This window comes from Lunatibacter salilacus, assembly GCF_009797935.1.
Lineage (GTDB): Bacteria > Bacteroidota > Bacteroidia > Cytophagales > Cyclobacteriaceae > Lunatibacter > Lunatibacter salilacus.
Map to the genome: position 1 here is coordinate 115344 of NZ_VOLC01000003.1, position 115343 is coordinate 230686.

The window sequence follows — 115343 nt, forward strand, 5'->3', positions numbered from 1 at the left end:
CCTATTTTTCAGTATCGTTGTCTTTGCCGTTTCCGTTTTGCAATCCCCGTAGCTTATACCCTAGTCGGGCAAAAAGCAGACGCTTGGCATCGCCATTTTTAGGGATGGGGAGCTTGAAAAAGGGATCATCTTTGGCTGTAGCCACTTTGCGCGGCAATACCACGTGATTGTCCTTGATCTGGATCACATGTTCTAAGCTGAAGACATGCTTGCGTCCCAATTGGTGGTAATCCTTCAATAGATAAAGGTGGTCGTGGTAGAAGTTTTTCAGCCCCGGGGAAGTGAAGTGAATAGGTGCCACGGAATCTTCGGTATATGCGCGCATAAGCTTGTCATCTGCCTCTAGTAGCACTAGGCTTTTTATCGGTATAGCCGTTATTTCGCCATGGGAGGTCGTGATGAAAATGCTCTTGTTCTGAATGGAGTTTTTGAGTGGAGGCATGTTCTCCACCTTATTGCGTTGGTAATTGAAGATAGAAGCCAACTCTATTTTTTCAAACAACCTATTAATATCCACTGGCTTTGGAATGAAATCAAAAGGCATCATCCACTTGGCAATGTTAAAGCCGAGATGTTTAGGGAGCCCGGATAGAAAAATTGTAGGTATTGGATGAGCCTGATTGAGGTATTGGCCCAGGCGGATTCCCGCATCTAGGTCGTCTCCAAGAGCGATGTCCAACAGCGCTATATCAGGATGGGTTTCGTTGACCAAATCAATCGCTTCCATGTAGCTGTCTACAGGGCCGATTATTTCGAGCAGAGTGGATTTAAAGTGTTCCCGGATTTCTTCCGCAATGTCTTCTCCGATAAAGGGGTCATCTTCTACGATTAATATTTTCATGTTAGGGTTGATTAGGATTAATTATGTGTCGTTTTATAGCCTTCATGGGAAACTGAAGTTGATGCCTGGTGCCGCCCTCGCTTGAGGTAGTAATGGAGCCCTTGAGCTCACGAAGAAACAATTCATTCAGCCTGGTACCGGTTCCAGCATGGGACTTTTCAGAAATACCTTTACCATTGTCCATGTAATCTAAAATAAGGGAGGCTGTTTCTTGGTAGATCCGGATGCTGATAAGCCCTTGATCTTGGCTTTCAAAGCCGTATTTCAGGCTATTGGTAATCCATTCGTTTAGGATGATGGCCGTGGAAATAACCTGATCCACAGGTAGAAAAAGCAAGGGATCACAGCTAAATTCAATCTGAATGTGTCTCATTTCCAGCTGGAGGGCCTGTCGCTGATGGTCGATCAGGCTCTCGATAAATTCCTCTAGTTGCACTTCCTTTTCATTTTCCACCCCGATCAAATGACGTTCCAATGAAGCTGCGGTTACCAAAATTCGGGAAGCATGCAGAAGTTTTGCTCTGACCTCCTCATCGGTAATTTTTCTTGCAATTGAATTTAAAATACCATTGGTGCGGGCCAGGCTGTTACTTGTGCGGTGCCGAAGCTCATCCTGCTGCCCTTTAATGATGGTATTCTGATGCCTTATATACTCCGACTGCCTTTTTTGCACCCGAAGGTTTCGGCTTGTGGCGATGGCAAATGCAAGAGCTAAAAGTCCGATAATTCCAAGGAGTATACTGGTGTTTTTGAATTGAGTACTTTGTACTTCCAAAAGGTTTGCACGGGTGACTACCTGTTCGTTTTCAAACTCTTTTTCCCGGAGTAGGTACATATTCCCTAATTCCTGTACTTTAAATTTTTCCTTCAGGTAAAGTTCTGTTTTGAGGTTGTCAAATTCCTTGTAAGTGCTTAAACCCTTTTCAAATTGTGCAGTTTGTTCGTAAAGCTTTATCCGCAACTCTAATGCTTCAACTAGATAATCTTTGCTATTTATTCCTCTGAGTATGTGAAAAGCCGAGTCCAGATAGGCTTCACTTTGGATATACCGTTTTTTTCTGAGCGCGTAATCTGCCAGGTTTTTGAAACTGATGGCCAAGCCTTCTTTGTCGTTTAGTAGCTGATGCAGCTGGTAGGATTCTTCCAAATAAGGAAGGGCCTCCTCTTCCCTTCCCAAATTGATTAGATTGACAGCTATATTATTCAGCGTGCTTACTAATTGAACTGGTTCATTTTTGTTTTTTTTTATGTTTAAGGCTATATTATTGTAATATAGAGCAGAATCATAAAGTTTTAAATTATCATAGCAGACGGCGATATTTGTCAGTATTTTGCCGAGGCTGGTAGAGTCTCCTAATGCTACCCAGATAGTTTGTGCTTCTTTTAACACCCTAAGCCCCTGATCCAAATTGTTCAATTGCTGATAGTGCAATCCCATTGAATTGTAAATTTCAGCTTCTATACTCGCATATTTTAATTTGCCCTTAACCAATTGTAGTGCATCATAGTATTTGTCCAGCGCTAATGCATGCAACCCCAAATGCTGGTAATTATACCCCACACTACGGATGAAACGGGCAGAACGAAGGGTATCCCGCATTTGAAGCGCAATGTCTGCCGCATACGAGTAGTAAGTCAGGCTTTGTTCAAACTGACTTGCCTGGTTATGGGCATAACCAAGGTCTGCAAGGATTCTGCGACGATCTGAAGAGTCCTTGGCCATCTGAAGCGATTGCAAAAGCAGGGGTACCGCCGCCTCAAAGGCGTTATTGTCAAAAAGTTCCTCTATTTCGGATGCTAGGCGGTCAACGCTGCTTTGACCAAACCCTTTGGATTTGGCAGTCAAGCCTACAACTATGAAAAAAAGGCCGTAAATGCAATATGTAAGCCGATCGGTCATCGTCTTATAGTTTATTTTTTGCTTTTCATATACGAATTTAATTATATTTTATAAAAGATAAAAAAAACCTATATTGTCCAAATTTAATACGGAAGCCTACGAACGTTTATTGACGAAAATCATCAGGCATGTAGGAACCTTTCGAATCCCCATGTAAACGTCAATAACCCGGTATACGGTTTGGATAATTGGATCTATCTGTCCCACATATGTCATATCGGTGCAAGAAAGTAGACAATTATTTACCCCGGTTGGTATGACTACAAGTTTCAGTGGTATTACCGCCTACACGGGAGGTCTTTTTCCAGAGCCCTTTGGCAAGAAAGCCGTGTTTACAGCTGAGTCGGTTAGTAATTTGGTACATGTGGATTTGACTAATGTGAAGGGGATGATCCTTTCCGAAACTTCCTCGGCAATAAATCTACAAATTTCTCCAGGGGTAGAAAAAGAATTGAACAGAAAGGAAATCAAGTCCTTGTCCCTAATGCCCCCTTTGGCTGGTGAACTAACGCTACAGGAAATGTCTGATCTGATCGCCTTTATTAAACAGGTTGGCTAGATGTGTTTCAGGTAACAGGCCAAAATTTGGTCATAGTTGATGGGTTGATAGGTGGAAGGTTTTTTAGGGCAGAAAAATTTTTTCGTCAACATCAACCAATATCTAATATCAGTAAATATCAATTCCCCAATATTTCTGCCGTAGGCCTTATTTCTACCTAATTTCCACCATATTTCATTTTCATCCCTCACCGCTGCCAAAACATAACCGAGATGTGCGTTCCAATCCTGGGGGCTCCTCTTCACTATACCCCAGGCTTCTGGTTTCCACCCGTTGGGGCTTGGAATTTGCATAATTCATAATCAACCCATCGACCCATCGTCCAATCAACCAATCAACCCATCAACTATCAACTCATAATTCATAAATCAACCCTCGGTTTTTCAATAATCTCATAAAATACCTACCTTGTGTCAACACATCAAATCAAGCAGTGCTATGGAACCCATTAACCGCAGAAAATTTTTGAAAACTAACGCTGTATTAGGCGCAGGTGCCGTTGCCGGACTTACTTCATTTGGTACCCTTTCGCATGTTGTCAGTGACATTGAAACGCCAGCACTTCTAGGTGGTACACCTATTCGCACTGCTGCCTGGCCAAAATGGCCCCGTTGGGATTCTGAAAAAGACGAGGAGTTGATTCTTAAGGTGTTGCGAAGCGGCGTATGGTCTAGGGATAAGGTGGTGGAGGAGTTTGAAACCAAATGGGCGGAAACTCTGGGCGTGAAAAGATGTCTTACGGTGGTCAACGGGACAAATGCCATTATAGCGGCGTTGGTACAGTCCAAAATCGGGGGAGGGGATGAGGTGATTGTTTCTTCCTATACCTTTATTGCCACCATTGTTGCCATTTTACAGACAGGTGCCATGCCCGTATTTGTGGATTCCGATCCGGATACCTTCCAGTTGGATGCCACGAAAATAGAAGCCAAAATCACGTCACGTACCAGGGCCATACTGCCCGTCCATATCTTGGGATTGCCTGCGGATATGGGTAAAATCATGAAAATTGCCAACACGCACAACCTCATTGTAGTGGAAGATGCCTGTCAGGCTTGGTTGGCGGAATTCAATCATCAAAAAGCGGGAACCATAGGCCATGCGGGTTGTTTCAGTTTTCAGAATTCCAAAAATCTCCCGATGGGAGAGGGGGGAGCTATTGTCAGCAATGATGACGAGTTTATGGACCGCTGTTTTTCTTATCATTCCTACGGCTTCCCTTATGGCAATATTGGCGCAACCAATGTAAGTGCTGTTCTGGCGGGTACCAAGTTACGCCTGTCGGAATACCAAGCAGCCATTGGACTTACCCAGCTAACTCGACTCCATGCCGAGACGGATTTGAGGAGTGAAAATGCCGCTTATCTGAGAAGTAAAATTGAACCCATTCCAGGAATAAGTCCCTACGTACTCTACCCGGGGGTGACTAAAGCCTCATTTCACCTTTTTCCGTTTCGGTACCATAGTGAGGCGTTTAAGGGGCTGCCTAGGGCTGTCTTTTTGAAGGCACTGCAGGCGGAGGGTATTTCCTGTTCAAGTGGATATGTTCCGCTAAATGATAAACTCTATTTGAAGGATGCCTTTGATTCCAAAAACTACCGCAAGATGTACAAGAAGAAGGATTTGGACTTTGAGGCATTTATCGCAAAGAACCAATGTCCCCAAACAGATCTTTTGTGTAATGAGACCGGTGTGTGGCTTTCTCAGAATATGCTGCTTGGTAGTAAAAAAGACATGGATGACATCGCCAACGCCATCCAGAAAATTCACGATAATGCGGAAAAACTTCTGGAGGTAACCGCTTAATTTAATTTATCAACAATTGAAAAATCAACCAAACGCCCAATTGAAAGCCAAGGCTTTTTATTCAGGATTTCCCCATGCCCATGACACGTATTTGGCCCTAAGTAGGGGTAGTGATGGGAAAATTTATTATATCCTTTCCTCAGAGATACCTGATGAGGGTGGTAAGTTTTATGTTTTTGACCCAACTAATGATGAGATTACCCTCTTGGCTGACCTTACAGATGCCTGCGGTGAAAAGGACCTAAATGCGATCGCCCAGGGAAAGAGTCATGTGGAGTTTTATGAAGCCGATGGGAAACTTTATTTCGCTACCCATGTCGGATATTATGAAATGATCGATGGCATGGAACGCTTGCCGGAAAATGCTCCGGATGGGTTAGCACTTTATCCCGGTGGACATTTTTTATCATACGATATCCAAAATGGCAAAATAAAAGATTTGGGAATCATGCCACATGGAGAAGGGGTTTTGAGTATGGCAATGGATGTGCTTCGAAAGCAGATTTTGGCGATTTCATGGCCTTCCGGCTATTTGGTACACTTGGATGTGAATACTGGAAAAGTTCAAAATATGGGACTTATTTCCCATAAAGGAGAGGCAGGAAAAGTCGGCAATGATTATCGGGTTCTTTGCCGCTCTCTGTTAAATGATCCTTCTACTGGAAAATTCTACTTTTCAACTTCTGAGGGAGATATTTACTGCTTTGATCCGCAACCGGAAGGGTCTTTTTATAAATTAAAAGACGTTAACCTGCGGTTGGATTATTTTGGACAATACGACCCTACCCAACCTGGAAGCATGGGTTACAACTGGAGGAAAGTTATATGGAACGAGAAGGAGGGGGTTGCCTATGGCGTTCATGGCAATTCGGGGTATCTATTTAAGTTTGACCCGCAAAACCAGAGTTTGGAGCTGGTAGAGCGGCTGACATCCCTGCCTTCCAGAAAGTCCGGCATGTTTGACCAGTTTTCGTATGGTTACCTCGGATTCCAACTTGGACCGGATGGAGAGACAATCTATTACCTGACGGGTGGCCCAATTTATCAAGAAGGAAAGCGACTCGTAGGCGAAAAGCAAATAGCAAAGGGAGGAGCCAAAGGGCTGGAAAGCCTTCACCTAATCACGTATCATATCCCAAGTGGGAGTTCTACCGACCATGGCCCCATTTTCTATCCCGACGGGAGTATTCCCACCTATGTGAATTCCATTGCCATTGATTTTCAGGGAAAAGTGTATGCATTGGCCCGGATGCAATCTGAATTCGGAGAAATCCAGGATTTGATTCAGATATCGGCGGATTAAACCATATGAGACCGTAAGCGTAACTTAACCACCAATTCAAAAAATAATTCTGAACCACATAAGATATATAAGGGCATATGAGGTTAAACGTCAATGGTTAATGGTTAATTATCAATTTATAATTCATGACCCATAATCAACCCATCAACTTAATAACTCATATCTAGAAAAAGGAAATGCAGAACCGGACAGAATCGGGTTTTGGCGGGAAAGGAACGGGCCCCAGAACCATCCCCGCGGCCAAAACACAATCGAGATATTTGTACTTAATCTAGGGCTCCGCTACGCTACACCCTAGGCTACGTTATTTCGCCCCTTCAGGGCTGTTTCCAATAATCCAGTAACCGATAACCCAATACGACTTGGCTCGCAATCTTTATTTCTTAATTCGAAATTCTTAATATCAATCAATATCCAAGATCCACCCAAATCCTCCCCAAATATTTCGGCCGACAGGCCATATATCTACTATACCCTGAACCGCTTCGCTCCTCAGGGTCTACGCTACGCTTCGATTTCCACCATATTTCAACCTACTTAATATCAACCAATATCTAATCCCGGAAAAACCGGGACAAGTTATCCACTAATATCAATTCCCCAATATTTCGCAGCAGGCATATTTCCACTTTATTTCAGCCGTAGGCTATATTTCCCCTTTATTTCAAATATGATCAAACCAAAATAACTGTTTTAACTTTTTTAAGCATTCTAAAATTAAAAAAATCAGTTAATATTTGTTTTCCCTTTTTTAATTTTTGAAATTAATCGCCGAAACAACGATCTAGTTAGACAAGGGATTGTTTGCCTTAAACCCAAAATAGATATGACTCCCACCGACACACAGAATCCGGAGTATTACCACAAGGTGGTGGATTGCCAGTATGCCTGTCCGGCCCATACCCCGGTACCCCAATACATTCGACTTATCGCAGCGGAAAAGTATACCGAAGCCTACATGATCAACTGGGAAAGCAATGTTTTTCCGGGTATCCTTGGCAGAACCTGTGACCGCCCCTGTGAACCTGCCTGTCGGCGGGTTCGGGTAGAAGAAGAGCCTGTTGCCATCTGCCGTCTCAAACGGGTTGCTGCCGACAACAAAGGGGACGTAAAGCAACATATGCCTAAAGGGCCTTTTATCCCCAATGGAAAAAAAATCGCACTAATCGGCGGAGGCCCGGCCTCACTTGCAGTTGCGAGGGATTTGGCTCCTTTGGGTTATGAAGTACATCTTTTTGATGAACAGATAGCAGGTGGAGGGATGATGCGCAGCCAGATTCCCGCTTTTCGGCTTCCTGAGGAAGTCTTGAACGAAGAAGTAAACTACATTCTGGATCTTGGTATTCACACGCAGTTTTTCACATATATAGACAGCTTAAAAGGCGTATTGGAAAAGGATTACGATGCAGTGTTTGTGGGGACCGGCGCGCCTAGAGGAAGGGACTTGCCCAAGCTTCCAGGAAGAAAGGCTGCGGATGCGTTCATCCATATAGGTATCGAATGGTTGGCTTCAGTAGCGTTTGAACATATCGACAAAATCGGAAAAAAAGTAATCGTACTTGGCGGCGGAAATACAGCCATGGATTGCTGCCGAACTTCCCGGCGACTGGGTGGGGAAGAGGTAAAGGTTGTCGTTAGAAGTCCGTTTAGTACCATGAAGGCTTCACCTTGGGAAAAGGAGGATGCCATGCATGAGGATATTCAAATTTTTGACAACCATGTACCGCTGAGTTTTGAAATGTCAGATGGAAAACTGACCGGCATGATGTTTCAGAAGGTTAAAGCCGTCTTTGATGACAAAGGTAAGCGGCAACTGGTGCCTACGGGAGAGCCGGATGTATTTATAGCTGCAGACGAGGTGCTGATTGCCATTGGTCAGGAAAACAGTTTCCCCTGGATTGAAAGGGATTTGGGATTGGAATTTGACGAGTGGGAGATGCCCGTTGTGGATAAGGTTACCTTCCAGTCAACTGTCCCGAATGTGTTCTTTGGAGGGGATGCGGCTTTTGGACCCGAAAATGTGATTACAGCAGTGGCACACGGGCATCAGGCAGCTGTTTCGATGCATTTGTTCTGCCAAGGGAAAGACATTAAAAAGCGTCCTGACCCATATACCAATCTGTTCAGTACTAAAATGGGTATCCATGAATGGAGCTACGACAGCGAGGTAGCCAGAGACCAGCGCTACCTAGTGCCGCAGGCCGCCAAGGAAATCACATTGTTAGACCGGAAAAAAGAGGTAGAACTCGGATTTGACACACCAACTGGTTTTAAAGAGGCTCAGCGCTGCCTTAATTGCGATGTGCAAACCGTCTTCAGTGAAGACCGATGTATTGAATGTGATGCCTGTATGGATATCTGTCCGACTTCCTGCATCACCTTTACGGACAATGCCGGGGAAATGGATCTGAGGAAAAACCTGTTAGTGCCGGCAGAAAACCTGACACAGGAAATTTTGGTCTCTGATCAACTCAAAACAGGTAGGGTAATGGTAAAGGATGAAGACGTATGTCTTCACTGCGGCCTTTGCGCGGAGCGCTGCCCAACTTCTGCATGGGATATGCAGCAGTTTTTCTATAGTGTTACCAAAGCAAGTAGTATATGAGTGGTGCGATTAATCAGGTTTCCAGACCTAGTCAAGTAAATGATTTTGTTGTTCGGTTTGCTAATGTGAACGGTACCGGATCAGCTAGTGCAAACTTCCTTTTTGCAAAGGCTATATTCAGAATGGGAATTCCCGTTACTCCTAAGAATATTTTTCCCTCAAATATCCAGGGACTACCTACTTGGTACGAGGTTCGGGTTAGTGAAAAAGGGTATTTGGGAAGGCGAGAGGGGATAGACTTGGTGGTGGCAGTCAATGCCCAAAGTTTTGAAAAGGATATTCAGAGTGTTCGTGCAGGAGGTTACTTGATCTATGACAGCACCAAGAAAATGCACAACAACCTAATAAGGGAGGATATTCATTATCTGGGGATTCCCATGATGGAGATGTGTAATACACACTTTACCGATCCGCGGCAGCGGCAGTTATTCAAAAACATCATCTATGTGGGGGCTCTGTCGGTATTATTATCCATAGAATTTGAGGTGCTGGAGACCCTTCTTGCGGAGCAGTTTGCCGGAAAGGAAAAGCTGATAGCACCAAACATAAAGGCACTCAAACTGGGTGCAAATTATGTTCTGGAACAATTTCAATACCCCTTGGATTTTCATTTACAGAGAAGGGATTTGGTGAAAAGCAAGATTCTTGTTGACGGAAACACAGCGTGTGGCCTAGGTGCAGTGTATGGTGGGGCAACCGTAGTGGCTTGGTACCCAATAACCCCATCCACTTCGGTGGCGGAGGCCTTTGACAAATTTGCGGGAAAATTGCGTGTGGATAAGGTTACTGGGAAGAAAAATTATGCCATTGTACAAGCCGAAGATGAACTCGCTGCCATAGGCATGGTAATCGGAGCCAACTGGAATGGGGCCAGGTCCTTTACAGCCACAAGCGGACCGGGTGTTTCTTTGATGAATGAGTTTATTGGGCTGTCTTATTTTGCCGAAGTGCCGGCGGTATTGGTTGACGTGCAGCGGGCGGGCCCCAGTACCGGCATGCCGACCCGGACCCAGCAATCTGATGTGTTGTTGGCAGCCTATGCTTCCCACGGAGACACGAAACACATCCTGCTGTTTCCTTCCACACCCAAGGAATGCTTTGAGTTGACGGCTAAGAGTTTTGAGTTGGCCGAATACCTACAGACGCTGGTGGTGCTGATGACGGATCTGGATCTGGGGATGAATGACCATATGAGCGAACCCTTTGAATGGGACGATAATCATGAATACAACCGCGGGAAAGTGCTAACTGAGGAGGAGCTTGAAAACATGGGCAGATATGGAAGGTATCTGGATGTGGATGGCGACGGGATTCCCTACAGGACTATTCCCGGTACCCACCCGACTAAAGGAGGGTTTACTACCAGGGGAACATCCCGAGATGAATATGCCGCCTATACGGAAGACAATAAGGCCTACCAGAGAAATATGGAACGCCTGCTCGCCAAATGGGAAACAGCCAGAGAGCTTGTTCCCGCTCCAGAGGTGTACCACGAAGCAAATCAACATAATTTTGGGATTCTTTTTTACGGAACCTCCACCTATTCCTCTGAAGAAGCCAAAGATATTCTTGAAGCTAAAGGGATTGGTCTGGATGCGGTTCGGATCAAGGCTTTTCCGTTTAATGCTACCGTAAAGGATTTTATAGCTTCCCATCAACAGGTTTTCGTCATCGAACAAAACCGGGATGCCCAATTAAGATCCCTATTAATGATGGACCTTTCCATAGCACCGGAAAAACTGGTTCCGGTATTAAATTTTGACGGTATGCCAATTACGGCTGATTTTATAGCCAAATCCATTGCCTCACACCTTTTCCAAGAAAAACACCTGCAACATGACTTATATCAAACCCATATTTAGGCATCCGAAGCTGCCAAAAAACAAAATTGGCTATACCCTTAAGGAATACGAAGGGGCAATTTCCAACCTCTGTGCAGGCTGTGGGCACGACAGTATCAGTACGGCCATCGTTCAGGCCTGTTTTGATTTGTCCATAGAACCGCATAAGGTGGCTAAAATCTCGGGAATTGGTTGCTCTTCCAAGACCCCTGCCTTTTTCTTGGGCAATTCACATGGATTCAATTCTGTCCACGGGAGAATGCCTTCCGTAGCCACAGGTGCCAACCTAGCAAACAAGGACTTGGTGTACTTCGGTGTTTCTGGCGATGGGGACACGGCTTCAATCGGAATGGGGCAGTTTGTGCATGCGATAAGAAGAAATGTCAATATGGTCTATTTGGTAATGAACAACGGCTGCTATGGCCTGACCAAAGGGCAGGATTCCGCTACTGCCGACCAAGGGTCCAAAAGCAAGGCGGGATCGATTAATCCATTTCAACCCGTAGATTTGGCAAGTCTGGCGGTAGAGCTTGGAGCTACCTTTGTAGCCCAAAGTTTTAGTGGGGATAAGGGACAGCTTGTTCCGCTGATCAAAGCGGCAATCCACCATAAGGGCTTTGCCTTTATAAATGTCATTTCCCCTTGTGTCACCTTCAATAACAATGTAGGTTCGACTAAGTCATACGACTATGTGCGTGAACACATGGAAATGACTTCCAAACTTGACTTTGTTCCCCAAGAGTCTGAGATTAAGGTGGACTATGAGGAGGGAGAAATAGCACAGGTGACCATGCATGACGGTACCCGGTTGCAATTGCATAAACTGGAAAATGAATGGGATCCAAAAGACCGCCTCTCCGCGATGAATGCCATTCAACGGGCCCGGGCAAAAGAGGAAATCATTACAGGGTTGCTTTACGTAGAGACTAGATTTGGGGATTTACACGATATATTGGGAACTTCAGATATACCCTTGAACAAGCTTACCGCCAAAGAACTGAATCCAGGAGGAGCAGCGTTGGTGGAAATAAATAATGGGTTTAATTAAAACAGTTTTGATCAACAGAGTTTTTTACAAAGTGTAAACCTGTCAGGGGATAAATGTTATCCGGAATATCACGAAAAAAATATCTTTAATGCCAATAAAAATGAGTAAATATTATTTCACCCTATTCATTGTTTTGGGGAGTATAACAGCCTATGCGCAGGGTGAAGCAACTTTTAAGGAGTTTTATAAAAGTTACACTACCTACCCTTTTTCTGACCCGGACCCGGTGCCTTCTGCCAAAAAGATATATCCTTACTATCGCTTTGATGGATTTACCACCGAGGCTGTTGAAAAGGAATGGAAAGTGGTGTTGTTGGAAAATGATTATATAAGTGTACAGATCATGCCGGAAATAGGCGGAAAGGTCTGGACTGCGATGGACAAGACTAGTGGCAAAGATTTTTTTTATAATAACGAGGTGGTGAAATTCAGGGATATAGCCATGCGGGGTCCTTGGGTAAGTGGAGGTATAGAGGCCAATTATGGTATAATAGGCCATACTCCAAACAGTGCAACACCGGTAGATTACTTGGTGAGGCAGAATGAAGACGGAAGTGTAAGCTGCTTTACAAGTACTCTGGACTTATTGACAAGGACACGCTGGACGATGGAAATTAACTTAGAAAAGGATAAGGCATATTTTACCACTAGGTCTTTTTGGTTTAACTCCACAGGAATGGAACAGCCGTATTATTCATGGATGAATGCAGGCATTCCCGTAGGAAAGAGCTTAAAGTTCCTTTATCCCGGGACACATTCCATCGGGCATGGGGGAGAGGCAAGTGAATGGTCCGTAGATGAACTGGGGCGTGATTTGTCCTATTATGAGCAAAACGCCTTCGGAGGGTCAAAATCATATCATGTGTTAGGAGAACATAGTAAATATTTTGGGGCTTTATGGGAGGATGATGATTTTGGGATGATTCATTATTCAAAAAGGGAAGATAAGCTTGGCAAGAAAATTTTTTTGTGGGCACAATCAGAGGAGGGTCAGATATGGGAGGATTTGCTTACAGACGAAAGCGGTCAATATGTTGAGATTCAAAGTGGCAGATTGTTTAATCAAAATGACTTTCAAAGTAGCTTAACCCCTTTTAAGCAGATTGGATTTACCCCCTACAGCAGTGAGAACTGGACGGAATATTGGTTCCCATTTAAGGGCTTGAATGGGTTTACCAACGCCAATTTATTGGGCGCATATAATGTGAAAAATGACGGTAATGCCTTGACCATTCGGATGAATCCCGTGCAAGTTATTCAGGACAGCCTGAAAGTATTTAACAGGGAAGGGCTTGAGTTGAAAGCAGTGTATTTGGAAGCCAAACCAATGCAATTGGTTGAAATGACACTAGATTTGCCGTCTGGCGAAAAGGCATTCAAAATTGAATTGGGTAGACATAGCCTCACATTTGAAGAAAACGATGACCATCAACTTAGCAGGCCTGTGGAAATTGCAGAAGGGTTTCAGGAAAATGAAGCCTATGGCCTTTATCTACAGGGCAGGGATTTGGCAAGGTTTAGAAATTATGAAGAAGCGGAAAAAAAGATAAACGAATCCCTTGAAATAGACCCTTTCCTTTTGCCTTCTTTGGTTGAAATGGCTAAACTGAAAATCTTCAGGATGGAATATGATTCAGCGTTTTATTATTCAAAAAAAGCACTGAGTATCGATACGTATGACGGAGCGGCCAATTATTATTATGGGCAAGCTGCTGACAGGTTGGGTTTGACTTTTGATGCGTTGGATGGATTTGAAGTGGCAAGTCTTACCTCGGAGTTAAGGAATGCATCCTATACGGCTTTGAGCCAAAAGTATATGAAGCAAAGGGAATTTGGTCTAGCTGGTGAGTATGCCTTTCTCGCCTTAAAAAACAACATAGAAAATATAGACGCTTTGAGTATTTTGCTTGTGCTTTCCAGAATAGACGGAGATGATGTTCAAATGCGGGAATTGAAGGGTAGAATTCAGGAGATTAATCCCTTGAATCATTTAGTTCGTTTTGAAGATTATTACCTGAACCCTTCGGATGAAAATAGGCAGCTTTTTACCCAATTGATCCAAAATGAGATGCCTTTGGAAACCTTTTTGGAGTTAGGGATTTGGTATGCTAATCTTGGTTTATTGAAGGAAGCAATAGCGGTTATTGAATTGTCTCCCGAAAATTCGGAGACATTGTATTGGCTGGCTTGGTTGAATAAAGACCAAAATCCGGAGCAGTCTAAAACCTATTTAAGTCAGGCAGGTCAGACAAACCCTGATTTTGTTTTTCCATTTCGGGAAGAATCCGCAATCGCACTGGCGTGGGCCGCAGAGGAAGATGATGCTTGGCAGGCAAGTTACCTTTTGGCCTTGATCCATGACTACCGAGGCAACGGTGATAAGGCTATGGAAACAATTAGCCAGTTTGGTGAAGACATTGCTTTTGCTCCATTTTATGTTTTTAGATCTAGACTTTTGGATAACCAGGATTTGAAATCAAAGCTCCATAACGTTGCTTTAGCGGCAAGATTGAATCCTGATTCTTGGCGGTATGGAGTGTTGAAATCGAGATTGATGTATCAAATGGGTAATCAAAGTGAAGCGGTAAACGAGCTTCACCGTTATTTTCAAAAAAACAGGAAAAACTATATCGTTGGGCTTGAATTGGTCAGGATGCTGGTTGGTACCGAACAATATAAGACAGCCGAAAAAATACTGGCCAATATACATGTATTACCTTTTGAAGGGGCTACAGGTGCCAGGCGTTACTACAGGGAAACCAAACTGATGCTGGCACATTCTGCCATGGAAAAGCGGAATTTTAAAGAGGCTTTAAAGAAAATTGATGAAGCCGAGATATGGCCAAAACAGTTGGGAGTGGGTAAGCCCTTTCCGGGATCTATAGATGCCAATTTGGAAAACTGGATGCGGTCCCGGATTTATTCAGAAACGGGTAAAGTGCAACAGTCCCGCGATATGTTGGAAAAAGTGACCAACAAGGAAATTAGCGACTCAACCTATGTGGGTTTGATCAAAGCAATAACCTCAAAAACCGATAGGCGGCTATTTTAGGAATTTTGTAAAATCGAAAAAGTTATCATAATTTAATTCTTTGTTGATTTCTCATTTTCAGCAGGTGATTTAAACGCCCTAACTCCGACTGGAGTGACGACAACCATATAAGCCTAAAAAACAGTCTCATGAAAGTTCACTATCCCCCATTTATGATCTCAATTGCTGTTATTTTTTTTGGACTTTTCCTAACATCCAATGCGGAATCCACTTGGTGGGAAAATAATACAGCCGATCCACCCAACATCATCGTGATCTTTGCAGACGACCTGGGCTATGGAGACCTCGGTGTTTTTGGACACCCCAGCAACAAAACACCCCACCTGGACAGGATGGCTTATGAAGGACAAAAATGGACCAATTTCTACGTGGCTGCTCCCGTTTGTACTCCCAGTCGGGCCGGTCTACTTACCGGGAGATTACCCATCCGCTCAGGCATGTGCAGCGACAAAAGGAGGGTATTGTTCCCGGACTCCAAAGGCGGCCTCCCACAGACGGAGATCACCATCGCAAGGGCGTTAAAGGGTAATGGATATCAAACTGCCGCAGTGGGCAAATGGCACCTGGGGCACCAATCCCCCTTCCTTCCCACCGACCACGGTTTCGACAGCTATTTCGGGATACCTTACTCGAATGATATGGACAAGGTGGAAACAACCGACCACTTTACGTTGGCCGAAACTGAACGATATCAGGCTTACAATGTGCCAATTTTGCGTGATAAAACAGAAGTGGAACGGCCCGCGGACCAACGGACCATTACCAAACGCTATACCGACGAAGTGGTAGGCAAAATCAAAGATCTAAAGGACAAGGGACCTTTCTTTATTTACCTGGCACATTCGCTTCCCCATATTCCCCTGTTTCGTTCTGAGGAGTTTAAGGATACCTCGGTAGGAGGGATTTACGGAGATGTAATTGAGGAAGTAGACTGGTCGGTTGGACAAATTCTGGAAACCTTAAAGGAAGAAGGGATAGCTGAAAATACACTGGTTGTATTTACTTCCGACAACGGACCTTGGCATACCTTCAGGACCCATGGCGGCACAGCCGGCCTGCTACGGGGTGCCAAGGGTGGCACCTTTGAAGGTGGAATGAGGGAGCCCACCATTTTTTGGTGGCCTGGAAAAATCCAGCCTGCAGTAGTAACGGATATGGGAACTACTATGGACCTGATGCCTACTTTTTGTGCGCTCTCAAATACCAAACTTCCCGATGATCGGGTTTATGACGGCTTTGATATAACGCCTTTGCTAATGGGAACAGGTAAGGGAAAACGGGAAACTGTATTCTATTACCGGGGAGCGCAGGTGTATGCCATACGTAAGGGAGATTATAAAGCCCACTTTATAACCCAATTGGAATATGGTAACCCTACAGCCCACCCGGTAACGAATCCACCTATCCCCCTGGAAAATGGAGCCACTATATTGGAAGAACCCTTATTGTATAACGTGAATATAGATCCCGGAGAAAGGTTCAACATAGCTGCTGATCACCCGCAGATTATAGCAGAAATCAGAGAGGTATTGGCTCAACATAAAGCCGGATTGGTACCTGTGGAAAATCAGTTGGAGAAGTGATTTGGTAGGTTTTCAGTTCAAAATCAGATTAGCAGAATAGGACGGGAGTGGATAATTGAACTAGTATTTGGTGCTACCTGGATATGGGATATTTTGGGATGGGGCATTGGAGGAGAAGTCCTTACTGGCGATTTTTGGGGAGCACCTTTTCCGGAATCTGTAAGATTGCCTATGGTGTCAAGAAAACATGACCCTTTATCACGCTGGCATATCACAACCAAAAATTTCAGGCTGGGCATCGATCACTAAAGGCCAATACCTGAGGCTGAAACTAACATTAACCCAAAATTAGCGCAATAAACCCGAACTATGAAAAGAAGACACGCAGTAAAAGCTATCGCATTAGGGACAGTTACCCCTCATTTTCTATTTGGTGAGCCAAATCCAACGAAACCTGATATACAATCACTGGCAAATGTAAAAAAAGCGTTTTTTGAAAGTAGCTGGAGTAATTGGCCGGATATGCCTTGGATAGGTCCGGAGTACTGGGGTAACAGACTACAGGATTGGGAAATCAGAAATGGAAAGGCAGTATGTGTGGTCAGCGATAAAAACAGAACCCTTCATAGCCTCACTCACCAAATTCACGAAGAACAGGGAAATTTTCAATCAAAGGTCACCGTGGAATGGCTGAATCCGAATGTCCTTGGGAAGCCGGAGGCTTATATAGGATTCCGGATCGGGGCTAAAGGGACATTTGAAGACTACAGGTCTGCGGCTGTGTTTGGCGAAGGGATTGATTGTGGAATTAACGGAGTGGGGCACCTTTTTATAGGTAAAGAAACTACTGAAAGTAAATTGTCCCTGTCCGGTACTTATACCCTTCAACTTGGTGCGGAATTCCGTGACAATCAATATGAATTAAGCCTGAGCGTTTTTGAGCAAGGAAATGGCAAAGTCATTTCTTCTATAAGTTTGGAAAATATATCCAATCAGGACCTTAGCGGGAATTTGGCCTTGGTGTCCCATTTTCCTGACATGGAAGAAGGTAGTGAAAAGCCTTCTGTGGCTTTTTCCGATTGGGTAATCAGTGGTGATAAAATCAGTCAAAACAGGTATCAGGCTTTTGGTCCGATCTGCTTTGCCTATTATACCTTACATGACGGGGTTTTAAAAATGGGTACCCAATTGGCTCCAGTTGATAAAGTAAACGGGCTTAAGGTGAGTTTGCAAACGGCCAAAAGCTCCGGTTGGACCACAATTCAAGAAGGCCTACCGGACCCGTTGGGAAGGGTGGTACAGTTTAAAGTAAGGAATTGGAGCTCTATGGAAAAGGTGCCTTACCGGGTCAAACTTGAACTGCCACTAAAGGATGGGGTCTATGAATATTATTATGAAGGTTCCATCGCAGCAGAGCCAAAGGCAGCAGATAAAGTAAAAATGGCTGTTTTCAGTTGCAATGCGGATCATGGATTTCCCGATACCGAAGTCAGTGTTAATTCGCTAATGCACCGACCCGATCTAGCTGTATTTCTGGGGGATCAATTCTATGAAGGCACCGGAGGCTTTGGTATTCAAACCTCCCCCTTGGAAAAGTCCAGCCTAGATTATTTAAGGAAATGGTATATGTTTGGCTGGTCCTACCGGGAAATATTCAGAAATATCCCCTCTGTCTTTATACCCGATGACCATGATGTGTATCATGGCAATGTATGGGGAGAAGGAGGCGAAAAAGCTCCTACAGACGAAGGTTGGGGATATGTAGCCCAAGATCAAGGCGGATATAAAATGCCTGCGGAGTGGGTCAATATGGTACAATTGACGCAGACGGGGCATCTGCCAGGGCCCTATGACCCCACTCCTGTAAAACAAGGCATTACTACTTATTATACCGACTGGGTGTATGGCGGGATTAGTTTTGCCATATTGGAGGACCGCAAATTCAAAACAGCGCCAAAAAACATACTCCCCGAGGAAGCGAAGGTTTTAAATGGCTTTATACAAAATCGGGAGTTTGACATAAAAGCCCATTATGACATCGATGCGGAACTCCTGGGACAAAGACAAATGAAGTTTTTGGAACATTGGGCTACAGATTGGAGTAAGGGGGCGGAAATGAAAGCTGTATTGTCGCAGACCAACTTTTGTACCGTAGCCACGCTTCCAAAAGGGAGTATTATTGACAGTATCGTCCCCAGTCTACCCATCCCCAGCCTGGGTGAATACGTGGAGGGAGATGCCCCTACTACGGATATGGATTCCAACGGCTGGCCGCAAAAAGGCAGGGATGAAGCATTGAAGGTAATTCGGAAAAGTTTTGCTTTGCATGTGGCAGGCGACCAACATCTCGGCTCGGTGGTGCATTATGGTATAGAGGAGCATGGGGATGCGGGATTTGGTTTTGCAGGCCCTGCGTTGAACAACCTTTTTCCGCGCCGTTGGTGGCCAACCTTAGCCAAGGATCACCAACCATTACCCGGAAAACCACCCTATACCGGGAAATTTCAGGATGGCTTTGGAAATAAGATGACCGTCCATGCCGTGGCCAATCCCCGCAAGACCAATAGGCAGCCCGAGCGTATCTATGACAGAGCCACCGGCTATGCCCTGGTGACCTTTGATAAAGCGGAAAGAACCATGAAACTGGAATGTTGGCCGCGATTTGTAGACCCTGAAAAAAATCCTTCCGGCCAGTATGAGGGCTGGCCCATCACCATTGCCCAAGAGGAAAACTATGGTAGGAAAGCCGTCGGATTCCTACCTTTGCTGGACCTGAAAGGGGTGCAAAATCCAGTGGTAAAAGTAATCAATGACAAAAATGGGGAAATAGAGTATTCGTTGCCTGTAAAGGGAGAAAGCTTCCGGCCAAAAGTATTCCAACGTGGAAAATACTCACTTCATGTTCAGGATGCCGTTACGGGAAAAGAAAAGCTAATCGCTGGGATATCCCTAGCCAAAAATGAAAATGAAACCTTGACAATTACGCTGTAATACAATTATGTTGAAACTATTAAAAATGAAGAAAACCACGTTTTGCGTCTTTCATCTTGCGGCGGTCCTGATGTTTACCCAATGTCAGCGCCAGCACAATGAAGCATCTACTGACGGGCAAAACCTACCTAATATTGTCATCATCTATATGGATGACCTGGGATATGGAGATATGAGTGCCTATGGTGCTACGGAGCTACAAACACCCCATATGGACAAACTGGCAAATGGAGGTGTCCGCTTTACCAATGGCTATGCCTCATCGGCCACCTGTAGTCCCAGCAGATATGCCTTGTTGACAGGCAGGTATCCTTGGCGCAATGAAAATGCGAAGATTCTGGCGGGAACTGCTCCGCTTTTAATCGGTACCGATGAATTGACCCTTCCGAAAATGCTGAAAGGGAAAGGTTACAAAACCGCCGTCATTGGCAAATGGCATTTGGGTTTGGGTGATGGACAGGTGGATTGGAACCAACGGGTCAGTCCTGGACCCAACGACGTGGGTTTCGACTATGCTTATATCATGGCGGCCACCCAGGACAGGGTGCCCACGGTGTACCTTGAAAATGGTACGGTGCGGGGTCTGGACCCCGATGATCCCATATTGGTGGATTATGAAAAAAATTTCGAAGGAGAACCTACAGGGAAAGACAATCCGGAATTATTGCGCTTAAAGTGGCATCACGGCCACAACAACAGCATTGTGAATGGCATTCCCCGAATTGGATTTATGAAAGGCGGGGAAAATGCCAAATGGGTGGATGAGGATATGGCGGATCATTTTTTGGAGAGGACGCAAGAATACCTGCGGGAATCTAAAGATGAACCGTTTTTCCTCTATTATGCCTTGCAGCAACCCCATGTTCCCCGTACTCCCCACCCCAGATTTGAAGGCAAATCAGGCATGGGACCAAGGGGTGATGTGATTCTGGAAGCGGATTGGTGCATAGGGGAATTTATGAAAACGCTTGAAGAACAGGGGCTATTGGAAAATACCCTTGTCATTTTCACCAGCGACAACGGTCCCGTTCTGAATGACGGATATTATGATGACGCAGTGGAAAAATTAGGCGACCATACCCCTTGGGGTCCGCTCAGAGGCGGTAAATATAGTCTTTTCGAAGCAGGCACACGGGTCCCTTTTATCACCTACTGGAAAGGAAAGATCAATGGTGGGGTATCCGATGCCATGGTAAGTCAGATCGATTTCTTTTCTTCCTTTGCAAGCCTCGTAGGCAGTTCCGAGAGAAGTGAAGACGGACAGGACCTGTTGTCGGTATTTATGGGTGAAAGCCAGGTTGGCCGGGAGACCTTGGTATTGGAAGCCACTACCCGAACGGCCCTCAGACACAAGAATTGGATCATGATACCTCCCTATAAGGGTCCTGCTGTAAATACCCAAGTCAATATAGAATTGGGAAATGATGAGGCCTTTCAGTTGTATGATTTAAGCCAAGATATTGGTCAGCAAAGAAACCTTGCAAAAGAAAAACCGGATAAATTAAAAGAATTGGTGGATGTTTTTATAGGAATTCGTGGGGCGGATTTTGTTGATATTGAAGATTTAGAGTTGAAATAATGAATTCTTCTTAAATCCCCATAAACCCTCCAGGTTTTATTGGTAATAAATTAGTTGTTTAGACTAGATGGGTAAAACCTGGAGGGTTTTTCTTCAACGGTTACGAGAAGGTGCGTGCTATGGATTTTAGTTATTTGTTCAAACTAAACGGGTGAAACCTGGAAGGTTTTACTTTATCTGTTACAGGTAAGCACCTAGGATTTTAGGAGTTTTATAAAAGTCAGGTAAACCTTCACACTGAATTTTGGTTGGCAGCATAAGTAGAAAATAAACCATAATTTATTTACACGGCAAAATTTCACATCAAAGGAAGTAAAAAAGAGTCCAACGATAATTTTTTGTTAATTAAATATATTTTAGAATTTTTTATTCAATTTTTTACAACAATTGTAGAAAAAGGTTGTTTCAGGATATGTAACTAACCAAAAAAATACCATGATCAAATTGTTGAGTACGTTCGTAATGGCCCTTCTTGTAAGTGTAACAGTTCTGGCCAATGATGAGGTAGATAACCCTCTTAAGAAAAATGCAGATATGGACATCGTTGACTTGGCAGCAAGTACTGATTTCCTTTCCACCCTGGTAGCGGCAGTAAAAGCTGGAGATTTAGTGGATGTTTTGAAAGGTGACGGACCTTTCACTGTGTTTGCGCCAACTAACGAAGCATTTGCAAAACTTCCTGCCGGAACGGTGGAAGAGTTGTTGAAGCCTGAGAATAAGGCCAAACTAATAGAAGTGCTTACCTACCATGTAGTACCCGGTGTGATAAAATCTACGGATTTGAAAGACGGGCAAAAGGCGAAAACGGTGCAAGGTCAAGAGATTACAGTATCGCTAAAAGACGGAAAGGCAATGATTAACAATGCCACAGTTACCGCGGCCGATATAGAGGCAACTAACGGAATTGTTCACGTCATCGATACAGTAATCTTACCACAATAAGAATTTAGGTTGATTCAGTAATAAATCCCTACCAACCTATACGTTGGCGGGGATTTTTTTTGAGATTATTTCATCCTTAACCAAAATCGCCACCATGTCATATTTGTTTTGGGTTAGGCAAAAATCTATATCCTCCTCAATATTGTAATTCTGCAAGCGCTTGGCGTGGGATGCTTTTTTTAAGAACCCCACTAAGTCAGACTTTACTTGATTGTAAAGGGTTTCCATGGCCAACGTTCCATCACAATCATAAGGAAATTGAAGCAAAGATGTCAATGCTCCTGCGTAAAGCGAATCTTCTAAATTAAACTTGCCTTTCCATCCCGCACAAAAAATCAGGACAGGCTTATTTTTTTTCCGGATATATGTTGCAGTTGCCTCTAAATTAAGAAACGCTCCTATCAGCACCTCATGCGACCCCTCTTTGGAACGTTCTATAGCAACTGTACCATTAGTAGTTGTCATAGCAATGCGTTTTCCTTCGTACGACCGATCCAGGTAGCTTAAAGGGGAGTTTCCCAATATAAAACCATCCTCTGTTTGGCCATTTCGTTCACCTGCGATGATATATCCTGTATTGGACAGCGCGCGACAAGTTTCCAAATCCTCTACGGGCTTGATGCTTTTAACGCCGTTTGCCAATGCTGTTACCATCGTGGAAGTAGCTCTGAAAATATCAACCACAACAACAATTTTTCCACGAAGGTCGTGTAAATGTATCAGTTCGGGACTGAAACAAATTTCCAATGAATTCATATCTGCGAGTAGTTGAATTAAATTTGCAATAAGGGAAGTTTATATACCGTTGCCTCCAGCCTTTTGTTTCGCACCTCAATAATTATGATCGTGCCGGGTTTGGAATATTCTGTTGGGACATATCCCAGTCCTATACCAATTCCCATACTTGGAGACTGGGTCCCTGAAGTAACCTCGCCGATGGGTTCTCCCTCAGTATTGAGAATGTTGTAGTGGGTCCGGGGAATTCCCTTTTCATTTAAGATAAACCCTACCAACTTTTTCGCTACGCCTTGTTCTTTTTGGGCTTTCAAATTTTCGCTGTTGATAAAGGGTTTTGAAAATTTGGTGATCCACCCAAGTCCAGCTTCTAGCGGGGAGGTTTCATCCGTAATATCATTTCCATACAGGCAGAACCCCATTTCGAGTCTTAAGGTGTCCCGTGCACCCAATCCAATAGGTTGAATGCCATGATCTTTTCCAGCCTCAAAAATCGCATTCCAAATACGGGAAGCGTGTTCATTTTTAACATAAATTTCAAATCCACCAGCCCCAGTATATCCCGTAGCGGAAAGGATAACATCCGGTATCCCGGCAAGTTCACCGACTGCAAAGTGGTAGAAGGGAATCGATCTTAAGTCCACTGGGGTAAGCGACTGCAGCGTATCGAGAGCCAAGGGCCCCTGTACGGCAAAAAGGGAAAGCTCATCCGAAATATTCTGAAGCGTGGCACCTACGGTGTTATGCGTGTTGATCCAATCCCAGTCCTTTTGAATATTGGAGGCGTTTACGACAAGCATATATTCCTCTTCGGACATTTTATAAACCAGCAAATCATCTACAATGCCTCCGGTCTCATTGGGAAAGCAAGAATATTGCGCCTGTCCAATTGCAAGCTTGGAAGCATCATTGGAAGTAACCCATTGAATCAACTCCAGAGCCTTCGGTCCGGTGACTAAAAACTCTCCCATGTGGGACACATCAAAAACGCCTACCTTTTCACGGACGGTCTTGTGCTCCTCTATATCTGAAGTGTATCTGACTGGCATGTGAAATCCCGCAAAAGGGATTATTTTCGCACCCAAAGACGTGTGGATATCGTGAAGGGCTACTGTTTTGATTTCTTCCTGCATGTGTTTGATTTTTCTGGATACGTAGTAAGTGGTTTACGGCGAAATCAGGTTCTATCTGCAATTAGGCCAGTTGAGGATTTAAAATTAAACGGGAATGAGGGAATCACCTAACAAATCCCCTTTTTAATCGGTTTTATTGTCTCTTTGAATTCACGGGTACGCCGATAAAAAATGGGTCCCGAAGTAGAGACCCATTATCTGATTTCATTGCGAGTTTTTTAGCCCGCATATCCAGGATTTTGGATAAGGTTTTCGTTTACATCCATTTCGCGCTGGGGAATGGGGAAAACCATCCGGGGGTCATCATGGGAATAAATGATTTCCGCATTGATATTGTCGCGAATAGTACCCCTTGTTCGCTTTACATCGTGGATGATGTGGCCTTCATGTGCCAGTTCAAGCTTTCTTTCCAATAATATTTCCTGTAGACTCAATGTGGTTTTTGCAGGCAAATCCACCCTGGCTCTTATCCTGTTGATGTCTTCCAAGGGAGTGGCACCGGTCGAAGTTCCTTCCCTAAAGTTTGCTTCCGCCCTTGTCAGGTACATTTCCGCAAGTCGGACTACTTTCACATTTTTAAATTGCTGGCGCCATTTGTCAGTTCGTAGGTCTTCCGCTCGGATGCTAAATTGGGTCAAGCGTTGGTCTTCCGCTTCATACAGGGCGATGTGGTTTTGCAATATCGTGATATCTCCCCCCCGCGCTCCTTCGTCGGGAGTAGAATAGAATAGGTGCATATCATTAGTTCCGTCTTGGGTATTTACCTGGATAGAAAATAAATCTTCGCTGGTGTCTGCATCATTATTAAAGGCATTCATAAACCCGCTTGTAACCAAAGATTTTCCCGCTTCTGTCGCAGAAATTATCGCTCGGTTTGCCGCGTCTCTTGCATCTCCAAAACGCTCCATTTGCAGATATACCCTCGAAAGCATAGCTGAAGCAACATGATTTTTCGCAAAAACTCCGTTAGTTGGAGGAAGAAGGCTCTCCGCTAGCGTTAAATCCGCCAGAATTTGCTGATAGACTTCGGCTACTGTATTTCGCACGACGAAATCTTCCTCTGAAATGGTAGTAGTGGGAGTCAATACTAACGGAACCCCTAAATTCTCAGTAGTACTTCCAGCCGAATAAGGTAATCCGTAAAATTTCACCAATTCGAAGTATAAGGCGCCGCGGATAAATAATGCCTCTCCTCTTACGCGGTCCCTGTCCTCTTCATCGACTACATCAATAACACTAAGAATATTATTTGCGATGTTGATGGCATTATAGGCAGAGATCCATGTATCCGTTATAAATGAATTGTTGGTGAAAATAGCTTTGTTATATACCTCCCTTGGCTGGTTATAGGTCCCTTCCCATCTAATTTCATTGTTGGATCCTAACATTTCTCCGTAAAGCTGTATCCATCCGCCGTAAAGTTCGACAGTTCGTAATTTAGCATAAGCGCCAATTAATACCCTTTTTATATTTGCGTCGCTGCTTAAGGCAATCGTTTGGTCGACACTTTGCGGAGGTAGAAGTTCAAGTTGATCTTCGCAGGAATAAAAAAAGAATATGCCCACTATTAATCCCAGTAATGTTATGTGTTTTTTCATCTGATTTAACTGTTTAAAATCCCGCATTAATTCCCAAAGAAAAAGTTTTGGCTTGAGGTGCTGAGTAGAAGTCATTTCCCTGAAACACGTTGTCGGCTAGGTAATCCGCATTCACCTCCGGATCCCATCCTGTATAATTGGTGAATGTCAGTAAATTTTGTCCCATAAAATAAATCCGGGCACTGCTCAACTTCATTTTTTCCAGCCAGCTGTTTGGAAGGTTATATCCTATACTCAGGGTTTTCAATCGTACGTAGCTTCCGTCTGAAATATACCGGCTGCTGGCATTACACCCATTACAAGAGTTAAGCCGGGCCTGAGGAATGTTGGTAATATCGCCAGGATTTCTCCATCGGTTAAATTGGTCAGCCGTGGAGTTGTCAAACCAGTCGCCGTTTGCAGAGTAAAATCCTCCTCCTCCCTGATAAATATCATTTCCGAAAACACCCTGGAAAAGAAATGAGGCATCAATATTTTTATAGGTTATAATGTTATTGATCCCAGCAATAAATGCGGGGTTTGGATCTCCTACTATCATTCTTTGCGCTTCATCAAAATCATTGGTTGTTTCAGTTAGCGTCTCATCCAGATAATATAGGGCATCCCCATTTGCCGGGTCTACTCCAGCATACTTTTGCCCATAAAAGGCACCGATTGATTCTCCGATAAATACACCATTTAGAAACCGGGAATTTGAAGGTGGGATGGACGTCTGATTTGGCCCAAGAGCCCGTACTCGGTTAACATTTCTAGCAAAATTCAGTGAAGTTCTCCAGGAGAAATCCTGTGAGACATAATTGGTCGAGTTTAACACAAGTTCAAAACCTGTATTCTGCATGCGTCCAATGTTTTGAAACTGAGTGATAAACCCACTGGTAGATGGAATGGGAACTTCCAATAGCAGATCGTTGGTGATTTTGTCATATACGTCAATTTCACCCGTGATTTTATCATCAAAAAGCCCAAATTCGATCCCTAAATTGAGCTGATTGGTTCGCTCCCAGGTCAAGTTTGGATTGGCTATTTGTGTGGGTTGAAGCCCAGGCTGCAAATTGTATGAGGCGGAGCCGTATAAACCATAATGTGCATAATTTCCTATTTCAGCGTTTCCAGTAGAACCATATGATCCCCTAACTTTAAGTAAACTAAGGGTATTGTTTCCCTTAAGGAACTCTTCCTCCGAAACCAACCAACCCACGGAAGCCGCTGGGAAAAAGCCATATCGTTTATTTGGACCGAACCGAGAAGAAGCGTCATACCTTCCACTAAGTGTCATAAGGTATTTATCATCCAATTTATAATTAATTCGGGAGAAATAAGAAAGAAAGCTGAAGTTGTTTAACGTCGACTCACCCAAAACGATATTGGCAGCCGCCTGTAATTTTCTCAAATCATCCAAGGGGAACTCTTGTCCGTCCACGCGTGTGTAGTCTGTGTCAGACCGCTGAAAAGCCATACCCGCAACAGCTTCAAAGTTATGTCTTAGGGCAAAGTTTTTTGTGTAGGTGAAATAGTTGTTAGTATTGTAGTTAAATGTCCGCAACCATCTTGAACTACCAAAACCGCTCACCGCCAATCCCGAATTGGTTCTTGATCCGAAATACCGGTCATCATTCTGATTCAACACATCCACTGCAAAATCCGATCTGAACCTCAGGTCATTATTGAATTTGTACTCTCCAAAAATACTGGTGATATTTCTGAAATTTGTGGTCAACCATTCGGCATTTTCCGAGTCGATCAAATTGTTATAATAGGTAGTTGTTGGACGGTCGTAAAGATTTCCATCTAAATCTCTGATTGGAGTAATCGGGGCAAGAGCGACTAACTGAATTGGATTGTTAAATTGGTTGTCATCAGCTAATTTGGTAGTAGTCGTTCTGGATAGGCTGAAGTTTGCACCTATGGTAAAATTGTCTGATACCTTATGGTCTAGATTTAATCTGCCCGATATACGCTGAAATTTATTCCTTATCATAATGCCGTCCTGCTGATCCAAGGCAGACGAGAAATAAAACCTCGTTTTTTCATCTCCACCGCTGGCTGAAAAATTCACGTTTAATACTCCAGCTCCCGGATTAAATGCTTGATCTTGCCAGTCGGTATCGGTTTCTCCTTCTCTCCAATTGCTATGCCCCGCATGTCGGGTAAGCCTATTTTCCACAAATTCCAGCTGAGATTCTTCATAGTCAGCCGGATTGTTAATGGGATCAATACCTGCGGATAAATCGACATTATATCCTGATTCCCTCATCAGCTCTACGTATTGCCCTGCGTTTAGGAATTCATTTTTACGGGTCGGGCTGCTTACACCCCGCTGAATGCCCACGTTAAATTTGGTTTTGCCAGCAGTACCGGATTTAGTAGTAATTAGCACCACTCCGTTTGAGGCCCGGGCACCATAGATCGCTGCTGCGGAGGCATCCTTCAACACTTCAAAGGATTCTATATCAGCAAAGTTAATATCTGAAAGGGGGTTACTGTAGCCGATTGTTCCATCTGACGTCATTGGAATGCCGTCAATAACATACAATGGTTCATTCCCTCCTGATATGGAAGTAGCCCCCCGTACACGGATTTTCACTCCTTCACCCACTTTTCCGCTGGATGATTCTACAAAAACACCAGCCATTCTTCCCTGAAGTGCTTCTTGAAAAGTTGGAACCGGCACGTTTTGGATGTCTCCTCCTTTGAGTGAAGCAACATTCCCGGTTAGATCACCTTTTGTGATACTGCCATACCCTACCACGATCACCTCCCCAAGTGATCTGGCATCTACCTGTAGCGTAATGTCGAAAGTGGTCCGATCTCCCACCAAGGCTTCTTGGCTCATAAATCCGATATATGAAAACAACAGGGTCTCGGTAGGAGCCGCCTGAATGGTGAAGCTTCCGTCTATATCTGTGATCGTGCCTCGTACTGTCCCATCAATCCGTATATTTACTCCCGGAAGGGGGAAATCATCCTCACCGGAAACAACTGTTCCCGTAATTTGTCGGTTTTGTGCATTGGCAGCCCATGCACAAAAAAACAACAGACCAAATAGAATTAGTAAATATTTACTCATAAGATTTTAATTGGTTAGAATGACAAATTTGATTAAATTTTAATCTTTTTTCCGAAATACAGGTCTAATATTATCTCTTGGAATACTTAATTTCACATAGAATATTATGTGTTAATTTCTAGGCAGGGGGTAGATTTTTTGATTTTTGTTTAGGGAATTGTAGGGGTGATTGCTGTTTCGACTTTAAATTTACACCTAATTTTGGAAAAAGTAAATTTTTAAACAACTAAGGTTTTTTGACCCTGGCAAGAGTTAGAGTAAATAAAAAAACACCCCAAAACAATTGTATGGGGTGCTTTACATTTCTATGTAAGAAATTTATGTTGTCAAACTTTAATTTTAGAAAAAAAAAAAGGGGCGGAACGTTAACTTTCCTTTAGGTTGATTTTATAATAGTATTCTATACGGAAAAACTTTCTCCACAGCCACAAGTTCGGGATGCGTTAGGATTGACAAACTGAAATCCCTTACCATTCAGCCCATCAGAAAACTCCAATACCGTTCCGGCAAGATAAAGCAGGCTTTTTCTGTCAACGATTATTTTCACCCCCTTATCCTCAAATACCTGGTCGGTATCTGTGAGTTGTCCATCGAAGTCCAGATCATACATCAGACCGGAACATCCCCCCCCTTTGACGGATACACGGATGTTTTCTGCCTCACTCCGGTTTTCCATTTTCTTTAATTCTAATATTCTGTCCTTGGCTTTTTCTGAAACGATAATCATAATAGTAAACTATTTTAGCTGCTGATTGTACATGTAGCAAGTTGAAAACGGTTTCAATATAAAAATAATTCAATCTACGGGAAAGTTATTTTCAGTTTTTCTCCGATACGTTGTAGACCTATTTCCTTCTTTATCTTATATTCGGATAAATTGAAACAAACAAAAATATATGAAAGTAGAACATATCGGTATTGCTGTCGAGGAATTGGAGTCATCCAACCGACTATTTGAAAAATTATTGGGCTTCCCACCCTATAAGGAGGAATCGGTTGATTCCGAAGGGGTTATTACTTCTTTTTTCAAATTGGGAGATAGTAAGCTGGAATTACTGCAAGCTACCCACGCTGACAGCCCCATTGCCAAATTTTTGAATAAAAGGAAGGAAGGCATTCACCATGTCGCATTTGAAGTAGAAGATATCAGCAGTGAAATCATCCGTTTGGAGAAGGAGGGTTTCAAGTTGATCACCCCAACACCCAAAAGAGGGGCGGATAATAAATTAGTTGTATTTTTGCATCCAGGCACCACAAATGGAGTATTGGTAGAATTGTGTCAGGAGATAAAGGAAACCACGGAAAATGACAAAGAGAACAGAAATCAGTGAAATTGGCGAATTTGGCCTTATTGAAAGATTAAGTCAACAAATAGATATCAAACATCCATCCACGGTCAAGGGAATAGGGGATGATGCTGCCGTTATATCCCATGGGGACCTGATGCAGGTCGTTACCACGGACCTGTTGCTGGAGGGGGTTCATTTTGACTTGAGTTATTGTCCATTAAAACATCTTGGCTTTAAGGCTGTCGCTGTGAACGTAAGTGACATTGCGGCTATGAATGCCATCCCTAAACAAATAACCGTCAGCATAGCCCTCTCCAACCGCTTTCCGGTTGAGGCCGTGGAGGAATTGTACGAGGGGATCAATATGGCAGCAACACATTACAATGTGGATGTGGTAGGCGGGGATACCACTTCTTCCAGGTCAGGGCTTGTCCTTTCTGTGACTGCTCTTGGGGAAACTTCCAAAGAACTGCTTGCCTATCGATCAGGAGCAGGGGTAAATGATATATTGTGCGCAACGGGCGATCTTGGGGCGGCACTGATAGGACTTCAGGTACTGGAAAGAGAGAAACAGGTTTTCCTGGCTAACCCGGATATGAAGCCTGATTTGGATAAGTATTCCTACATTACCGGCAGACAGCTAAGACCGGAGGCACGCATGGATATCATCCACGAGCTAAGAGACCTTCAGGTGGTTCCTACCAGCATGATGGATATTTCTGATGGCTTGGCCTCGGAGCTTTTCCATATCTGCAAAGCCTCCGACGTCGGTGTGCTGATCTACGAAGACAAACTGCCCATTGATAAGCAAACTTATGACACGGCCGTTGAATTTGGCATCGATCCGATCACCTGCGTGCTCAATGGCGGTGAAGATTATGAATTGCTCTTTACTATCCGACAGGAAGATTTCCAAAAGTTGGAAAAGCATCCCGATGTCCATTTTATCGGACACGTAACACCTGCGTCGGAGGGGAAATTTCTGGTCACCAAGAGCGGAACGGCTGTGGAATTAAAAGCCCAGGGATGGAAACACTTTTAAAACATAAAATCAATTACCCAACGATTAGGCGTATATCCTAATCGTTGGGGTAGGGGATAAACAGAAAGTTTGTGAATGTCTCATCAACCACGAACAGGCAACAGAACTCATCCGGGTCCTTATAGGTTTGTTGAAACCGTTCCACAGCCTCCTCTTCGATTAATTTGCGTTGGACAAATTCATCCAAATAAGTAATGTAGTAGTTCCAGTCGGTCTGCACATTCTTGCGGTCCAAAAGAAGCTGCCCGATGGGTTGGGGCACCTTGCTGATTGGAAATATGGGGTAATCGGAGAACTTTCTCGATTTGACCTGATAGGCCGCCTCCTTTAAGGTGTCGCATACTTTTATAAAATCTGCTGTTATCGTTCCCAGATATTTACCGTTTAGCTCGGGATCATTTTCATCTCTCATGCGCTAGGGGATTTTTTAGTTAGCAATACGACATTTTCTACATGGTAGGTTTGGGGAAACATATCTACAGGCTGAATGGCCGTCACGTCATATTTTTCAGCAAGTAGGGCAACATCCCTAGCTTGTGTTCCCGGATTGCAACTGACATAGACAATTTTAGGAGCTTCCAAATCAAGTAGCGTCTGGACTACATCCGCATGCATTCCTGCCCGGGGCGGATCGGTAATCACTACATCCGGGCGGGCATGTTGCTGGATAAATTCTGCTGTAAACATGTCCTTCATGTCTCCCGCATAGAACCTTGTGTTAGTCAAGCCATTAATTTCAGCATTGAGTTTGGCATCCTCAATGGCTGCTTCCACATATTCTATTCCTATCACTTCTTTGGCCTGCCTGGCTACAAAGCTGGCGATAGTACCTGTTCCCGTATACAAATCATAGACCACTTCTTCGCCAGTAAGGCCCGCAAATTCCCTAGCCACTTCATAAAGCCGTTGGGCTTGGGCAGGATTGGTTTGGTAAAATGATTTTGGTCCAATTCGGAAGCGAAGTCCTTCCATTTCTTCCTCTATATGATCCCTACCTGAGTATGTGATTACATCCAGATCATGAAATGTCTCATTTTTCTTCAGGTTAACAACATAGAGTAAGGAAGTGATCTGAGGGAAATTTGTTTTAAGGAAGCTCATAACCTTTTCGATAGCCTCAGCATTGTCCTCGCCGAACTGAACGATGACCATGGTCTCAGTGGTAAGCGTATTTCGGATGATGAGGTTTCTCAGAATACCCGTCTGCTTGACGATGTCATAAAAGCTGATAGCCTCTGCCAATGCAAAACTTCGCAGGCTGTTTCTAACCTCGTTGGAAATTCCTTCCTGCAAATAACAGTGTTGTATATCAACGATCTTATCGAACCTTTTCGGGACGTGAAAACCGAGTGCGCTTCGCTCAAAGGTTTCTCCACTGTCAATTTCTTCTTTTGTCAGCCATCGGTTGTTGGAAAACGTATAGTCCAGCTTGTTTCTGTAGTAGGTACTGCTGGCTGCGCCGATGATGGGTTGTACTTCAGGGATGGGCACCTTGGCGATCCGCTGAAATTGGTCGATTACCTGCTGCCGCTTATAGCTCAGCTGTAGGGGATAGGAGATGTGCTGCCATTTGCATCCCCCACATACGCCAAAATGACTGCAGAAAGGCTCCTCCCGGTCAGGGGAGTAGTGTTGAATATGAATCACATCCCCTTCCAAAAAACTGCTTCTTCCCTTAGTCACCCGGACGTCTACCACATCGCCTGGAGCAACCTGGGACACAAATACCACCTTTCCCTCATAGTGGGCAACGCATTTCCCCTCTGACGCAATCCGTTCTATAGTCAGTCCTTCAAGGACCTGATGCTTCATTTTTCTCGACATAGGGTGCAAAATTAAAGAATTTAATCTAGGGGTATGCAGTAGACCTGATAATTTGTTATTTCAGTGCCAATAGAGATTTGCTACCCGGTGATCCCATTTTGATAAGATATGAGGTAGATCATCCCGAAAACAATGCCTATGAGGCGAGGATTGTGAAAAAATACAATAGGTCCATTGGAAATGTCGGTAGTAGGGAGATCAAAAAAAAATGACCACTAAAAAGTTTTTTTCTTTTTTCAGGATGAAGTGGACGTGCAAAAGACTTAAAACCACATAGAAACATAGTACACATAGTAGTTCAAAGGAGAGCTACGTGTTTTTTTGGAGTTCTTTTCGTACTAATGTGGTTCTCTTTTTTAGCGCAAAGGCCGCAGAGATATCAAAATGCTCTATGAGAATTACTGTGACTAATGTGGTTAAAAAAAGGCAACTTAGAAGTTCTTTTTCTTTTTTCAGTATGAAGCGGACGTGCAAAAGACTTAAAACCACATAGTAACATAGTACACATAGTTCTTTTTTAGCACAAAGGCGGGGACGGATATCAAAAACCTCTATGTGAACTACTGTGAACTATGTGGTAAATAATGACCACTAAGTACTCGAAGAAGGGACAAAGAATACAGCGTTTTCTAGAAAATTCTCCCTGTTTTCTGTGTTAGCTCCTTGTAATGGTGCAGGTGATAGGTTAGCATTCCCTGAATTTTTCTTACTTTAGCTTTATACTCCATTATATTTATGAAATTGAGCATGACGCAAGCGCCACACGGAGGAATAATTATAAATCACGCGAGATTCTCCCGATTCTGATCGGGACGGGCTATGTGGCCATTAAAAAACAATTACAAACACATGAAATCGAGCATGACGAGATCGTCACACAGTGGGATGATTATAGTTGCGAGATTCCATCCCGATACTCGGGACAAGTTATGACCGTTAAAAATCAAATTATAAACACATGAAATCGAGCATGACGCAGGCGACGCACGGAGGGATGATTATAATTGCGAGATTCCATGTGGCCATTAAAAAACAATTATAAACACATGAAATGCCCATGAGAAAAATTCACACACAGGGGGATGATTATTTTGGGCATTCCATCTGACCGATGAAAAACAAATTATAAACAGATGAAATCGAGCATGACGCAGGCGACGCACGGAGGGATGATTATAATTGCGAGATTCCATGTGGCCATTAAAAAACAATTATAAACACATGAAATTAAAGGATAAAGTAGTTATCATAACGGGAGCCACATCAGGCATTGGTAAGGCATGTGCCTTTGCGTTTGGCAGTGTTGGGGCGAAAGTAGTCATTACTGGAAGAAGCCAACCAAAAATAGACAATACGCTGGTACAACTTCAAAAGGCAGGAATCGAATGTTTGGGGTTGTTGGCTGATGCGGCCTCTCAGGAAGATAACGAAAGGGTGGCAAAGGACGCAGTAGCCCACTATGGAAAAATAGACATTTTGGTCAACAATGCAGGCATTAGCATGCGGGCACTTTTTAGAGATTTGGACATGAAGGTTTTCCATCAGGTTATGAATACGAATTTTTGGGGGGCAGTCTATCTGACAAAGGCATGCCTTCCGGAGGTTGTAGCCAACAAAGGTTCCATTGTCGCAGTCTCATCCATCAACGGTTTCAGGGGAACACCTGCCCGGACGGCCTATACGGCAAGTAAATTTGCCATGAACGGTTTTTTTGAATCCCTAAGGACAGAGGTGATGAAGCTAGGGGTACACGTGCTGGTGGCCTGCCCGGGCTTTACGGAGTCCAATATTCGGAATATCGCATTGACCGCAGATGGTAGCTCCCAAAAAGAATCCCCTAGGGATGAAGGTAAGATGATGAGTTCGGAAGAGGTGGCACAGGCGATCTTGATGGCTACTTTGAAAAGGAAACGGGATATTGTTTTGACAAGTCAGGGCAAGTTGGCACATTTTCTGAACAAATGGGTCCCTGGGATCATGGATGGTATAGTCTATAACCACATGGCAAAGGAAAAAGACTCACCGTTTAAATAGGGTTCGATGCTTCAGGATATCTTGCAGGTATATAAAAACAGACTAGTGGATCTTTCTTCCAACAACCGGTCGATCTTTTTGCCAAAGCTGATTCATCAGCAGATGATCGACCTGAAGGATTTTCACTTTCTGAACAACCATCCCTCCTTTTTCTATATTACCGAGCTACTTGGGAGAAAGCGGAATATTCCCCTGATCCAATTGAATGACGCCAGGGATAAAAATGTCAACCAGCTTTCCCAGCGGCTGAAACGGCTGCAGCAAAACGTGAAATTTGCGGAAGAGGAAACGGGTGAGAAAAACCTGTTTGTAGGATGGCCCTTTGTAGAAGGCAAGCTGCTTAATGACCAGTTGATTCGCTGCCCCCTGCTTTTTTTTCCAATTAGTCTGGTTCTGGAGGAAAATGCGTGGTATCTCAGAAAAAACCCCGGTGAACTTCCATTTTTAAACCCTTCATTTTTACTGGCCTACGGGCAAGCCCAGGGAAAGCCGCTGGACAAGGTTTGGATGGAGCAGTCTTTGGAAGATTTTTCCAAGGATCCGAGAGGATTTCGGACTGACCTATACCATCATCTCCAAAAGGGACTGGTGCTCAATTTCAACCGGGAAATATATCAGGATAAGCTGGAGATTTTCCCCGAGCAAAACCGTGCGTTTTTTGACGATGCATTCAGTACCGGGATACTGAAATTGAATCCCTATGCCGTATTGGGTCAGTTTCCCCAAAAAAGTTCATTTTTGATGGACGATTATACACAGCTCATCGCCGAAAATAGCCACCAGGATCTGGATGGGTTGCTTGAATCGTGGTTTAGTACTTTTGATGCTTCTCCCAGGACTACAAAAGAAGACAACCTTTATACCACTCTCCCATTAGATGCCAGTCAGGAAGAAGTCATAAAAAATGTAAAAACTGGCGGATCCTGTGTCGTTCAGGGACCTCCGGGTACAGGCAAATCCCAGTTGATCTGCAATCTGGTCACAGATTTTATTTCCCGGGGAAAAAAAGTTCTTGTGATCTCGCAAAAACGGGTAGCATTGGATGTAGTCTTTGAGCGGCTAGCCCAGCAGGGGTTTGCCAATTTTGCGGGTTTGGTTCATGATTTTCGCGGCGACCGCAAAGAACTTTATAAAAAAATAGCCCATCAGATCAGTTCCCTAGAAAGTTATCAGGAACTTAACCGATCCGTGGATGCCATACAGTTGGAAAGGAATTTTAGCCAAAACTGCCGAATCATCGAACGGAATATTGATTTTTTTTCCGAATATAAAGAGGCCTTGTTTGATGTGTATGATTGTGGAGCACCTATCAAACAACTCTATGTATCCTCATCAGCAGACGAAAAAAATATCGACCTTAACCAGTATTATAAGTCTTATCGGTTTGGTGAACTAGATTCGTTTTTCAGGGATTTTGAAGTTTTTCATGATTACTATAAAACCTATGATTATCAGTCATCCTTTTGGTTTCACCGGGTAAACTTTTCTTCTTTTGAGTCTTCAGCTCTCAGCGGATTTAGAGATATCTTGCATGAGATAGCTCAAGTAAAGGAATCGGCCGAAAGCAAGCTGAAGAAATGGCTGGCCCAGGATTTTGAATTTAATGTTATTTTTCAATCTTTTGAAAACCGGGAGAAACTAGCACAGCTGAAGGAGATCATCACAGATGAAAGTGTTTTCAATACGCTCAAGGAGCTTATGCCATTGGGAAAAAACTCCTTGGATGTCCTTTGGCTGGAAAACAAAGTGGATACTATAGCGAAACTTTTTCAATCTATCGGCATAGAATGGTATACAGCCGATGAGGATGTGGAGCCTACGTTCAAGCGTGCGATCCAACTTCTTGAGTTGCTTGACTCGTGGGTTGGCAAAATCAAGCTTAAATCAAACCCCAAAAAGTATTGGGATATTCTGAACCTGCTGGATTTGAATCAGCTTAAGAAAAATAAGGAAGGGGTAGCCTTTTTGATCGAGAAACTGGAAAACCGACTTAATCTGAACCATCAATACACGCTACTCAAGCAAAAGGAATGGATTACGTTGCCTGAAAAACCCTTTGAATGGAATCGGTTTAAATCTATGGCGGACAAGTTGACTTTAGCCATTAGGGCCCGATTCTTAATGGCTGACTTGGGGGTTTTGGTTTCCTATATTTACCGTCAACCTATGTCATTCGCTCATTTTCACGGGACCTTGGATGAATTGATACGGCTCAACGAATGGGGGCTTGAACATCTTCCAAAGTGGCGAATTTATCTCACAGATATTCAGTTGAAGCATCTTTTGGGTGCTCCTGATGAGGAGAAATTATTTCCTGTCCTCGCTACTCTCCCCAAGGATTTTGAAGCTTTGGTTCGTTTTGACACGCTTAAAATGAATCTGCGTGAGGCGGATCGCAAAGTGATGGAGAAGTTGATGGATAATTTTCCAGAGTTGGACTTTGAAAGTCAAAAACAGATTTTTCTTGCGAATCTTAAAATAAGTTGGATCGAGCATTTGGAGGCGAAGTATCCCGTACTTAAGGAGCTTTCAGGGCCTCAGATGAGGGGAGTTATCACCGAATTTCAAGAGGCAGTGGAGGAAAAAAGTAAAATTTCCAGATTCATTGTTGAAATGAGGCTACGTGAAGAAGTTTGCAGCAAGTTGGAAAATAATCGGTTGGGGAACCTAATCACCTACAGGGACTTAAACCACCAAGTAACAAAAAAAAGTCAGCTTTGGCCGGTGAAAAAGCTTGTTTCAAATCATGCCAAAGAAATATTTAAACTCATCCCATGTTGGTTGGCATCTCCAGAGACTGCCGCGGCTTTGTTTCCCTTGGAACCCTATTTCGATTTGGTCATTTTTGATGAGGCTTCCCAATGTTATTTTGAACGCGCCCTCCCCGTGATGAGGCGGGGAGTACAGGTTGTAGTTGCAGGCGACAGCCATCAATTGCAGCCCTCTGACTTGTATAAGGTGCGGATTGAAACTGAAGAGGAGGCACCGGAATTGGAATTGGAATCCCTACTTGAGATGGCCTCCAGATACTTCCCAACATTCCAGCTCAAGACTCATTATCGAAGCAGCTATTTACCCTTGATTCATTTTTCCAACATACATTTCTACAATAACTCCCTTTCCATGCTACCCGATATGCAGTCTCTAAATGAGGAGATTATTTCTTTGCGAAGGATAAAGATGAATGGGGTCTGGGAAAAGCAGACTAACCGGGAAGAAGCTGAAGAAGTAATTCATCAAGTGAAGCTTCTCCGGGAGAAATTCCCGCAGGAAAGCGTGGGAGTGATTACCTTTAATTATTTCCAGATGGTTTTGGTAATGGAATTATTGGATGCTGAGGGCTTGTTAAGCCATCAAGAAAAAATCAAGGTGCGAAACATTGAAAATGTTCAGGGCGACGAGTTTGATCGGGTTATTTTTACTGTGGGATATGCGCCCAATTTATCCGGGAAATTTACGGCCAATTTTGGGCTACTCAGTAAAAAGGGAGGGGAAAACCGACTAAATGTAGCAGTTACCCGTGCAAGGAAAGAAATAATCCTAATTACCAGTTTGTCGTCAGCAGATTTTAAAGACTCATTAATGGGGAATCGTGGAATAAAGATGCTGCGCGATTATATTGCCTTTGTAGAAGATGTGGAGGCCGGGAAAAATATTGACGTTAAACCGGTAATCCCCTCTGATTTTGAGGATACCTGGTCTTTAAAGAATCAGCTTTCGGGTGAGTATGGGAATCATATGGTTGGAGAAAATGCTTATTATAGGGTAATGGATCTCGAAGTAAGGGAATCCGGAAAACTATCCTCAGCTCTATTAACAGACGACCAGCGGTTTTATTCAGCCAATAATGCCAAAGAGTCACTGGTTTACCACCCGAAATTATTGAGTGCGAAAAACTGGAAACCAATCTACGTTTTCAGCAGGCAATACTGGCTTGACCGCGCTGACCTACTCCAGACGAAATTGGGCAAAAAAGATAGTCATCTCCCCAAATAGGGGAGTTAGTTGTCACCCAACAGCTTGATGCCCACCGATTCAATTCCCTCTAGTCGTTCTTTTCTCATGTATTGCCAAATAGTTATCTGTGTGGTTTCGGGAAAAATTTTCCCTTTCCCTAACAATGTATCATATACCGTGTGACGATTGCCAAAGCCTTTCCCAATAGGCCTTCCAGTTTTAGAATCGAAAAGGGCAATATTCACCAAAGTGTCCTGGAGGATTGAGGCTGTACTGTCTTCCTGCACAAACCGTATATACAGGTTGTGGAATTCATATGTGTCCGTATATCGTATGGAGACTACAGGTATGGTTGATTGGGGTTGAATTTCTCGAATTTTAAATGATACCTTCTCTTCCAATTTCCATGAACCATCCTCAAAATCCCTGTAATCTTCGAACACCCTGTCTGTATTACAGGAGGATATTACCCACCCAATAACCACAATCGTCAAAAACCCCACTATGAGATCTTTATTCATTGGAGCCATTGGTTTTTGGAGGTCCGGAGTTGCCACGTCGTCGGTTGTTGCTCCTTCTTTTCTTTTTCGGTGTCTCGGTGTTTCCACCTGAAACTTCCCCTACTGGTTTTGTGTTGGCCTGTGGCTGTTCCGAAGGAAATGGTTTAGGTCTATTTTGGCTTCGTCCCTGGCTCGGTTTTCGATTCCTGTTGGGATTTCCTGAAGGTGTACCTCCGTTTGGTTGTTTTTGTACGGAAGCTGGCACAGTTTCTTCGCCGTTTGCTCCTTGCTTATTTTTGGGTTTCCGCTTCTTTTTCTTTTTTGTTTGGCTAAACTTTTTGTCCAGTAATTCCAAATCCCTGTTTGAGTTTGAATACACTTCCTCCGAGTCTATCTCTTTATCCTGCTTCAGGCTGGAAGGTGTTTCCCCTCTTTCGTTCATTTCCATAATTTCCGTTACCCGGATACAGTCCACAGCATGCCAGTTATTGTCATCATTGTAGCTGAACCACATAAGTTTCCTGAAAATGTCCGTTTTCTGCAGTTTAGCGGTACCTGCTTCCGTCAACAGCGGCTTTTCCACGTTGGGTATGTCTTTCAATGCGCTCATGTAACTGTCCAACTCGTAGTTAAGGCAGCATTTAAGCCTACCGCATTGACCTGAAAGTTTGCTGGGGTTAAGCGAAAGGTTCTGATACCTTGCCGCTGATGTGGTGACGCTCTTAAAATCGTGGATCCAAGTGGAACAGCAAAGTTCACGGCCGCAAACGCCGATTCCTCCCAGCCTTCCGGCTTCCTGCCTGAGACTGATTTGCCGCATTTCTATCCGGATTTTGAATTCAGAAGCCAGAAATTTAATTAGCTCCCTGAAGTCCACTCTGTCCTCGGCGGAATAATAAAAGGTTGCTTTGGAGCCGTCCGCCTGAAATTCCACATCGGAGAGTTTCATCTTCAGCGATATCTCATCAATGATTTGCTTTCCCCGATAGAGGGTAGGAAGTTCTCTGTTTTTAGCATCCTGCCATTTGTCAAGGTCCTTTTGGTTTGCTATTCGGTAAATCCGCAGAATGTTGTCGTCATCTTTAATTTTTCTCTTCTGCATTTGAAGCCGAACCAATTCGCCTTGCAAAGAAACGTAGCCTATGTGGTGCCCATTGGGTACGTCCACTACAACGGGGTCGCCGGTGGTAAGGGGAAGGTAATCTACGTTTCGGAAATAATCCTTTCGACCTCCCTTGAATTTTATTTCTACAATATCGAATTTGTCCATTTCAGGCAATCCCATATGGGAAAGCCAGTCAAAGGAATTCATTTTATTACAATCGCTCGTACCGCAAGTGCCGTTGTTTTGGCAGCCACCGACATTGTCGGTTCCGGTAGAGCAGTTACTACATCCTGCCATAATTATATATATTTAGGGAGTACCACTCCTCGTTAACTGGTTGGTAAGCGGCCTATTTGATCACCTGTAAGATGTCCTGTCCGATGTCTTTCCGGTAATAGACGCCATCCCATTGAATTTGATTTACTCTCGCGTAAGCATTAGAAATGGCATCTTGCATTTCTTCGCCCTTTCCTGTAATGCCCAATACCCTGCCTCCATTTGTAAGCACCACACCGGATTCATCCGTGGATGTGCCCGCATGGAATACCCAGCTTTCAGTTTGAGATGATTCCTCCAAGCCTTGTATGTGCTTTCCTTTTTCATAAGCATCCGGATATCCTCCGGCGACCATAACTACAGTAGCGGCAGTAAAGGGATTTATCCCCAAGGTGTATTGGCATAATGTGCTAGTTGCGATACTTGAAAGCAATTCTACAAAATCGCTTTTGATCCGGGGTAAAACAGCTTGGGTTTCGGGGTCTCCCATACGCACATTATATTCAATTACATAGGGATCTCCAGCCTTGTTCATTAGGCCTATAAAAATGAACCCCTGATAAGGGATATTATCTTTTCTTAATCCTAAGAGGGTAGGCAACACCACATTGTCCCTTACCTTTTGCATAAATGCCTCATCCGCAAAAGGAACGGGACTCACAGCTCCCATGCCTCCCGTGTTTGGACCGGAATCATTGTCGCCTATTCGCTTGTAATCTTTGGCCTCCGGCAAGATGACATAATCGGAACCGTCTAAAGCAACAAAAACTGACAGCTCAATTCCCGTCAAAAATTCCTCGATTACTACCTTCTGAGAGGCGGTGCCGAACTTGCCTTTGAGCAACATTTCCTCAAATTCCGCGCAGGCTTCATCAAAGTCGTTGCAGATTAAGACCCCCTTTCCCGCTGCCAAACCGTCAGCTTTAAGCACAATAGGCAAGGTTTGCTGCCGAATATAGGACAACCCTTCCTCAAGGGTTTCTTTGGTGAAGCTTTGATAGGCTGCGGTTGGGATACCGTGCCGTGCCATGAATTGTTTGGAAAAGTCTTTGCTTCCTTCTAATTGAGCCCCTAATCTTCCTGGGCCAACCAAAAGAATGTCTTTGAGTTCATCGGACGCTTCAAAGTAATCGCGAATACCTCTGACTAGCGGTTCCTCAGGACCCACTACGACCAGGTTTATTGCTTTTTTCAGACAAAATGAACCTAATTTCTCAAAATCATTTACTTCTATGGACACGTTCTCACCTAACGTTGAGGTGCCTGCATTTCCGGGTGCTATGTATAACTCCTCACAATGGGTACTTTGGGTAATTTTCCACGCAAAGGCATGTTCTCTCCCCCCACTGCCTATAAGCAATATTTTCATTGGTTATTTTTAGTTTAGTTGGCGTGTTCGGAGATGAATTTAATCCTGTAAACGCGAATCTCTTCCTCTGAGAAATCCTCTTCTTCCAGTTCTCCTAACGCATCTTTGATGTGGTCAGAATCCGCTGTCATGAAGTAATCATGCAGGATATCTTCCCGTTCTTCATCCATTATATTATCAATGTAATAATTAATGTTAAGTTTGGTTCCACTGTAGATAATCTGCTCCACTTCGTGAAGAAGTTCTTTCATGGAAATATTTAAATTGTTGGCAATCTCATCCAGGTCTATTTTTCGGTCAATCTGCTGAATGATCGAGATTTTGACCTTTGATCGGGTCCCGGAAGTTTTGACGACAACATCTGATGCGGTTATAATATCGTTTTCCTCTACATAATTTTCAATAAGCTTCAGAAAGGTAGCTCCAAATTTGGATACTTTCCCCATGCCCACCCCGTTGATTTGGGCCAGTTCATCCCGGCTTGTAGGATAGACGGTGGCCATCTCTTCTAACGAAGGATCTTGAAAAACCACATACGGAGGAAGACCTTTTTGCTTGGCTACTTTTTTCCTTTCCGCCTTTAGCAGTTCAAATAATTTTTCATCATAAGCTTTGCCCACGCTGTTCATCTCCTCGGAAGAAATAGTTTCTGCTATTTCGTCAAAGTTGTGGTTTTTGCTTATGCTGATAGGATAAGGGTTCTTCAGATACTCTTCGCTTTCATCTGAAAGAAGGATTACGCCATAATTTTCTATGTCTTTATCTAAAAGCCCAAAAATCATAACCTGACGAATCACTGTTTTCCAGTGGATCTCATCTTTATCCTTGCCTTTTCCAAATACCGATAATTTGTCGTGTCCGTAGCTGATGATATAATCGTTCTCTACTCCTCGAAGTAGATTTACGATGTGGTCGAGGCCAAACCGCTGTTGGGTCTCTTTGACAGCTTCGATGATTAATAGTGCATCTTCCTGGCCGTCAAACTTATCCTTTGGTTTTTTGCAATTGTCACAAAACCCACAGTCCTTCTTCATTTGCTCCCCAAAATAATGAAGCAAAAATCGCCTGCGGCATACAGAACTTTCGGCATAGGCAGCCATCTCCTGAAGCAGCACTTTGGCATTCTCCCGTTCATTTACGGGTTTGTCTTTGTTGAATTTCTCCAGCTTGACAATGTCTTCATAGCGGTAGAACATCAGACAATGACCTTCGAGTCCGTCTCTTCCTGCCCGCCCGGTTTCTTGGTAGTATCCCTCCAAAGATTTTGGCACGTCGTAGTGAATCACGTATCTTACATCGGGCTTGTCTATGCCCATACCGAAAGCGATAGTAGCAACGATGACATCTACTTCTTCATTGAGAAAGTCATCCTGGTTTTTCACCCGCACATGTCCGTCCAATCCGGCATGATAAGGTGCTGCTTTAACGCCATTTACCTGAAGTAATTCGGCTATTTCTTCGACTTTCTTGCGGCTAAGGCAATAGATGATTCCGGATTTGCCCTTGTTGGTCTTGATGTACTTGATGATCTGCTTTTTGGTCTCATTCTTTATTTTTGGCCTCACCTCGTAATAGAGGTTTGTCCGGTTAAAGGATGACTTGAAGAGGTCAGCTTCTTCCATCTGCAGGTTTTTTTGAATGTCCTGCTGGACTTTGGGTGTTGCTGTTGCTGTCAGCGCTATTACAGGAAGATTGTTCCCCACCAAACTGATTATGGTTTTTATCTTCCGGTACTCAGGTCTGAAATCATGCCCCCACTCCGAGATGCAATGCGCCTCATCTATGGCTACAAAACTGATGTTAGAACCACTAAGGAAATTGATGTTCTCCTCTTTGGTCAACGATTCTGGCGCAACATACAAGAGCTTGGTAAGCCCGGCTTTCACCTCACTTTTCACCCTGTTGGTTTCTGATTTGCTCAAGGTGGAATTGAGGAAATGGGCATTGATCCCAAATGAATTCAATTGGTCCACCTGATTTTTCATTAATGCAATCAGCGGCGAAATAACAATGGCCGTGCCATCCTTAATCACCGCCGGCAGCTGATAGCAAAGCGACTTGCCTGCCCCGGTAGGCATTATGACAAAGGTGTTATTTCCTTTTAATATATTGTCAACTATTGCTTCCTGATTTCCCCTAAACTGGTTGAAACCAAAAATTCGTTTTAAATTTTCTTTTACAGTAGAATCCACTCCCTAAATCGTTTAAAGATTTGCCCCGCTCATTTCATTAAAGTATGTAGGAAATCTTTCCTACTTTTGTACAAATTTAATGATTAACAGCAGCAAAATTGAATTTAGTGAAAAATATTAAATATACCGCTATAAAAGTTTTTCAAAACGAGGCTGAGGCGGTAAAAGGACTTATATCTTTTATAGACGACGACTTTGAAGGATGTGTGAACGCAATTCTTTCCTCTAAAGGAAGAGTAGTCATTACAGGTATCGGAAAAAGTGCTATCGTCGCCAATAAAATTGTGGCAACGCTGAATTCTACAGGTACTCCTTCTTTGTTTATGCATGCGGCTGATGCAATTCATGGGGATTTAGGTATGATTAAAGAAGAAGATTTTGTAATTTGTGTTTCGAAAAGCGGAAATACTCCGGAGATAAAGGTGCTGGTTCCTCTTTTAAAAAGATTGGGGTCCAAGTTGATTGCTTTGGTTTCCCAGAAAGACAGTTATCTGGCTGAACATGCTGACTTTACCCTGTATGCTGGTTTCGAAGTTGAAGCCTGCCCCAATAATTTGGCACCGACTACCAGTACCACTGTACAAATGGCCATGGGGGATGCGCTAGCCATTTGCCTGCTTGAATCCAGGGGTTTTACAGCGGCTGATTTTGCCAAGTTCCATCCAGGCGGATCTCTCGGCAAGAGACTATATCTCACTGTAGAAGACCTGGTGGCAAGAAATCAGGTTCCCATTGTTCATGCAGACGCATACCTGCATGAAGTAATTGTGGAAATTAGCAGTAAACGCTTGGGTGCGACGGCAGTCGTGGGTGATGATAAACAGTTGTTGGGCATCATTACAGACGGAGACCTTCGGAGGATGCTGGAAAAGGATCCGAACTTGACCGTGGTACGGGCATCTGATATCATGACCGCTGAGCCCAAAACCATCTCCACGGCTGAGTATGCCATACATGCACTTGAAATCATGAAAGAATTTAATATCACACAACTCGTAGCCATGCAAGAATCCAGGATCATGGGCTTTGTCCATATTCATGACTTGATGAAGGAGGGGATCGTCTAGCATTTATGAAAAATCAACCATATATCGTTATACTTGCAGGCGGTTTGGGGATAAAACTTTGGCCTCAAAGTAGATTCAGCAAGCCCAAACAATTTTTAGATTTGATAGGCACCGGCAGAACCTTGCTGCAGATGACCTTTGACCGATTTGTACAGAACTATTCGGTAGACCGTTTTTTGATTGTTACCAGTAAGCGGTATTTTCAGCTGGTAAAGGAGCAGCTTCCGGAACTTAAAGACAGCCAGATAATCGTAGAGCCCATTCGCAGAAATACAGGTGCATCTTTGGCTCTTGTTAGCTATGTTATTAAAAAGCTGAATCCGGATGCAACCGTAATTGTCAGCCCGTCAGATCAATTAATAGTAAATGAAATCGCATTTTTCAATGCCATTAATGAGGCCATACAGGTTTCAGAATCATCTGATAAACTCGTTGCCGTCGGTGTCGAACCTCATAGTCCCGATACTTCCTGTGGGTACATCCAATATTTGGAACAACCCGGCCAATTGGCCATGAAAGTAAAAACCTTTACGGAAAAACCGGATCTTGAGCTGGCTGAAACTTTTGTCAATAGCGGGGATTTTCTATGGAACTCAGGCATATTTATTTGGAATAATGAAAGTATCATTAAAACTATCGAAAAGAACCTTCCGGAATTGGCCGAAGTTTTTGAAGAGGGCACTCCTTACTATGGGACCTCCGATGAATCTGCCTATTTGAAAAAAGCCTACAGTCTTATAAAAAGTGTTTCCATAAACTATGGAATTCTTCAAAAATCGGATAATGTGTACGTGGTATTGGGGCAATTTGGATGGTCTGATTTGGGATCATGGCAGAATTTGTATGACCTGAAATCGAAGGACGGCAGTAAAAATGTCCCTGAGGGAAACACCTTGCTGTATGATACGGAAAATTGTTTCGTAAAAGTCAATCCCGAGAAACTGGTCGTTATTCAAGGATTAAAAAATTACCTTGTAAGTGACAACGACAACGTACTGTTGATCTGCAAATTGGGCGAGGAAGATAAATTCCGGGAATTTTTAAAAGACGCTAAAGAAAAAGGAGGGGATTATATTTAAGACCTCATTCATTTTCTTCTGAGTCGGAATTTGTACTGGATATAAATTTTTCAGGGATTTGGCTTTTCGCAGCCACTCCCAGTTTTCTGAGTTTTTCTACCTGACCGATCAGGTTTCCGTTACCGGTGTGTAATTGTTTCATTGCTAGGGAATATGCGTCTGAGGAGCGCTCAAGGTACTTGCCCATGTCTTCCAAGGTGCCCAAAAAGGAAACAAATTTATCATAAAGCATACCCCCCCGATTAGCAATTTCCAAGGCGTGTTTCGTCTGGTCATCGCGAACCCACAGATCCTTGATCATCTTCAACGCCGCAATGAGATTACTGCTGCTTATCATCAAAATCCGCTTTTTATAGGCATATTCCCACAGGTTGGGATCGGCTTGAACTGCTGTGATATATGCCGCTTCTACAGGAACAAACATGATGACAAAGTCCAATACTTTGGCATAGGACTCGTATTGCTTGGAAGACAATTGGTCAATATGGGTTCGGATAGCGCGAACGTGGTCTTTCAAGGCCTTTGTTTGTTCGGACTCATCGCCGGAAGAGCAAAATAGTTCGTAAGACAATAAAGATACCTTGGAATCAATAATTACCTTTCTGTCGTCCGGATAATTGATGGTTAGGTCGGGTTGCATTTTTTTGCCGTCAGGACCAAGGAGATATCCTCCTGAATTATCCTTTAAAAATTCCTGGACCACGTAATGCTGGTTTCTTTCCAGCCCCGAATTCTGAAGAATGGTTTCCAGAATGGCCTCTCCCCAATTTCCCCTGATCTTCGAGTTTCCTTTTAGCGCATTGGTGAGATTTCGGGCCTCCTCACTGATTAGCTGGTTTAAAGCTGCCAGTTCTTTTACCCTGGATTCCAACGAAAACCTTTCCTTGGATTCCTTATCGTAGGTCTCCTGAACTTTATTCCGAAAAGACTCCAATTCTTTTCCCAAGGGGTGGAGTAGTTGTTGGATGTTTTCTCTGTTCTGAAGAGAAAATTTCCGGGACTTTTCCTCAAAAATGGAATTCGCCAACAATTCAAACTCATTGGCGAATTTCTTTCCCATTTGCTCCCATTCTCCTTTCTGTTGTGTGATTTTCTCCTCTAAATGAAGTTTTTCTTGCTGAAGCACCGCATGTTTTACCTGGAGATCCCTTACTTGTCCTTGGAGTGATTCACTTCGATGTTGACTCTTTTGCAAAAAGAAGAAGAGGGTGCCCAAGGCGATAAAAAGTAACAACGCAACCAGAAATATAATTAACTCCATGGGAACGTCACATTATATGCTTCGCTGACGTAGTGCTTCGTAAATGACCACTCCAGCAGCTACTGATACATTTAGGCTTTCTATATGTCCTTTCATTGGGATTTTCACATATTCATCACTGATGCCCAAGAGCTCTTGAGAAATACCGTCCTCTTCCGATCCCATAATTAAGGCAGTAGGAGCGGAAAAATCTGCCGAATAAATGTTTCTGTCTGTCTTTTCCGTCACGCTGACAATGGTCAGCCCCATTTTCTTAAGGTCCTTTACGGTATAGTATAGATTTTTGGACCTGCATACAGGAAGGTAATTAAGGGCGCCCGCTGAGGTCTTCACCGCATCAGAGTTAATCTGTGCGCTTCCCCGTTCCGGGATTACCACGGCATGCACTCCCGCAACATCCGCAGTGCGGCAAATCGCCCCAAAATTTCTTACATCCGTAATTCGATCCAAAATCAATATCAACGGCGACACTCCCTTGCTGAAGCAAGTGTCCACGACATTGTCCAAGGAAGCATAGGCAATGGAAGAAATATAGGCGACCACCCCCTGATGATTCTTCCGGGTTATCCGGTTGAGTTTTCCTTCCGGAACTTTAGTTACCGGCACCCGCTTGAGTCTGGCCAATTCCGTTAGTTCCTTGGTCAATTCGCTGCTTTGCTCTTTGTTTAACAGGATCTTGTCAATTTCCTGGTCAGCATGAAGTGCCTCCATGATTGCCCGGATACCAAAAATATAATCTTTATCGCTTTCCTGTTTGTTGATCAGAAAACCATCATTCCGTTTCTCCATGCTGTTATGGTTTTAAACCACTCGGGTTGGTAGGCCCTTGACCGGTTTAGGGTGTAGTAGTTCGGTGTTAAAATATTTTTTATCCGGGCAAAGGTAAAGGTAATTCTTGAATTTGAGTTATTGGACAGATAAATCCACGATTCCCGATCAAGTTCGAAGTATACTTCTGATGGGGGACCCATGATAATGTACACCATGCCCCGGTCTGTCGCCCAACCTTCCTTAAAGTCAGTAAACAGTAAGTTGGCAAATTCAACCTGGCGGAAATACTCCCTGATAAGATCTTTGGCTTTTTCCTCACTACGTGTCATACGGATCCAATACTCATCCAAAGCCAGCTTTTTGTTTTCTGCCTTAAGGAGATTTTCGTGCTCCTGCCTAGTGGAAATGTAAGTCACCATCTGTACCATTTCTTCCCAAGTGGAAACAGTGGGGAAGGATTTAGGAGTCGTTTTTATCAGAAGGCCATTGTTTGAGGTAGTATCATCTTGAATAAAATAATAGCCCTTGTCCTCAAAGAGTTGCGGAACATTCACTAAAAAGGAGCCCCGGTAATCTACCTCGATGTCTTTGGCCACAGGGGCGGGCTTGGTTTCCATAGGAGGAAGTGGCAGCGGAAATTCCTGCGGATAAAAAAACTGATGGAGATTGATGGCTCCACTAGTTTTAAACAACAGCGATTCCTCTACATTCAGGTATTGTTGGTCAAAAGGAATATCGTTTCCAAAATAAGCCCCAAACTTCGGATGACTCGGTACATAGGGACTGATGAGATCCATGTGGTACACGTATTCATCCCCCTGACGGGTATCCTTGGCCATAAATACGGCATAGGCCTCGGATTGATTGGCTCCCAAAGTCACCTCTTCTTCGAAAAGAAAATGCCGATCAGTATTTTTTTTGAGACTTTCCTGATCGAAGGCAATGATCATGTCATCTGTGATTTCCTCCTGAAAACTTTCCACGAGTGCATAGCTGAAGAGGTAATTGTCAAATGATGGGTCTTCTTCAATTTTGTCTACGACAAATTGCAGGGTGAATGATTTCTCAGCATGTTGCAAGGGTATGATCTTCAGGGATATACGTGAATACCTTGAATACCTTAAGTTTTGATTCATTTCCGACAATCTGGTTTGGCTGTAACCGGATAAAACGGTTGTGAAGAGGATCAATAGACTTGCGATCGAAATTCTCATAAGGTGTGTCTTTACTTTTTTCATCGTTGGTTTAAAAATTAACCGTAATTTTGTTGAAAATAATAAAATTTTAAATGGCTACCTATACAACGGAAATAACTTCGGATAAGTTGATTAGTGACAACCCAATTCATCAACGTTTGTTAAAGGCATATCTTGCCGCAAAACCGTTGGTACAAGGGAATTTGCTGGAAGTTGGTTGTGGAGAGGGTAGGGGTATAGAAATATTGGCTTCTCAAATAGACTCCTACCTTGGCTTGGACAAAATCCCGGAAGTCATTGGCATGCTTTCCGGTAAGTTTCCCGATTATTCGTTTCAAACAGCTCATATCCCACCGCTAAGCGAAATTCCCACCGATACCTACGACACGGTGGTTAGCTTTCAGGTGATAGAGCATATTGAGAATGATAGGTTGTTTCTCCAGGAATTGCATAGGGTGTTGAAACCCGGGGGGCAGGCAATTATTTCTACTCCAAACATCAATTTTTCTCTCAGCAGAAATCCGTGGCATGTGCGGGAGTATACCCCTGAGCAGTTAAGGTCGCTTTGCGAGCCTATTTTTTCAACCATTATCACAAAAGGAATAGGCGGGAATGCCAAGGTGATGGAATACCATGAGGCCAACCGTAAATCTGTCCGCAAGTTTACAAGGTGGGATATTTTGAATTTGCAATACCGATTGCCTGCTACCGTGTTGAAAGTTCCGTATGAGGTGCTTAACCGGATAAACCGAAATGCTCTTCACCGGCAGGAAGGAAAAAAAGTCACCGATATCACCCATGAAGACTACCCACTGATTGACGATCCAACGCAGGCTTTGGATTTATTTTATATTTTGACAAAATAGAAAAAGTTTTCTTTTTACCGCAAAGGGCGCAAAGGAGGAGCAAAGTTCACAGAGAAATTTTACTTCGTTTTTCACGCAACGGGCGCAACGGATTTCAAAAATCTCTATGTGAACTATTGCGAACTATGTGGTTTAAAAAAAGACCACAAAGGACACAAAGAAGACACAAAGAGCACAGCGTTTTCATTAAAAATCCTCCGTAGTCTCTACTGGTTTTCTTTTTACAGCAAAGAGCGCAACGTATTCGCAGCGGTCACTAAGGTTGTCAAAAAAACCTATCTGAACAACCGTGAATTCCTATATAGTTTAAAAAATGGCAAAATTCCTAGCATGAAATGAGTTGAGTTTCCAAAACAAAAGAATCGATGCGGTCGCCGCGTAAAAACCGTTGCGCTCGCTGCGTGAAAATCTTTGTACCCGCAGTCGTTCTCTTTCTCACTATCGGCGATTCATTTGAGGTAGGGAACCGCCTGAACCGAAGAGGCGGTCGAATTCATTTTGAAGTTGGGTGGATTGTTCGGTATATCCCCTTTCTTTGAGTAGCGGTATAAAATAACGCAACATCTGTTCCGAAATAGCTGCTTCTCTATCCATAGGCCTACCCGTCTCCTCATAGAAGTCCAACAGTTGAATAGACTTTTTGGACATGTTATCAATTATGTCGATGGCGAGTTCGTCTTCTCCAAGCTCAAACAACAAGGGGACAGACTGGCCGCTGGCTAAATCGTAAGCAATGGCCTCATTGGGGAATTTTTCAACGCTGAGGAGCTGGATTTGCCGAGCCCGGTCCATGTCGTCCTCTTCCATCAGCGCAATGGTTATGCTGTTCAGCACACTGCGGTGATTGGAGGTGAATCTGCGGTACTCGTCGTCAAAGTAATTATTAGGGTTGTCCATTCCCCGGTAGGCAAATTCCTCCGTGACGTTTCTGAATGCCAAGTCAGTGTTGACCAGTTCTTCTTGGTTATCAGGTTTTTGAATGGGCAATAGTCTATAGGTTAATCCCTCCATGACCACATGATCGCTAAGATCAAATCCGATGGTGGCGAGGGACGTATTGTTGAAGTAAATTGGCCGCTCCCAATCATTAGTGGCAATAAGGTCAAGAAGCATTAAGCTGCCCTTTGTGATGTAATTTCCCTTAATGCGGATATTGAGACGGGATATGGTCAGGTCTTCAAACTGGCTGGGAACAACACCTAATTCACTTACTCTTTCTGGATTTACGTCAAGTGTCAAATTCCGGGCAGGAACGGTATATAGGTTGCTGGAATAGTTTGAGGTTAGCTTTAGTAGCTCGCTATTATTCTTCAGTAGCTTAAGATATTCCTTCAAGGGCAGGGCCTCTATACCCCTATCCGTAACATAAAGGACATCATTTGTGCCTTTTTTAAAATTTTCGTACTCCAAAGTGAAATCCAGAGCGGCGGATTCGTTAATTGGCCGGGTCATTTGCTGTACATACCAATCTGTGTCGAAATAACTCAGTACGATAACGCGAACATCTGTCCGGAACCCTTCGACTTCCTGCACATACCAAAGTGGGAACGTATCGTTGTCACCACCTGTAAACAAGATGGCGTTGGGGGCACAAGATGCCAGGAAATTCCGTGCGGAATCCACTGAGAAGAAGCGGGAAGTACGGTCATGGTCATTCCAGTTTTGAACCGCCATAATTGTCGGAACAGGCAACGTGATCAGGGTGGCGATTAACCCCGCAGTTACCGCGTTTTTGTTGATTTTTTTAAGTTGGTGCACCAGCCCGAGAACCCCAAATCCAATCCAAATGGCAAAGGCATAAAAGGAACCTACATAGATGTAATCCCTTTCACGTGGCTCCACGGGCGGGGAATTCAGGTAAAGAACAAGGACTACGCCCATCATAAGGAATAGCATAAGCGTAAGCCAAAATGATTTTGTGTCGTACTTAGCCTGGAAAAACATGCCAATCAATCCAAGGATGAGGGGCAGCATAAAATAGTTGTTGTGCGCTTTGTTTTCTTTGATATAATCCGGGAAGTTGGTGGATATTGTATTCCAGATATTTATGTAGGGTGCGTCACTGTAATCACTTTCCCTACCTGAAAAATTCCACATAAAGTATCTCCAGTACATATGGCCCAACTGATGGCTGAACATAAAATATAAGTTGTCAGCAAAAGTCGGTTCTTCTCCTTCCCTCAATCCAAGCTTGTCTCGGTATAATTGTTTATGACGTTCTTGCGTCGAGTAAATTCTGGGCAGGATAGTAGTCTTTGCTGGATCATAGATACTTTGCAATTGGTAATCGACGATTTCATACCTGTCTTTCCCTTTGGCATATACCGGAGCGCCTTCCGTTTGATCGATCACCTCCGCGGTAAAGTATTGACCATGAAGTAATGGTCTGTAGCCGTACTGTTCCCGCTTTAGGTAGCTGACAAAGCTGATTATGTCCTTGGGATCGTTTTCGTTGATGACAGGCTCAGCATTGGCCCGGATCACGATAAGGGCATAGGAGCCGTACCCTATCATTATAAATGTCAGGCAGAGAAGTACAGTGTTTAAAATGACCTTCCCGTGATTGAGCGAATACATAATGGCAGCAACAAGTCCTCCTACGAACAGGATTGAAAAAAAGATAATTCCTGACCCAAATGGAAGGCCTAGACTGTTGATAAAAAATATTTCAATGGAGCCAGCCGTCGAGGGTAGCCCAGGAATGATTATGTTGTTAATAATAACCAACGCGACACCTCCGAGCAAAAAAGCGATAATCCCCCCTTTCAGGTTTGGTTCTTTATATTTTTTAAAGTAGACTACCAATGCCAATGCAGGCAAAGTAACCAAATTCAACAAGTGAACGCCAATGGATAGACCAACTAGGTAGGCGATAAAAACCATGTATTGGTTTTCCTTTTTTGGATCTTCGATAACGTCCCACTTCAAAAAGGCCCAAATGACAATTGCTGTAAAGAAGGAAGACATGGCATAAACTTCAGCTTCGACCGCTGAAAACCAGAAGCTATCCGAAAAGGTGTAGGCCAATGAACCGATTATACCGGCTCCCATTAGTGAAACGGTCTGTCCCAGCGTTTCCATTCCGGGCTGAATCTGCAATAATTTTCTGCCTAACAAGGTGATGGTCCAGAATAAAAACAAGATGGTGAAACCCGAAAAGAGTGCGCTCCCTATATTCATCCAGAAGGCAACTTGAAGGCCGTCACCTAAGGCCAAGAAACTAAACATCCTATATATAATGAGGAAGAAGGGAGCTCCGGGGGGGTGGGGGACCTGAAGTTTGTAGGCAACTGCGATAAATTCACCTGGATCCCAGAAGCTGGCAGTTTCTTCCGCTGTCAATATATAGGTTAGGGAAGCAATGAAAAAAACGACCCAGCCGGTAATATTATTTACCTGATTGTACTTGTGCATGTGGAATACTTAGTTGTAAGGAAAAGCGAAAATAAAAAAAATTATCAGGAATAATGGCTAAATTAACTTTATTTAAAAATGGAGAGCTGTTGTCAAATACAGTTAGTGGTCGGTACCGACTTTGAAATCAATGACTCGTGGAATTTAATTTGACGTCATTAACTGAGACTTTTATAGAGGTAGATAAAGAATTTTTTATGCGTTTTAATTTATTAAATACAGTATAAACGATTATTTTATAAGATTAAATCCTTATAAAATAAGTTAAAAATTGATAAGAGTAAAATATTGTAAAGTTGTTTGTAATTGTTTGAATAAAATTTTATGTATTTAAAATACACAAAAGTGGTTTTTAAATAAAATTATTTCATACCTTTAGATCGGTAATTAAACAAAGACATTTTTAAAAACTAACAGTCATGAAAAACAACTTCGGAAAGCTTATCAGGGTTGGAATAGTAGGAACAGGAGGGATTAGTAGGGGATTGGCCAAGCTAATTGCCAGAAGGAAGGACATGGTGATATCTAAAATCCTAACGAGAAGAAAAGGGGTTATAGAAGATATTGGTGTCAATCAGGAATATATCACCAATGACGCACAACGGATACTTGAACTGTCAGACGTTCTGGTAGTAAGTACAGGAGATCCGATTTATTCCACGCAGATTATTGAATTGGCGTTTACGTATGGGGTTCCCGTCGTGACAATGGATGCAGATACGCAGGTGCTCACGGGCAGCTATTTGTCCAAAAGGGGTGTGATTACAGAAGCAAACGGAGATCAGCCGGGCGTGTTGGCATCCTTGAATCAGGAAGTGATCCAAATGGGATTCAAGCCGCTGGTCTATGGAAATATCAAGGGATTTTTAAACCAAAATCCTTCCTTGGAGGATATGTTGTACTGGGCACAAAAGCAGGGATATAGCTTGAGTTCAGTTACCTCCTTCACAGATGGAACGAAGTTACAAATTGAGCAGGCATTGGTGGCGAATGGTTTGGGTGTAGACTTGGCAAAACGCGGAATGATTGGCTATGAGACAAATGATTTCCAGGAAGGAGCATTTGCATTGGCCCATGAAGCACAGAATTTGAAGAAAGTATTAAGTGACTATATCATCTCCAAAGAATCTCCTCCGGGTGTGTTTATCACAGCTACCCACCAAGAGGATTTGGCACCGGAGTTGAAAACATACAAACTAGGGGATGGGCCGTTCTATTTGCTATACAAGCCGACCCATTTATGTTTCTTTGAGATACCGAATACTATATTAAATCTCCTTCACCGTGATGAGATTTTACTGGACAACGGTAGTGTCCCAAGTGCTTCTGTCGCTACCATTGCCAAAAGAAGACTTGAAGCGGGTACATTTATTGAGAAAGGTATTGGAAGTATGGATGTAAGGGGAGAGGCAATGATGATCGCTGACGATCCAAATCACGTACCAGTGGGGCTCATGAGTAATGTGCGTGTGAAAAGAAATGTGGAGCCTGGCCAGTTGATTACTTTTGACGATGTGGAAATCCCCGATTCTTTGGCTTATGTGGCATGGAAAGAGACTTTAACGAATGTTGTTGACCCATCTATTGTTGTTGATTTGATTAAGAAATAAAGATAGCTGTTAATTTTTTTATATAATTGCCAATCAGGTCTATTCGCCAGGGATTCCGTGAGGAATCCCGGCGGATGGGCTTGTTTTTTTTGCGATTTATCTGAACCAATTCAATCTGTTTCCCTTCAACCTATCCTCGATTCTGTGACAAAAGAAACCTTTTTCTTTATTTTTGTTACGGGACGAAATCTTTTATAATTAAGAAGTGTTTCAAAGGAAAATCATGGTTTTGTCTCTTCTTTTCAAGATGCTATATAATCAACGAGGACGTTCAATTAATGTAAAGGGATGCACCCGAAGGTATTTCCTGCTTTTGTCGATTGTGTGTTGTTGTTTATTGGTCCCTAAGCAGCATGCTTACAGCCAAATGAACTACCCTGAGCTTACTACCGATATCGGCTCTCAGGAATCTTATTTGTTGCTTGATAAGGGATTGCAGTTTAGGATCACAGATGCTGTGAACAGCATGTATAATTTTGATTTTGCTACCGCAGAGCGTGGCTTTCAAGTATTGCGTTATACCTATCCCGAACATCCCTTACCCGATTTCCTGATGGGTTTGAGTCAGTGGTGGAAAATTGCTGTCGACATTGAAAACAAAACCTTTGATGATCCTTTCATCCGGTATATGGATACGGCGATTGATAAGGCCAAAAAGATGTATGATACAGATCCTACCAACAAAGAGGCGGCTTTTTTCCTTGCTGGAGCCTATGGATTTCAAGGTAGACTTTACAGTGAAAGGCAAAGTTGGACCAAGGCGACTTTTGCAGGCAAAAATGCACTTAAATACTTGGAATTGAGTAAAGGAGAGGATGAATTAAATCCTGAATTGCTGTTGGGTGATGCCTTGTTCAATTATTTTTCGGTTTGGATACCTCAAAATTACCCGCTTTTAAAACCAATCCTCGCTTTTTTTCCGAAAGGAAACAAGGAGTTGGGGTTGAAGCAATTGGAGGAGGTTGCGGAAAATGCTTTTTATGCACGCGTGGAAGCGCAGTATTTCCTTTTTAGACTTTATGCATCAGAGGAAAAAAGCCCTTTCAAAGCACTGAACATCACCTCCTACCTTCATGACAAGTATCCTAATAACCCCTATTTTCATCGTTTTTTAGCCCGTCAATTGTATGTCGTGGGAAGAGGGGCTGATGCCATGCAGGTTAGTTTGGAGATATTGAGGCGCATCGATGAAAATTGGACGGGATATGAATCAAACAGCGGCCGCTACGCTGCTTTTTTTGCAGGCCAGTATTTAGAAAAGTCAGGGGACAGCAGTCAGGCTAAGTTCTACTATAAGAAGGCCATATCATATGGAGAAGAGACAGAAAGTCAGGAAAGTGGCTACCATTTATATGCTTTGATCCAGTTAGGTAAACTTGAAACTTCAAACGGTGATAAAAAGATAGCGAAAGCATATTTTGACCAAGTGAAAAAATATGCCAAGAGAAAACACCCGGCCCACAAAGAAGCAAGAGATTTTATAAAGAAGAATAAACTATAGGTTGGGGTTTTTTATTTGAAAATAAAATTATTCAGCAGTATATTTGAGTTTTCAACTTAATGAAGCGTAGATTACACTGTTTTATTAAAGAAATTAATCAATTTTATAACAATATTTTGTCCTTTGGTCCGTTTTTTGCGTATATACCTTTAAAATAAATACTAATTATATTAATTTTTGCCGCATTAAATTCGGTAAATTCTTTAAAACATGGATAATTACATAAAAGTGAAATTTGACAAGATAGATCGTAAGATTCTCGAAATTCTCCAGGCAAATGCGAAAATCACAAATGCCCAGCTTTCTAAAGATATCGGTTTATCTCCGGCTCCTACCTTGGAGCGGGTCAAGAAATTGGAGCAGAGTGGTATCATCAAGAGTTACCACGCAAAGTTGGACCCTGAGAAAATAGGGCTTGGTGTAAGCACGTTTGTACTTGTGGGATTGATAGGGCACAATAAAACGAATATTGAGGCCTTTATGAAAGAAATCGATCATATATCTGAAGTAATAGAATGTCATCATATTACTGGGACAGGAGACTTCATTTTAAAGATTATTTCAAAAGACATTACCTCCTATCAAAAGTTGATGTTGGAGAAAGTAAGTGAAATTAAAGAAGTTGATTCAATGCAGTCGATGGTGATTTTATCAACATTCAAAGACAGCAAGGTATTGCCTATTCCTGCTTAAGGGAAATTGCTTTGTTTTATTTACTTTCGTAGGTGGCCTTCGGGTCACCTTTTTTTATTTAAGCGATGAAGAATCCCTGGAAAACCATATCTAAAAAACTAGTTTACTCAAATCCCTGGATAAGAGTAGAAGAACACCAAGTGATCAATCCCAAAGGCGGACCGGGAATTTATGGTCAGGTGCATTTTAAAAACAAGGCTATAGGCATAGTTCCATTGGACTCAAACCTAAATACATGGTTAATCGGACAATACCGCTATACCTTGGAAGAATATTCCTGGGAAATACCCATGGGAGGCGGACCAGAGGAGGATAATCTGCTAGTCAGTGCACAGCGGGAGTTGAGAGAAGAGACGGGATTTTCGGCCTCTAAGTGGACCAATATCCTCCGCATTCATACGTCAAATTCTGTGACAGATGAAGAGGGGTTTGTATTTTTGGCAGAGGATCTTACTGCGGGCGAGACGGAGTTCGATGAAACAGAAGACTTGCAGATTCAAAGATTACCGTTTATGGAGGCGGTGGATAAAGTAATGAACGGAGAAATCACGGATGCGATAAGCATCGCGGGAATTTTGAAAGTCGAAAAAATATTGAGAGAACAGGGTAGGATCTAACTCTTTCCATAAAATTCATGGGTATTTCAAAGTACACAAGTCAGTTTAGTCTAACTTTTAAATTGGCCTATCCGGTAATGTTGAGTCAGCTTGGACAGGTGATGGTTGGGGTTGTAGATAACGTCATGGTAGGCAGGCTAGGTGCGGAAACCTTAGCTGCGGCCTCATTGGCAAACAGTATTTTTTTTCTAATCATGATGTTTGGAATCGGGATCTCCATGGCCATAACCCCACTTGTGGCCGTGGCAGAAGGGGAAGGGAAGAAAAGGCGGATTACCAAACTTTTTAATCATGGCTTTGTGATCAATTTGGTTACCGGTGTCCTCTTATTTGGTATTGTACTGGGTTTTTCTCCGGGGATCCACTATCTCGGACAACCGGAAGAAGTGGTGGTTCTGGCCATTCCGTACCTCCTGATAATTACGTTTTCCTTAGTGCCATTAATGTTTTTCCAGACATTTAAGCAGTTTGTCGAGGGGCTCTCGCAGACCCGGCAGGCCATGACCATTACACTTATTTGCAACGTAATCAATATTTTCCTGAATTGGGTCCTTATTTATGGGGAATTGGGGTTTCCGGCACTGGGACTTAACGGAGCAGGATGGGCTACTTTGATCTCGAGGGTGTTGATGGGGGGAATTATTTACTATTATGTCAAAGGCTCCAAGCGGTATAGAAGGTATCGGACTCCCTTGGTTTTCAAAAATCTGAGTCGGCCAATAATTGGACGAATGCTCAAAATTGGGGTTCCCACAGGGTTCCAGTTTGTGTTCGAGGTGGGGGCCTTTAGTACGGCGGCCATCATGATGGGGTGGATGGGTGTCAATGCGTTGGCGGCACACCAGATAGCCATCAACCTTGCCTCCGTCAGCTATATGATGGCCTCCGGGTTGTCTGCCGCCGCCATGGTCCGGGTAGGTAACCAATTGGGAAGAAAAGATATTGTCACGTTGCGGGAAGTAGCATTTTCTATTTTCGGAATGGTGGCTATCTTTATGTCCTTTTTTGCGATTATGTTCATTGTATTCAGAAACCATCTTCCACTGATCTATATCGATGATATAGGTGTGGTAAACACAGCCGCTACCTTGTTGATTATAGCAGGCATATTTCAGCTGTCCGATGGCCTGCAAGTTGTCGGGCTGGGAGCCCTTCGGGGTCTGTCCGACCTTAAAGTCCCCACTCTCGTAACATTGATAGCCTATTGGGTCGTGGGACTACCATTGGGATATGTCCTGGCCTTTGTGTTTGATATGCGGGAGACCGGCGTTTGGATAGGACTGTTAACGGGACTTACCGCAACTGCCATTCTCCTGATTTATCGGTTTGACCGCCTCACCAAACGGATGCTGAATACACATCATCAGCCACCGCACGAGATGGCTCCGTAGAAAATTCATTTTAATTTTGAGGGTAAATCTTCTTAATTTTATGGGTAAAAAACCTGGCAGGTTTGTAAATTATTTTCATCAAAGCTTAATTCAACAATTCAGATGGCAAAAAAACTATACATAGTGACCGGTAGCAGCAAAGGATTGGGAAAAGCTCTCGTGACCCAGTTGTTGGAGGATTTGGAAACCTATATCATCGGTATTTCCCGACAGGATGAACCCTCCAAAGACAGATACACCCACCTATCTCTGGACTTATCGGATACGGATAAATTAGTGAATGCATTAGATGAGATTTTCCCATCCGGTAACTATGATGAACTCACATTGATAAACAATGCAGGTTGGATCGGGGAAATTGCACCAATTGGAAAACTTAATCCTCAGGGAATTTTGGATATTCACCGAATCAATCTAGTAGCACCCGCTATTCTAATGAATGCTTTCACCGCGGCCTACAGAAAGAGCTCCGCCAAAAAAACGGTTATCAATATAAGTTCGGGAGCGGCCGGAAAGGCTGTTGACGGCTGGAGTGGCTACTGTGCTTCCAAAGCAGCATTGAATCAGATGACCCTCGTGGCCCAGCAGGAGGCCGAATTGCACCAATTGGGGATTAGGTATATAGCCCTTTCTCCGGGAATTATTGATACGCCCATGCAGGAAAATATCCGATCAGCATCTTCCGAAAATTTCAGCCAAGTGAGAAAATTTCAGGGATTTAAAGCCGAAAACCAACTAAGTAGCCCGGCAGAAACCGCAGGGAAGGTTATTTTTCTTTTAAGGAATTTGGATGCCATGCCCGGGGTTTTATTGGATGTCAGGGAATTCTGATTTTGGGTAATCAAAAAACCAGAATAGCGCATTTTCGGCACCGATATCTTCCCACTTTTCTACTTCAAAAATAATCCCATATTGTCCGCAGGTCGGTAGGTTTTCAATGGGTTGGCCCAATGCTTCGATTAATTCGTTGAATCCTGGGTTGTGTCCAAAAATAAATAAGGTGTCCACATCGGGGAGACTGTGCCTAATTTGATTAAGAATTGATCTTGATCCGGCGTGGTAAAGCTGATCGGTGATTACAATATTTTCATTTCCAACCCCCAGCTCATCCTTCGTGATTTGCGCAGTTTGTAACGCCCTACGTGCGTTTGAGGTAAGGATGGCGTCTGGATAAATTCCCCTTTTTTTTAAACGTTTTGCCATCTCTGGGGCATCTCTGAGCCCTCGCGGAGCCAAGGGTCTATGGTGGTCGCTCAGGAAGGGATCGTCCCAAGCTGATTTTGCGTGGCGGCAAATGACGAGTCGTTTCATGGTATGTTCTGAATTTTGTTCCCCTATTTCACTCGGAAATCCCTTGATTGGTTGCCACCAAGTAAGAAGGTTAGCAATCCTTTCCCGGATTTTTTTATATTTGTTTCAAATAAATATACCGTTTATGTTTCAAAATCCCACCGCCTTGCTGATTTGGTTTGTTTTTTTTCTAGCTACTAGCTGTGCCCAAAGAGAGTCATCTCCCATAGGCGCCTCCGAAGACTGGAAGGTAAGCTTAGGAGACAAATTCAGTTCCCAATATTCCCACCTAGAGCAGATCACTCCCGAAAACGTAGCCGATTTGGAAGTAGCGTGGACGTTCCGGTCCGGGGATCTAACGGAAGGAAAAAACACACAAATCCAATGTAACCCCATTGTAATTGACGGCATCCTGTATGGCAGCACACCCACCATGATGGTGGTCGCTTTGCATGCAACTACCGGCGAACTCATTTGGAAATTTGACCCGAAGACAGATTTCAACGTACCCATTACCGTAAATAGAGGTGTCACGTTCTGGCAGGAGGGGGATGATGCCCGGCTGTTTTTTTCGGCAGGTTACAATCTGTTTGCATTAGACCCCAAAACGGGGGAATTGGTTCCCGATTTTGGAGATCAGGGAAAAGTATCCCTCAAGGAAGGCTTGGGAGACTGGGCGCAAAACCTATATGTCATTTCAACTTCTCCGGGTATAATATATCAGGATAAAATAATCGTTGGTACCCGGGTATCGGAAAACAACGATGCGGCACCGGGTTTTATCCGGGCATTTAACGTAAAATCCGGGGCTGTAGACTGGGTGTTTCACACCATTCCCCAACCCGGGGAATATGGGTATGATACATGGCCGTCAGATGCCTATGCCCGGGCGGGTGGAGCAAACAGTTGGGCCGGCATGAGCTTGGATGAAGAGCGGGGTCTGGTCTTCCTTCCCACAGGATCTGCCTCCTTTGACTTTTGGGGTGGCAACCGTCACGGTGACAACTTTTTTGCAAATTCAGTCATCGCACTGAACGCGGATACGGGGGAGCGGGTTTGGCACTTTCAGACGGTAAGACACGACATGTGGGATCGGGATATCCCCGCCCCACCCAATTTGGTTACGGTCAATCACGGGGGAAAGCAAATCGATGCGGTGGCGCAGGTTACCAAATCAGGCCTGGTATTCCTGTTTGACAGGGATACAGGGGAACCACTTTTTCCCATCGATGAATTGGAAATTCCCGCTTCTGATTTGATGGGTGAATTGGCAGCCAAATCGCAGCCTATTCCCCGATTTCCACCTCCTTTTGCCAGACAGGTTTTCACTGATGCGGAAGTTACCAATATTTCGGAGGAGGCTGAGGCCTATGTTAAAGACAAATTGCAAGGGCTGAAATACGGGCATATGTTTACCCCCCCAAGTACCGAGGGGACAGTGATCTTTCCGGGATTTGACGGAGGAGCGGAATGGGGAGGATCAGCATTCGATCCAACCACAGGCTGGCTGTATGTCAATGCCAATGAAATGCCTTGGATATTGACCATGGTACCCACCTACAACTTGGAAAATATGTCAGTCGGAAAGTCATCCTATATTTCCAACTGCAGCATGTGTCATGGGCCGGATTTGGCCGGTGACCCAACGGGAACTTACCCTGCTTTGACCGGAGTCGCCGATAAACTTTCCGAAACTGAAATATCCGACATATTGGAAAAAGGCAAAGGTAGAATGCCCGGGTTTCAGCATTTGAAGGCTGAAGAACGAAAGGCAATTATATCGTTTATTTCCCAAAAGGAAGAAGTAGAAGGAGACCTACACGAGATAGGAATGGCATCCAATAAAGCCACGGTACCCTATACCCATACCGGCTATCACCGTTTTTTCGATCAGGAGGGCTATCCTGCAGTAAAACCACCTTGGGGAACACTTAACGCCATTGATTTGAATTCCGGGGAAATTGTTTGGAAGGTTCCCTTGGGGGAATTCGAGGAACTTACTGCCCGGGGAATCCCCCAGACTGGAACCGAAAACTATGGAGGGCCCGTCGTAACAGCCGGCGGATTGGTTTTTATCGGTGGATCCAAGGACGAGTATTTTAGAGTTTTCGATAAAGAAACGGGAGAGGAATTGTGGAAATACAAACTTCCAGCGGGTGGTTACGCAACCCCAGCGGTGTATGCCGTGGATGGGAAGCAGTATGTGGTGATAGCCGCAGGCGGCGGAAAAATGGGCACAGCTCCAGGGGATTATTATATTGCGTTTGCTTTAAAAGATAAGTAGGATTGGCATGCGAAAACCGGCCAGGTTTTGTAGATAATCAGCTAGCTACGCAAATTGAACGGGTGAGACCTGGTAGGCTTTTCCTGTACTTATTCAGGCAAAATAAATTTGATTGTAACAAAAAGTGAAAATTGAGGATAGATTAGTTGAACCTATATCAATTGCCCCGCTGGCCATTTTTAGAGTAGGTTTTGGTTTGCTTTTGTTTTTGGAGGGGGTAGGAGCCGTTGCTACCGGCTGGGTAAGAAATGCGTTTGTGGAACCTAAATTCACATTTTCCTTTATTCCATTTTCGCCTTGGTTGCAGCCCCTGCCGGGTGAAGGGATGGTATATTACTATGTGTTTATGGGCTCGCTAGGCTTTTTGGTTATGCTGGGTTTGTTTTACCGCCCAGCCATTCTGGGGTATTTTATCCTTTGGACGCTAGCCTATTGGATGCAGAAAACTAATTATAACAACCATTATTATTTGCTGGTTCTCCTTACCGGCATTGCCGTTTTTTTGCCCGCCAACAGGAGTTTTTCTTTGGATGTGGTACGGGGGGCGGTGAAAAAGCAAGATCTAGTACCGCAGTGGACTTCATGGGTTTTCGTAGGATTGCTTTGGATTGTATATACTTATGCCGCCATTGCCAAGATTCAGCCCGACTGGCTGCAGGCTATACCCATCAAGATTTGGTTTGCTAGTAAGGGGGATACATTTCTTGTAGGCCCTTTGCTGGTGACCGATTGGTTTCCCTATATAGTAGCGTATGGTGGAGTTTTGTTTGACGGTCTGATCATTCCGGCGATTTGGTGGTCCAAAACCAGAAAATTCGCCTTGGTAGTGGCTTTGTTTTTTCATTTATTCAACAGCTTGGTGTTTCAGATCGGGATTTTCCCCTATCTGATGCTTTTTATGTCCGTCTTTTTCTTTGACCCTAAGCAGGTCAGGCAGTTTTTTTTTCCCAAGGACAAACAGTTACCCTCCCAAACACCTGCGGAATATTATTCTCAACAGAAGCCGTATAAATTTTGGATTGTACCTGTGTTGGCCGTTTTTTTCACTTGCATGGTTTTGTTGCCCATCAGGCACCATCTGTACCTGGGGAATGTAAATTGGACAGAAGAAGGGCACCGTATGTCATGGCGGATGATGCTCCGGTCCAAATCCGGGAAGGCTAGCTTCAAGGCATTGTTGCCCAACGGAGAGGAAGTCACCCACTTGCCGCAAATGGACCTGACTCCCAAACAGGTAGCCGCGATGAGTACCCGTCCGGATATGGTATGGCAATATGCCCAATACCTTAAAAAGCAGTATCTGGACGAGGGACATCCTGAGGTAGCTATTTATGCGGATGTCTGGGCCAGTCTTAACGGGCGACCCTTTCAGCGCTTGATTGATTCGGAGGTTGACCTTGCGGGGGAAAGGTGGAAATACTTCGAACGTCATGATTGGATATTACCATTTCAGGAAGTACCGACGCCTTAAACCCGGAATGTGCATTAGAATTTCTGCTGCGGACCTAAAACGATTAAAAATCAGCCGCTTCGCTACACTTTTCGAGTTCACCGTAGGGCTGGCTACGCCTAACTCTCCAAATTGACTGATTTTCTTGCGTTTTAAGCCCTTCCCGACTTGGTCGGGACAGGCTGCAACGAACCCGAATACATAATCCGGGTTGAAAGCACGGTTTTTTTGTGAAGTATTATCTTACAATTTCACAACCCTGATTTTTTCTTTAGCTTTACGCATCTTAATCTACAAAACCTAGCCGATGAAAAATATTAACCCCACCACCACCCAAGCCTGGAAAAACCTTTCCGAATTAGCCAACCAACCCCTTCAGATCAGAGAACTTTTTAAGGAAGACAACCGATTTGAAAAGTTCCATGTCCGGTTCAAGGATATATTGTTGGACTTTTCAAAAAATCGGGTGAATGATGAGATTTGGGAAAACCTGCTGCTTCTTGCAAGCGAAACGGATCTTCAGGCAGCGGTAGAATCCATGTTTGGGGGGGAACCTATCAATGGCACGGAAAATCGGGCAGTATTGCATACTGCCTTGAGAAACCAAAGTGAGGAAGCTTTCTTCGTTGATGGCAAAAATGTCATGGGGGATGTCAACGAGGTGTTGGATAAAATGAAGATTTTTGCTGATAAGGTTTCCAAGGGAATTTGGAAAGGGTATACCGGAAAAACCATCAAGTCGCTGGTAAATATTGGTATTGGGGGCAGTGATCTTGGCCCAGTGATGGTTACAGAGGCGTTAAAACCCTACCAAAACCCCAATTTGGACGTTTATTTCGTATCCAATGTGGATGGCACACATATTACGGAGGTGTTGAAAAAGGTAAATCCGGAGACAACGATGTTTTTTATTGCTTCCAAGACATTTACCACGCAGGAGACCATGACTAACGCCCATACGGCCAGAGACTGGTTTTTGGAAAATGCCCACAATGAAGAGGAAGTGGCCAAGCATTTTGTTGCCTTGTCGACAAATGCTAATGCCGTAATGGAATTTGGTATCGATGTGGACAATATGTTTGGATTTTGGGACTGGGTGGGAGGCCGATATTCCCTATGGTCTGCCATAGGCCTCACTATCGCCTGTGCGATAGGTTTTGACAATTTCCGCAAACTTCTCGAGGGAGCCCATGACATGGACAAGCATTTCAGGGAAACTCCGGCTGAACAGAACTTGCCTGTTATTTTGGCGTTGATTGGCATATGGAACACCAATTTTCTAGGTGCTGCCTCCGAAACGATTCTTCCCTATGATCAATATATGCACCGCTTTCCCGCTTATTTCCAACAGGGGAATATGGAGAGCAATGGCAAGTGCATAGACCGGGAGGGAAACCGGGTTGATTATGCTACGGGTCCGGTAATATGGGGAGAGCCCGGCACCAATGGGCAACATGCTTTTTACCAATTGATCCATCAGGGTACGCAGCTTGTTCCCTGCGATTTCATTGCCCCGGCCATCTCGCACAATCCCATTGGGGACCACCATCTCAAGTTGATGTCTAACTTTTTTGCCCAGACTGAGGCACTGATGAATGGGAAATCATTGGAAGAAGTAAAGGTGGAAATGGAAAAGGAAGGCAAATCCCCAGAGGTGATTGAAAAGATTGCACCGCACCGGGTATTTGAGGGAAATCGGCCTACTAATTCTATCTTGGTAAAACAAATAACTCCGTACACCCTCGGAGCACTTATTGCCATGTATGAGCATAAGATTTTCGTGCAGGGGGTGATATGGAATATTTATAGTTTTGACCAGTGGGGAGTGGAACTGGGGAAGGTGTTGGCTAAGTCAATTCTACCAGAGTTGTCGGGCGAGGAGGAGGTCGACAGTCACGACGGATCTACTAATTCGTTGATTAATGCGTTTAAAATGCTTCGAAGGGGATGATTTATGATTTCAGATTCAAAATATCACACTGTAATAGGTTGGTTGTTATTAGGTTAATTGTTAATTATGGCTTGTGGGTGATGAATTATAGGTCCGAGCCGAAGATGCGGGACCAAACGATGGTAATAGGTGGGGCAATTTGAAATCTGCGTAACCGATATCAAAAAAACCGTTGGTTTTTTCCGGTAAATGCGCTTTTTTTACATCACTAAGAATAAATCTATGAAATTAAAATTACTATATACAAGCTTGGCATTGCTGGCTTTTTCCTGTGGGCCAAAAGAAGAGGTGATAATTTGTGAACCGGCAACTGTAGCCTTGGAACCATTGGATTCCATGGCACAAGCATTGGAATGGCCTGATGATTTATTGATTACTCCATTTACAGGCCCTGATATTACCCCCAGCCCAGCCAGCCTGGCAGTATCTCCGCATGGGGATGTATATGTAGGCGTGGATATGATGGGTTCTTTGGGAAAGAAGCCTGGGCTCGGAAAGATTGTAAAATTGGTAGACTGTAATCAAGATGGAATTGTTGACAGTTACACCACCTTTGCGGAGGTAGATAATCCCCGTGGCATCATTGCGTTAGGCGATCGTGTATTTGTATTGCATACGGTTTTTGGTGAGGACAGCATCGCTTCGGGGATGAATTTGGTCTATTTTGAAGATTTAGATGCCGATGGTGTCGCTGATGGTCCCTCAAAGCCCTTGATCGAACATATAAGCTCGCCGAAGTTTTTACAAGGTAGGGGAACGGACCACGCCACCAATGGTATCCGGTTGGGTATTGACGGCTGGATTTATATTGCGGTCGGAGATTTTGGTTTTCATGGAGCCATAGATCGGGATGGGACAACCCTCACCATGCTTGGAGGGGGAATACTGAGGGTTCGACCTGATGGTACGGAGATGGAAGTCTTCACCCATGGGCTACGAAATATTTACGATGTAGCCATTGATCCTTACATGAACATTTTCACCCGTGACAATACCAATGATGGAGGCGGCTGGAATATCCGTTTTAGCCATCAAATCCAATCTGGGGAATATGGCTACCCGGTATTGTTTAAGCATTTTACTGAAGAAATTATTCCCGGGTTAGTAGATGTGGGTGGAGGTTCCGGAACGGGTGCTCTTTTTATGGATGACCACCGTTGGCCGGAAAAGTATAACCAAGTTCCGATGATGGCAGATTGGGGCAGAAACCAGCTGTATATACACCGGGTCAAGACTGACGGACCCAGTTATACCCAAGAAGAAAACCCGTTTATAAAACTCCCCCAGATCACTGATCTGGATGTGGATGCATCCGGAAGAATGTATATGGCAGCCTGGGATGGTGCTGGCTACTCCGGAAATCCATCAAAGGGGTATGTGGTAAGGGCGGTACCTAAGGATTGGGAATATGAGGCTTTTCCAAATCTCAAAAGGGCATCGTTAAAGGATCTAACCCAACTTATGGCGTCGGGAAGCGCAACCGCAAGGCTGTATGCCCAGCAAGAACTAATTACTCGGCCAGCTAAAAAGGCTTCTGATGCTGCTTGGAAAATGATCACAGACGCTAAGCAGCCGTTATATGCCAGAGTGGCTGCATTATATGCTTTCACGCAGATTAACGAAGTTAAGGCAGTTGAAAAATTTCAGGAACTTTACAAAGATGCTGATTTAAGGGAGCACGTAATACGGGCCATGACGGATCGGAGAGAACTCGCCACCGCCGTTCCTGCCGATTTACTGATTGAATGCCTAAACAGTTCCTCTCCACGAATAAAATCTGCAGCGATCATCGCAATGGGTAGATCGGATAACGCAGAACTTGCCACAGAGTTAATAAAAGTTAACGTTCCTGAATCATTTAGGGCGCCTGTATGGCAGGAAGAGGGACCTCACGCTACACCAAATGCCGAAATTGTTCTTCCTCACTTAGCCGTTCGGGCATTGGTTAATCTCAATGCTAATGAAGTTTGTCTGTCTGAAGTAGGGGGAAACAACAGTACATTAGCGCTTTGGGCACTCCGGTATATGCACTCACCGGAAGTGGTTACCGGGTTAATTTCACATTATAGAAGTAGTGAAAGTGAAAAGTTGAAATCAGAAATACTGTTCACTTTATCAAGGCTTTACACCCAGGAAGCACCTTATGACGGATCATGGTGGTGGGGAACACGTCCTGATACACATGGGCCGTATTATAAATCAATTTTGTGGAGGGGATCCCAACCCATCAGAGAACTCTTCCAGGAAAAATGGTCTATGGGTAACAGTGACGAAAGGGCCACTATAGCCATGCTCAATGAAAAGAACAGAATGGGGATTACAGAATTTGGGGGTGAATTTACTGTTGCGGAAATGTTGGAAGAGCCTGACGTGGATTTGGAAAAAATCAAAAACCAAAAAGGTCAGATTGGGGATTCATCGATCGAGGATATTTTGCTTGCCATGCAGGAAATTGAAGGCAATCCCGCATTGGGAAAAAGTATTTTTGAACAACAAGGCTGTAGAGCCTGCCACAGTATTGAGCCAGGCGAAGCCATGAAAGGCCCCTATATGGGACAAATTGGAAGTATCATGACACGGGAGCAAATAGCCGAGTCGATCATCAAGCCTGATGCCTCAATTTCCCAAGGTTTTTCCACTGTGATGGTGGAAACGAATAGCAAGAAAACCTACGTTGGGTTCATCACGGAAGAAAGTGCTGAAAAAATTGTGATCCGAAATATAGTAGGCCAGGCGTTTACCCTACCTGCATCCGACATTGCAAGCAGAAGGGAAATGGAAAATTCCATGATGCCGGAAGGCTTGGCCAATTCGCTGTCTTATGAGGAATTTGCCTCTTTGATTACCTTTTTATTCCAACAAAAATAGTTAAAAAGCTAAGTATGAATTTTTCAAAACCGGACACCTATTGTCCGGTTTTGTTTTTTTATCTCTGATGGGTGCCTGATTGTTAAGGGTTTATGAATTGGTATGTTTTTGGTATACTCATTCTAATCTTAACAATAACTATATGAGGCTTTTTATGAATATAGTCCTGTGGGCTATTTTATTTGTCCTTTGCTGGCCAGTAGCACTACTTCTATTACTTCTCTATCCGCTAATTTGGCTGATTTTACTGCCTTTCAGATTATTGGGATGGGGTGTTGCCCTTACTTTAAGCATGATTGCCGCAGTATTTCTCTTCCCATTTACCCTTCTAAAGTAGCAGGCTTTTTCCGGTTACTGACTAAGACTAGGCCCAAGTATGTGATAGCGGCGTTTACTAGAAGAATCTCAAATCCAAACGCATACCCGTTAAACCAAACTTCGGAATATTGGTCGAGAATAAAAGAAAGCATGGGGCTTCCCAAACAGATATACGGAACCCATTTATCTGTGATGGCCACTTTCTGACTTAATCCAAAGGCGAAGAGTCCCAATAATGGTCCATAGGTAAAGCCTGCTGCTTTGAAAACCGCACCTACGACACTTCGGTCGTTTACTTCGTTGAACGCAACGATAGTTATAAAGACTAATAAAGTAAATCCAATATGGATCAGGAGGCGGGTTTTATTCTGGTTGAGATGTTTTTTCCCAGGCAAGTTGATGATGTCGATGCAAAACGACGTAGTCAATGCGGTGAGAGCCGAATCGGCACTGGAAAAGGCCGCCGCAGTGATCCCGAGTAGGAAAACAATGCCAGCCAAAGTTCCGAAATGATTCAGGGCAAGTGTAGGGAAGAGTTCATCCGTAGCGGCAGGTATCAGGATATCGAATTCTAATGCATAGAAATAAAGTAGGACACCAAGAGCTAAGAACAATAAATTGGAAATGAAAAAGGAGATGGAAAACCAAAGAATGTTCTTTTGGGCTTCCTTTTGGTTTCTGCAGGTCAGATTTTTTTGCATCACGTTTTGATCCAGACCGTTCATGGCTATGGTTATGAAAATTCCGGCGAGAAACATTTTAAAGAAGTTTTGACTGGAATTGCCCTCCCAGACCCAAATCTGGGACCGGTCACTTTCCCCAATCAGCGCAAGCATTTCCCAACCCCCTTTTCCCAACTGGTTGGCAATGACACCTATTGTGACGATCACGGCAGCAAGTAGGAATGCGGTCTGCAGCGTATCGGTCCACACGATCGTTTTGATCCCGCTTTTAAAGGTATATAGCCATATGAGTGTCATGGTGACAAAAACCGAGGCATAAAATGGAACTCCAAACGATTCAAAAAAAGCGATTTGAAGTACGGTAGCAGCCAGAAACAGTCTAAAGGAGGCACCAATGGTCTGAGATATCAAAAAGATCGTTGCCCCGGAAAGGTATGTTTTTTTTCCAAAACGGCTGCGAAGATATTCATAAATGGAAATCAGGTTAAGCTTATAAAAGAGGGGGATCAGGATCAAGGCTATGACTGCATAGCCAACCATATTTCCCATAACAAACTGCAAATAGGACCAATTCGTGTTGCCAACTTCTCCTGGGACGGATATAAAGGTGACTCCCGAAAGCGAGGCCCCAACCATGCCAAAAGCCACCAAAAACCAGGGTGATTGCCTGTTTCCTGTGTAGAAGGTAAGACTATCTGATTTGCGGGAGGTTAGATAACTAATTAGTATCAATAACAGAAAATATCCACTGATTACTCCAAAAACTAAAGTGGGGCTCATAAGGGTGTGTTTTTTCGCAAATAAAGAGTTGACACGAAATAAAGCGTCAAGATAAAGAATTTCTATCAGCTTGGATTATTCCAACGGATTAAATACCGTAACTTGCCGGATCATTATTTAGGAATGCAGTAGTTATGAATCGATTAATTTATTTGCGGCGTTACTACCCTTTGGGGTTGTTTGATATATGTTTTACACGTCGTTGGGTTTTAAGTCTATTATTTCTCTCAGCATTTGTGTTTAGATCTGCTGGACAGCATTCCTCTCCTCCCTTTTTGCACCTATCCCAGGATAAGGTAGAGTGGGTATCACAGATGTTTTCCTCGCTTAATACGGAAGAAAAGATTGCGCAGTTAATCATGGTTCCGGTGTATTCCAACAAGGATCAGGTTCATATAGACTCCATCAGCAGATTGGTTACGACCCATAAAATTGGGGGTATGATTTTTTTTCAGGGGGGACCTGTTAGGCAAGCGAACATGATCAACAGGTACCAGCAGGAATCAAAAATCCCCCTTATGGTCAGTATCGATGGAGAATGGGGGCTTGCTATGCGTCTGGACAGTACGGTGCGGTTTCCTTACCAAATGGCTCTGGGGGCCATTCAGGACAATAGTCTGATCTATGATATGGGGAAAGAAATTGCCAGTCAAACCAAGCGGGCGGGATTGCAGGTAAATTTTGCACCTGTGGTAGACATAAACAACAATGCTGCTAACCCGGTAATCGGATTTAGATCATTTGGGGAAGTCCAGGAAAACGTAAGTCTTAAATCCATTGCCTACATGAAGGGCATGCAAGATAACCAAGTATTGGCCTCGGCCAAGCATTTTCCCGGCCATGGGGATACGAATGTGGACTCCCATTATGGATTGCCAGTTATCCATTTTTCAAAGAAGCGTTTAGAAGACGTGGAGTTATACCCATTTAGGGAATTGATTAAGCAAGGCCTTGGCAGTATCATGGTTGCCCATATGCAGATTCCCGTGTTGGATGATACTCCGAACCTGGCATCAACCCTATCAAGGCCTATTGTGAATGGTTTGCTTAAGGAAGAAATGGGTTATGAGGGGTTGGTTTTTACCGATGCCCTAAATATGCAGGGAGTAGCGAAATTTTATGAACCGGGAGTAGTGGACGTGAAAGCCCTACTGGCAGGGAATGACATGCTGCTGAATACCATGAACGTTTCGGCGACCATCCGTGAAGTTAAAAAGGCATTGGATGCGGGGGAAATCACCATAGAGGAAATCGATATACGGGTCAAAAAGGTTCTCAAAGCTAAAGCTTGGCTTGGACTTGATAATTGGCAACCAATAGAAACACAATCGCTAATTCAAGATCTAAACAATTCCGAAGCGAAAAACCTAACCCGAAAACTGGTGGCTAATTCCTTGACACTATTGCGAAACACCAACGATTTGCTTCCAATTAAAAATTTGGGAGAAATTAAAATCGCATCCCTGGCCATGGGGGTAGGGGAGAAGACTTCTTTTCAAAGAGGGCTGGAGCGCTATGCACCTATTGAGCATTTTTTTCTATCCAAGGATGCCACTCTGGATGACTTAAATGTACTTAAAAAAGACTTGGACAAATTTGACATCATATTGGTTGGCGTTCATGGGCTACAGTTAAAGGCTGGCGGGTCAAATTTCGGGATTACTCCGGAGATGAACCTAATGCTTAAGGAATTAAATGCTACGAAAAAAATGGTAGTATCTGTTTTTGGAAATATATACAGTTTGGAAAGTCTGGTTGACCTCCCCCACTCCCATGGGGTGATCGGAGCGTATCAGGAAACTGAGGATACCCAAGACCTGGTCTCGCAGCTGATATTTGGAGGGATTGGAGCCAAAGGTAGGCTGCCAGTGACGGTTTCCTCCTATTTTAAAGTAGGGGCTGGATTGGATTCCCAAGGCGGAATTCGGGTGGCTTACTCATTGCCCGAAGATATCGGCATCGCATCTCATCAGTTGCAAGGTATTGATTCCCTGATTGAATTGGCAATTAGGGAAAAAGCCATTCCCGGTGCGCAAGTGTTGGTAGCCAAGGGCGGTCAGGTTTTTTATCACAAAGCGTTTGGAACCCATACGTATGATTCATTGCAGGAGGTGAAGTTGGACGATATCTATGATTTAGCTTCTTTAACTAAGGTTAGTACATCCTTGGCGGCTTTTATGTACTTGAAAGGGGAGGGTAGGTTTGATGAAAACCAAACCTTGGGACACTATTTCCCTATGGCACGGGGGACCAACAAGGAGGAACTGAAATATTCGGACATCTTGACGCACCAAGCGGGGTTACGGTCGTGGATTCCTTTTTGGCAAAGCACGGTCAGGAAAAGCGGAAAATTCAAGTGGTTTACAATGAAAAGTGACTCTTCGGCAAGATTTCCGATTAGGGTGGCTGACAACCTCTATATTCACCGTAATTATTCAAAAAGAATATATCGTGAGATTATGGATTCTCCGGTAGATCCGAGTCAGGGTTATGTGTACAGTGATTTATCTTTTATCCTGGCACCTGCCTTGGTAGAGGAAATTTCGGGGGTTCCATTTGAAGCTTTCCTCAGGAAAAACATCTTTGATCCGTTAGGTGCACAGCATTTGGTGTTTAATCCGTATGCAAATTATGAATTAGCTGATGTGGTTGAGACGGAGTATGATTCCCTATTCAGGAGGCAATTGTTGCATCGGACTGTCCATGATGAAGGTGCGGCGATGATGGGTGGAATTAGCGGACATGCAGGACTCTTTGGCAACGCCAATGATTTGGCAAAACTGATGCACCTCTACCTATATGACGGGAAATATGGAGATCAGCAGATCATTGGTCAAGGCATCGTACACCAATACGGCAAATGTGTGCATTGCGAGTCAGGTAATTACCGCGCCATGGGATTTGACAGGCCAAACCGTCCCGGCGACCCTTCCGGAAATGCAGCGCCGAGTGCGCCGGCTTCAAGTTTTGGACATACAGGGTTCACAGGTACCTATGCCTGGATAGATCCGGTTAACGACCTAGTCTATATCTTCCTATCCAATAGAGTAAATCCAACCAGAGAAAACCGAAAGCTGTACCAGTTAAATACCCGCACCAATGTAATGGAAGTGGTGTATCAGGCATTGAAAGCCAACGGGTTGTATGTAAAATGAGATTGAATGTCAATGGTTAATGGTTAATTATCAATTTATAATTCATGTCCCATATCTAACCCAATAACCATTTACTGTCACTTATCTCCATCAAGAAAGCAAAGATTAACATAAAAGCAAAGATTAACATAATCGGGTTTTGGCATAAAATGAATGGCACCACAACCATCCTGGCGGCCAAAACGAAAACTGAAATATGTCTTCTATACCTGGGGCTCCGCTGCCGCTACACCCCAGGCTACTGATTTCACCCCTTTGGGGCTATCTTGAATTGAGAATTCAACTAATCGTTCATACACCCCTAGTATCCACCCGTATCAATTCATAACCCATCATTTATCACTAATCCAATATCAATTTAAAATATTTCGGCCGTAGGCTATATTTCTACAATATTTCAATTTAGTATCCTATCAATATCCAATATCTACCAATATCATTTTTCCATATATCGGCCGTAGGCCTTATATCCACTATATATCGGCCGTAGGCCATATATCCGTCCCCACTCCCCAACTTCCACCTCTAGAAAAAAAATTGAATAACCGTCAATCTACATATTAGCCAGTTTTTCCTTAAGGTCTTTAATTTTATCCATCGTTAGCGGTTTGAAGATGTACCCGCTGACATAGTCATAGGCATTTGCCCTATCTATTTCATCCTGATTTATGGAGGAAGAAACAACAAAAATCCGTATACCATGGATGTCCATTCCCCTATTTTTAAATTCCTCTAAAAACTGCCAACCGTTCATAATAGGCATATTGATATCCAGAAGAATGACATTGGGAAGAGTTTCACCATTTTCAATTATCTTAGACAAACCATCTATTGCTTCTTGGCCATTTTTATAAAAGAGATTATCCTCAGAAAAGGAAGAATACTCAAATAATTTTTTAATCCCAAAATTATAAAGTGGGTCATCGTCTACTACACAGGCAATTTTTATTTCAGGCATAAAAGTTTTGGTTAAATTTATCAGCTTGCCAACACCAAATACAGGTTGTATTTTTAAAAGGAGTTTATCTACCTTAAATTACAATTTAATAATGAGAAGAAATGTAGGAAATTTTATTTAGGTATCCCAATACTAGGTTAAGAAAGGGGATATTAATTTTCAAAATTTCAAATTTCATTTATAGAAGATGTGAATAATAGGCCATATGTTGATTATAGTAAATAAAATTTTGGGAAGGGTACGCATCTTATTTTTTTTCGTTAATTTCGAAGGTAAAATAAAGCTAGATTAAATTCCCAACCTATGAAAAGACAGTATTTTCAAATCAGCTTGCTGCTGATAAGTTGCTTAGTTTGGTCATGTAGCCAACCGGCCTCAGACCAGCAGTCCAATGAAATGACTTCACCAGATAAAACAGCTACAATGGATAAACCATTATTAAGACACGTAGTACTCTTTAAGTTCAAAGATGAAACTTCCGCTGAGGATGTCAAAAAAGTGGAGGATGCCTTCATAGCCCTAGGAGATCAGATTCCAGAAATCCGGGATTTCGAATGGGGTACAAACAACAGTCCTGAAGGTCTGAACAAAGGCCTTACCCATTGTTTTTTTGTAACGTTCGAAAGTGAGGAAGACAGGGAGATTTATCTTCCCCATCCAGCGCATAAAGCCTTCGTGGACGTGCTTAGTCCCCACCTAGACGACGTTACAGTCGTAGATTATTGGGCAAAATAGAAAAAAGCGGTAAGATTATCTTACCGCTTTTTTTTTAATACTATTTTTATAAGATCCACAGGACGTTGTATTTTTTTCCAATCCACTTCTATTTCGATACCCAACATATATTCAGCCTCGAAAATTAAGCCATAGACAAAAATTTCATCCATGTTTAAGTGGTGGTAGAAGTTTTTTTCTTTGAGATTTCCTGTAAGATGTATGCCATAACTACGGAAAAGCATTATAAGCTTTCTGAATTTTATGATTTTCTTCACTTAGAAACACTTTGTAGGATAATGACCATAAAAAGAGGAATTTTACATCCAACCTCCACCCAGGGCTTTATATAAGTCGACGTAGCTTTGAAATTGCTCAACCCTCAGCTTAACAAAATCTAATTCAGCTTCCAGAGACCTGCTCTGTGAATTAATGACGTCCAGGTAATCGGCATATCCTATTTTAAACATGGTAGATGAATTTTCAATTGACCGTTTTTGCACAATTACTTCATCTGTTTTTAATAAAATTTGATCGGATAAGTATTGATAATCATTTATAAAGCCCATTACCTCCAAATACCCTCGTAACACAGTTTGCTCAAAATTGTACAGTGCAATTTTTTGTTCAGCTTTGGCTGTTTGGTACATTGCGTCAATTCGCTTTCTGTTAAAGATTGGAGCGCTCAGTCCACCTCCTACATGATAAATCGCAGAAGCTGGATTTAAAAACAAACGGCTAAAATCAAAGGCATTATATCCCACCAATCCTGACAGGTTTAAACTGGGAAAAAAGGCAGTTCTGGCGATTCCCACCTCCAAATGTTGAGCCTGAAGATTCATCTCAGCAGCCCGGATATCCGGCCGCATTCGTATAAGATCAGCAGGAACACCCGCTTCTATTACTTCTGGAAGCAACTCAGTCTGTTCCAATGAATTGTAAGAAAAATCAGTCGAATAGCTTCCGGTTAATTGGGACAAATTAAGTTTTGCCTGTTGCAGTTCCCGGTTTTTTTGGAGTAATAACCCCTTTGAGTTCAACAAAAGTGCCTCAAATTGGTCAAGGGAAAGCTGGCTGTCCTGTCCCGCCTCTTTCAAACTTTTCCCCAATTCGAAAGCGTCCTCTTGAACAGAGATATTTTTATTCAATATCATTATTTGTTCCTCCAATCCGGAAATTAAAAAATAGGTAGTTGCGATGTTCGCAATAAGATTTGTTTGCGTAAAACGAAGCATCTCCTCAGATTCCAAGTATCGCATCAGGGCTTGTCTTTTCCTCATTTTGAGCTTCCCCCAGATATCCACTTCCCAGCTAAAATCCAAACCTATCAAGAAATCCCTGTAGGGATCTGGTATCATTTTGTCCTCGGGCACGGTTGGGGATAAATTTGAATCCGTATTTCCCACTCCATCCATGGTGTATTCACCAAATCTTCGAACTCCCGTACTTGCTTGAAGATTCAATTCCGGCAATCTCCCCAGCCTTGCTTGACGGAGACTTGCTTGGGAAATTTGAATTCTATAAAGTGTTTTTAATACATCCTGATTTTGGGAAAGCCCATCCTGAATTAGCTCTTTCAGCGCTTCATCCCTGAAAAAGGATTCCCAGGAAATCATGGCCCAATTAGCTGAATCTTTTTTTAATGCATCATTAACATAGGTAACAGGGATGGCAGGCTGTGTCAAAATCTGCTCAGCAGTATTGCAGCTAAAACTAAATGCAATTGCGACGAGTATATATATCGTGTAATTATTCATATAGAAAATAATGGATTATTAGTCCCTTCATCAAGGGTACAAATTATTACGCTTCGTTAAGTTCTGGAATCAGTTTTTCGTTGGATGCCTTTTCTTTCTTTTTACTTAATGAACTGGCCCAGGATTCAAACACATAATAAAGTCCGGGAATAAGGATAATTCCGACGAAGGTGCCAATGAACATTCCCCCTGCGGCGGCCGTTCCGATAGTTCGATTACCTAAAGCACCCGCGCCACTTGCAATAGTGAGTGGAATCAACCCGCTGATAAATGCAAAGGAGGTCATGAGTATGGGCCGAAGCCGTTCCACCGCACCATTTACGGCAGATTCCAATATTCCCATACCTTTTTGTCTAGACTGCACGGCGATTTCAATGATTAGAATGGCGTTTTTTCCTAAAAGACCAATTAGCATAATCAGGGAAACCTGCGCATAGATGTTGTTCTCCAGTCCCGTCAATTTTAACAATAAAAATGAACCAAAGATACCGGCTGGTAATGATAAAATTACTGGAAAAGGAAGGAGATAACTTTCATATTGGGCAGCCAGCAAGAGATATACAAACAAAAGGCATATCATAAAGATATAAATGGCTTGGTTTCCAGAATCGATTTGTTCTCTGGTGATCCCCGACCAGTCTATATCAAATCCGCGGGGGAGCATGGAAAGTGCGGTTTCCTCTACTGCCTGAATGGCATCACCACTTGAATATCCATCCGCTGCTTCTCCGTTTATCATAGCAGAGGTGAACATGTTGTACCTTGTTACTTGCTCAGGCCCATAGGTTCTCTCCAGCGTAACAAAGTTTGAATACGGAACCATTTCTCCCTGATTATTTTTCGTGTACAGCTTCAGAAGTGATTCAGGATTCGTCCGGTATTCCGGAAGAGCTTGAATCATCACTTTGTACATTTGGCCGAATCGTATAAAATTTGATGAATAAAAACTCCCAATATAACTTTGTAAGGTTTCCATAGAAGCTTCTACAGATACACCCAATTTAGCGGCCTTGTCGTGGTCTACCCGAAGGAGGTATTGGGGAAAACTTGGGTCAAACCCGGTAAACACATCCTTTAACTCCTCACGTTCATTCAAGGCTGTGGTGAATTCAGAAATCGTTTGGGCGGTTAAATCAAGGGATCCCCCCGTTTTATCCTGAAGCCTTAATTCAAAGCCAGATGCGTTTCCAAAGCCAGGTACTGGAGGCGGGGCAAAGAACTGAATTTCTGCTCCGGTAATATGGGCTGTTCTTTCCTGGTACTCTGAGATCAAATCATTAACTCGCTGATCCCTATCGGCCCAGTCTACCAAGTTAATCATACCCATGCCATAAGAGGCGCCAGCTGTTTCGGTTAATAGGCTATATCCTGCTAAAGTAGAAATTGTTTCCACCTCATCGAAGGGCAGAAGTGTGGCTTGTACGTCATCCATGATTTGCTGGGTCCGCTCTACTGTCGAACCCGGTGGTGTCGTGACATTGACATAGATCATTCCTTGATCCTCATTGGGGATAAAACCCGTGGGAAGAATGGCTGAAACCCCGTATACCAATATAAAAAACAGCATCAATAGGCCAAAGGTCAGTGATTTTCTGCCTGCTGTTCTGCCGATTAGCCAAGCATATCTGTTTGAGAATCGCTCATAGTTTGTATTGAACCAGTTGAAAAACTTGGATAGTACCCCTTTTTTATTTTCGTGATGCACAGGTTTCAACAAAAGACTGCACAATGCTGGAGAAAGGGTCAGCGCATTTATTCCGGAAATCACAATGGCAATAGCCAGTGTCAGTGAAAACTGCCTGTAAAAAATCCCAACGGGGCCAGTTAGAAAGCCAGCCGGCACGAAAACTGCCGACATTACCAAGGTAATGGCAATAATGGCGCCGCCAATTTCCTTCATCGCCGCAAAGGTGGCATCTTTCGCATTTAAACCATCTTTGTGCATCTTTACATGGACGGCTTCCACTACTACAATGGCGTTATCCACCACAATGCCTATGGCCAACACCATGGCAAATAGTGTTAATAGATTCAGAGAAAAGCCAAATAAATCCATAAAGAAAAATGTTCCGATCAGTGATACAGGAACCGCAATAGCAGGTATCAGGGTGGAGCGGAAATCCTGGAGGAAGATGAATACCACTATTGATACCAATAAGAATGCTTCTATTAAAGTCTTAATTACCTCAGTGATAGATGCGTCCAAAAAACGGGAAACGTCATAAGAAACATTGTACTCCATTCCAGGAGGAAAGGAGGAAAGTTTTAATTCCTCCATTTTGTCTTTAACGTTTTGAATGACTTCCCGAGCATTGGAGCCCGGACGCTGTTTCATCATGATGGAAGCGGATGGCCGACCGTCCGTTGTGGATACCATGTTATAATCTTGGGATCCAAACTCCACCTCAGCCACGTCCCTGATTTTTAAAAGAGATCCATCCGGAAGGGCTTTTAGGGTGATGTTTTCAAAATCAACCTCCTGATTGAATTTGCCGGTATATTTCAATACATACTGCAGTGCTTGAGGATCCTTGTCTGAACTGATCCCTGACTTTCCCGGGGCTGCTTCTACATTTTGCCGTCGGATGGCCTCATCTACATCTTGGGGGGTTAGCTCGTATGCTACCAGTCTATCTGGGTTTAACCAAATACGCATGGCATAATCTCTAGATCCCATGATTTCCACAAAACCCACTCCATCAATCCGTTTCAGTTCTGATAAAATGTTAATGTCTACAAAATTATAAACAAACTTCTCATCCTGGGAGGTGTCCGTGGTCATCAAGTTTAGATAAAGAAGCATGGAATTAACCTCCTTCTCTGTCATTACCCCGGCTCGGATAACTTCTTCGGGTAATTCATCCAATACGGTTAAGACTCTGTTCTGGACGTTCACTGCAGCCAAATCAGGGTCTGTTCCCACTTGGAAGTTGACGGTTATCAGACAAATCCCATCATTTGTATTGACAGAAGTCATATACGTCATATTTGGAACGCCATTTATCGCGCGCTCAAGGGGAGTGGCTACGGCTTTAGTGAGAACATCGGCGTTTGCCCCAGTGTACTTGGCTGTTACCGTCACCGAAGGAGGCACGATTTCCGGAAATTGAGTCACTGGCAGGTTCAACAGTGAAAGCAACCCCAAAAGTGTAATTAGTATGGATATAACGGTCGATAGAATCGGCCGCTTTATAAATATGTCAAACATGTTAAAAAGGGTCTTAGAATTTAGTTTATATTGGTAGAATTGTCTGCCAATGAACCATAAACATCTTGGTCTTCAGCTTCAATAGGGGATATGTTAATACCGTCTTGAACCAGTTGTATGCCTTCAAATACAATTCTGTCTCCAGCATTAAAATCTTCTACTATATAAAAGAGACCATACCTTCCAAGTGGTCGGAAGCTCCGAACAGTTACTGTATTTTCTTCATCAACCATATACACATAGGTATAATCTTGGATTTCGAAAGTTGCTTTTTGGGGGATTAAGAAAACATTATCCTGCGGTTTGGTCATCTGAACTTTGCCGCTTGCCCCATGTTTGAGCAGTGCGTCAGGATTTGGGAATCTTACACGTAAGGCAATAGAACCAGTTCCGGTCTCGAAGTCAGCCTCCATGGTTTCTAATTGCCCTGGGTGGGAATAAAAATGCCCATCAGATAAAATAAGGGATATTACTTCAGCCTCTTCCACCAAAGCTTCTTTTAGATTGTCGGCCACCTTATCCACTTCTTCTTCCAATCTCGCTTTATTCATTTTCCCTCGCATATACTCCAAATACTCATTCTCAGTGATCTTATAATAAGCAAATACCTCATCGATATCTGAGATATTCGTCAAAAGATCCCCACTATTGAGTAAGCTTCCTGTTTTATAGGGAATACGGTCAACAAAGCCGTCAAATGGAGCCCTGATTGTCGTGTAGGACAAGCCAATTTGGGCATTTTTAAGAAGTGCCTCTGCCTCCATTACGGAAGAACTAGCCATATCTTTTTTTGATTGGGCCAATTCTAATTCCGAAGAAGAATATATATTTTTTTCAACTAATATTTTTAGCCGATCTACCTCCAATGAGGCCGCATTCTCTTCCGCTATAGCTTGCATAAGGCGGGCATTCGCTGAATTGACCAACTCTGAAAACTCCACAGAACTCATTTGAAAAAGAGGCTGATCTTTTATCACAAAATCGCCCTCATCGACATATATTTTCTCCACAAATCCTTCTACTTTTGACCGTATTTCCACAAATTGCCTTGCTTGAATATCCGCAACATAGGTTTTCGGGATTTCTATTTTCTTTGGCATTAGGGTAAGTACTGGCAACTCAAGGAGTTTTTTATTTTGGCTGTCTTTGCCACTCCCGGTACTACAGGAGGATGCGAAGATCACCGCAACTAGTAACACAATGATGCTACCAGCATTAAAGGAATATTTTCCAGACAGCTGAAATCCAATATCTTTTTTCATTATTTTGAATAATTAATTTTGAAAGAAATAATTAGTTGGTTTTTGGGGCAAATTAACGATCGACTGATGGATGTTTCCAACAGCGGGGTTTTCGGGTTACTTTTAAAATCGAGAAACGCTAATTAATGACAGCAGGAAATCCAGCTGTTAGAGAAAAAAGTTTTGGATGTATGTCAAGGGGCATTTTTACATATAACCATCTTGACTAAATGAGTTATATGAGGGTGGGAATGAATTTGGGTGATTTTTTTTAACTTGGAGTCGCTAAAAAGTTTACGCGCGATAATTCCAAACTCAAATTTGGAGCTATTGTCATCAGCGATCCGCTGCAGGTTCGAATAATTTACGGTATTGTTCCTAACAAGTGAAGTCGGGAAGTCAACGTAGTCATAAAGGATTTCTGCAACTTGGAAATCTTCGTGAATGATATCGTGTTCTGCTTCCTCTCCATCTGCTACGGATAGGCACACCAAGAACGCCGCCAAAAAATTGGTCAGAAATCTTTTAACGAAAAATTGGAAGCTTTTTTTCATATTAATAATTCCTAGTCAAAATTAAAGAATTATATCCTATAAATCTAGCTAGTTATTAAAAATTGAACAAATTATCAGGGGGAAAATTACCAGTATGATTTTCCTTCATCTCATTGCGCCAGCCATATATAGATTAGTACCACTACTATAAAAAGTGTGGCCGACATAGGTTTGGCATACCTCCACTCTTTTAGGTCCAACTTTACCGGTTTCTGTAAATTTGTCCGTTGAGCTGGAGGAAATCGGAGACTTATCAGATACATGACACTTAGGTTCAAAATGAATTCAATACCCCAGATATGGATGAAGTGAATACCCACATCGAATATGAATGTGGTTAATATATAAAAAGAGAACCCCATAAGTAGTCCGACTTTCGCACCGATTGCTGAAATTTTTGGGATAAAAAATCCTGCTATCAGTATTGAAGCGATAGGGATAAAGAAGATGCCATTGAGCTGTTGCATAAGCTGGTACAGGCCTTCTGGTGCATTTCCCACCAACGGTGCTATAAGGATCGCGGTAATTGCTAGTACTAATGAACTCAACCTGCCCACGCGAACAAGTTTTTTGTCGCTAGCTTTTGGTGAAATCATTTTTTTGTAAATATCCAAACTGAAAATAGTGGCGGCAGAATTAAGCACACTGTTGAACGTACTTAGAATAGCACCCAGAACTACTGCCGCAAAGAAACCAATCAAACTCAGTGGCAATACCCGCATTAATAGAATGGGATAAATAAAATCCTGATTGTCATAGTACTGTTCTCCGTAGTAATAGAAGGCTACAATGCCAGGTAGGACGATAATAAGGGGAATGAGAATTTTAAACACCCCGGTAAACAACAGTCCCTTCTGTGCTTCGGCCATGTTTTTGGCACCTAAAGCGCGTTGAATAATCGTCTGGTTCATTCCCCAAAAGTAGATCTGATTGATCATCAATCCGGTAAACAGCGTACTGAAAGGAAGTACTGAATCTTCCGCACCGATTACATTGAACTTTGATGGGGCAGCGTCATATACTTTTTTCATTCCGACAATTATACTGCCATCACCAATATCCCAAAGTGCAAATACCGGTACCATAAGACCTCCAATGACTAATCCGATTGCATTTATTGTGTCCGACAGGGCAACTGCTTTTAGGCCTCCAAAAATAGCATAAATAGACCCTACCACACCTATTACGATCACGGTTATCCATATTCCTTCGCCTTTACTTACCTGAAGGACTTCCGAAACCGTAAATATGCTCTCTAGGTTAATAGCTCCCGTGTACAATACGATGGGCAATAAAGTGACTACAAAAGAAAGCATAAGAAGCAATGCTACGATGGTTTTGGTGGTAGCATCGTATCTGTTTTCTAAATATTGGGGAATGGTCGTAAGTCCCATCCGTAAATAAATGGGTAAAAAATAGAGGGCGGCAATCACCAAAGCAATGGCTGAAGTGACTTCCCATGCAATGATTATCATCCCGTTCTTATAAGCCGACCCATTCATTCCAATCAGGTGCTCTGTGGAAATGTTGGTCAGGATCATAGACCCGGCGATAACCCCTCCCGTTAGCGTTCTGCCACCCAGAAAATAGCCATCCTTTGAGCTGATATCATCCTTTCTAAGTTTATACCAAGAAAAAAATGCCACAAATAAGGTGAATCCTACAAAGGATATGACGGTCAGCATGGGTGGAGGTGGGTTAGGTTGTAAAATTCCCCAAACCTTGACCATTTATCGGAAGATTTGGGGAATTGCAATCGGGTTCTATAAGTGGGGATTATTCCTGTAGACCTGCTAAGGACAATAAAATCCAAATGCCCATCTTTCTGGAAGGGCATTTGGGGCCATTTAGAATTTAAGTGTGGAAGGCAGGTATTTGGCTACCAAATCTTCGTAGTAAGGCCGTAGTGCTTTTGCGTCAGGTGGAACAGGAACCTTCGAATACAAGTCATAGGGGTTGAATTTATCTACCCACTTGAACATTTCTTTGTCGTGCTCATTGAGCAGGTGATCATAGGAATTCTCCCGATGCTGGGGGTAAAACGAATGATACCTGATCATGTAAAGAGCCGGTTCCGGAAGGTAGTCTTTCATCATTTGATACAAATATTCATCGTGGCCCCAAGACATTTTTACATTGTCCATACCGCAGTTTGGCTCATAGATGCCGTATTTGCTATTGAACCGTTCATCCCGTGAATCAGGATTATCATTAAAAAATTCGGGGTAGACGATACTGTTTGCATGCTGGCAACCTACGGGAAATGTGTCACCGACGACTGCCCATTGAGGTTCGCCAAAAAGACAAAGAACCTTGCCCATGTCGTGTATAAACCCGGTAAGGACAAACCAATCCGGATGGCCATCCGCCCGGATGGCTTCTGAGGTTTGAAGGAGATGCTGCAACTGATCCAGGCTTGTATCAGGATCAGAGTCGTCCACGAGTGTGTTTAAATAGGTGATCGCATCCCAAAAGGGCATTTCTTTCTTTTCGAATTTAAGAAATTCTTTTTCTTTGTCTACGACAAAGTCATAGGTCTGATACTTATGGTTTAGTCTATAGAATTCTTTGACTGTATCTACCCTCTCCGAGTCGTGATAATTTCTGTAATCCTCTTTGCTTTTAGCTTGGGTATCTTTTGGTTCGGGATATCTGATCAATAAATCTTCTTCCCATTCCTCAATACTTTCCAATGGATTTTTTTCTTTTTCGCTGTATTCGGCTTTCATGATGTTTTGTTCTTATGGATTATCTTTTTCTAAGTATAGTTGGATCTTTTAAACTAAAACCATACCGGTATAACAAACAATCAACTAAATAAATTTGAAAGTTTAACTTTTTAAGGAATCCCTTCTTATGACGGGAAATTTAGCAAAAAAAACCATCATTTGAGAAGGTGTCCGCATATTTTTTATTTGCCTTCCTTATTGTAAAATGCAGATACGTTGGGTTTAAATTGCGCTCAGAGCATGTATAAGGGCCGGGATTAAGGTATTGAGATTTTTAGTTTCCTTTTGACGGATTTTAGAATCTCCGCATTGAGTTTGCTTTCAGAAAAGATCTCCAAGACTTTGGGGCGGATGGACTTTCCGTAAAAATACACCAAAGCGGTATCTAACTCTTCCGCAGTATAAATCGGCGTATATCCAAAACCGAATTCCACGGCTAAATGACTGGCGGATAATTTTTGCTCGGTTTCGAAAAATTCCTCCAGCTCCGGTAACTGTGCAGGACCTTCAATCAACCGAAATATCCCTCCCGCATGATTGTTCAGCACAATAATTCGAAGGTTTGGCAGATTGTATTTGTGCCAAAATGCATTGCGGTCATAAAAAAAAGCCATGTCGCCGGTAACAAGTGTTACAACATCTTTTGTTGTGAAGGTGCATCCTACAGCAGTTGAATTAGATCCATCTATGCCGCTGGTGCCTCTGTTTGCAATTATTTCAATGGAGGGATGCAAGTTTCCGAGGAAGCTTGCATAGCGGACAGTCATGCTGTTTGACAGATGCAGTTTAGAGGCATGGGGGATTTCTCTGAAACAACAGGCCAACGCCTTAAATTCGCCAAATGCAGCATCCTCAAAAATTCCTTGTAAGTTTTCGCCAATTACCCCTTCTGAGTCCTTCCATGCCTGAATAAAGTTCGGATCGCCCTCAGCTTGTAAATCTAACATAAGTTCAAGAATCTCGATTGGCTGGCAATGGATGATCTTTGATAACTTCTGATAGGGGTCAGGGACATATCCGCTCTCTTGTAGGTGCCAATGGGTCGCCGAACTACTTCTGAGAAATTGCTTTAGTGATTTCGAAAGGATGCTTTTACCGAAGCTAATAACCAAATCCGGGATCATGGCCGATTTTTCCGGGATAGTTTGTAAGATAAAATCCGGGTGATTGACGGATTCGGATGTATGCGTATTGGTGATTAAATCTGAAATTACGGTCGCCTTTTTTTGTTGAGCAACTTGGGAAAGAAGTTTTCTAACTTCTGCTCTCGGCTTTTGCTGGCCGGGTATAACCAAAATTTTTCTGTATTTCCCCAATTGGGTTTTAAGACTGCTCTTTTGATCTTCAGATAACGTCAAAACACCCGATGTCACGTCAATTAATTGCACGGGTTGTTCAAAATCAAATCCCTCCTCTCCAGTGGGATAAAAGGGCTCCCGCAAGGGGATATTCACATGCACCGGGCCTTTGGGCGTTGACATACTTTCATTAATAGCCTCGTTGATAATCCGATGGGCATGCCAGCGCTTGTCAGAATGTTCAAACGAATCCGGAAAAGCGTAGCTCTTTTTGACATGGCTGCCATAAACGTCAGTTTGTCTTATTGTCTGGCCGTCTAGTTGGTCAATCCATTCTGCCGGTCTATCCGCTGTCAAAATTAGGAGGGGAATTTGTTGAAAGTATGCTTCGGCCACTGCCGGGAAATAATTGAGTGCTGCTGAACCGCTGGTGCATACCAATACCACGGGCTTGTTAAGTTGCTGAGCCATACCCAAGCCGATAAAAGCAGCAGATCGCTCGTCGGGGATAGTCCGGCAGTGAATATCCGGGTGACGGATAAAAGCAAGAGAAAGCGGAGCACAGCGGGAACCTGGCGATAAGATGGCTTCTTTGATGCCTTTCGCCGCGCAGATAGTCGCCAGGTCAATGATGGGCTGAATGATCAAGAGATAGGGGTTTTTTGAAGAAATTTTCCAATGATATCACATTTCAACTCCGTTTCTTCCCATTCTTTTTCCGGTATCGAATCTTCTGTAATTCCTGCCCCGGCAAAGAGAATGGCCTTATCGCCAAGTAACCTAGCACAACGGAGGTTTACGAAAATAGCCGTTTCTTTATGGATATTTACCGGCCCAAGGTATCCCGCAAAAAATGAGCGGTCAAACGATTCCTCGCGAGAAAGGAATTCCAATGCTTTTTCCCGGGGCATACCACATACAGCGGAAGTGGGATGTAACAGGTCTAGCATAACTGAGCCCAGTTGGGGGAAATTAGTGGCTTCCATGTCCACCTTAAATTCAGACTTTAGATGAAGCAAGGGTCCTGCAATGCTTGTTTTCGGACCAATTTCATCGTATTCTCTCAGTCGTATTTTTTTGAAGCAATTGACAATATACCGACTGACCAGCGCTTGCTCTTCAATTTCCTTTTGGGTCCAAGCGGCACTTTTCAGGGGATTTTCACCCTGCGCCCGCTGGGTGCCTGCCAAGGCCATGGTATAAAAATATTGATCCCTCGTTTTAATTAATACTTCTGGAGAAGCTCCTATCCATGTCCCTATTTGTGGGATATGGAAAAAATTCACAAAGCCATTGGGATAGGCTTGGCAAAGACTCAGAAAAGCGGCAGTTAAATCAAAATCCCGATCCATTTCCTGGATCTTCACTTTGGCGGGAACAATTTTGAACAGGTCCCCACAATTGATAGCATCCACACCTTTCTGCACGGTTTCCAAAAATGTTTCCCGGTTTGTCGGTACCGGGATTATTATCCTTTCTTTCAGCTCTTTGTTTTGCCAAAGTTGATTAATTTTAAAAGGAAGGTTTTCCTTTTCATTAGTCCAAGTTTGATAGACTGCCTCGTCGTCAACCACAATATGCGATGATGCTAGATCAATGGCATAATAATTCTCAGCATTTATGAAGTACGCCTTTTTGTCTGCTGAATCTTGAAATGGATGGAGGATATAACCTGGTGGAAGTGATTCTATTTCTGTCGAGACCAGAGAGGGCTTTTGATTGGAATCAATTATAAGCTCAATTTTGTTTTCTTTAGGCTTTCGCCAAACGGCTATCTGTGCGTTGCTTCGTAACGCATTTAAGATAATCACATCCAAAAAGCATTTTACAGGTATTTTTTTTTGATCTAGTAAGGTGTCCATATAGGTTATTTAGTCAATATGGCCATGGTTATCCGGCTGATACAGGACAACTGCTCTTCTGGAGTGTAAATTTTGATTTCCCATACCTGCGTTTTCTTCCCCAAGTGGATGGGCTTAACTATGCCCTTTACCTCTCCGTCCTTTACAGCTTTGAGGTGGTTTGCATTAATTTCTAGTCCCACGCAATATTGGGTGTCTTGGTCTACGGTAAGTGTAGCCGCTACACTGCCCAGGGTTTCAGCCAGCACCACGTTGGCCCCACCATGTAACAAACCTAGGGGTTGTTTAGTTTTTTCATTCACGGGCATTGTGGCGGCTAGATAGTCGTCTCCCATGGCTGTAAAACGGATACCGAGATGATCCACCATCGTGTTTTTGCTCCATTCATTTAAAAAATCCAGACTTAGATTTTCCTTAAATATCATGATTTGTGGGATAAAAGTTTTTTATTTGAACTTTGATTCAAAAATAGGTAAATCTTGAGCAGTAAAAAAATTTATGTCGTCCGGCACGGACAAACAGACTATAACCTTAAAGGTGTTGTTCAGGGAAGTGGTATTGACGCTCCCATCAATGATACAGGAAGAAAGCAGGCAAACTTATTCTATGAAAAAAACAAACATTTGCCCATCGATCAGATTTATTTTTCCGGCCTAATCCGAACTAGGCAATCCATCGAAAAATTTTTGGAAAGTGATGTCCCATTTACCAGACTTCCCGAGCTCAATGAAATTTCATGGGGAATCTATGAAGGGACACCAATGGATGAAAAGGAAAACCAATATTATATCCACATGCTTTCCAAATGGAATGAAGGATTCTTGGATTATAAAATAGATAGGGGTGAGTCTCCTCAGGATGTAGCAAAAAGACTGACCAGAGCAATTGACATTATCCGCTCAGCAGAAGGAAAGCACATTTTGGTTTGCATGCATGGCAGAGCAATACGAATATTGATGTGCTTGATGTTGGGATATGAGTTGAGATTTATGGATGCGTTTAAGCACCAAAATTTATGTTGCTATGAACTGAATCAACTGGATGACGGACAAATAAGACTAGAAAGTTACACACCTTCCCCTGTTGGCTAGAAAACCAGTTTCTGTGGGACGGATTTTTTCTTTTCGTTTTTTGATTCGCTCGATGTCTCGGAGAGTAAATATTGGAATTCTTCTTTTGTCTGATCAAAGTCTATAATTCGAAAGGCCACCTCATCCAACCGCAATACACGGTCATCTCCAACGATTACGAGCGCTTTTCCCATATCACAAACATCCCAATCCGTAAAGGGTACAGTAATGATCAAAGAGGCATCGGAGTTTCCGGTGTAGGCCCGTGTATCGAATTTGTCTAGAAAACTAAGTTCGATCTTCGCTGGACTACTATTGAATTTTCTCAACTCCTCTTTCTGGAAAAGAATCAAAAATGTTTTTTCTGTTTTTTCCTTTCCAAAAGAAAAAACAGAAAAGCAACTGAGAAAAACTATAAGCATTATTTGTTTCATGGCTGCCAATTTAAATACATAAACTGGTTTTCCCAACAAAAGGTTGGCTTTCAATCAGTAAATCTTCAAAAATGAAAAAGCCCAATGAATATTGGGCTTTTCTGAAACAATAGTTATGCTTTACTTCTTTTTCTTTTGGCAGAAGATTCGTCTTCTATTTCATCTTCTACGCCGGCAAAGATCCGTCCGCAATGTTCGCAAACGATTAGCTTTTTCTTTTCTCGAATTTCTGCTTGACGCTGTGGAGGAACCACATTAAAGCAGCCACCGCATGCACCTCTTTTCACCAAGACTACAGCAAGGCCGTTTTTGGCGTTCTGCCTGATTTTTTCGTAACTCTTTAGTAAGCGCTCATCTACTTTCTTGACCGACTTGTCGCGTTCGGATTTCAGTTTGCTTTCATCGGATTCACTTTCAGACACAATTACATTGAGTTCTCCTTTTTTCTGATCCAGGTCATTTTGCCTGTCTTTGAGAATTTCCTTGAGATCATTGATGTCTTTGTCCTTTTCGTCGATTCGGATTTGTGCTTCTCCGATTTTTTTCTTGGAAACCTGTATCTCCAGATCCTGCAATTCCAATTCCTTGGTGATGGCGTCGTATTCCCGGTTGTTCCGGACGTTCATCTGCTGCTCTTGATACTTTTTTATCAGCTTCTCGGATTCCTTTATGGCTTCCTTGTGCTTTTTGATTTCATCTCCCAGACCATCAATATCAGCGTTGAATTTGCTGAGGCGGGTTTCATATCCTATGATTTCATCGTCTAAGTCTTGAACCTCTTCGGGCAATGCGCCGCGGACTTTAAAAATTGAATCTAAACGAGAATCTATATTTTGAAGATTGAGAATTGCTTCTAATTTCTGTGCAACGGTACTTTCCATTTATTATAGGTAACTTATTGGATTCGTGACTACATTTGACAAATAGAGTGCAATATTACTAAATTTTTGCGACAAAATATTCTTTAACAATTCTTTTGTGAAAAATTCACTTTCATAGTGTCCGATGTCTGCAAGTATAAGATGTTTATCAGCATCGAAGAATTCATGATATTTCACATCCGAGGTAATGAATACATCCGCCCCGGCACGTTTAGCATTCCCGAGCAGAAAGATTCCTGCACCACCGCATAGAGCAACTTTCTTTATTGGTTTATCCAAAAAGTGTGTATGTTTGACTACCTGTAAATTCATTTGCTGTTTAAGGTAAACGAAGAAGTCTTTCTCTTCCATTTCGACTTCCAATTCGCCGACCATTCCCGCACCGACTTCTTGGTTTTCATTTGCGATTTGATGCAGGTAGTAGGCTACTTCCTCATACGGATGGGATTGCTTTAAAGCAGTCACAATTTTTTTCTGCAAGTGGGTTGGAAACATGACTTCGATTCTGTTTTCTAGTTCCTCTTCCAGTTTCCCTACCTCCCCTACAGCCGGATTGGCATTTTCCATGGGTAAAAAGGTCCCTCTTCCAGCCACCCGAAAGCTGCAGTTCTTATAATCTCCTATAATACCTGCCCCTGCTTCGAAAAGGCTGTTTAATATTTTTTCAGTGTCGCTCTGTGGAACGAAGGTGACAAGTTTTGTCAAGACATCCTTTTTGGGAGAAAGGATTTGCAGGTTTTTTAGTCCGATTTTTTCGGCAATTTTTGCGTTTACCCCATGAATTACGTGATCCAAGTTAGTGTGGATGGCATAGATGGCCACCTCTGCCCGGATGGCTTTGATGACTGTACGTTCTACGTAATTCTTGCCCGTCAGGCTCTTGAGCCCTTTAAAAATTATTGGATGATGGGCAACAATTAGATTGCATCCCCGGTCGACAGCCTCGGCCACCACTTCCTCAGTCACGTCAAGGGTGCACAAAATCCCGGTAATTTCGTCCTCGGGATTTCCTACAAGAAGTTGGGCGTTGTCGTAGGATTCTTGATACGAGGGAGGAGCCACAGATTCCAAGTAGGATATCACGTCTCTAAGTAAATAAACCATATCTTTGTCATTGGTTAACATCCAAAATTAAGAAAATTCTTTCAATGCACTTCTATGATCCCCTGTTGTATCCCTTTGCATTCCTTTACGAGGCTGCTACTGGGTTCAGAAATAAGTTGTTTGATATAGGATCTAAAAAAAGCACGGCATTTACGGTGCCAGTGGTGGTCGTGGGTAATCTCTCCATGGGAGGTACCGGTAAGACACCCATGGTGGAATTTTTGATCCGGACTTTTCAAGAACAGGCAAATTTGGGTGTCATCAGTAGGGGGTATCGCAGAAAAAGTAAGGGGTTTGTTCTCGCGGATAAATCTACCGGGGTGGAAGAACTGGGGGACGAATCCTTTCAGATATACCAAAAATACGGCGACCTTGTTTCCGTTGCGGTAGGGGAGGCTAGGGCTTTGGCCATTCCTATGCTATTGGCTGAAAAGCCTTCCACGGATCTCATACTTTTAGACGATGCATTTCAACACCGGTATGTGGCGGGAGACTGCTCCATCTTGTTGACCACGTATCAGAAGCCTTTTTTTCGGGATCGAATTTTGCCTTTAGGCACACTTCGCGAAAGTGCCACCGGCGCCAAAAGAGCCGATGCCGTCATCGTAACAAAATGTCCATCTAACCTGCCTGAGCTCGTGAAAGACGAATACAGGAATCAAATCAGGAAGTACTGTAGGAAGGATATTCCTATCCTATTCTCCGGGATAAAATATGGAGCACCAGTTTCCGTTGTACCTAACGGAAAGCAAATTAACGAATCTGTGGTTGTAGTTACAGGCATTGCGTCTAATGAAGCGATGCTAGGTTGGGTAAATCAGCAGTACAAGGTAGTGGATGTCCTGTCATTTTCGGACCATCACCGGTATTCGGTTTTGGATGCGGAAAAAATCGTTGCAGCATGCCGCAAATTTGAAGGCGATCAGCCTGGCATAATTACCACAGAAAAAGACGCAGTGAAATTAAAGGCGGATATTTTTCTTCCATATTGGTCAGAAATTCCCATTTTTGCCTTACCTATTGCAGTAGATCTATCCAGAGAGGATGAAGAGGTTATCAAAAAGATGGTACAACAGGTGATCAAAGAAAAAAAGTATTCCCGTGAAGAATAGGCAGTCCTTACTTTTTGTTGTCCTGCTGATCCTCCTTTGCGGAAAAGTTTTCGGACAGCAATTCCCCCAACGGCAGCCTCAGGGGCAAGGACAGGGACAACAGCAGGGTGCACCCCAGGAGGATGGTGAGGACACCCCGCGACGCGGATTATTGGATGATTCCACGCAGATGGTTTACGGTCCGAGGACTTCCTTGTACTATTATGAAAAATTGCTCCGGTACAACAAGTTTGAAGAAATTGAGGTAGACACTTCGCTCACCGGACTCCATAATTATGAACCTGTTGCCGACACTTGGTACCGATACCAGGACCTTGGAAATCTAGGATCTGCTGCGAAGCCAGTGTTCTATGAGGTACCCCGTCAGATTGGTAGGACCTCGGGTTTCCATGCCTACGACATTTATTACAAATCCCCTGATAGCACCAAATACTTCAACACCAAATCTCCCTATACCCAGCTGGACGCATTCTTTGGTGGAGGCAACCGGAATAAACTGGATATTTCATTTACCCGCAACATTACTCCCAATTGGAACGTCGGGTTCCATTATGGTACTATCCGGGCCAGAAAGACATTAAATCCTACTAGGCGGGATGATAATTTGGTAGTCAATGATTCCTACTCATTTCATACCAACTATAAATCCGAAAATGACAAGTATTTTCTGTTGGGGACATTTTCCCGGATGAGGCACGTCGCCAATGAACAGGGGGGAATTATTTCCCCTAGCGTTGACACTACTTCCCTCTATTTTACCTATGAAGATTCTAAGGTGTGGTTGAGAAATTCGCGAGCGGTTGACTTGCGGCAGGATTACCATATTTTTCACCAATACGAAATACTGAAAGGATGGCAGGCCTACCACGTATTTGACAAGAAGAAACAGGCAGTTTCCTTCTTCTCCCGAATGGATACCCAGGATTCGCTTTTTTTTAATTCAAATAGATTTAATTCATCAGATTCCCTCCAAGCCCAAAGCAAGCGGGATACCACCAACAACTATAATCATTTTTCAGAGTGGAAAAATGAGGTCGGATTTAAGGGTGACTTTGGGCCGGTATATTACAATGCCTATATGAAGCTGCGTATCGGTAGGATGGCGAGTTATTTCTTTGACCAAAACAATTCCTTTACGGAGCTGTCGGTAGGAGGAGCGCTGCGGGGAGAAATTAGTGAAAAGTGGTCCTTTGAAGCGGAAGGGGAATATTTGGTCCCTGATGGATATCGCATGCATGGACTATTTGTTTCCCCATTTTTGGATCTCAGTTATACCAAAGCTCTTTACAAACCAACACTGGCTCAGGAACGATATAATGGAAACCATTACCGATGGTCTAATGACTTTTCAAATGTAGGCGTAGACCAGGCAAAGGGAGTGATTAAGCTGGAATTTGGCAATTTCAAATTGCGGCCTAATCTTACGCTTAACAGGATCAACAATTATATCTACTACGGTCGGGACACAGTTCCAGAACAGGCATCCGGACAGGCTTTTATGGTCATGCCGGGTTTTACCGGACATTTAGTCTTTGCGCGGAAATGGCACTGGCAAAGTGAGGCAGTCTATACAGTAACCACCGGGGAAGCGGCTGATGCATTCCGTATTCCCGAATGGTTTATAAATACCCGTTTTTTCTTTGACGGCCCCTTATTTAATGACAACGTTTACGTACAATTAGGTGTGGAAGGCAGGTATAGAAGTGATAATTTTGCAGATGCTTATATGCCGGCCACGCAGCAATTCCACCTTCAAGATAGTTTTAATGTATACGCCTATCCTGTGGTCGATGTCTTTCTCAATTTTCGCATTAACCGCACACGTGTTCTTTTCCGATACAACCACCTGAACGGAGGAATGATGGAACAAGCCGGGTATTTCATAACTCCGGGCTATACGGGGCTGAAGAGTACGTTGGACTTGGGAATTACTTGGGCCTTTTTTGATTGATGATAATATATGAGCTGGCAAGAAAATACAAAAAATAAAATGCTTCGACTGCAACTTCCCACCGATCCGCGTTGGGTGGATGTGGCCAAAATGAGTTTGGCGGATATTTTGGTTGACCATGCCTATTGTGAACAAAAAGCGGCATCCTCTTGTATCTCCCTTATTTTGAAATTCCCTGAATTGGATAAATTGGTTGAAACCCTCACACCGGTTGTGGCCGAAGAATGGGACCACTTTAGCCGGGTAATGGATCAATTGAGAAAAAGAGGATTGCCCTTTGGCCATCCCAGAAAAGATGAGTATGTCGTTCAGCTTCAGAAATTCGTCCGAAAAGGAGGGAGCCGCATGCAGCAGCTTACGGAATATCTGCTTATGAATGCATTGATTGAAGCAAGAAGTTGCGAGCGTTTTAAGTTGCTTTGGCAGAATCTCGAGGATGAAGAACTAAAGAACTTTTACTATGAGTTGATGGTGTCGGAGGCAGCACATTATGTCAATTTTATCGATTTGGCGAAAACCTACTTCCCCAAAGACAAGGTAGAAGCCCGATGGCAGGAATGGCTTGCCTATGAAAAAGAAGTTTTAAGCAGCCAGGAAATTAGAGGCGACCGTATGCATTGATTTCTATCGAAAATGGTTAATATTAGGGTTGTATAAGTACATATGTTCTGATTTTAGTCCCAAAATGAACAATCCATGAATCTGTTCGAAAATATAAAAGAAGCGTTTCGCTCCGTAAAATCCAACCTGTTAAGGACGATTCTTACGGGTCTGATCATCGCTGTGGGAATAACTTCCTTGGTGGGGATGCTTACTGCCATAGATGCCATGAAGTCTCAGATTGAAGAAAGTCTTTCGGGATTTGGCGCCAATAACTTTGATATTAGAGGTAGGGGAATGACGGGAGGAAGAGCTTCTACTGCTGGAGTGGTAGAGAAAAACTATCCCATTATCAGTTACCGCGAGGCTACTTCTTTCAAAGACAATTACAATAATAGAGGGGTGTCTACCATCACAACTTTTATCAGCGGATCTGCCGAAGTAAAAAGGAAATCAAATAAAACAAACCCCAACAGCCGCATCATCGGAGGTGATGAGAATTATTTTTTGATAAAAGGCGTGGGGATAGAAACAGGCAGGAATTTCAGCAACGTTGAAATTCAATATGGAAACAACGTATGTATCATTGGAACAGAAATCAAAGAGACGCTTTTTACTGAAGGGGAAGATCCATTAAATGATTACATATCTTTTTTTGGAAGACGCTACACGATAATTGGAGTGATGGAAAAACAAGGTGGAGTAGGTGGGGATTCGGGCGCGGATAGGGCCATTGTGATTCCTTTGTTCAACGGCAAAAACCTGGACACCCGGGGCACCTTCCGGTACACTATCACCGTGAGCTCTTCTGATCCATTGAAGATGGAATATGAAATGGGGCAAGCCACAGGCATCATGCGCAGTGTTCGTGGAGATCGGGTAGGATTAGATGATTCCTTTGAAGTAGTTAAGTCCCAGACATTAGGCGATCGGCTGGAAGAGATTGCCGGATTCTTACGGATAGGCGGGTTCGGAATTGGTTTCATCACCCTGTTGGGTGCTGCTATTGGTTTGATGAATATAATGCTGGTGTCTGTAACCGAACGTACACGTGAAATCGGCATCAGAAAGGCGTTGGGAGCTACCCCGTTGAGAATCCGGCAGCAGTTTCTGATAGAGGCCATTGTAATCTGTATTTTAGGGGGGATTTTGGGAGTAATAATGGGTATTGGAATTGGGAATCTGGTGGGAAATTTAGTAGGACCGGGAGGATTTTTGGTTCCATGGATTTGGATTATTGTTGCATTTGTGATCTGCGTGTTGGTAGGTCTCTTGTCCGGATATATTCCAGCCTATAAAGCTTCCAAACTAGACCCGATAGAGTCTTTGAGATATGAATAATAAAAAACAAACAGCTGATCATACCTTCGATGCAATAGTCATCGGTTCGGGAATAAGTGGCGGATGGGCGGCCAAGGAATTATGTGAAAAGGGATTGAAGACATTGGTGCTTGAGCGGGGGAGAGATGTTAAGCATCTCGAAGATTACCCTACCATGCATACCCCTCCCTGGGAATTCCCACTGAGGGGTCAGCTTCCATTGTCCGTGAAAGAAGAGAACCCCATTGTATCCAGGTGTTATGCGTTTAAGGATGATGCAGACCATTTTTTTGTCAAGGACAAGGAGCACCCTTACATTCAGGAGAAGCCCTTTGACTGGATTAGGGGATATCAGGTAGGGGGGAAATCCCTACTCTGGGCTAGGCAAGTGCAACGCTGGAGTAAATATGATTTTGAGGGTCCGGGTAGGGATGGGTTTGCCGTGGATTGGCCAATACGCTATGAGGATGTGGCCCCTTGGTACAGCTACGTGGAGCGCTTTATTGGGGTCAGTGGAAATAAAGACGGACTGGATACCCTTCCCGATGGGGAATTTCTTAAGCCATGGGAAATGAACAAGGTAGAAAGGGATATTCAGGAGCGAATCCTTGCCGCCTATCCGGAACGGAAATTTGTAATCGGCAGATGCGCCCACCTTACTGAGCCTGCTGCCCATCATTTAGAGCAAGGTAGGGGAAAATGCATGGCCCGAAGCCTTTGCCAACGTGGCTGTCCTTTTGGAGCTTATTTCAGTTCCAATGCTTCCACGCTTCCGGCCGCAGCAGTTACAGGGAATTTGACTCTCAGGTCCAATTCAGTAGTTCATTCCTTGATCCATGACGATGCTCTGGGGAAGGTAACAGGGGTGCGGGTCATCGACTCCGAGACCATGGAAACCACAGAATTTTATGCCAAGGTAATCTTTGTCAATGCCTCTGCCTTAAATTCGAACTTGATTTTGTTGAATTCCATTTCAGACAGATTTCCCAATGGATTAGGGAATGACAACGGGTTACTTGGAAAATTCATTGCGTTCCACAATTACCGAGGCTCTATCTCCGCAAGTGTAGACCGTCACTTGGATTCCTATTACCTCGGACGTAGGCCTACTGCAGTGATGTTACCCAATTTCCGGAATGTCAAGCGGCAGGAAATGGATTTTCTGCGTGGTTATATGTCTTTTTACTCCGCAGGAAGAAAGGGCTGGGGCAGTGCGAGAAATGAAGAATTTGGGCCAGGATTTAAAGAGGCCAATTCTAACTTGGGCGACTGGAGTGTTTACATGATGATGCAAGGGGAGACAATCCCTAAAGAAGAATCGCAGGTCTATCTGGACCCTGAACAAACGGACAAATGGGGAATGCCGTTGCTTCGAGTAGATGTAGGATATGACGAGAATGACGACAAATCCCTCAATGATTTTCTAGAGCAGGGTGTAGCCATGCTGGAAAAAGCAGGATGTCACGGGATAACCACCAGAGACAGCAAACAGGCTCCCGGATTAGATATTCACGAGATGGGTGGGGTTCGAATGGGGAGAGATCCAGCCACCTCTATGCTAAATTCCTTTAATCAAATGCACCTTTGTAAGAATGTATTTGTCACTGATGGTGCATGTATGACATCTACCGGGACCCAAAACCCGTCCATTACTTATATGGCGCTCACCGCAAGAGCGGTGAATTACGCCGTGGAAGAGCTTAAGAAGGGGACTATTAAGTAGTCAACTGATATTGACGTTAACTTGATGTAGGTCTAAAAATTGAGAGAATAGAACAGTCAATATCTGCTTGAAAAATAACTAATGTAAACAGAAAAGGCAGCCCTTGGGGCTGCCTTTTCTGTTTTTAGGCCTCTTATTGACCCCTTTTTAATATTAAAACCGCTGATTTCGCAAGGGTACATCATAGTACTTAAACGCAGCACTGATTATTTCGGATTGTGGGGTCATTGGCCAATCGTCCTTGTCGAACCCTGGAGAATTTTCAAGTTTTTCCTTGTCCACATCCAAAGTAATTACTTCCTCACCTGACCGACTAGCCCGGATAAATGACATTGCCTCCCAAGGAATGGCAAAATACTTACTTTCTAAATTTAAAAAACCGGTGTTTACTGACAAGACCGCATACGCAATCTCCCCGGTATCCGTATATAGCATTACATCCTTGATGGTGCCGATTTCTTCATCCCTAAGGTTCTTTACACTTGTGCCCTTAATACTTGAGGCTGATAATAAGGTGGTTGCATTTGGATTTTCCATGACTAATATTTGGTTTAGTTTGAATAATTATTTTTTAATTTAGTACAATTAAAATACCAATTACTTCTAATCACATCAACCCCATTTGATTGTAAAGAATTATATTTCCCTTTTACGAATACAGTAAAATCTATTCGTACCTTATTAACGGTAATTAATTATTTTTTTTGAGTCGTTTATTTAAAAATATTCTTAATCTCTTGAGGGGAACTACGTAATTTCAAGATGGTTTCGGTCTTTTGATGAGAAGATAATTTTGAAAAAATATCTAGGTAAAAATTGTTATTATATTAATAAATGGTTAAAAATATAATTAAAATAATATTTTAATTTAAATTATAAGCTGTTTGTTCTAAAAATTAAAACTGTTTGAAGCTTTTCTTGCTGTGAAAATAGATCCACTAAATGGGAAATTGTTTTCGCTTTAAAAAAATGCCAAACATAGAATCCCTTTTCCTTATCAATGAGTTAGTTCGTCATCCGGGAAAATTTGACCGTTCTAGTTTAGTTTATCGGATGCAGCTTGATCCTTTCTTCCTGCTTTCGAAAAAAACATAAAACAAGGGCACCCTTTTAAGGAAGTGCCCTTGTTTATTTTCACGAGTGAAGGTGGATCATTCATGATCCGAAAATTTATAATTTCTCCCCAACGGATCAAATGGAGATAGTTCCTTCATTCCCTTTGATCAGGTTTTTTCCTGTAGCCGCCGAGGCTACCATCCTGAAGAAGTTGACCATCTTAGATCCTTTGGTATCCCAATAGTATCCTGATGTCGGCTTTACCTTGATAATAGATATGCTAGGGTCATCTTTTCCCTCCGGAAACCATGCTTTAACAGCCGGACTCCAAAGCTCCTCAATTTTTGTCCTGTCGAATACTAATTCGGCCTCTCCATTTACGACCAGATAGCTGTCTAATCCGGGATGGGAATAGAATAATCGAACTTGATTGTCCTGTTCTATTTCCTGGTTTTTGATACTGCCTACTTCGCTGAAAAACCAGATGTTACCCTCTTCACAGACTTTCTGAGTACTCATCGGACGACAGGTTTCCCCATCATCATTTTTCAGATCGGTACAAAACAAGCAGATATCAATCTCTTCAACAAGCTGCTTTAGTTTATTAATTGCCTCCCTATTGCTGAGGTTTTCTATGCCGCTCATGATTTTTATTTAGAGGTGTCTTTCTTCTTATCTTTCAACTCATCTTTGTTTTCATCTTTCACTTTAGATGAGTCTTTGCTTTCTTCACATTTTTCTACACACTTCTCAGCTTCTTCCAGATGACTTTTTAAAACTGTAAGTCGCTCAGAAGCGAAAGCTTTAATTTCAGCATCCTCAGAACTTTCTGAAATTTTCTCGAACTTATCGATAGCTTCCTTTTGCTTCTTAACCATTAGTTGGCTATAAGCCATCCCAAACTCATCACCTTCCAAGTTCTCAAGGTTTTGATAATCTTCATCCGGTTGGCTAGGCGTAGAACTAGGCGAATTTAAAGAAATATTCCTAGCGGTTGCCAATTCGGAAAGCTCAGCCATGGATCGCATATGATCTTCCTGCATCGTTCTTCCCAAGTTCTTTACATGCGTGGAATTGCCTTTTTCCTGAGCCAACTGTCCAAGAGCAATTTCCCGGATATTCATCTCAGCCACTTCAGTCACAAACTTTTCATCATCTTCATTATTCATGGAAACGATCACAAGCTCATTAAAAAGTGAATTGAACGATGTTCCATAAACATTAGAAGCTACACTTTCTGAGATAGAAGTTGTAAAAAGTAGGGATCCGGCGATGCAAGCACTATAAATCAATTTGGAATTGAAAGTTGAATTTTTCATAGTTTGGTTTAGTTTATAATGGTAGTTATTTATCATTATATATCAATTTCGATACCAAAAATAACGTTGACTTGGTAATTCAAGGTGTGTTTCGTAATGAAAAAAACCTGTTTATCATTTACCACCGTTAACGAGTATTATAAGTAGATTTATACTCAAGTGGTAAAAAGTGGTGATGAAGTGAAGTCTTAAATTAAAAAAACTATAAAAAATGAAGAATGTGGATCAAATACACAAATCGGGAATTATCTTTCGCACTCTGTTGAACGGGTTCCATTCAATCAGTTTTCCAAATACGGTAAAAAGTTAGGATTAATGAGAGAGTCTTTGCAACCTTTACCCAGTTTATTCTCATTATGATAGGTGATTTCTACGCCATTTAAAATCAATCTTCTTAAAGCGAATTTATTTGCCAAATTGTTGGACAATTGACATTGCCAACTGGTTGCCATTATCGGCTGCTTTTTTGATATCCTGCATCCCCCGGGAGGGCTGCTCTTCCAAAAAGCAAATACCCCTTCTGGCCATGGCTTCATAATGATTTGGTTCTTTTTCAAGTACAGCGTCAAAATCCTCTATGGCCCAATCGTTGTATCCTAACTTCATCAATGCAAATCCCCGGTTGTAGTGGGCGGCGATATTATCTGTCTCCCGACTCAAATACGCATTCATTGCCGTTACGACCCCTAAACCATCTCCCTGATATCCCCGGGCAATACCCAAATAAAAATAGGGAGTAGGTTCGTCGGGCTGTTTATCTATCGCAAGCTGTATAAACTCCTCAGCACTTTGAAAGCGCTGGTTTTTGATCATGGTTCTGCCGAGTAACAATAAGATGTCGTAATCATTTGGGTCGTGCATCGCTGCTTTTAACAAATGTTTTTCAGCATCCGCCAGCTTATTCATCTTCCAGGCGATTTTCCCCAAACCAGCCCAAGCCTGGGCATAAGTAGGTTCCAAGCTAACAATTCGATTGTAATCTGCAATTGCTTTTTCATATTCTTCCAATTCCTCAAAAGCCCTAGCCCGTAGATGCAATGATTTAAGGTCTGTAATGCTTACAAAAAGCACACGGTTAAATTCAGAAATCGCCTTTTCATACTCCTGGTTGTGGAAATAGGATTCGCCTTTTTGAAATTGGCCAATACAACCACCTAAACAAAATAGCAACAGAACAAAAGAAATTTTGAGCATACTTAATACTAATTGATTAGTTCAAATATATATGAAAGTAATGGTAATGAAAAGGTTAGCAGGAATTATTTTTTAACTTTTATTCCAGCTTTCAAAATAGTCTGGAAATATCCTTCTTCAAAGAACGGAGATAAAGGTCCTCTGGTTCTGAAAATTCCGTGATTTGACCTGATACTTTTTATAAAAAATGAAAAGATAAAACTTGTTTTCCTAAAAATAGACAAAAACCGCCGAAACTAGGCTTGTCTCGGCGGTGAACTATAGCTATAAAACTCCCTTTGTACTGGGCAACTGATTGAGTGCGTTAATGTCCCGCTTCACGCCCATTTTGATTGCCTTTGCCAGTGCCTTAAAGATAGCCTCTATCTTATGATGTTCGTTTTTCCCTTCTGCTTTGATGTTAAGGTTACACTTGGCTGTATCGCTGAAGGACTTGAAGAAATGGTAAAACATTTCCGTGGGCAAATCCCCAATCTTTTCGCGCTTAAATTCAGCATCCCAAACAAGCCAGGGACGGCCTCCAAAGTCAATCCCTACCTGTGCCAAGGAGTCGTCCATAGGTAAAAGAAACCCATAGCGTCCAATTCCTTTTTTATCACCCAAGGCTTTTAAATAGGCTTCACCAAGTGCAAGTGCAGTGTCTTCAATTGTGTGGTGCTCGTCTATATGTAAATCTCCCTGAACCTGTATTGTCAGGTCTGTGGATCCATGTCTTGCAAGCTGATCCAGCATGTGGTCAAAGAAGGAAAGGCCGGTGGAAATATCACTTTTCCCGCTCCCGTCTAGGTTAACCTCAATGTTGATCTTGGTTTCAGAAGTGTTTCTGGAGATGCTAGCTTTTCTGGGTGGCATCTTCAGAAATTCGTAAATGCTGTCCCAATCCATGGTTACCAATGCGGCATCATGGAGAAAATCTGTCCCAATATAAATGGCTTTGGCACCGAGATTTGCGGCAAGTTGAACATCTGTTTTCCGGTCTCCGATCACGTAGGAGTTGGCCAAATCATAGGTGCCATCCATGTATTTTGAAAGCAACCCTGTCCGTGGCTTACGGGTTGGGGCATTATCATGCTCAAAAGTCTTGTCAATATGGATTTCAGTAAAGAATATATTTTCCTGTTCGAGGGTTTTCAGCATTTTATATTGGGCTGGCCAGAAGGTTGATTCTGGAAATGAATCGGTTCCCAACCCGTCCTGGTTTGTAACCATTACTAATTCGTAATCAGTTTCTTCTGAAATTTTTCGCAGGTTGGAAATAGCTTTCGGCAAAAACTCCAGTTTTTCCAGGCTATCTACCTGAAAGTCTGTCGGGGGCTCTTTGATTATGGTGCCATCCCTGTCGATAAACAATACCTTCTTCATTGTCTTTGATGTTTAAAAGGCCTCCGTATTTGTTATTCAGCCGATTTTTTGAGTGCTTTCAATAAGTTTTCATTCTCCTCCCGCGTACCTACCGTGATTCGTAGGCATTCATCGCAAAGAAGTACCTTAGACCGATCCCTCACGATTATTTTTTCATCAACCAAGTTGTCGTAGGTCTTTTTCGCCTCCTTTACTTTGATTAATAGAAAATTGGCATCTGAAGGATAAATTTTTTCTACCAATGAAACCTCCGCCAACTCTTTTTCCAAATAACTGCGCTCCCGTAAAATATCCTTGGTCATCACCCGCATCTGGGACAAATCTCCAAGAGCCTCCAATACCTTTTGTTGGGTAAGGCCGCTGATGTTGTAGGGAGGTTTGATTTTGTTGAGAATCCGGATAATTTCCGGAGAGGCGAATGCCATACCTAATCTTAGGGAGGCAAGTCCCCAAGCTTTGGAAAAGGTTTGGATGACCAAAAGATTAGGATGATTTGGAAGTTCAATAGTAAAGCTGAGTTCCCCGCTGAAATCGATATACGCTTCATCTACCACCACAATTCCCGGAAAATTGTTGATCAGGAAGAGCATATCTTCTCTTCTCATATTATTACCGCTCGGGTTATTCGGTGAGCAAATAAACAATAACTTACACGTGGTGGTTATGGCCTTCAATATCGCCCTGGTATCTAACTGGAAATCAGGAGTGAGAGGCACTTTAACCGTTTCTACATCATTTATTCCCGCACTAACCTCATACATCCCGTAGGTAGGGGGGAGGAGAATGGCTTGATCTACTCCTGGTCTACAAAAAGCCCTGAATAATAAATCAATGGCTTCATCACTTCCGTTGCCCAAAAATAACTGATCTGTAGAAACACCCTTTATTTCAGAAATCCGCTCTTTAAGCGCTTGCTGATAGGGATCTGGATAGCGGTTAAAATTTTCCGCAGTAATGGATCCGAATGGATTTTCATTCGCGTCAAGGAATATACCTTCCTTGCCCGTGTATTCATCTCTAGCAGATGAGTAAGGTTTTAATGCCAATATGTGTGGACGAAGTAAGGTATTAAGGTCAATTTTCATTTTGAGCATCGAGGTAAGCAAGACGTATGGTCACGGCATTTCTGTGGGCCTCAAGCAATTCATGAGATGCCATGGTCTCCACTACTGGGCCAAGCTTTCGGAGTCCTTTTGGAGTAATTTGCTGATAGGTAATTTTCTTTACGAAACTGTCCAGGGAAACACCGCTGTGATTTTTCGCATACCCGTTGGTAGGAAGGGTATGGTTGGTTCCAGAGGCATAGTCCCCGGCGGACTCAGGCGTGAAATTTCCTATAAATACCGAACCTGCGTTAACAATTTGAGAAACGATCTCCTCATAGTTTTCGACGGAAACAATCAAATGCTCCGGTGCATATTCATTTATCAAGTCAATTGCTTTGTCCGGGTTATTGATTACAAAAGCCACACTGTTTTCCAGTGCTTTTTGGGCAATTTTGTACCGGGGGAGCTTTTCCAACTGCGAATCTACCTCTTTTAATATCTTTTTGGTAACCTTTTCGGAACTGGCGACTAACACCACTTGACTATCGATGCCGTGTTCTGCCTGGGACAAGAGGTCTGCAGCTACGAAGGCTGGTACGGCAGATTCATCGGCATAGACAAGCACTTCAGACGGTCCGGCAGGCATGTCAATGGCTACCATTCCTTTTTTTGTGGCAAGTTGTTTGGCGGCAGTCACATACTGATTGCCGGGGCCAAATATCTTATCTACCTGTGGGACTGACTGCGTTCCATAGGTCAGGGCCGCAATGGCTTGAGCACCACCTGCTTTGACTATGGTGGTAATTCCCACCAAGTCTGCGGCATAGAGAATGGCAGGATGGATTTTTCCTTCCTGATTTGGAGGAGAGCAAAGTACAATTTCTTTACATCCTGCAAGCTGTGCCGGAATACCCAACATAAGTACGGTTGAAAAAAGGGGTGCGGTGCCGCCTGGAATGTACAGTCCTACCTTTTGGACCGGTATACTTCTGCGCATGCAGATGACCCCTTCCATTACCTCCATCTCCAAATCGGGTGTTTGCTGCGCCCGGTGAAATTTCTCAATGTTGGACTTTGCCTGTAGGATTGCTTCTTTGAGCGTTTCCGGCACCTCCGCCACTGCTGCCAGGATTTCCTCCCGAGTTACCAGTAACTGATGAATTTCTACATGATCATACTCCAACGCAAATTTTCGCAGGGCTTTATCCCCCTGTCTTTTTACTTTTTGCATGATTGGTTTTACGATCTTTTCTATATCCTTCATTTTGCGTATGGGTCGCGCAAATTCTTTCTTCCAGGTACTTTTCGGGGGATTGACGAGTACTTTCATAATTAGGAGAGGGGAGTGTATATAAAAGCGAATTTTATAGTATCATTTTTTCAATGGGGACCACCAAGATGCCTTCCGCACCGGCAGCGCGTAATTCCTCAATATTTTCCCAAAACTGGTCTTCGCTAAGGACAGAATGTACAGAGGACCATCCATTTTGCGCCAGAGGTAAAATTGTTGGACTGCGCATTCCGGGGATAAGGGAAACGATTTTTTCCAGCGAGTCATTTGGAGCATTGAGCAATACATATTTACTGCTTTTGCCCTTTTGGACAGCATTCATACGGAAAAGCAGCTTATCAACAATGGCCTTTTTTGCCACACTCATGTTAGGATGGCTGATCAATGCCGCTTCCGAACGGAAAATTTCCTCTACTTCCTTCAGACCGTTCATCATCAGGGTTGATCCTGAACTAACGATATCACAGATGCCTTCTGCCAGGCCAATACTTGGGGCGATTTCTACAGATCCACTTATTTCATGGATTTCCGCCTGAATTTTATTTGCTTTCAGGTAGTCTCCCAAAATTTTGGGGTACGAGGTAGCAATGTTTTTGCCTTCGAAATATTCCAAACCCGGATACTCCTCACCTTTGGGTATGGCAAGCGACAGCCTACATTTTGAGAAGCCCAATTTTTTCAAAACCAGAACCTCCTTATTTTTTTCAACTAGCTCATTTTCTCCAACGATGCCCAAATCAGCAACGCCGTCAGCCACATACCCTGGTATGTCGTCATCTCTTAAAAACAGAAATTCTATAGGAAAGTTTGTGGATGTTGATTTGAGTTTGCCGGTGCCGTTATAAAATTTTATTCCACACTCTTTAATAAGACTAAGTGAGTCTTCACTTAACCTACCACTTTTCTGTACAGCAATACGTATGATATTTTCCATGAAATAAGATTATACGGGTAAGGAACTGGGATTGAATGAACGAGATTGAAGCTTGGAACCGTAGGGTTCATAAGGAGCGGTATATAGTTATTCCCCGATATAGGAATGATGGTGCACAGCATAAAGATGTGCGTATACCCGAACAAAAAATGAATTGACTGCAATATGTTGCTTTACTTGCTTCATAACTCAAACGCAAATTTAACGAGGTATTTCTAACATCCAAAGAAACGTAATGATTTTAACTCCATAACTACTTTCAAACAAAAAAGACCCCCGGCGAGTCCGGGGGTCTTTTAGGGGTAAAATATACTAGAAAGTAATTGCCAGTATTTTTATTTTATTTGATATAAAGCACTGATGAATTCCGATGGTCTTTGATATCCAGATACCAGTCTACATATTCCCTGCCCCCTGACCTTGCCCAGTCCGCAAATCTGGTATAAGCTTTGGTGAAATCTATCCGCTCTTGTGTATGTGGGATACTTACAGGGGTATGCAGAGCCCAGTTGAATCCCTTTTTACTGCTATAAAACCTTCTTTCTGTTGGATTTGAGTAATCGTCGTTTGCACCGAACAGGGAAACGTCGACAAGGTCGCTTGGTTGTCCATGTTTCAGGTGGACTTCTCTTCTCCGATCTTGATTGATGACAAGAAATGGGTTGTATGGTGCAGCACCCAAGTCAGCTTTTCGGATTGCATCCTTGAAGGTGATGGAAACGTGAAGGGTATCCTCCTGATTATGTGCGTTGTTCTTAGATACATTAGCCATGATTGGCAGCTTATAGTTTACATCATCTGTAATAATCACCGTAGTTAGCCGCTGGCCATCTTCAACTCCAGTTTCTTTCGTTTTTATGCTTCCGGTAGTAAGCCTGTTCCCTTTCACGCTCTCTACTAGTCCAGATGCCACCGGAAGTTGAATTCCAAATCCGTTTTTGAACCCGGCACCAGTAGCGCGAATCACTACGGTAAAGCTAACTTCTTTAATCCTGTTGTGGGCATCAGAAATTTCTTTTACTTGATAGTCCACCACAAGGTCATTCATATCATAGTCACCGAAGCTAGGCCACAAATCTTCAAACATCAATGAACCAAATGCGTACTGCCCTGGAGAGTAATTGGTAAATGCTCTGTCTGAATCATCAGGATATTCATCAAGCTCATCAGCAACGCCGTCTCCGTCCCTGTCTTTTTGGTTGGTGTCGATCTTGGCATATTCGGATAGATCTACGCTTGTGATTGGGTTCCAACTTGCAAAGAAGACTGCGTCATTGAAATCATGATCAGAGCCGCTTTCATCCCGTTTGATGTCTTCCCAGCCCATCAACAGAATCTTTTCGGTAGCATCGTACAAGAATACCATATGGTCACGAAGTTCTTGTCGCTTAATAAAGCTGTTTAACTTGCTGTCTGCATACAAGGTCCATTTTCCGCTAGTCAACGTTTTGCCCTTCCAACCGTCAGCTATTAAAAACCATCCAATGTAAGTGTTTTTTTCAAAAGCACCGTTTAGTGGTCCTTCAAGTTTTACTTTGTCACCAGAAGTCAAAACTCCGGCTTGGATGTTGGGGAAGATTATCGTTTTGTTCTTAATGTCAGCGGGTGTCAGTGGTTGCTCACCCTCTTTGTACCAATAGTATCCAATCGCATTTCTGTATCCGGCTCCAGTGTGTACATAGGTGATCCATACCTCCCCATCTTCGTTTAAAAAAAGTTCCCGGGCATATTTTTCGTTAAGAATATCAGGATTATGGGTTCTAATATCCGATCTTTCGGGCAAGCTTATATTGATGTTTTTTAGCAACTGGGCCGAGATGTTGTCAGGCTGTACAAGATAATTAGGCCTTCCTTGGCTATCCCAAGTACCGAGCTGAGCGATGTCAACACTTGAACCAGCCACCCGTGCATTTGGATCTGTTTCTTCAACTTTGAAATAACTTTCAGGCAAAATGCTCGGCTTGGAAGCATCGTATTTATAGGATGCATAGGTCCCGGAAATGGGCAGCACAGCAACAGGCTCTACCCCAATGTAAGGCGACGTAACCCAAATCTCTGTCAGAAAACTTGGGATGTCCAAATTGGTATTTGCTGATCCAGACTCGTCAAGCCTAAGAGTTTGCATCAGTTGGCCTCCTTCAAGCGGGTTTTTGTCATAAATTCGGTATGTAACAAATGGGATCGGACTTTTATCCCGGCCAACCGCAGAAAGATTTAAAGTCACCTTTTTTGTAGTGGCGAAGTTAAATCCATTAGGTAGATTAATACCCAAATACCCTTCTTTCAATTCTCCGATGGGGGTTTCTTCAATGGAATCTCGGATATCACAGGAGGAGATCAGCAAGAGAATTCCAAGTACAAATAATAGGCTGTTATTTTTCATGTTTTTTTGATCTAAAAATTTATTTTCCCGATTATGGAAGTAAAAGTAGTGGCAATATTTTTCTCTAAAATAATTAGTCGTTAGACCGTGCCAAAAACAGGTTAAAATGGGCGATTTGATCGGTGAGTAAATTTTGAAAAATGACTCTGAGAAATGTAATGTAAAAAGTGAAATGGGGGCAGGTTGCCCTAGCCCCCTATTTTTTTAGCTTTATACCCGGCATGGACCAGGTATTCCAGTATTTTCGTTCTAAAATCACCCTGAATCAAAATCTCCCCCTCTTTACTGTTTCCGCCCACACCACATTTGATCTTAAGTGTTTTGCCCAACTCCTTCAAATCCTCGTCTTTACCAACGAAGCCAGTAATCAAAGTTACCTGTTTCCCTCCGCGGGATTTTTTATCCAACTGAACCCGTAGATTTTGCTGGGAGGCAGGCAAAGTCTCTCCCTCCGTGTTTTTATCAGTATCAAAATTAAAATCGTCGGATGTTGAATAAACTAAACCGTTTCTTTTTTTCCAGTCGTTGTCTTTATTTCGCGCCATTGAATCAATTTAAGCTATTTTCATGGTCCAAACGGGCCTTTCCGCAGAATTAACCACGTCTTCCGCAATACTGCCGCTGAGCAAGTGCAAGAATCCAGTACGGCCATGGGTAGCCATGGCAATCATATCAGCATTGAACTCATTGGCATATTCGATGATTCCCTCTTCCTCTGAGCTACTGTTAAAAATATCAATCTTTATGTTTTCCAATTCATTTGCGGAAATGAAATCATTAATTTTTTTATTCGTTACCAAGGTGTTCTCAAACGAATTCGGTGTGTTTATCTTTACCAGACTAATCTTGGCATGTAATAAAGCCTGGAGGTCCTTCAGTTTGGAGATGATTTTCTTACTGTTTTCACTGAAATCACTGGCGAAAACAATATTTTTTATGCTATCGGCTGAAGTAGGCCTCTTGATGGTCAGGACCGGTGCTTTGGAGTGGCGTACTACTTTTTCAGTGTTTGATCCGATTAGCAGTTCTTCGAGTCCACTGGATCCTTTGGAGCCCATTACCACCAAGTCTGCTTTTATTTCTGTGATTTCGCTGGAAATCCCAGCATAAGGGTTTCCAAAAGAGATTTTGCTGCTAAATCTGTATGGCTTCACGGAATGGGCTTCCTCAAGCTCTGCCATCTGTTTTTTTCGCTTTTCAACCATATCCACGACGAATATTTTATCGATGTAGTTGTCGTTCATATTTATTTCACCCATCGTATTAAAATGTTGGGTGGTCGGAATTTCTACAACGTGGACAAGCTTGAGCTTGCAGGCAGCCTTGGATGCGAGTTCTTGGGCAAATTTGAAGGCGTATTCAGCTTCTTCGGAAAAATCGTAGGGGACGAGTATGCTTTTCATAAGTTTGGATATCAATTTTTTTTGCGCAGTTAAGCTACAAAAAACCTTCCAAAATCTATAATGATTGGAGGTATATTGTTTACAAAATTATGATACCTAACCCAAAGGCAAGTACCCAAAGTAAGGTTGCGATGGCCATTTTTTTCAGAAAAGGGTCAATTTGGGAAGGGGAAGCCTCCTGATTTATTCCCACACCAATATGAACCATTAATGGGACTGTAACCAAAAACAAAAAGCCTCCATAAGCTTCAGTGATTAGGCAAAAAATTGCCATGGATACGTTTCCCGCAAGAATTAGGGTCGAGTTGTAATTAATAGCTGCGCGAATTCCAATCCGCACCGGAATAGATTTTTTACCAGCCATTTTATCCGACTCAATATCCCTAATATTATTGATGTTTAATACGCAGGTGCTAAACAATCCAAGAGAAGTAGCTGGAAGCAGAATGAGCGGATCAAAGGTAAGACTATGTAGAAAATAGGTGCCCACCACCCCCGTTAAGCCAAAAAAAATGAATACGGAAAGATCCCCTAAACCAATGTATCCATAGGGGTTTTTCCCTGAGGTATAGGTAACTGCCGCTCCAATCGCAATTAGACCTATGACAAGGAATACAGAAAAAAGTACGAAATCGCTCAATGCAACATATAATAGTAACAGACCACTAACTAACGCCAGTATGCTAAATATTACAATAGCCCGCTTCATTTCCCCGGTAGAAATCACGCCAGATTGGACCGCACGTATAGGCCCCTTTCTTTCCGAACTGTCTGCACCGTGAATACTGTCTCCGTAATCATTAGCCAAGTTGGAGAGGACCTGAAGTAGGATAGTTGTAACAGAGGCCAAAATGAGTACTTCCCAACGGAAGTTTCCTGAACTAGCCGCTAGAAAGCTGGCCAAAAAAATACTGGAAAGAGCAAGGGGTAGCGTACGAAGCCGAAAAGCGTAGAACCAAGCCTGTCTTTTATCTTTAAGAGTGATTTCCAAAGTCATAGTTAATAATATGTTCCTAACACACAAACTCCCACGATGTCTGTATTAGGCATCGTGGGAGTTTGTATCTGTACTATATTTTATAAGTTGTTAAAATGTATCAGGCGTTAATGAGAGAAACAAGTTCATTATCCAAGGGCTTTACAGAAGAAGGGAAAAATTTCACCAATTCGCCTTCTTCATTAATTAGGTATTTGCAGAAGTTCCAAGAGGGCTCCGCATCATTCCATCCGTTCAGATCCTTGTCAGATAGCCATCTGTATAAAGGATGCTTGTCCACCCCCTTTACGGAAATTTTCTCAAACAACTGGAAGGTTACGCCATAATTGGCGGTGCAAAATTCTTTGATGTCCTCACTCGTTCCAGGCTCCTGTCCACCAAAATTGTTTGCCGGAAAAGCAAGAATGGTGAGTTTGTCCCCATATTTTTCGTTCAGTTCCTGAAGGTCGGCATATTGGGGCGTGTAGCCGCATTTGGAAGCTACATTTACCAGCAAGAGTTTTTTGCCTTTGTAGGTTGAGAAATCGACATCTTTGCCGTCGATATCTTTCATTTTGAATTCGTAAATTGATTTTTCCATGTAAGTTGATTCAGTAGCGTCAAAAGCGACAAGATTGCTTTCTTGAATAGAATAGTCACTTGATTCCGCAGGTTTTCCGCAGGCAACTGCGAAGGCGATTAGGAGAATTAATAATGTTTTCATCTGTTTATAATTTGATTTTTAACGGTCAGGTGGAATCTCGCAACGATAATCATCCCACTGTGTGACGTTTTCGTCATGCTCGATTTCATGTGTTTTATTATTTGTTTTTCAGGTGGCACATAGCCTGTCCCGACTTTCGGGAGAATCTCGCATGGCTTATATTCATCCTAGTGTATGACGTTATCGTCATGCTCGATTTCATAGTTACATTTTTTCGGGTACATGTATGCCTAATAACTTCATTCCGATCCTGATTGTTTTGGCTACTTGCTTGGACAACGCCACGCGGAAGGACTGAAGCTGACCTTTTGTTTCACTAAAAATAGGAAGTTCTGCGTAAAAACGGTTATACTCTTTGGATAAATCAAATAAATACTGCGCAATTACCGAAGGAGCGTATTCCTGAGCTGCTGTTGTCAGCTTTTTTTCGTAATCATGGAGAAGAATAATCAAATTTTTCTCTGTTTCTCCAATATACTCCAACCCCTCTAGGCTGTCAACCGTATAGTCCAAACCAATTTGATCAGCTTTACGCAAGATCGCAGAAATCCGGGCGTGAGTATATTGGATAAATGGGCCTGTATTTCCTTGAAATTCAATAGATTCCTCGGGATTAAACAGCATACGCTTTTTTGGGTCTACCTTTAACAAGAAATATTTTAAAGCGCCTAATCCCAAATCCTCATAAAGTGCCTCGGCCTCCTCTTGACTAAATCCGTCAATTTTCCCCAATTCCTGCGTATGTAAACGAGCGGTATCCACCATTTCCTGCATCAGGTCATCGGCGTCAACTACGGTGCCTTCACGGGACTTCATCCTGCCGGATGGTAGGTCTACCATGCCATAGGAAAGGTGATACAAACCGGCTCCATAAGGTCGACCCAGCTTGCGCATGATGTTGAACAAAACATCAAAGTGGTAATCCTGTTCGTTGCCTACAACATATACCGAGCGGGAGATCTGATAATCTCTGTATTTAAGGTCTGCTGTTCCCATATCTTGGGTGATATAGACGGAGGTTCCGTCGCCTCGTAGTACAAGTTTTTCATCCTGTCCCTCCTCACTGAGATCCACCCATACCGAGCCGTTCTCCTTTTTGAAAAACACTCCTTTTTCCAACCCTTCGGCCACAATGTCTTTTCCCAGCAAATAGGTGTCGGATTCATAATACATCTTGTCAAAATCCACGCCCATCTTGCGATAGGTTTGTTCGAAGCCTGCATACACCCAAGAATTCATGGTTTTCCAAAGTGATACGACTTCTGGATCTCCTTTTTCCCATAAGATCAGCATCTTCTGGGCTTCCAACATCCATGGTGCATTTTTCTTGGCTTCCTCATTGTCCATTCCAGCCAAAACCAATTCCTCCTGTTGCCTCTTGTATTCCCTGTCAAACAAGACGTAGTACTTTCCTGCTAGGTGATCTCCTTTTAATCCGGAACTTTCTGGAGTCTCCCCGTTAGCGAGATGTTGGTATGCTACCATGGACTTACAAATATGTATGCCTCGGTCATTGACCAGGTTTGCCTTTATCACATCATAGCCGTTTGCTTTTAAGATTTCCGACACGGCATATCCTAGGAAGTTATTTCTTAAATGTCCCAGATGCAGGGGCTTGTTGGTGTTTGGAGAGCTATACTCTACCATTACCTTTTCTCCATTGGCTGGCAGGCGGCCAAAATCCTGCTGACGAAGTATATCGTTGAAAACCTGTATCCAATGGGATTCGGAGAGGGAAATATTCAGAAAACCTTTGATCACATTGAAGCCTGAAACAAAGGGTAACTCTTGTTGTAAAAAGGCGCCTAACTTTTTTCCGCTTTCCTCTGGGGATAGCCGGGTTACCTTAAGATATGGAAAAAGCACAAACGTGTAGTTCCCTTCAAATTCTTTTCGGGTAGGCTGAAGAGCCAGGTCATCAGGGCTTACTTCGTGGTTGAAAAGGGATTTGAATGCGTAAGAAATATGCTGAATTAATTCGTTTTCTATGTCCATCAGGTAAACTTCGGTAAGGTATCGCAGGCAGATAGCTGCTTACTATGTCAATTGAACTGCAAATATACGGGTTTCCTTGAATTTGTGGGGTTTAGCTTTTAATACATTGGAGTAGCGTACATAAGGGGTTTTTAGAAATTCTCCACCAACATATGCGTGGTGGATTCCAAAATTTCAAACCCAATTTCTGCCATCCTGTTTTCTGAATCTAACGTTGGATTCACTTCCACGATTTCCCAACAGCACACACGTTTGTCTTTGATTAGCACTGCGTTTAACTCCATGGCTTCAATCTCTGTCAGCCCATCAGGAACCGGAGTGCCAGTACCCAATGAAATGGAACTGTCCAAACTATCCACGTCGAAGGATATATAAATTTGATCACAGTCATTCAGATGTTCAAGAGCTTGCTGGCAAATTTTAGGCACTCCCTTTTGCCGGATTTCTGCCACGTTAAAATTCCGGATGCCATAGGTTTTCATCAGATACTCTTCAGGCATTTCAGTGTCTCGCACTGCAATGAAAACTATGTCTTGGGGAAGTATCTTCGGTTCGACACCGCCGATATGCTTGATTTTCTCCCAAAAACCAACCGTACCGGGGAGGGGTTGGTTGACCTTGCATTCCAAATTGTCTATACCAAGGCATATTGCCAATGGCATACCGTGCATATTTCCAGACGGTGTAGTAAAAGGCGTATGGAGGTCAGCATGTGCATCTATCCAAATTACTCCCAACCGTTTATCCGGATTAGCGGACTTGATACCCATTATCGTGCCTGCGGCGGT

At 43.0% G+C, this 115343-nt stretch carries 86 protein-coding genes (1 of these 86 only partly in view); 37 read left to right on the plus strand and 49 right to left on the minus strand.

Features of this window, described 5'->3' with window-relative positions; genetic code table 11:
* Position 1: 1 nt before the first annotated feature.
* Both FQ608_RS05525 and FQ608_RS05530 read right to left on the minus strand, forming a co-directional pair.
* Positions 2-841 (minus strand): response regulator, encoded by an 840-nt coding sequence (locus tag FQ608_RS05525; protein WP_158856827.1) that lies wholly within the window; start codon positions 839-841, stop codon positions 2-4.
* Position 842: 1 nt separating this feature from the next.
* Complete coding sequence (locus FQ608_RS05530; RefSeq protein ID WP_158856828.1) at positions 843-2741, minus strand: tetratricopeptide repeat-containing sensor histidine kinase; 1899 nt, start codon at positions 2739-2741, stop codon at positions 843-845.
* Between the two features lie 256 nt (positions 2742-2997).
* Here FQ608_RS05530 and FQ608_RS05535 point away from each other — a divergent pair, with 256 nt between their 5' ends.
* Positions 2998-3300 carry a hypothetical protein gene (locus tag FQ608_RS05535; protein ID WP_158856829.1) on the plus strand — a complete coding sequence of 101 codons (303 nt, stop codon included), beginning with the start codon at positions 2998-3000 and terminating at the stop codon, positions 3298-3300.
* Here FQ608_RS05535 and FQ608_RS05540 read toward each other — a convergent pair.
* Positions 3297-3593 (minus strand): hypothetical protein, encoded by a 297-nt coding sequence (locus tag FQ608_RS05540; RefSeq protein WP_158856830.1) that lies wholly within the window; start codon positions 3591-3593, stop codon positions 3297-3299. The two genes, FQ608_RS05535 and FQ608_RS05540, sit on opposite strands and share 4 nt — an antisense overlap.
* A 145-nt stretch (positions 3594-3738) precedes the next feature.
* Here FQ608_RS05540 and FQ608_RS05545 point away from each other — a divergent pair, with 145 nt between their 5' ends.
* The 10 genes from FQ608_RS05545 to FQ608_RS05590 all read left to right on the plus strand — a co-directional run bounded on the left by FQ608_RS05545 (position 3739) and on the right by FQ608_RS05590 (position 21990).
* On the plus strand, positions 3739-5106 hold the full coding sequence (locus tag FQ608_RS05545) for a DegT/DnrJ/EryC1/StrS family aminotransferase (RefSeq protein WP_158856831.1): 1368 nt from the start codon (positions 3739-3741) through the stop codon (positions 5104-5106).
* Positions 5107-5122: 16 nt separating this feature from the next.
* A complete protein-coding gene (locus FQ608_RS05550; RefSeq protein WP_158856832.1) occupies positions 5123-6409 on the plus strand; it encodes a hypothetical protein in 1287 nt (428 codons plus the stop codon).
* A gap of 826 nt (positions 6410-7235) precedes the next feature.
* A complete protein-coding gene (locus FQ608_RS05555; protein WP_158856833.1) occupies positions 7236-9014 on the plus strand; it encodes an FAD-dependent oxidoreductase in 1779 nt (592 codons plus the stop codon).
* Positions 9011-10876, plus strand: a complete 1866-nt coding sequence (locus FQ608_RS05560) for a 2-oxoacid:acceptor oxidoreductase subunit alpha (protein ID WP_158856834.1) — start codon at positions 9011-9013, stop codon at positions 10874-10876. Before FQ608_RS05555 ends, FQ608_RS05560 begins: the two co-directional genes overlap by 4 nt.
* On the plus strand, positions 10851-11903 hold the full coding sequence (locus tag FQ608_RS05565) for a 2-oxoacid:ferredoxin oxidoreductase subunit beta (protein ID WP_158856835.1): 1053 nt from the start codon (positions 10851-10853) through the stop codon (positions 11901-11903). The genes FQ608_RS05560 and FQ608_RS05565 overlap by 26 nt, the downstream gene beginning before the upstream one ends.
* A 100-nt stretch (positions 11904-12003) precedes the next feature.
* Positions 12004-14955 (plus strand): DUF5107 domain-containing protein, encoded by a 2952-nt coding sequence (locus FQ608_RS05570; protein ID WP_158856836.1) that lies wholly within the window; start codon positions 12004-12006, stop codon positions 14953-14955.
* Between the two features lie 128 nt (positions 14956-15083).
* Complete coding sequence (locus FQ608_RS05575; RefSeq protein WP_234364079.1) at positions 15084-16538, plus strand: sulfatase family protein; 1455 nt, start codon at positions 15084-15086, stop codon at positions 16536-16538.
* Between the two features lie 309 nt (positions 16539-16847).
* On the plus strand, positions 16848-19469 hold the full coding sequence (locus tag FQ608_RS05580; RefSeq protein ID WP_158856837.1) for an alkaline phosphatase D family protein: 2622 nt from the start codon (positions 16848-16850) through the stop codon (positions 19467-19469).
* Positions 19470-19494: 25 nt separating this feature from the next.
* Positions 19495-21048, plus strand: a complete 1554-nt coding sequence (locus FQ608_RS05585) for a sulfatase family protein (RefSeq protein ID WP_158856838.1) — start codon at positions 19495-19497, stop codon at positions 21046-21048.
* A 435-nt stretch (positions 21049-21483) separates the two neighbouring features.
* Positions 21484-21990, plus strand: coding sequence for a fasciclin domain-containing protein (locus FQ608_RS05590; RefSeq protein WP_199856317.1), 507 nt, complete (start codon positions 21484-21486; stop codon positions 21988-21990).
* A 36-nt stretch (positions 21991-22026) separates the two neighbouring features.
* Here the strand turns inward: FQ608_RS05590 and FQ608_RS05595 are convergent, their stop codons facing one another.
* The 5 genes from FQ608_RS05595 to FQ608_RS05615 all read right to left on the minus strand — a co-directional run bounded on the left by FQ608_RS05595 (position 22027) and on the right by FQ608_RS05615 (position 29250).
* Positions 22027-22746, minus strand: coding sequence for a 2-phosphosulfolactate phosphatase (locus FQ608_RS05595; protein WP_158856839.1), 720 nt, complete (start codon positions 22744-22746; stop codon positions 22027-22029).
* Positions 22747-22763: 17 nt separating this feature from the next.
* Complete coding sequence (gcvT, locus tag FQ608_RS05600; protein ID WP_158856840.1) at positions 22764-23858, minus strand: glycine cleavage system aminomethyltransferase GcvT; 1095 nt, start codon at positions 23856-23858, stop codon at positions 22764-22766.
* A 218-nt stretch (positions 23859-24076) separates the two neighbouring features.
* Positions 24077-25456: a RagB/SusD family nutrient uptake outer membrane protein gene (locus tag FQ608_RS05605; RefSeq protein ID WP_158856841.1), complete on the minus strand. Its 1380-nt coding sequence runs from the start codon at positions 25454-25456 to the stop codon at positions 24077-24079.
* A 13-nt stretch (positions 25457-25469) separates the two neighbouring features.
* Positions 25470-28523, minus strand: a complete 3054-nt coding sequence (locus tag FQ608_RS05610) for a SusC/RagA family TonB-linked outer membrane protein (protein ID WP_158856842.1) — start codon at positions 28521-28523, stop codon at positions 25470-25472.
* 400 nt (positions 28524-28923) lie between these two features.
* Entirely contained in the window at positions 28924-29250 is a 327-nt protein-coding gene (locus FQ608_RS05615; RefSeq protein ID WP_158856843.1) for a HesB/IscA family protein, read from the minus strand.
* Positions 29251-29419: 169 nt separating this feature from the next.
* Here FQ608_RS05615 and mce point away from each other — a divergent pair, with 169 nt between their 5' ends.
* A complete protein-coding gene (gene mce / locus FQ608_RS05620) occupies positions 29420-29854 on the plus strand; it encodes a methylmalonyl-CoA epimerase (RefSeq protein ID WP_158856844.1) in 435 nt (144 codons plus the stop codon).
* Positions 29829-30854 carry a thiamine-phosphate kinase gene (thiL, locus tag FQ608_RS05625; RefSeq protein ID WP_158856845.1) on the plus strand — a complete coding sequence of 342 codons (1026 nt, stop codon included), beginning with the start codon at positions 29829-29831 and terminating at the stop codon, positions 30852-30854. The genes mce and thiL overlap by 26 nt, the downstream gene beginning before the upstream one ends.
* 37 nt (positions 30855-30891) lie before the next feature.
* Here the strand turns inward: thiL and FQ608_RS05630 are convergent, their stop codons facing one another.
* Together FQ608_RS05630 and rlmD are read right to left on the minus strand one after the other, a co-directional pair.
* Positions 30892-31266, minus strand: a complete 375-nt coding sequence (locus tag FQ608_RS05630) for a hypothetical protein (RefSeq protein ID WP_158856846.1) — start codon at positions 31264-31266, stop codon at positions 30892-30894.
* The gene (rlmD, locus tag FQ608_RS05635) at positions 31263-32678 is read right to left on the minus strand and encodes a 23S rRNA (uracil(1939)-C(5))-methyltransferase RlmD (protein ID WP_158856847.1); all 1416 of its coding nucleotides are present in this window, start codon (positions 32676-32678) and stop codon (positions 31263-31265) included. The genes FQ608_RS05630 and rlmD overlap by 4 nt, the downstream gene beginning before the upstream one ends.
* 1221 nt (positions 32679-33899) lie before the next feature.
* Between rlmD and FQ608_RS05640 the strand changes: the two genes are divergently transcribed.
* A complete protein-coding gene (locus tag FQ608_RS05640) occupies positions 33900-34712 on the plus strand; it encodes an SDR family oxidoreductase (RefSeq protein ID WP_158856848.1) in 813 nt (270 codons plus the stop codon).
* Positions 34713-34718: 6 nt separating this feature from the next.
* Positions 34719-38708 carry an AAA domain-containing protein gene (locus tag FQ608_RS05645; RefSeq protein WP_158856849.1) on the plus strand — a complete coding sequence of 1330 codons (3990 nt, stop codon included), beginning with the start codon at positions 34719-34721 and terminating at the stop codon, positions 38706-38708.
* A gap of 5 nt (positions 38709-38713) precedes the next feature.
* Here FQ608_RS05645 and FQ608_RS05650 read toward each other — a convergent pair whose 3' ends face one another.
* The 4 genes from FQ608_RS05650 to recQ are packed head-to-tail and all read right to left on the minus strand — an operon-like array spanning position 38714 to position 44111.
* Positions 38714-39190: a gliding motility lipoprotein GldH gene (locus tag FQ608_RS05650; RefSeq protein WP_234364080.1), complete on the minus strand. Its 477-nt coding sequence runs from the start codon at positions 39188-39190 to the stop codon at positions 38714-38716.
* The gene (locus FQ608_RS05655; protein ID WP_158856850.1) at positions 39183-40571 is read right to left on the minus strand and encodes a PSP1 domain-containing protein; all 1389 of its coding nucleotides are present in this window, start codon (positions 40569-40571) and stop codon (positions 39183-39185) included. The genes FQ608_RS05650 and FQ608_RS05655 overlap by 8 nt, the downstream gene beginning before the upstream one ends.
* A 52-nt stretch (positions 40572-40623) precedes the next feature.
* Complete coding sequence (gene purD, locus FQ608_RS05660) at positions 40624-41919, minus strand: phosphoribosylamine--glycine ligase (RefSeq protein WP_158856851.1); 1296 nt, start codon at positions 41917-41919, stop codon at positions 40624-40626.
* A gap of 14 nt (positions 41920-41933) precedes the next feature.
* Complete coding sequence (gene recQ, locus FQ608_RS05665; RefSeq protein WP_158856852.1) at positions 41934-44111, minus strand: DNA helicase RecQ; 2178 nt, start codon at positions 44109-44111, stop codon at positions 41934-41936.
* A gap of 98 nt (positions 44112-44209) precedes the next feature.
* Between recQ and FQ608_RS05670 the strand changes: the two genes are divergently transcribed.
* Together FQ608_RS05670 and FQ608_RS05675 are read left to right on the plus strand one after the other, a co-directional pair.
* The gene (locus FQ608_RS05670; protein ID WP_158856853.1) at positions 44210-45178 is read left to right on the plus strand and encodes a KpsF/GutQ family sugar-phosphate isomerase; all 969 of its coding nucleotides are present in this window, start codon (positions 44210-44212) and stop codon (positions 45176-45178) included.
* 5 nt (positions 45179-45183) lie between these two features.
* Complete coding sequence (locus FQ608_RS05675) at positions 45184-46257, plus strand: mannose-1-phosphate guanylyltransferase (RefSeq protein WP_158856854.1); 1074 nt, start codon at positions 45184-45186, stop codon at positions 46255-46257.
* Between the two features lie 4 nt (positions 46258-46261).
* On the opposite strand, the gene rmuC is transcribed toward FQ608_RS05675, so the two are convergent.
* The 3 genes from rmuC to FQ608_RS05690 are packed head-to-tail and all read right to left on the minus strand — an operon-like array spanning position 46262 to position 49527.
* On the minus strand, positions 46262-47518 hold the full coding sequence (gene rmuC, locus FQ608_RS05680; protein ID WP_158856855.1) for a DNA recombination protein RmuC: 1257 nt from the start codon (positions 47516-47518) through the stop codon (positions 46262-46264).
* A 12-nt stretch (positions 47519-47530) separates the two neighbouring features.
* Entirely contained in the window at positions 47531-48307 is a 777-nt protein-coding gene (rlmB, locus tag FQ608_RS05685) for a 23S rRNA (guanosine(2251)-2'-O)-methyltransferase RlmB (RefSeq protein WP_158856856.1), read from the minus strand.
* Positions 48280-49527: a GWxTD domain-containing protein gene (locus FQ608_RS05690; RefSeq protein WP_158856857.1), complete on the minus strand. Its 1248-nt coding sequence runs from the start codon at positions 49525-49527 to the stop codon at positions 48280-48282. Before FQ608_RS05690 ends, rlmB begins: the two co-directional genes overlap by 28 nt.
* A 50-nt stretch (positions 49528-49577) precedes the next feature.
* Between FQ608_RS05690 and FQ608_RS05695 the strand changes: the two genes are divergently transcribed.
* Positions 49578-50351 (plus strand): class I SAM-dependent methyltransferase, encoded by a 774-nt coding sequence (locus FQ608_RS05695; protein WP_158856858.1) that lies wholly within the window; start codon positions 49578-49580, stop codon positions 50349-50351.
* A gap of 438 nt (positions 50352-50789) precedes the next feature.
* Here FQ608_RS05695 and FQ608_RS05700 read toward each other — a convergent pair whose 3' ends face one another.
* On the minus strand, positions 50790-53765 hold the full coding sequence (locus FQ608_RS05700; RefSeq protein ID WP_158856859.1) for a glycosyltransferase family 117 protein: 2976 nt from the start codon (positions 53763-53765) through the stop codon (positions 50790-50792).
* A 419-nt stretch (positions 53766-54184) separates the two neighbouring features.
* On the opposite strand from FQ608_RS05700, the gene FQ608_RS05705 reads away from it, so the two are divergent.
* The 6 genes from FQ608_RS05705 (at position 54185) to FQ608_RS05730 (ending at position 60408) form a co-directional block, all read left to right on the plus strand.
* Positions 54185-55375, plus strand: a complete 1191-nt coding sequence (locus tag FQ608_RS05705; protein ID WP_158856860.1) for an NAD(P)-dependent oxidoreductase — start codon at positions 54185-54187, stop codon at positions 55373-55375.
* 367 nt (positions 55376-55742) lie between these two features.
* Entirely contained in the window at positions 55743-56876 is a 1134-nt protein-coding gene (locus tag FQ608_RS05710) for a tetratricopeptide repeat protein (protein ID WP_234364081.1), read from the plus strand.
* Positions 56877-57086: 210 nt separating this feature from the next.
* Positions 57087-57569: an Lrp/AsnC family transcriptional regulator gene (locus FQ608_RS05715; RefSeq protein ID WP_158856861.1), complete on the plus strand. Its 483-nt coding sequence runs from the start codon at positions 57087-57089 to the stop codon at positions 57567-57569.
* 65 nt (positions 57570-57634) lie between these two features.
* Positions 57635-58186, plus strand: coding sequence for an NUDIX domain-containing protein (locus FQ608_RS05720; RefSeq protein ID WP_158856862.1), 552 nt, complete (start codon positions 57635-57637; stop codon positions 58184-58186).
* Positions 58187-58203: 17 nt separating this feature from the next.
* Positions 58204-59577 carry an MATE family efflux transporter gene (locus tag FQ608_RS05725; protein ID WP_158856863.1) on the plus strand — a complete coding sequence of 458 codons (1374 nt, stop codon included), beginning with the start codon at positions 58204-58206 and terminating at the stop codon, positions 59575-59577.
* A gap of 102 nt (positions 59578-59679) precedes the next feature.
* Positions 59680-60408 carry an SDR family NAD(P)-dependent oxidoreductase gene (locus tag FQ608_RS05730; RefSeq protein WP_158856864.1) on the plus strand — a complete coding sequence of 243 codons (729 nt, stop codon included), beginning with the start codon at positions 59680-59682 and terminating at the stop codon, positions 60406-60408.
* Here FQ608_RS05730 and FQ608_RS05735 read toward each other — a convergent pair.
* Positions 60385-60888: a SixA phosphatase family protein gene (locus tag FQ608_RS05735; RefSeq protein WP_158856865.1), complete on the minus strand. Its 504-nt coding sequence runs from the start codon at positions 60886-60888 to the stop codon at positions 60385-60387. The genes FQ608_RS05730 and FQ608_RS05735 overlap by 24 nt on opposite strands.
* Before the next feature lie 124 nt (positions 60889-61012).
* Between FQ608_RS05735 and FQ608_RS05740 the strand changes: the two genes are divergently transcribed.
* The 4 genes from FQ608_RS05740 to FQ608_RS05755 all read left to right on the plus strand — a co-directional run bounded on the left by FQ608_RS05740 (position 61013) and on the right by FQ608_RS05755 (position 69420).
* A complete protein-coding gene (locus tag FQ608_RS05740) occupies positions 61013-63151 on the plus strand; it encodes an outer membrane protein assembly factor BamB family protein (RefSeq protein ID WP_158856866.1) in 2139 nt (712 codons plus the stop codon).
* A gap of 124 nt (positions 63152-63275) precedes the next feature.
* On the plus strand, positions 63276-64622 hold the full coding sequence (locus FQ608_RS05745; RefSeq protein ID WP_234364082.1) for an HTTM domain-containing protein: 1347 nt from the start codon (positions 63276-63278) through the stop codon (positions 64620-64622).
* 286 nt (positions 64623-64908) lie between these two features.
* Positions 64909-66552 carry a glucose-6-phosphate isomerase gene (gene pgi / locus FQ608_RS05750; protein WP_158856867.1) on the plus strand — a complete coding sequence of 548 codons (1644 nt, stop codon included), beginning with the start codon at positions 64909-64911 and terminating at the stop codon, positions 66550-66552.
* A gap of 222 nt (positions 66553-66774) precedes the next feature.
* Entirely contained in the window at positions 66775-69420 is a 2646-nt protein-coding gene (locus FQ608_RS05755; RefSeq protein ID WP_158856868.1) for a DUF7133 domain-containing protein, read from the plus strand.
* A 320-nt stretch (positions 69421-69740) separates the two neighbouring features.
* Here the strand turns inward: FQ608_RS05755 and FQ608_RS05760 are convergent, their stop codons facing one another.
* Positions 69741-71201: a sodium:solute symporter gene (locus FQ608_RS05760; RefSeq protein WP_158856869.1), complete on the minus strand. Its 1461-nt coding sequence runs from the start codon at positions 71199-71201 to the stop codon at positions 69741-69743.
* Between the two features lie 236 nt (positions 71202-71437).
* On the opposite strand from FQ608_RS05760, the gene FQ608_RS05765 reads away from it, so the two are divergent.
* Positions 71438-74356: a glycoside hydrolase family 3 N-terminal domain-containing protein gene (locus tag FQ608_RS05765; protein WP_234364083.1), complete on the plus strand. Its 2919-nt coding sequence runs from the start codon at positions 71438-71440 to the stop codon at positions 74354-74356.
* Positions 74357-74909: 553 nt separating this feature from the next.
* Here the strand turns inward: FQ608_RS05765 and FQ608_RS05770 are convergent.
* The gene (locus FQ608_RS05770) at positions 74910-75314 is read right to left on the minus strand and encodes a response regulator (protein WP_158856871.1); all 405 of its coding nucleotides are present in this window, start codon (positions 75312-75314) and stop codon (positions 74910-74912) included.
* 396 nt (positions 75315-75710) lie between these two features.
* Between FQ608_RS05770 and FQ608_RS05775 the strand changes: the two genes are divergently transcribed.
* Positions 75711-76049, plus strand: coding sequence for a Dabb family protein (locus tag FQ608_RS05775; RefSeq protein ID WP_234364098.1), 339 nt, complete (start codon positions 75711-75713; stop codon positions 76047-76049).
* Between the two features lie 20 nt (positions 76050-76069).
* Here FQ608_RS05775 and FQ608_RS05780 read toward each other — a convergent pair whose 3' ends face one another.
* From FQ608_RS05780 to FQ608_RS05825, 10 genes are all read right to left on the minus strand, one after another.
* Positions 76070-76306 (minus strand): acyl carrier protein, encoded by a 237-nt coding sequence (locus tag FQ608_RS05780; RefSeq protein ID WP_234364084.1) that lies wholly within the window; start codon positions 76304-76306, stop codon positions 76070-76072.
* Positions 76307-76348: 42 nt separating this feature from the next.
* Entirely contained in the window at positions 76349-77785 is a 1437-nt protein-coding gene (locus FQ608_RS05785; protein WP_158856872.1) for an efflux transporter outer membrane subunit, read from the minus strand.
* Between the two features lie 46 nt (positions 77786-77831).
* The gene (locus tag FQ608_RS05790) at positions 77832-80993 is read right to left on the minus strand and encodes an efflux RND transporter permease subunit (RefSeq protein ID WP_158856873.1); all 3162 of its coding nucleotides are present in this window, start codon (positions 80991-80993) and stop codon (positions 77832-77834) included.
* Between the two features lie 20 nt (positions 80994-81013).
* Positions 81014-82255, minus strand: coding sequence for an efflux RND transporter periplasmic adaptor subunit (locus FQ608_RS05795; RefSeq protein ID WP_158856874.1), 1242 nt, complete (start codon positions 82253-82255; stop codon positions 81014-81016).
* Between the two features lie 173 nt (positions 82256-82428).
* Positions 82429-82788 (minus strand): hypothetical protein, encoded by a 360-nt coding sequence (locus tag FQ608_RS05800; protein ID WP_158856875.1) that lies wholly within the window; start codon positions 82786-82788, stop codon positions 82429-82431.
* 110 nt (positions 82789-82898) lie between these two features.
* The gene (locus FQ608_RS05805; protein ID WP_317168895.1) at positions 82899-84518 is read right to left on the minus strand and encodes a solute:sodium symporter family transporter; all 1620 of its coding nucleotides are present in this window, start codon (positions 84516-84518) and stop codon (positions 82899-82901) included.
* A gap of 117 nt (positions 84519-84635) precedes the next feature.
* Entirely contained in the window at positions 84636-85517 is an 882-nt protein-coding gene (locus FQ608_RS05810) for an inositol oxygenase family protein (RefSeq protein ID WP_158856876.1), read from the minus strand.
* Between the two features lie 257 nt (positions 85518-85774).
* Positions 85775-87463, minus strand: coding sequence for a 2-succinyl-5-enolpyruvyl-6-hydroxy-3-cyclohexene-1-carboxylic-acid synthase (gene menD / locus FQ608_RS05815; protein WP_158856877.1), 1689 nt, complete (start codon positions 87461-87463; stop codon positions 85775-85777).
* The gene (locus FQ608_RS05820; RefSeq protein WP_158856878.1) at positions 87460-88677 is read right to left on the minus strand and encodes a chorismate-binding protein; all 1218 of its coding nucleotides are present in this window, start codon (positions 88675-88677) and stop codon (positions 87460-87462) included. Before FQ608_RS05820 ends, menD begins: the two co-directional genes overlap by 4 nt.
* Before the next feature lie 5 nt (positions 88678-88682).
* On the minus strand, positions 88683-89102 hold the full coding sequence (locus FQ608_RS05825; RefSeq protein WP_158856879.1) for a hotdog fold thioesterase: 420 nt from the start codon (positions 89100-89102) through the stop codon (positions 88683-88685).
* 54 nt (positions 89103-89156) lie between these two features.
* On the opposite strand from FQ608_RS05825, the gene FQ608_RS05830 reads away from it, so the two are divergent.
* Positions 89157-89768, plus strand: coding sequence for a histidine phosphatase family protein (locus FQ608_RS05830; protein ID WP_158856880.1), 612 nt, complete (start codon positions 89157-89159; stop codon positions 89766-89768).
* Here FQ608_RS05830 and FQ608_RS05835 read toward each other — a convergent pair.
* The 3 genes from FQ608_RS05835 to FQ608_RS05845 form a co-directional block, all read right to left on the minus strand.
* The gene (locus tag FQ608_RS05835) at positions 89765-90181 is read right to left on the minus strand and encodes a hypothetical protein (RefSeq protein WP_158856881.1); all 417 of its coding nucleotides are present in this window, start codon (positions 90179-90181) and stop codon (positions 89765-89767) included. The genes FQ608_RS05830 and FQ608_RS05835 overlap by 4 nt on opposite strands.
* Positions 90182-90294: 113 nt before the next feature.
* On the minus strand, positions 90295-91062 hold the full coding sequence (locus tag FQ608_RS05840; RefSeq protein WP_158856882.1) for a zinc ribbon domain-containing protein: 768 nt from the start codon (positions 91060-91062) through the stop codon (positions 90295-90297).
* Between the two features lie 3 nt (positions 91063-91065).
* Complete coding sequence (locus FQ608_RS05845; RefSeq protein ID WP_158856883.1) at positions 91066-92166, minus strand: Nif3-like dinuclear metal center hexameric protein; 1101 nt, start codon at positions 92164-92166, stop codon at positions 91066-91068.
* Positions 92167-92210: 44 nt separating this feature from the next.
* Between FQ608_RS05845 and lpxK the strand changes: the two genes are divergently transcribed.
* The 5 genes from lpxK (at position 92211) to FQ608_RS05870 (ending at position 98872) form a co-directional block, all read left to right on the plus strand.
* Complete coding sequence (gene lpxK, locus FQ608_RS05850; RefSeq protein ID WP_158856884.1) at positions 92211-93278, plus strand: tetraacyldisaccharide 4'-kinase; 1068 nt, start codon at positions 92211-92213, stop codon at positions 93276-93278.
* On the plus strand, positions 93268-95229 hold the full coding sequence (locus tag FQ608_RS05855; RefSeq protein WP_158856885.1) for a putative porin: 1962 nt from the start codon (positions 93268-93270) through the stop codon (positions 95227-95229). Before lpxK ends, FQ608_RS05855 begins: the two co-directional genes overlap by 11 nt.
* Positions 95230-95238: 9 nt before the next feature.
* Entirely contained in the window at positions 95239-95850 is a 612-nt protein-coding gene (gene miaE / locus FQ608_RS05860) for a tRNA-(ms[2]io[6]A)-hydroxylase (RefSeq protein WP_199856319.1), read from the plus strand.
* Positions 95851-95925: 75 nt separating this feature from the next.
* Positions 95926-97170: an ABC transporter permease gene (locus tag FQ608_RS05865; protein WP_158856887.1), complete on the plus strand. Its 1245-nt coding sequence runs from the start codon at positions 95926-95928 to the stop codon at positions 97168-97170.
* On the plus strand, positions 97163-98872 hold the full coding sequence (locus tag FQ608_RS05870) for a GMC oxidoreductase (RefSeq protein WP_158856888.1): 1710 nt from the start codon (positions 97163-97165) through the stop codon (positions 98870-98872). Before FQ608_RS05865 ends, FQ608_RS05870 begins: the two co-directional genes overlap by 8 nt.
* 153 nt (positions 98873-99025) lie before the next feature.
* Here FQ608_RS05870 and FQ608_RS05875 read toward each other — a convergent pair whose 3' ends face one another.
* The 8 genes from FQ608_RS05875 to hisG all read right to left on the minus strand — a co-directional run bounded on the left by FQ608_RS05875 (position 99026) and on the right by hisG (position 107074).
* Positions 99026-99409, minus strand: a complete 384-nt coding sequence (locus FQ608_RS05875; protein ID WP_158856889.1) for a PRC-barrel domain-containing protein — start codon at positions 99407-99409, stop codon at positions 99026-99028.
* 654 nt (positions 99410-100063) lie between these two features.
* Entirely contained in the window at positions 100064-100573 is a 510-nt protein-coding gene (locus tag FQ608_RS05880) for a pyridoxamine 5'-phosphate oxidase family protein (RefSeq protein WP_158856890.1), read from the minus strand.
* 5 nt (positions 100574-100578) lie between these two features.
* Positions 100579-101247 (minus strand): DUF4142 domain-containing protein, encoded by a 669-nt coding sequence (locus FQ608_RS05885; protein WP_158856891.1) that lies wholly within the window; start codon positions 101245-101247, stop codon positions 100579-100581.
* A 405-nt stretch (positions 101248-101652) separates the two neighbouring features.
* Positions 101653-102441, minus strand: coding sequence for a tetratricopeptide repeat protein (locus tag FQ608_RS05890; RefSeq protein ID WP_158856892.1), 789 nt, complete (start codon positions 102439-102441; stop codon positions 101653-101655).
* A 264-nt stretch (positions 102442-102705) separates the two neighbouring features.
* The gene (gene hisB, locus FQ608_RS05895) at positions 102706-103803 is read right to left on the minus strand and encodes a bifunctional histidinol-phosphatase/imidazoleglycerol-phosphate dehydratase HisB (RefSeq protein ID WP_158856893.1); all 1098 of its coding nucleotides are present in this window, start codon (positions 103801-103803) and stop codon (positions 102706-102708) included.
* Positions 103804-103835: 32 nt separating this feature from the next.
* On the minus strand, positions 103836-104888 hold the full coding sequence (gene hisC / locus FQ608_RS05900) for a histidinol-phosphate transaminase (RefSeq protein ID WP_158856894.1): 1053 nt from the start codon (positions 104886-104888) through the stop codon (positions 103836-103838).
* Complete coding sequence (hisD, locus tag FQ608_RS05905) at positions 104878-106179, minus strand: histidinol dehydrogenase (protein ID WP_158856895.1); 1302 nt, start codon at positions 106177-106179, stop codon at positions 104878-104880. The genes hisC and hisD overlap by 11 nt, the downstream gene beginning before the upstream one ends.
* 34 nt (positions 106180-106213) lie before the next feature.
* Positions 106214-107074, minus strand: a complete 861-nt coding sequence (gene hisG, locus FQ608_RS05910) for an ATP phosphoribosyltransferase (protein WP_158856896.1) — start codon at positions 107072-107074, stop codon at positions 106214-106216.
* A 35-nt stretch (positions 107075-107109) separates the two neighbouring features.
* On the opposite strand from hisG, the gene FQ608_RS27745 reads away from it, so the two are divergent.
* Positions 107110-107232 carry a hypothetical protein gene (locus FQ608_RS27745; protein ID WP_262885474.1) on the plus strand — a complete coding sequence of 41 codons (123 nt, stop codon included), beginning with the start codon at positions 107110-107112 and terminating at the stop codon, positions 107230-107232.
* 182 nt (positions 107233-107414) lie between these two features.
* Here the strand turns inward: FQ608_RS27745 and FQ608_RS05915 are convergent, their stop codons facing one another.
* The 7 genes from FQ608_RS05915 to FQ608_RS05945 all read right to left on the minus strand — a co-directional run.
* Positions 107415-109457, minus strand: coding sequence for an LruC domain-containing protein (locus tag FQ608_RS05915; RefSeq protein ID WP_158856897.1), 2043 nt, complete (start codon positions 109455-109457; stop codon positions 107415-107417).
* A gap of 188 nt (positions 109458-109645) precedes the next feature.
* Positions 109646-110002: a translation initiation factor gene (locus FQ608_RS05920; RefSeq protein ID WP_158856898.1), complete on the minus strand. Its 357-nt coding sequence runs from the start codon at positions 110000-110002 to the stop codon at positions 109646-109648.
* A gap of 9 nt (positions 110003-110011) precedes the next feature.
* Entirely contained in the window at positions 110012-110860 is an 849-nt protein-coding gene (locus FQ608_RS05925; RefSeq protein WP_158856899.1) for a universal stress protein, read from the minus strand.
* 79 nt (positions 110861-110939) lie between these two features.
* Positions 110940-111851 carry a 1,4-dihydroxy-2-naphthoate polyprenyltransferase gene (locus tag FQ608_RS05930; protein WP_234364099.1) on the minus strand — a complete coding sequence of 304 codons (912 nt, stop codon included), beginning with the start codon at positions 111849-111851 and terminating at the stop codon, positions 110940-110942.
* Positions 111852-111957: 106 nt separating this feature from the next.
* Positions 111958-112560, minus strand: a complete 603-nt coding sequence (locus tag FQ608_RS05935) for a glutathione peroxidase (protein ID WP_199856320.1) — start codon at positions 112558-112560, stop codon at positions 111958-111960.
* A 204-nt stretch (positions 112561-112764) separates the two neighbouring features.
* On the minus strand, positions 112765-114555 hold the full coding sequence (gene argS, locus FQ608_RS05940) for an arginine--tRNA ligase (RefSeq protein ID WP_158856901.1): 1791 nt from the start codon (positions 114553-114555) through the stop codon (positions 112765-112767).
* Between the two features lie 131 nt (positions 114556-114686).
* Positions 114687-115343: the 3' portion of an arginase gene (locus FQ608_RS05945; RefSeq protein ID WP_158856902.1), read on the minus strand. 294 nt of this gene lie beyond the right edge of the window; 657 of the gene's 951 nt are visible here — the last part of the coding sequence; the start codon falls outside the window, past its right edge — the gene reads right to left on this strand; it ends in the stop codon at positions 114687-114689.

Coding starts and splice junctions, on each gene's coding strand:
- FQ608_RS05720 (WP_158856862.1), top strand. CDS start 57,635: ATGAAGAATCCCTGGAAAACCATATCTAAAAAACTAGTTTACTCAAAT.
- FQ608_RS27745 (WP_262885474.1), top strand. CDS start 107,110: ATGAACGAGATTGAAGCTTGGAACCGTAGGGTTCATAAGGAGCGGTAT.
- FQ608_RS05730 (WP_158856864.1), top strand. CDS start 59,680: ATGGCAAAAAAACTATACATAGTGACCGGTAGCAGCAAAGGATTGGGA.
- FQ608_RS05645 (WP_158856849.1), top strand. CDS start 34,719: ATGCTTCAGGATATCTTGCAGGTATATAAAAACAGACTAGTGGATCTT.
- gcvT (WP_158856840.1), bottom strand. CDS start 23,858: ATGCAGGAAGAAATCAAAACAGTAGCCCTTCACGATATCCACACGTCT.
- FQ608_RS05775 (WP_234364098.1), top strand. CDS start 75,711: ATGACTTCACCAGATAAAACAGCTACAATGGATAAACCATTATTAAGA.
- FQ608_RS05675 (WP_158856854.1), top strand. CDS start 45,184: ATGAAAAATCAACCATATATCGTTATACTTGCAGGCGGTTTGGGGATA.
- FQ608_RS05760 (WP_158856869.1), bottom strand. CDS start 71,201: ATGAGCCCCACTTTAGTTTTTGGAGTAATCAGTGGATATTTTCTGTTA.
- FQ608_RS05825 (WP_158856879.1), bottom strand. CDS start 89,102: ATGATATTTAAGGAAAATCTAAGTCTGGATTTTTTAAATGAATGGAGC.
- FQ608_RS05790 (WP_158856873.1), bottom strand. CDS start 80,993: ATGTTTGACATATTTATAAAGCGGCCGATTCTATCGACCGTTATATCC.
- FQ608_RS05580 (WP_158856837.1), top strand. CDS start 16,848: ATGAAAAGAAGACACGCAGTAAAAGCTATCGCATTAGGGACAGTTACC.
- FQ608_RS05615 (WP_158856843.1), bottom strand. CDS start 29,250: ATGATTATCGTTTCAGAAAAAGCCAAGGACAGAATATTAGAATTAAAG.
- FQ608_RS05575 (WP_234364079.1), top strand. CDS start 15,084: ATGAAAGTTCACTATCCCCCATTTATGATCTCAATTGCTGTTATTTTT.
- FQ608_RS05885 (WP_158856891.1), bottom strand. CDS start 101,247: ATGAAAAATTCAACTTTCAATTCCAAATTGATTTATAGTGCTTGCATC.
- FQ608_RS05705 (WP_158856860.1), top strand. CDS start 54,185: ATGAAAAACAACTTCGGAAAGCTTATCAGGGTTGGAATAGTAGGAACA.
- FQ608_RS05715 (WP_158856861.1), top strand. CDS start 57,087: ATGGATAATTACATAAAAGTGAAATTTGACAAGATAGATCGTAAGATT.
- FQ608_RS05560 (WP_158856834.1), top strand. CDS start 9,011: ATGAGTGGTGCGATTAATCAGGTTTCCAGACCTAGTCAAGTAAATGAT.
- rlmD (WP_158856847.1), bottom strand. CDS start 32,678: ATGTCGAGAAAAATGAAGCATCAGGTCCTTGAAGGACTGACTATAGAA.
- FQ608_RS05880 (WP_158856890.1), bottom strand. CDS start 100,573: ATGAGCGGCATAGAAAACCTCAGCAATAGGGAGGCAATTAATAAACTA.
- FQ608_RS05785 (WP_158856872.1), bottom strand. CDS start 77,785: ATGAATAATTACACGATATATATACTCGTCGCAATTGCATTTAGTTTT.
- FQ608_RS05835 (WP_158856881.1), bottom strand. CDS start 90,181: ATGAAACAAATAATGCTTATAGTTTTTCTCAGTTGCTTTTCTGTTTTT.
- hisC (WP_158856894.1), bottom strand. CDS start 104,888: ATGAAAATTGACCTTAATACCTTACTTCGTCCACACATATTGGCATTA.
- FQ608_RS05800 (WP_158856875.1), bottom strand. CDS start 82,788: ATGAAAAAAAGCTTCCAATTTTTCGTTAAAAGATTTCTGACCAATTTT.
- FQ608_RS05805 (WP_317168895.1), bottom strand. CDS start 84,518: ATGGTCAAGGTTTGGGGAATTTTACAACCTAACCCACCTCCACCCATG.
- miaE (WP_199856319.1), top strand. CDS start 95,239: ATGAGCTGGCAAGAAAATACAAAAAATAAAATGCTTCGACTGCAACTT.
- hisG (WP_158856896.1), bottom strand. CDS start 107,074: ATGGAAAATATCATACGTATTGCTGTACAGAAAAGTGGTAGGTTAAGT.
- FQ608_RS05585 (WP_158856838.1), top strand. CDS start 19,495: ATGAAGAAAACCACGTTTTGCGTCTTTCATCTTGCGGCGGTCCTGATG.
- FQ608_RS05590 (WP_199856317.1), top strand. CDS start 21,484: ATGATCAAATTGTTGAGTACGTTCGTAATGGCCCTTCTTGTAAGTGTA.
- FQ608_RS05695 (WP_158856858.1), top strand. CDS start 49,578: ATGGCTACCTATACAACGGAAATAACTTCGGATAAGTTGATTAGTGAC.
- FQ608_RS05740 (WP_158856866.1), top strand. CDS start 61,013: ATGTTTCAAAATCCCACCGCCTTGCTGATTTGGTTTGTTTTTTTTCTA.
- FQ608_RS05795 (WP_158856874.1), bottom strand. CDS start 82,255: ATGAAAAAAGATATTGGATTTCAGCTGTCTGGAAAATATTCCTTTAAT.
- thiL (WP_158856845.1), top strand. CDS start 29,829: ATGACAAAGAGAACAGAAATCAGTGAAATTGGCGAATTTGGCCTTATT.
- FQ608_RS05735 (WP_158856865.1), bottom strand. CDS start 60,888: ATGAAACGACTCGTCATTTGCCGCCACGCAAAATCAGCTTGGGACGAT.
- FQ608_RS05630 (WP_158856846.1), bottom strand. CDS start 31,266: ATGAGAGATGAAAATGATCCCGAGCTAAACGGTAAATATCTGGGAACG.
- FQ608_RS05700 (WP_158856859.1), bottom strand. CDS start 53,765: ATGCACAAGTACAATCAGGTAAATAATATTACCGGCTGGGTCGTTTTT.
- FQ608_RS05650 (WP_234364080.1), bottom strand. CDS start 39,190: ATGAATAAAGATCTCATAGTGGGGTTTTTGACGATTGTGGTTATTGGG.
- FQ608_RS05865 (WP_158856887.1), top strand. CDS start 95,926: ATGAATCTGTTCGAAAATATAAAAGAAGCGTTTCGCTCCGTAAAATCC.
- hisB (WP_158856893.1), bottom strand. CDS start 103,803: ATGAAGAAGGTATTGTTTATCGACAGGGATGGCACCATAATCAAAGAG.
- FQ608_RS05540 (WP_158856830.1), bottom strand. CDS start 3,593: ATGCAAATTCCAAGCCCCAACGGGTGGAAACCAGAAGCCTGGGGTATA.
- FQ608_RS05810 (WP_158856876.1), bottom strand. CDS start 85,517: ATGAAAGCCGAATACAGCGAAAAAGAAAAAAATCCATTGGAAAGTATT.
- FQ608_RS05525 (WP_158856827.1), bottom strand. CDS start 841: ATGAAAATATTAATCGTAGAAGATGACCCCTTTATCGGAGAAGACATT.
- FQ608_RS05870 (WP_158856888.1), top strand. CDS start 97,163: ATGAATAATAAAAAACAAACAGCTGATCATACCTTCGATGCAATAGTC.
- lpxK (WP_158856884.1), top strand. CDS start 92,211: ATGCACTTCTATGATCCCCTGTTGTATCCCTTTGCATTCCTTTACGAG.
- FQ608_RS05655 (WP_158856850.1), bottom strand. CDS start 40,571: ATGGCAGGATGTAGTAACTGCTCTACCGGAACCGACAATGTCGGTGGC.
- FQ608_RS05565 (WP_158856835.1), top strand. CDS start 10,851: ATGACTTATATCAAACCCATATTTAGGCATCCGAAGCTGCCAAAAAAC.
- FQ608_RS05920 (WP_158856898.1), bottom strand. CDS start 110,002: ATGGCGCGAAATAAAGACAACGACTGGAAAAAAAGAAACGGTTTAGTT.
- FQ608_RS05570 (WP_158856836.1), top strand. CDS start 12,004: ATGAGTAAATATTATTTCACCCTATTCATTGTTTTGGGGAGTATAACA.
- FQ608_RS05875 (WP_158856889.1), bottom strand. CDS start 99,409: ATGGAAAATCCAAATGCAACCACCTTATTATCAGCCTCAAGTATTAAG.
- FQ608_RS05820 (WP_158856878.1), bottom strand. CDS start 88,677: ATGGACACCTTACTAGATCAAAAAAAAATACCTGTAAAATGCTTTTTG.
- FQ608_RS05935 (WP_199856320.1), bottom strand. CDS start 112,560: ATGAAAACATTATTAATTCTCCTAATCGCCTTCGCAGTTGCCTGCGGA.
- FQ608_RS05610 (WP_158856842.1), bottom strand. CDS start 28,523: ATGAGTAAATATTTACTAATTCTATTTGGTCTGTTGTTTTTTTGTGCA.
- FQ608_RS05535 (WP_158856829.1), top strand. CDS start 2,998: ATGACTACAAGTTTCAGTGGTATTACCGCCTACACGGGAGGTCTTTTT.
- hisD (WP_158856895.1), bottom strand. CDS start 106,179: ATGAAAGTACTCGTCAATCCCCCGAAAAGTACCTGGAAGAAAGAATTT.
- FQ608_RS05605 (WP_158856841.1), bottom strand. CDS start 25,456: ATGAAAAAACACATAACATTACTGGGATTAATAGTGGGCATATTCTTT.
- FQ608_RS05555 (WP_158856833.1), top strand. CDS start 7,236: ATGACTCCCACCGACACACAGAATCCGGAGTATTACCACAAGGTGGTG.
- FQ608_RS05915 (WP_158856897.1), bottom strand. CDS start 109,457: ATGAAAAATAACAGCCTATTATTTGTACTTGGAATTCTCTTGCTGATC.
- pgi (WP_158856867.1), top strand. CDS start 64,909: ATGAAAAATATTAACCCCACCACCACCCAAGCCTGGAAAAACCTTTCC.
- argS (WP_158856901.1), bottom strand. CDS start 114,555: ATGGACATAGAAAACGAATTAATTCAGCATATTTCTTACGCATTCAAA.
- FQ608_RS05755 (WP_158856868.1), top strand. CDS start 66,775: ATGAAATTAAAATTACTATATACAAGCTTGGCATTGCTGGCTTTTTCC.
- purD (WP_158856851.1), bottom strand. CDS start 41,919: ATGAAAATATTGCTTATAGGCAGTGGGGGGAGAGAACATGCCTTTGCG.
- FQ608_RS05845 (WP_158856883.1), bottom strand. CDS start 92,166: ATGGTTTATTTACTTAGAGACGTGATATCCTACTTGGAATCTGTGGCT.
- FQ608_RS05690 (WP_158856857.1), bottom strand. CDS start 49,527: ATGAAAAAAGTAAAGACACACCTTATGAGAATTTCGATCGCAAGTCTA.
- FQ608_RS05640 (WP_158856848.1), top strand. CDS start 33,900: ATGAAATTAAAGGATAAAGTAGTTATCATAACGGGAGCCACATCAGGC.
- FQ608_RS05725 (WP_158856863.1), top strand. CDS start 58,204: ATGGGTATTTCAAAGTACACAAGTCAGTTTAGTCTAACTTTTAAATTG.
- FQ608_RS05530 (WP_158856828.1), bottom strand. CDS start 2,741: ATGACCGATCGGCTTACATATTGCATTTACGGCCTTTTTTTCATAGTT.
- FQ608_RS05770 (WP_158856871.1), bottom strand. CDS start 75,314: ATGCCTGAAATAAAAATTGCCTGTGTAGTAGACGATGACCCACTTTAT.
- FQ608_RS05840 (WP_158856882.1), bottom strand. CDS start 91,062: ATGGAAAGTACCGTTGCACAGAAATTAGAAGCAATTCTCAATCTTCAA.
- FQ608_RS05595 (WP_158856839.1), bottom strand. CDS start 22,746: ATGAATTCATTGGAAATTTGTTTCAGTCCCGAACTGATACATTTACAC.
- mce (WP_158856844.1), top strand. CDS start 29,420: ATGAAAGTAGAACATATCGGTATTGCTGTCGAGGAATTGGAGTCATCC.
- FQ608_RS05545 (WP_158856831.1), top strand. CDS start 3,739: ATGGAACCCATTAACCGCAGAAAATTTTTGAAAACTAACGCTGTATTA.
- FQ608_RS05710 (WP_234364081.1), top strand. CDS start 55,743: ATGAACTACCCTGAGCTTACTACCGATATCGGCTCTCAGGAATCTTAT.
- FQ608_RS05925 (WP_158856899.1), bottom strand. CDS start 110,860: ATGAAAAGCATACTCGTCCCCTACGATTTTTCCGAAGAAGCTGAATAC.
- rlmB (WP_158856856.1), bottom strand. CDS start 48,307: ATGGAGAAACGGAATGATGGTTTTCTGATCAACAAACAGGAAAGCGAT.
- FQ608_RS05890 (WP_158856892.1), bottom strand. CDS start 102,441: ATGCTCAAAATTTCTTTTGTTCTGTTGCTATTTTGTTTAGGTGGTTGT.
- rmuC (WP_158856855.1), bottom strand. CDS start 47,518: ATGGAGTTAATTATATTTCTGGTTGCGTTGTTACTTTTTATCGCCTTG.